The organism is Xanthomonas melonis (assembly GCF_020783655.1).
GTDB lineage: Bacteria > Pseudomonadota > Gammaproteobacteria > Xanthomonadales > Xanthomonadaceae > Xanthomonas > Xanthomonas melonis.
The window spans coordinates 1-115343 of the sequence record NZ_JAJGQH010000005.1 but is presented as its reverse complement, the minus strand read 5'-3'; the positions used below and the strand labels follow the sequence as shown (position 1 = coordinate 115343).

At 65.5% G+C, this 115343-nt stretch carries 90 protein-coding genes (1 of these 90 running past the window's edge); 6 read left to right on the top strand and 84 right to left on the bottom strand.

All coding sequences use genetic code 11. The features are described 5' to 3' along the window. A protein-coding gene (locus LL964_RS06665) for an alpha/beta fold hydrolase (RefSeq protein WP_104588584.1) crosses the window boundary here: on the top strand, window positions 1–363 show its 3' portion. The gene continues 483 nt to the left of window position 1, outside the view; only the last 363 of its 846 coding nucleotides appear in the window; the start codon falls outside the window, past its left edge; it ends in the stop codon at window positions 361–363. A 272-nt stretch (window positions 364–635) separates the two neighbouring features. On the opposite strand, the gene LL964_RS06660 is transcribed toward LL964_RS06665, so the two are convergent. From LL964_RS06660 to LL964_RS06550, 23 genes are all read right to left on the bottom strand, one after another. Further along, on the bottom strand, window positions 636–2960 hold the full coding sequence (locus tag LL964_RS06660) for a sensor domain-containing protein (protein WP_146092430.1): 2325 nt from the start codon (window positions 2958–2960) through the stop codon (window positions 636–638). A 6-nt stretch (window positions 2961–2966) separates the two neighbouring features. Further along, entirely contained in the window at window positions 2967–4043 is a 1077-nt protein-coding gene (locus LL964_RS06655) for a protein-glutamate methylesterase/protein-glutamine glutaminase (RefSeq protein ID WP_104588585.1), read from the bottom strand. Then, a complete protein-coding gene (gene cheD, locus LL964_RS06650; RefSeq protein WP_104588586.1) occupies window positions 4040–4636 on the bottom strand; it encodes a chemoreceptor glutamine deamidase CheD in 597 nt (198 codons plus the stop codon). The genes LL964_RS06655 and cheD overlap by 4 nt, the downstream gene beginning before the upstream one ends. Further along, window positions 4633–5499 (bottom strand): CheR family methyltransferase, encoded by an 867-nt coding sequence (locus LL964_RS06645; protein ID WP_104588587.1) that lies wholly within the window; start codon window positions 5497–5499, stop codon window positions 4633–4635. The genes cheD and LL964_RS06645 overlap by 4 nt, the downstream gene beginning before the upstream one ends. A gap of 212 nt (window positions 5500–5711) precedes the next feature. After that, window positions 5712–8090: a methyl-accepting chemotaxis protein gene (locus tag LL964_RS06640; RefSeq protein ID WP_167395428.1), complete on the bottom strand. Its 2379-nt coding sequence runs from the start codon at window positions 8088–8090 to the stop codon at window positions 5712–5714. An 82-nt stretch (window positions 8091–8172) separates the two neighbouring features. Then, the gene (locus LL964_RS06635) at window positions 8173–8556 is read right to left on the bottom strand and encodes a hypothetical protein (RefSeq protein ID WP_104588588.1); all 384 of its coding nucleotides are present in this window, start codon (window positions 8554–8556) and stop codon (window positions 8173–8175) included. Window positions 8557–8855: 299 nt separating this feature from the next. Next, window positions 8856–9338 (bottom strand): chemotaxis protein CheW, encoded by a 483-nt coding sequence (locus tag LL964_RS06630; protein ID WP_104588589.1) that lies wholly within the window; start codon window positions 9336–9338, stop codon window positions 8856–8858. A 122-nt stretch (window positions 9339–9460) separates the two neighbouring features. Next, window positions 9461–10252 carry a flagellar brake protein gene (locus LL964_RS06625; RefSeq protein ID WP_167395429.1) on the bottom strand — a complete coding sequence of 264 codons (792 nt, stop codon included), beginning with the start codon at window positions 10250–10252 and terminating at the stop codon, window positions 9461–9463. Between the two features lie 291 nt (window positions 10253–10543). Then, window positions 10544–13216, bottom strand: a complete 2673-nt coding sequence (locus LL964_RS06620) for a methyl-accepting chemotaxis protein (protein ID WP_104588591.1) — start codon at window positions 13214–13216, stop codon at window positions 10544–10546. Between the two features lie 558 nt (window positions 13217–13774). Next, the gene (locus LL964_RS06615) at window positions 13775–16000 is read right to left on the bottom strand and encodes a methyl-accepting chemotaxis protein (RefSeq protein WP_104588592.1); all 2226 of its coding nucleotides are present in this window, start codon (window positions 15998–16000) and stop codon (window positions 13775–13777) included. 629 nt (window positions 16001–16629) lie between these two features. Further along, window positions 16630–19098: a methyl-accepting chemotaxis protein gene (locus LL964_RS06610; RefSeq protein ID WP_104588593.1), complete on the bottom strand. Its 2469-nt coding sequence runs from the start codon at window positions 19096–19098 to the stop codon at window positions 16630–16632. Window positions 19099–19205: 107 nt separating this feature from the next. Further along, window positions 19206–21455 carry a methyl-accepting chemotaxis protein gene (locus LL964_RS06605; RefSeq protein ID WP_104588594.1) on the bottom strand — a complete coding sequence of 750 codons (2250 nt, stop codon included), beginning with the start codon at window positions 21453–21455 and terminating at the stop codon, window positions 19206–19208. A 354-nt stretch (window positions 21456–21809) separates the two neighbouring features. Continuing rightward, on the bottom strand, window positions 21810–24059 hold the full coding sequence (locus LL964_RS06600; protein WP_104588595.1) for a methyl-accepting chemotaxis protein: 2250 nt from the start codon (window positions 24057–24059) through the stop codon (window positions 21810–21812). A 367-nt stretch (window positions 24060–24426) separates the two neighbouring features. Next, window positions 24427–26610: a methyl-accepting chemotaxis protein gene (locus LL964_RS06595; RefSeq protein ID WP_146092431.1), complete on the bottom strand. Its 2184-nt coding sequence runs from the start codon at window positions 26608–26610 to the stop codon at window positions 24427–24429. A 168-nt stretch (window positions 26611–26778) separates the two neighbouring features. Continuing rightward, window positions 26779–27312: a hypothetical protein gene (locus LL964_RS06590; protein WP_104588596.1), complete on the bottom strand. Its 534-nt coding sequence runs from the start codon at window positions 27310–27312 to the stop codon at window positions 26779–26781. Between the two features lie 378 nt (window positions 27313–27690). Continuing rightward, window positions 27691–29955 carry a methyl-accepting chemotaxis protein gene (locus LL964_RS06585; RefSeq protein WP_104588597.1) on the bottom strand — a complete coding sequence of 755 codons (2265 nt, stop codon included), beginning with the start codon at window positions 29953–29955 and terminating at the stop codon, window positions 27691–27693. Between the two features lie 241 nt (window positions 29956–30196). Continuing rightward, window positions 30197–32209 (bottom strand): chemotaxis protein CheA, encoded by a 2013-nt coding sequence (locus LL964_RS06580; protein ID WP_104588598.1) that lies wholly within the window; start codon window positions 32207–32209, stop codon window positions 30197–30199. Window positions 32210–32242: 33 nt separating this feature from the next. Beyond that, entirely contained in the window at window positions 32243–32608 is a 366-nt protein-coding gene (locus LL964_RS06575; protein WP_002806565.1) for a response regulator, read from the bottom strand. Further along, on the bottom strand, window positions 32605–32913 hold the full coding sequence (locus tag LL964_RS06570) for an STAS domain-containing protein (protein WP_104588599.1): 309 nt from the start codon (window positions 32911–32913) through the stop codon (window positions 32605–32607). The genes LL964_RS06575 and LL964_RS06570 overlap by 4 nt, the downstream gene beginning before the upstream one ends. Window positions 32914–33153: 240 nt before the next feature. Beyond that, entirely contained in the window at window positions 33154–34392 is a 1239-nt protein-coding gene (locus LL964_RS06565) for a chemotaxis protein CheW (protein ID WP_104588600.1), read from the bottom strand. After that, window positions 34389–35171: a ParA family protein gene (locus tag LL964_RS06560; protein WP_104588601.1), complete on the bottom strand. Its 783-nt coding sequence runs from the start codon at window positions 35169–35171 to the stop codon at window positions 34389–34391. The genes LL964_RS06565 and LL964_RS06560 overlap by 4 nt, the downstream gene beginning before the upstream one ends. 1 nt (window position 35172) lies before the next feature. After that, complete coding sequence (gene motD, locus LL964_RS06555) at window positions 35173–36147, bottom strand: flagellar motor protein MotD (RefSeq protein ID WP_104588602.1); 975 nt, start codon at window positions 36145–36147, stop codon at window positions 35173–35175. Between the two features lie 8 nt (window positions 36148–36155). Continuing rightward, entirely contained in the window at window positions 36156–36896 is a 741-nt protein-coding gene (locus tag LL964_RS06550) for a flagellar motor protein (RefSeq protein ID WP_104588603.1), read from the bottom strand. Between the two features lie 865 nt (window positions 36897–37761). On the opposite strand from LL964_RS06550, the gene LL964_RS06545 reads away from it, so the two are divergent. Then, on the top strand, window positions 37762–40914 hold the full coding sequence (locus LL964_RS06545; protein WP_208621486.1) for a TonB-dependent receptor: 3153 nt from the start codon (window positions 37762–37764) through the stop codon (window positions 40912–40914). A 169-nt stretch (window positions 40915–41083) separates the two neighbouring features. On the opposite strand, the gene LL964_RS06540 is transcribed toward LL964_RS06545, so the two are convergent. Both LL964_RS06540 and LL964_RS06535 read right to left on the bottom strand, forming a co-directional pair. Beyond that, window positions 41084–43207 carry a UvrD-helicase domain-containing protein gene (locus tag LL964_RS06540; protein WP_146092432.1) on the bottom strand — a complete coding sequence of 708 codons (2124 nt, stop codon included), beginning with the start codon at window positions 43205–43207 and terminating at the stop codon, window positions 41084–41086. Beyond that, complete coding sequence (locus LL964_RS06535) at window positions 43200–43967, bottom strand: hypothetical protein (protein WP_146092433.1); 768 nt, start codon at window positions 43965–43967, stop codon at window positions 43200–43202. Before LL964_RS06535 ends, LL964_RS06540 begins: the two co-directional genes overlap by 8 nt. A gap of 1097 nt (window positions 43968–45064) precedes the next feature. Here LL964_RS06535 and LL964_RS06530 point away from each other — a divergent pair. From LL964_RS06530 to LL964_RS06520, 3 genes are all read left to right on the top strand, one after another. Then, window positions 45065–45481 carry a SymE family type I addiction module toxin gene (locus LL964_RS06530; RefSeq protein WP_104588607.1) on the top strand — a complete coding sequence of 139 codons (417 nt, stop codon included), beginning with the start codon at window positions 45065–45067 and terminating at the stop codon, window positions 45479–45481. A gap of 86 nt (window positions 45482–45567) precedes the next feature. Continuing rightward, window positions 45568–46185 (top strand): hypothetical protein, encoded by a 618-nt coding sequence (locus tag LL964_RS06525; RefSeq protein WP_104588660.1) that lies wholly within the window; start codon window positions 45568–45570, stop codon window positions 46183–46185. Window positions 46186–46200: 15 nt separating this feature from the next. Next, window positions 46201–47679 carry an XVIPCD domain-containing protein gene (locus tag LL964_RS06520; protein ID WP_104588608.1) on the top strand — a complete coding sequence of 493 codons (1479 nt, stop codon included), beginning with the start codon at window positions 46201–46203 and terminating at the stop codon, window positions 47677–47679. 248 nt (window positions 47680–47927) lie between these two features. Here the strand turns inward: LL964_RS06520 and LL964_RS06515 are convergent, their stop codons facing one another. The 26 genes from LL964_RS06515 to LL964_RS06390 form a co-directional block, all read right to left on the bottom strand. Beyond that, entirely contained in the window at window positions 47928–49577 is a 1650-nt protein-coding gene (locus tag LL964_RS06515; RefSeq protein ID WP_104588609.1) for a chemotaxis protein CheA, read from the bottom strand. A 2-nt stretch (window positions 49578–49579) separates the two neighbouring features. Next, window positions 49580–50206 carry a protein phosphatase CheZ gene (locus tag LL964_RS06510; protein WP_104588610.1) on the bottom strand — a complete coding sequence of 209 codons (627 nt, stop codon included), beginning with the start codon at window positions 50204–50206 and terminating at the stop codon, window positions 49580–49582. Further along, a complete protein-coding gene (gene cheY, locus LL964_RS06505) occupies window positions 50206–50598 on the bottom strand; it encodes a chemotaxis response regulator CheY (protein WP_014507662.1) in 393 nt (130 codons plus the stop codon). Before cheY ends, LL964_RS06510 begins: the two co-directional genes overlap by 1 nt. Window positions 50599–50622: 24 nt before the next feature. Continuing rightward, window positions 50623–51390, bottom strand: coding sequence for an RNA polymerase sigma factor FliA (locus LL964_RS06500; RefSeq protein ID WP_104588611.1), 768 nt, complete (start codon window positions 51388–51390; stop codon window positions 50623–50625). After that, on the bottom strand, window positions 51387–52271 hold the full coding sequence (locus LL964_RS06495; RefSeq protein WP_005918202.1) for a MinD/ParA family protein: 885 nt from the start codon (window positions 52269–52271) through the stop codon (window positions 51387–51389). The genes LL964_RS06500 and LL964_RS06495 overlap by 4 nt, the downstream gene beginning before the upstream one ends. Continuing rightward, window positions 52258–53916, bottom strand: coding sequence for a flagellar biosynthesis GTPase FlhF (flhF, locus tag LL964_RS06490; protein WP_104588612.1), 1659 nt, complete (start codon window positions 53914–53916; stop codon window positions 52258–52260). The genes LL964_RS06495 and flhF overlap by 14 nt, the downstream gene beginning before the upstream one ends. 820 nt (window positions 53917–54736) lie before the next feature. Next, window positions 54737–56809 carry a flagellar biosynthesis protein FlhA gene (gene flhA, locus LL964_RS06485; protein ID WP_208621489.1) on the bottom strand — a complete coding sequence of 691 codons (2073 nt, stop codon included), beginning with the start codon at window positions 56807–56809 and terminating at the stop codon, window positions 54737–54739. A gap of 17 nt (window positions 56810–56826) precedes the next feature. Then, complete coding sequence (flhB, locus tag LL964_RS06480; protein ID WP_104588614.1) at window positions 56827–57957, bottom strand: flagellar biosynthesis protein FlhB; 1131 nt, start codon at window positions 57955–57957, stop codon at window positions 56827–56829. A 170-nt stretch (window positions 57958–58127) separates the two neighbouring features. After that, on the bottom strand, window positions 58128–60215 hold the full coding sequence (locus LL964_RS06475) for a putative bifunctional diguanylate cyclase/phosphodiesterase (protein WP_104588661.1): 2088 nt from the start codon (window positions 60213–60215) through the stop codon (window positions 58128–58130). A gap of 96 nt (window positions 60216–60311) precedes the next feature. Then, a complete protein-coding gene (locus LL964_RS06470) occupies window positions 60312–63233 on the bottom strand; it encodes a ligand-binding sensor domain-containing diguanylate cyclase (RefSeq protein WP_104588615.1) in 2922 nt (973 codons plus the stop codon). A 334-nt stretch (window positions 63234–63567) separates the two neighbouring features. After that, on the bottom strand, window positions 63568–66534 hold the full coding sequence (locus tag LL964_RS06465; protein WP_104588616.1) for a ligand-binding sensor domain-containing diguanylate cyclase: 2967 nt from the start codon (window positions 66532–66534) through the stop codon (window positions 63568–63570). A gap of 92 nt (window positions 66535–66626) precedes the next feature. Continuing rightward, window positions 66627–67418, bottom strand: a complete 792-nt coding sequence (fliR, locus tag LL964_RS06460; protein ID WP_104588617.1) for a flagellar biosynthetic protein FliR — start codon at window positions 67416–67418, stop codon at window positions 66627–66629. A 13-nt stretch (window positions 67419–67431) separates the two neighbouring features. Next, window positions 67432–67701, bottom strand: a complete 270-nt coding sequence (locus LL964_RS06455; protein ID WP_005917968.1) for a flagellar biosynthetic protein FliQ — start codon at window positions 67699–67701, stop codon at window positions 67432–67434. An 833-nt stretch (window positions 67702–68534) separates the two neighbouring features. Further along, the gene (gene fliP, locus LL964_RS06450; RefSeq protein WP_104588619.1) at window positions 68535–69392 is read right to left on the bottom strand and encodes a flagellar type III secretion system pore protein FliP; all 858 of its coding nucleotides are present in this window, start codon (window positions 69390–69392) and stop codon (window positions 68535–68537) included. A gap of 1 nt (window position 69393) precedes the next feature. After that, entirely contained in the window at window positions 69394–69801 is a 408-nt protein-coding gene (gene fliO / locus LL964_RS06445; RefSeq protein WP_104588620.1) for a flagellar biosynthetic protein FliO, read from the bottom strand. After that, a complete protein-coding gene (fliN, locus tag LL964_RS06440; protein ID WP_104588621.1) occupies window positions 69798–70136 on the bottom strand; it encodes a flagellar motor switch protein FliN in 339 nt (112 codons plus the stop codon). The genes fliO and fliN overlap by 4 nt, the downstream gene beginning before the upstream one ends. Further along, complete coding sequence (gene fliM, locus LL964_RS06435) at window positions 70133–71146, bottom strand: flagellar motor switch protein FliM (RefSeq protein WP_104588622.1); 1014 nt, start codon at window positions 71144–71146, stop codon at window positions 70133–70135. Before fliM ends, fliN begins: the two co-directional genes overlap by 4 nt. A 10-nt stretch (window positions 71147–71156) precedes the next feature. Further along, window positions 71157–71699, bottom strand: a complete 543-nt coding sequence (locus LL964_RS06430) for a flagellar basal body-associated FliL family protein (RefSeq protein WP_208621487.1) — start codon at window positions 71697–71699, stop codon at window positions 71157–71159. Between the two features lie 166 nt (window positions 71700–71865). Then, window positions 71866–73143 (bottom strand): flagellar hook-length control protein FliK, encoded by a 1278-nt coding sequence (locus LL964_RS06425; RefSeq protein ID WP_104588623.1) that lies wholly within the window; start codon window positions 73141–73143, stop codon window positions 71866–71868. After that, window positions 73140–73595, bottom strand: a complete 456-nt coding sequence (gene fliJ / locus LL964_RS06420) for a flagellar export protein FliJ (protein ID WP_104588624.1) — start codon at window positions 73593–73595, stop codon at window positions 73140–73142. Before fliJ ends, LL964_RS06425 begins: the two co-directional genes overlap by 4 nt. Window positions 73596–73598: 3 nt before the next feature. Further along, the gene (locus LL964_RS06415; protein ID WP_104588625.1) at window positions 73599–74975 is read right to left on the bottom strand and encodes a FliI/YscN family ATPase; all 1377 of its coding nucleotides are present in this window, start codon (window positions 74973–74975) and stop codon (window positions 73599–73601) included. Beyond that, window positions 74972–75592 carry a FliH/SctL family protein gene (locus LL964_RS06410; RefSeq protein WP_104588626.1) on the bottom strand — a complete coding sequence of 207 codons (621 nt, stop codon included), beginning with the start codon at window positions 75590–75592 and terminating at the stop codon, window positions 74972–74974. Before LL964_RS06410 ends, LL964_RS06415 begins: the two co-directional genes overlap by 4 nt. Then, complete coding sequence (gene fliG, locus LL964_RS06405) at window positions 75589–76578, bottom strand: flagellar motor switch protein FliG (RefSeq protein ID WP_104588627.1); 990 nt, start codon at window positions 76576–76578, stop codon at window positions 75589–75591. Before fliG ends, LL964_RS06410 begins: the two co-directional genes overlap by 4 nt. Window positions 76579–76588: 10 nt before the next feature. Then, complete coding sequence (gene fliF / locus LL964_RS06400) at window positions 76589–78304, bottom strand: flagellar basal-body MS-ring/collar protein FliF (protein WP_104588628.1); 1716 nt, start codon at window positions 78302–78304, stop codon at window positions 76589–76591. 13 nt (window positions 78305–78317) lie between these two features. Continuing rightward, window positions 78318–78689 carry a flagellar hook-basal body complex protein FliE gene (gene fliE / locus LL964_RS06395; RefSeq protein WP_167395431.1) on the bottom strand — a complete coding sequence of 124 codons (372 nt, stop codon included), beginning with the start codon at window positions 78687–78689 and terminating at the stop codon, window positions 78318–78320. Window positions 78690–79396: 707 nt separating this feature from the next. Continuing rightward, window positions 79397–82921, bottom strand: coding sequence for a glycosyltransferase (locus tag LL964_RS06390; protein ID WP_279626978.1), 3525 nt, complete (start codon window positions 82919–82921; stop codon window positions 79397–79399). Between the two features lie 224 nt (window positions 82922–83145). Between LL964_RS06390 and LL964_RS06385 the strand changes: the two genes are divergently transcribed. After that, window positions 83146–83343, top strand: a complete 198-nt coding sequence (locus tag LL964_RS06385; protein WP_146092435.1) for a hypothetical protein — start codon at window positions 83146–83148, stop codon at window positions 83341–83343. A 108-nt stretch (window positions 83344–83451) separates the two neighbouring features. Here LL964_RS06385 and LL964_RS06380 read toward each other — a convergent pair whose 3' ends face one another. From LL964_RS06380 to LL964_RS06220, 33 genes are all read right to left on the bottom strand, one after another. After that, window positions 83452–83820, bottom strand: coding sequence for a hypothetical protein (locus LL964_RS06380; RefSeq protein ID WP_146092436.1), 369 nt, complete (start codon window positions 83818–83820; stop codon window positions 83452–83454). A gap of 370 nt (window positions 83821–84190) precedes the next feature. Then, window positions 84191–85705: an FkbM family methyltransferase gene (locus LL964_RS06375; protein WP_104588630.1), complete on the bottom strand. Its 1515-nt coding sequence runs from the start codon at window positions 85703–85705 to the stop codon at window positions 84191–84193. 201 nt (window positions 85706–85906) lie between these two features. Then, the gene (locus LL964_RS06370; protein WP_228329390.1) at window positions 85907–86848 is read right to left on the bottom strand and encodes a hypothetical protein; all 942 of its coding nucleotides are present in this window, start codon (window positions 86846–86848) and stop codon (window positions 85907–85909) included. A gap of 31 nt (window positions 86849–86879) precedes the next feature. Beyond that, the gene (locus LL964_RS06365) at window positions 86880–87503 is read right to left on the bottom strand and encodes a UDP-3-O-(3-hydroxymyristoyl)glucosamine N-acyltransferase (protein WP_104588631.1); all 624 of its coding nucleotides are present in this window, start codon (window positions 87501–87503) and stop codon (window positions 86880–86882) included. After that, the gene (locus tag LL964_RS06360; RefSeq protein ID WP_104588632.1) at window positions 87493–88638 is read right to left on the bottom strand and encodes an aromatic ring-hydroxylating oxygenase subunit alpha; all 1146 of its coding nucleotides are present in this window, start codon (window positions 88636–88638) and stop codon (window positions 87493–87495) included. Before LL964_RS06360 ends, LL964_RS06365 begins: the two co-directional genes overlap by 11 nt. Before the next feature lie 14 nt (window positions 88639–88652). Next, a complete protein-coding gene (locus LL964_RS06355; protein WP_425478207.1) occupies window positions 88653–88778 on the bottom strand; it encodes a hypothetical protein in 126 nt (41 codons plus the stop codon). A gap of 128 nt (window positions 88779–88906) precedes the next feature. Beyond that, the gene (locus LL964_RS06350) at window positions 88907–89560 is read right to left on the bottom strand and encodes a NeuD/PglB/VioB family sugar acetyltransferase (RefSeq protein ID WP_104588633.1); all 654 of its coding nucleotides are present in this window, start codon (window positions 89558–89560) and stop codon (window positions 88907–88909) included. Beyond that, window positions 89557–90336: an SDR family NAD(P)-dependent oxidoreductase gene (locus LL964_RS06345; RefSeq protein ID WP_208621488.1), complete on the bottom strand. Its 780-nt coding sequence runs from the start codon at window positions 90334–90336 to the stop codon at window positions 89557–89559. The genes LL964_RS06350 and LL964_RS06345 overlap by 4 nt, the downstream gene beginning before the upstream one ends. Next, entirely contained in the window at window positions 90333–91091 is a 759-nt protein-coding gene (locus LL964_RS06340) for an SDR family NAD(P)-dependent oxidoreductase (RefSeq protein ID WP_104588635.1), read from the bottom strand. The genes LL964_RS06345 and LL964_RS06340 overlap by 4 nt, the downstream gene beginning before the upstream one ends. Window positions 91092–91093: 2 nt before the next feature. After that, on the bottom strand, window positions 91094–92134 hold the full coding sequence (locus LL964_RS06335; protein ID WP_104588636.1) for a ketoacyl-ACP synthase III: 1041 nt from the start codon (window positions 92132–92134) through the stop codon (window positions 91094–91096). Between the two features lie 5 nt (window positions 92135–92139). Then, complete coding sequence (locus LL964_RS06330) at window positions 92140–92364, bottom strand: acyl carrier protein (RefSeq protein WP_024939600.1); 225 nt, start codon at window positions 92362–92364, stop codon at window positions 92140–92142. Between the two features lie 64 nt (window positions 92365–92428). Continuing rightward, on the bottom strand, window positions 92429–93538 hold the full coding sequence (locus LL964_RS06325) for a DegT/DnrJ/EryC1/StrS family aminotransferase (protein WP_104588637.1): 1110 nt from the start codon (window positions 93536–93538) through the stop codon (window positions 92429–92431). A 120-nt stretch (window positions 93539–93658) separates the two neighbouring features. Then, window positions 93659–95137 carry a sigma-54 dependent transcriptional regulator gene (locus LL964_RS06320; protein ID WP_104588638.1) on the bottom strand — a complete coding sequence of 493 codons (1479 nt, stop codon included), beginning with the start codon at window positions 95135–95137 and terminating at the stop codon, window positions 93659–93661. After that, window positions 95130–95513 (bottom strand): response regulator, encoded by a 384-nt coding sequence (locus LL964_RS06315; protein WP_005997154.1) that lies wholly within the window; start codon window positions 95511–95513, stop codon window positions 95130–95132. The genes LL964_RS06320 and LL964_RS06315 overlap by 8 nt, the downstream gene beginning before the upstream one ends. An 8-nt stretch (window positions 95514–95521) precedes the next feature. Continuing rightward, window positions 95522–96925 (bottom strand): RNA polymerase factor sigma-54, encoded by a 1404-nt coding sequence (gene rpoN / locus LL964_RS06310; RefSeq protein WP_104588639.1) that lies wholly within the window; start codon window positions 96923–96925, stop codon window positions 95522–95524. A 250-nt stretch (window positions 96926–97175) separates the two neighbouring features. Then, window positions 97176–97808, bottom strand: coding sequence for a response regulator transcription factor (locus LL964_RS06305; protein ID WP_003482986.1), 633 nt, complete (start codon window positions 97806–97808; stop codon window positions 97176–97178). A gap of 69 nt (window positions 97809–97877) precedes the next feature. Further along, complete coding sequence (locus LL964_RS06300; RefSeq protein WP_104588640.1) at window positions 97878–98444, bottom strand: PilZ domain-containing protein; 567 nt, start codon at window positions 98442–98444, stop codon at window positions 97878–97880. Further along, window positions 98444–98737: a hypothetical protein gene (locus LL964_RS06295; RefSeq protein ID WP_104588665.1), complete on the bottom strand. Its 294-nt coding sequence runs from the start codon at window positions 98735–98737 to the stop codon at window positions 98444–98446. The genes LL964_RS06300 and LL964_RS06295 overlap by 1 nt, the downstream gene beginning before the upstream one ends. Window positions 98738–98745: 8 nt before the next feature. Further along, window positions 98746–99159 (bottom strand): flagellar export chaperone FliS, encoded by a 414-nt coding sequence (gene fliS / locus LL964_RS06290; protein ID WP_104588641.1) that lies wholly within the window; start codon window positions 99157–99159, stop codon window positions 98746–98748. A 150-nt stretch (window positions 99160–99309) separates the two neighbouring features. Continuing rightward, a complete protein-coding gene (gene fliD / locus LL964_RS06285; RefSeq protein ID WP_104588642.1) occupies window positions 99310–100632 on the bottom strand; it encodes a flagellar filament capping protein FliD in 1323 nt (440 codons plus the stop codon). A 230-nt stretch (window positions 100633–100862) separates the two neighbouring features. Then, window positions 100863–102062, bottom strand: a complete 1200-nt coding sequence (locus LL964_RS06280; protein ID WP_104588643.1) for a flagellin — start codon at window positions 102060–102062, stop codon at window positions 100863–100865. Window positions 102063–102378: 316 nt separating this feature from the next. Then, window positions 102379–103584: a flagellar hook-associated protein FlgL gene (flgL, locus tag LL964_RS06275; RefSeq protein ID WP_104588644.1), complete on the bottom strand. Its 1206-nt coding sequence runs from the start codon at window positions 103582–103584 to the stop codon at window positions 102379–102381. Then, window positions 103584–105458, bottom strand: a complete 1875-nt coding sequence (flgK, locus tag LL964_RS06270; protein WP_104588645.1) for a flagellar hook-associated protein FlgK — start codon at window positions 105456–105458, stop codon at window positions 103584–103586. Before flgK ends, flgL begins: the two co-directional genes overlap by 1 nt. An 11-nt stretch (window positions 105459–105469) precedes the next feature. Then, complete coding sequence (gene flgJ, locus LL964_RS06265) at window positions 105470–106666, bottom strand: flagellar assembly peptidoglycan hydrolase FlgJ (RefSeq protein WP_104588646.1); 1197 nt, start codon at window positions 106664–106666, stop codon at window positions 105470–105472. 1 nt (window position 106667) lies between these two features. After that, window positions 106668–107786, bottom strand: coding sequence for a flagellar basal body P-ring protein FlgI (locus LL964_RS06260; RefSeq protein ID WP_104588647.1), 1119 nt, complete (start codon window positions 107784–107786; stop codon window positions 106668–106670). 10 nt (window positions 107787–107796) lie between these two features. Further along, window positions 107797–108489, bottom strand: coding sequence for a flagellar basal body L-ring protein FlgH (flgH, locus tag LL964_RS06255; RefSeq protein WP_104588648.1), 693 nt, complete (start codon window positions 108487–108489; stop codon window positions 107797–107799). Between the two features lie 38 nt (window positions 108490–108527). Beyond that, window positions 108528–109313, bottom strand: coding sequence for a flagellar basal-body rod protein FlgG (flgG, locus tag LL964_RS06250; protein WP_029219820.1), 786 nt, complete (start codon window positions 109311–109313; stop codon window positions 108528–108530). Window positions 109314–110177: 864 nt separating this feature from the next. Next, entirely contained in the window at window positions 110178–110933 is a 756-nt protein-coding gene (gene flgF, locus LL964_RS06245; RefSeq protein ID WP_104588649.1) for a flagellar basal-body rod protein FlgF, read from the bottom strand. A 142-nt stretch (window positions 110934–111075) separates the two neighbouring features. After that, window positions 111076–112299: a flagellar hook protein FlgE gene (gene flgE / locus LL964_RS06240; RefSeq protein ID WP_104588650.1), complete on the bottom strand. Its 1224-nt coding sequence runs from the start codon at window positions 112297–112299 to the stop codon at window positions 111076–111078. Window positions 112300–112330: 31 nt separating this feature from the next. Next, window positions 112331–112996 carry a flagellar hook assembly protein FlgD gene (locus LL964_RS06235; RefSeq protein ID WP_104588651.1) on the bottom strand — a complete coding sequence of 222 codons (666 nt, stop codon included), beginning with the start codon at window positions 112994–112996 and terminating at the stop codon, window positions 112331–112333. Window positions 112997–113034: 38 nt separating this feature from the next. Continuing rightward, window positions 113035–113442, bottom strand: a complete 408-nt coding sequence (gene flgC / locus LL964_RS06230) for a flagellar basal body rod protein FlgC (RefSeq protein WP_005914451.1) — start codon at window positions 113440–113442, stop codon at window positions 113035–113037. Window positions 113443–113445: 3 nt separating this feature from the next. Then, entirely contained in the window at window positions 113446–113847 is a 402-nt protein-coding gene (gene flgB / locus LL964_RS06225) for a flagellar basal body rod protein FlgB (RefSeq protein ID WP_104588652.1), read from the bottom strand. A 321-nt stretch (window positions 113848–114168) separates the two neighbouring features. Then, on the bottom strand, window positions 114169–115113 hold the full coding sequence (locus LL964_RS06220) for a chemotaxis protein (protein ID WP_104541109.1): 945 nt from the start codon (window positions 115111–115113) through the stop codon (window positions 114169–114171). Between the last annotated feature and the right edge of the window lie 230 nt (window positions 115114–115343).

Below are 115343 nucleotides of genomic sequence, written 5' to 3'. Positions count from 1 at the left end.
ACCGATCCGGCCTCGGCACTGCCGAGGGCGTTCGCGCAGCGTCTGGCGGCGATGTCGGCCGAGCAGTTGCGCGCGTCCATCGTGCCGCTGGGCCGGATGATGTTCGGGCGGGCCGATCGGCTGGACGCTCTGTCCGCATTGGATCCTGCCCACACCTTCCTGCTCGGTGGCGCCGAAGACGTTCAGCGCCCGCCGGAGGAGCTGTGGATGATGGCCGAAGCGATCTGTTGCGATTACGAGCTGATTCCCAACGCCGGACATAGCGCGTCGCTGGAGAACCCGGCGTTCGTCAACGCGCAACTGCTGGGCTGGTTGAAGCGGACGCTGGGCGAAAGCGCGGTCAAGTTGATGCGTGCGGGCTGAGGGTAGGTGGGTATGCACAATGCATGCTTGGCCGTACCTCACCCCAACCCCTCTCCCGCAGGGAGAGGGGCTCGAAGCGCTGCAGTTGAGGACGATGCTTCCTGCTTCCGTCGAGCGCAGTTGCCCCGGCATTCTTCTCCCGTCGGGATAAGGTGCTCCCCGCTTCCTTCTCCCGTGGGAGACGGTGCCCTCGCTTCCTTCTCCCGTGGGGAGAAGGTGCCCGCAGGGCGGATGAGGGCACGGCACCGGCGCGATGCGGACGTTCTACGTCGTTACCGCTGCGCGCCCAGCCAGGCTTCCAGTGCCGGGGCCGGCAACGGACGCGAGAACAGATAGCCCTGCAGCACTTCGCAGCCCAGGTCGGCCAGAAACAGGCGTTGGGCTTCGTTTTCCACGCCTTCGGCGATCACATGCTTGCGCAGGTGCTCGCCGATGCGCAGCACCGAAGTGGTGAGCGCGCGCGCATCCTCGCTGTGTTCGATGTCGCGCACGAAGCTCATGTCCAGTTTGAGCTCGTCGATCGGCAGGCGATGCAGATGGCTGAGGCTGGAATAGCCGGTGCCGAAGTCGTCCAGCGACAACGAAATGCCGGCCTCGCGGATGGCGTGCAGGTTTTCCAGGACGCCCGGCTGACCGGAGAGCATCACGCTTTCAGTCAACTCCAGGGTCAGGTCGGCCGGCTGCACGCCCAGCTCGGCGATCAGCTGGAGCAGGTCGGGCAGCATGCGCGGGCTTTCGAAGCCGCTGGCCGACAGGTTCACCGACACGCGCGCCACCGGCACGCCGCGCCGGCGCCAGTCGGCGACCTGTTCGCAGGCGCGACGCAGCACCCATGCGTTGAGCTGCGGCATCATGCCTTGCTCTTCGGCCACCGGCAGAAAACGCGCTGGCGACACCGCGCCCAGCTGCGGGTGATTCCAGCGTAGCAGCGCTTCCACGCCGTACAGCGTCTGCGGCGCGGCGCTGTGCACCTGCGGTTGGTAGTGCAGTTGCAGTTGATCGCGGTCGATCGCCTGGCGCAGTTCCGCCTCCAGCGCCACGCGTTCCTGCGCCATGCGATTCATGTCCGAGCTGAAGAAACGGAAGCGTCCGCCACCCTCCTTCTTGGCGCGGTTCATCGCCAGATCCGCGTGGCGCAACAGAATGGTGATGTCGCGCCCGTCTTCGGGAAACATGGCTACGCCGATGCTGGCCGACGGATGCACCGTCATATGGCCCACCGTCAGCGGCCCTGCAATGGTGCCCAGGACGCGCTCGGCCGCCGCGCTGGCCTGTTCGGCGCTGCATTGGGGCAGCGCCAATGCGAATTCGTCGCCGGCAACGCGCGCGAGCATGGCGGTGGCGGCAAGCTGTTCGGCGATCCGCAGCGCGACGTCGCGCAACAGGCCGTCGCCGGCGGCATGCCCCTGGCTATCGTTGATCAGCTTGAAACGGTCGATGTTGATGAACATCAACGCGGCCGGTTCGCCGGCATAGTCGGCCTGGGCCAGCGCCTGCTCGGCGCGGGCGCTGAACATGATGCGGTTGGGCAGGCCGGTGAGCGCATCGTAGAACGCCAGTTGATGCACGCGCTGGCGGATCTGTTCGCGTTCCAGCGCCAGCGTGCACAGCTGCTGGCATAGTTCGGTCAGCCGGACGTGCCAGGCGTCGGCGCGCTGTGGCTTGCGGTAGTACAGCGCGAAGGTGCCCAGCACGCGCGCGCTGTTGGATCGGATCGGTACGCTCCAGCAGGCGCGCAGGCCCATCGGCAGCACGCGCTCGCGGTACTGTGCGAACAGTGGGTCGGTGGCGATGTCTTCCACCATCACCGCACGTCCGCGCCAGGCGGCAGTGCCGCAGGCACCTGCGCCGGGCGCGATCTTCAGGCCGTTGACCGCGTCGGCATACTCGGGCGGCAGGCTGGGAGCGGCCAGCGAATGCAGGCAGCCCTGGTTGTCCGCGCTCATCACCGTGGCCATCACGTCCGGGGCGATGCGTTCGACCTCGGTGCAGATCAGGGTCATCACCTCGATCAGCGGGCGCTCCTGCACCAGCGCCTCGAGCACCCGGTGCTGCAGCACCTCATGCATCTTGGTGTCGGTGATGTCGGTCAGCACCGCCACGTAATGCGAGGGGTTGTGCCTGGCGTCGTAGATCGGATTGAAGTTGAGCGAGATCCACAGCGGCGAGCCGTCCTTGCGATAGACCAGCAGATCGGCACGGGTCTGTTGCAAGGCGTCGGCGCGATCGCGGATCCGCGCGACCTCGTTCTGGTCGCTGTGCGCGCGGGTCAGCACGTCCGAGGGCCGCTGGCCCACCAGTTCGGCCTCGGTGTAGCCGAACATGCGCTGGAAGCCGTCGTTGGCATACAGCAGGCGCGACTGCAGGTCGCAGATCAGGATGGCGCTGCTGCTGCCATCCAGCGCTTCGGCCAACAGGCGCGCGCGCCTGTCCTGCGGGCTCTCGCCACGCATGATCATGCCGGCGGTGACCGGGCCGGGGGTGGGGGCAGCGTCGACAGCGCGGGCGTGCACGCCCGCCACGACGCCGCCCGACGCGGCATCGGCAGCGCCGGACGCCTCCGCCATGTCGTCCGGATGCGGGGGGAGTGCGGGCATGGACGATCAGCGCGCCTGTGCCGACAACGCGATCAGACGCTCGGCCACGCGATCCAGCGGCACCACTTCCTGTGCGGCGCCGAGTTTGTAGGCTGCGCCTGGCATGCCCCAGACCACGCTGCTGGCCTCGTCCTGCACCAGCGTGGGAGCGCCGGCCTGCAGCATTTCCAGCAGGCCGCGGGCGCCGTCGTCGCCCATGCCGGTGAGGATGGCGCCCACTGCGTTCGGCCCCGCGTTCGCGGCCACCGAGCGGAACAGCACGTCCACCGCCGGCTTGTGACGGTTGACCGGCGGACCGTCGTCGATGCGGCAGCGCCAGCGTGCGCCATCGCGGATGATGCGCAGGTGCTGGCCGCCCGGTGGCAGGTAGGCATGGCCGGGCAGGATGGCTTCGCCATCGCTGGCTTCGCGCACGGACATCGCCGAATGCCGGTTGAGGCGCTCGGCGAATGCGGTGCTGAAGCTGGCGGGAAGATGTTGGGTCATCACCACCGCCGGCGCATCGGCAGGCATGTGTTCGAGCACCACGCGCAGCGCCTCGGTGCCGCCGGCGGAGGCGCCGATGGCGATCAGGCGGTCGGTGGTGCGAAAGCGCAGCGCGCTGCCGGGTACCGGTGCCGAGTGCGCGTCCAGGGTGACCTTGGGCGCGGCGGGTCGATTGAGCGCGCTGACCTTGGCCTTGGCGGCCATCTTGACCTTGCTCACGATCTCTTCGGCATAGCCTTCCAGGCCGCGTGCGACGTCGATCTTGGGCTTGGAGACGAAGTCCACCGCGCCCAGCGACAGGGCCTGCAAGGTGGTATCGGCGCCGCGCTCGGTGAGCGAGGAGATCATCACCACGGGGGTGGGGCGCAGGCGCATCAGGTTTTCCAGGAACACCAGGCCATCCATGCGCGGCATTTCCACATCCAGCGTGATCACGTCTGGATTGAGGCGCTTGATCTTCTCGCGCGCCAGCAGCGGGTCGGCGGCAGAGCCGACCACTTCGATGCCGGCATCGCGCGAGAGGATCTCGGTGAGCATCTGACGCACGACCGCCGAATCGTCGACGATCAACACACGTACGGGAGTTTCCAGCGTCATTCGAACAACTCCACTCCACCGGTGACCGGTGCTTTGGATAGACGGGCGCGCACGGCCGATTCGGCAGCGGCGACTTCGGCTTCGTGTGCGTGCGGCAAACGCTGCACGACCACGCGGCCGGTCGTCGGGAAGAACCACACCTTGCGCGGATGGATGCCGCACAGATCTTCGGCAATGATGGGAATGTGCTCGGCCTGCAGGTACTGCCGCACGAACTCGGCGTTGCGGGTGCCCACCGGATTGCTGGTAAAGCCCTTGAGGACGTTGGCGCCGCCGAACACCTTGGCTTCGATGCGCTTGCGATGCGCGCCGCGCTTGAGCATGTCGTTGATCAGCACCTCCATCGCATAGCTGCCGTAGCGCGCGGGCGCACCATCGCCGACCTGGCCTTCTGGCAACAGGAAATGATTCATGCCGCCGATCTTGAGCACCGGATCGCGCAAGCAGGCTGCAACGCACGATCCCAAGGTGGTCGTCAACGCGGTGTCGTCGTCCACCACCAGATACTGGGTGGGCAACAGCTTGGCGGTGATGGTCTGGAAGCGCGAATCGCGGTAGCGCATCACGTCGTCGACTTGCACAGCGGTACTCATGCGGCCGCTCCTGCGCGCGGGGCGCGCCGATACAGCGTGCGGCCGCACGGCTGGATCAGATCGGCCGCGTGCAGGTAGTTCTCCGAGTGCCCGGTGTAGAGCAGGCCGTCGTCGCCCATGTGGGTGACCAGGCGCGACAGGATGCCGCGTTGGGTGGGCTTGTCGAAATAGATCATCACATTGCGGCAGAACAGCGCCGCATAGGGCCCGCCGACATCGTAGCGCGGCGCCAGCAGGTTCAGCGGGCGGTATTCGATGAGCTGGCGCAGTGCCGGGATCACCCGGCATTTGCCTTCGTTGGGGCCGGAGCCGCGCTGGAAATACTTGCGCTTGATCGCCGCATCCAGCGAGGCGACGCGGTCGATGGCGTAGACCCCGCGCGAGGCGGTTTCCAGCACCTGGGTATCGACATCGGTGGCGACGATGCTCACCGGCGGGGTCAGCGTGCCGAAGGCCTCGCAGGCGGTGATGGCGATGGAGTAGGGCTCCTCGCCGGTGGAGGCGGCGCATGACCAGATCTTCAATGGCGCCTGCGCCGCGCGCTTTTGCAGTTCTTCGCGCAGCTTGTCGAAGTGGTGCGGTTCGCGGAAGAACGAGGTCAGGTTGGTGGTCAGTGCGTTGGTGAACGCCTGCCATTCCTCGGCATCGTTACCGGCTTCCAACTGGTCCAGGTAATCGCGGAACGAGCGCAGGCCGAGGACGCGCAGGCGGCGCGACAAGCGGCCATACACCATGTCGCGCTTGGCCGGCGCCAGGGCGATACCGACGCGCTGGTAGATGAGATCGCAAACGCGCTTGAAATCGCGGTCGCCGAACTCGAATTCGCGTGTGTCTGAAGCGGGAGTGGTAGTCGTCATATCCATACGCGTCGTTAGCTATCACTGGATATCGGCCATGTGGCCATGCAACTGAAGTGCCAATGCGTGGCGACGGTGCCCGCTCGCGTCACGCGGCCGGACGGGCGTCGCTGTGGCGCAAGAAGGCCTCGGCGGCTGCCATGGAGACTGCGTGGCAGGCGATGCCCAAATGCACAACGCCCCGGCAGTGCCGGGGCGTTGTGGACGACAGCGGTGACTCAGAACTCCTGCCAGTTTCCGTCGGCCAGGACGGCCTGCGGCTTGGCCGGCCGCGAGGGCGCCGTCGCCGTGCGTGCCGCCGGCTTGGCAGCGGTCTTGACCGCCACCGGACGCGACCCCACCGGGCGCAACTGTGCGGACGCGGGGGCCGCAGCGGCTTCTTCCAGTTTGAACACCGAGACCGCCTCGGCCAGATGGCCGGCCTGTTCTTCCATCGAGCGGGCAGCGGCGGTTGCTTCCTCCACCAGCGCGGCGTTCTGCTGGGTGGTTTCGTCCATCTGGGCAATGGTCTGGTTGACCTGCTCGATACCGGCCGACTGCTCCTGCGAGGCGGCGGAGATCTCACCCATGATGTCGGTCACGCGCTGCACGCTGGCGACGATGTCGGCCATGGTGGCGCCGGCCTTGCGTACCAGCGCCGAGCCTTCGGCCACCTTGTGCACGGAATCGTCGATCAGGCCCTTGATCTCCTTGGCCGCGCCGGCCGAGCGTTGCGCCAGCGTACGGACTTCCGAGGCCACCACGGCGAAACCGCGGCCCTGTTCGCCGGCACGCGCTGCTTCCACCGCCGCGTTCAAGGCCAGGATGTTGGTCTGGAAGGCGATGCCGTCGATCACCGAAATGATGTCGGCGATCTTCTTGGACGAGGCTTCGATGCCGGACATGGTGGTGACCACCTGCGACACCACTTCACCGCCCTGCGAGGCCACACCGGTCGCGCCGATGGCCAGCTGATTGGCCTGGCGGGCACTCTCGGCGTTCTGCTTGACGGTGGAGGTGAGTTCCTCCATCGAGGCAGCGGTTTCTTCCAGGTTGGCGGCCTGCTGTTCGGTGCGATGCGACAGATCGGTGTTGCCGGAGGCGATCTCGCCTGCCGCCGCATTGATCGCGGTGGACGAGGACTTGATGCGCCCGACGATGTCGGCCAGCTGCGCGGCGGTGGCGTTGGCGTCGTCGCGCATCTGCGCGAACACGCCGCTGAACTGGCCATGCATGCGCACGGTCAGATCGCCACGCGACAGCGCCGACAACAGGCTGGAGATCTGCTCGATGCTGGCGGCATTGGCATCCAGCAAACCGTTGAGCTGCTGCGCCAGCTGCAGGAAGAAGCCCTGCTTGCCGTCGGTTTCCACGCGGCCGCTCATGTCGCCGCTGGCGGCGGCGCGCACGATGCGGGCCACTTCTTCTTCGACCTGCACTTCGATGGTGCGGTCGCGCCATTCGCAGACTTCGCCGGTGGTCTCGCCATGCTCGTTCTTGATGCCGGTGACCGTCTGTGCCAGCACGACCTCGCCGAAGCGTTCTTCGAAGCTGGTCACGCCGTCGCGTTCGAGTGCGGCAATGGCCTTGCGCACCGTGGTCTCGGACAGGCCCAGGTAGCCGATGTGCTGGCCGATGACCTTGCTCGCATCGAACTCGGGCGATGCCAGGCGGATGCTGCTTTCGTACTGCGCGACGATCTTCATGAACGCGTCGTTGGCGTAGATGATCACGCGCTCGGGATCGGTGATGAAGGTGCCGGTGGAGGACTTGTCCAGCGCGGTGCGGATGCGCAGGTTTTCATCGGCGATGGTGCGATCGCGTTCGATGCGTTCCTTCAGGTCGCGCTGCATGCGTTGCATGGAACGCATCAGTTCGCCCACTTCGTCCTGGCCCTGCACATTGATCTGGCCGTCCAGCTTGCCGCCGGCGATCTCGGTGGCGGTGCTCACCGCGCCGCGCATGTTGCGCACGATGGAGCGTGCGAACAGGAAGGCCAGGCCCAGGCCGCCGGCGATGCCGATCAGCAGCACCATCACCGTCAGCGAAACGGAGGTGGCATGGACCTTCTCGGCCTTGGTTTTGGCGGCCTGCGCGAGCAGATTGTCCTCGGCGATCAGCGCTGCCAGCGAATCCTTGGCCTTGTTGTGCAGCGTGCGGGTTTCGCCGACGAAGGTGTCGACGGCGTCGTCGGGGAGATTGAGCTCGATCATCTCGTCGACGCTGGCATAGGAGGCCGAGGCCTTCTTCCAGTCCGCCACGAACACGTCGAACAGTTTCTTCTGCTGCGGGGTCTCGATCAGGCGGGGGTAGCCCTTGATCGTGGCGTCGATTTCGCCATTGAGTTTGGTGGCGCGTGCCTTGGCTTCCTGCTTGACCGCATCGCTGGCGCGTACCAGGTTCTGGTAGGCCGCATTGCGGTACTCGCCGAGCATGCCGCGCAGGTCGCCTGCTTCGCGCACGCTGGACATGGTGTTGCCGGCCAGGTCGCTGGTGACGTTGTTGAGCGATGCCAGGCCCGAATACGCGATGATTCCCTGCACGAGCATCATCAGCAGCACGATGCCGAACGCCAGCATCAGCCGCGGCATCAGTTTCAGATTGTTGATCCATTGCATTGACACGATTCCCCCGTAGAAGTCAGTCCGCATAATCCAGACAGCACATCGCCACGCAGGGGCGTGGCGATGTGTGATGGGATTACTTGATGGTGGCGAGCTTCAGGCTGGCCGGGGAGCTGACTTCGATTTCGGCACGCGAGCTGTCGCGCTGGATCTTGCCGAGAACGCAGACGTCCTTGCCTTCCAGGGTTTCCGGGGCAAAGCTGAACTTGCCGCGGTTGGCGCCGTCGATGCGGGCCGAGAAGGTGTGACGCGGGAACATGCCGCCCATGTACAGGAAGGTTGGTTCGCCCTCCGAGCTCTGCGCGTACTTGGCCTTTTCGACCTTGCCGCAGACCATGCCGTCCTTGCCGACGAAACGGGTTGCCATCTCCGGCGGAATCATTTCCTGCGACTGAGCCGACAGGGTGGGGGCAACGACGACCAGGGCAGCGACGGGGAGGAGCGAGAGCAGGAACTTCATTGGGATTCTCCAGAATCGAAAGTCGAACGGTGACCCGTTTATGCACACGGGCTTCCATTCAGCTATCGGCTACCTGGCGTTCAACTTGAATCCAGAAAAAGTGATTCTCATCTCACTTCGAATCAGTGGTTCATCAAGTGTCGGGAGCTTCCCGACAGCGGATGGTCGCTGGTGACGATCGCCATAAACGCAGCGGCCGCCAGATGGCGGCCTGCATTGGGCGCGGCGAAATGCCGATGCATCTCGCCTTACGTCCTGCCACTAACCGGCGGCGGCCGTGACTCCGCCGCCGAGCTGGATCAGGCAGCTTCCTCGGTCAGCTGCTGGCCCAGTTCGGTGCTGTCGAGCAGGGTCTCGATATCCAGCAGGATCAGCATGCGATCGTCCTGGGTGCCGATGCCGGAGATGAAGCGGGTGTCCACCGACGCGCCGAACTCGGGCGTCGGGCGGATCTGGTCGTCGTTGAGCGGAATCACGTCGGACACGCTGTCCACCACGATGCCGACGACGCGGTCTTCGACGTTGAGCACGATCATCACGGTGAAGGCGTCGTAGCGCGCTTCCTTCAGGCGCAGCTTCAGGCGCAGGTCGATCACCGGCACGATGGTGCCACGCAGGTTGATCACACCCTTGATGTAATCGGGTGCGTCGGGCAGGCGGGTCACCGAATCGTAGCCACGGATTTCCTGCACTTTCAGGATGTCCACGCCGTAATGCTCTTCGCCCAGGGCGAAGCTGAGGAATTCACCACCGGTGCCGGTGGTCGTGCTTTTGTCGTTCATGGAAACTCCGGGCGTTGCGGCTGAGTGACAGGTAGCGGCAGAAGAGTGAATGAGGTTGCCCTAGCAACATCGGCGCGCCGCCCGGCAACTTTAGGCAGGCGCCGCCCGTGGTGCGGGCGGATTCAGAACACGCCGCTCTTGCGCGCATTGCGCTGGCGGTCGACGCGGAAGATGTAGCGCTGGATGCTTTCGTCGGCACCGCGCGGCAGATCGCTGAACTGCATGCCCACGCGGAATCCCTCGCTGCCGTTGGGCAGGGTCTGCTTGTGCTGGCTGCAGACGGTGAGCGGCAGCGCGATGGGGGCGGCGTCTGGCAGTTGCAGCGTGCAATCGCGGTAGGTGCGTTGCGGTTCCAGCAATGGCATGCCGGCGGTCAACGAGACCGCCAGGCCACCGCTGCTGATGTCGATCACGCGCAGCTGCAGATTGAGGTTGCCGCCCTGCGCTTCGTCCTGGCGGATGGTGCAGACCGGCGAATCGGTGATCGGCGTTTCCAGCCGATACGACTCGCGCCGTTGCATGTGGTACATCGCCTCGGGCAGGTCGGCGTGGAAGGCGACATGGACGTCGCGTTCGATACGCACGGCCTTCTCCAGGCGAAAGCGGACATTGACCCGTTCCAGCTGGGCATAGCACAGCAGGTACTTGGCGTCCTCGATGGCGCGATTGGAGGTCTCGTTGTGGCTGCCGTCCAGGATCAGGCAGTCGTCGTCTTCGTCCACGTCCAGGACGGCGGTGGGCACGGCCATGTCGCGGCCGGCGACATGCATGGTCACCACGGCGCGCTGGTCCCGCAGTTGGCGCAGCAGGCCGCGGATCTGCCGCTTGTTGCGCAGCAGATAACGCTCGTCACCTTCGGGCAGGTGATCGGCATCGTGGTCCAGCTGTGACTCTGAGGTATCGCCTTGGGACATGAGCACGAGCACTGATGGAAAACGGGATGACGCCGCCGGGCATGCGCTGGCGTCGCCTTGATATCGGCTGCCGCAGCGAATCTTTAAGGTCTGCGACTGCCCTGGGGTGGTCGCGGCGGGCGTTGCACGCGCGCGATGGGCTCCGTCGGCCGATGTTCGTCGCCAATGCGGGCGTTCGCCATGGCACCAGACGGCCGTGCGGGTGTCGCCCGATCCGGGCCGGGCGACGCCGCAACACGTCGGCGCGGCTTCGCTGCCGACGCGCAGCAGGCGCGCCGGCAGCCGAGCGCTTTACCGATAGGCGTGGCGCGCGTCGGCCAGCAGCGCGCTCAGGCGGTCCTCCTGTTCGAGGCGGAACACCGCCACCGCATCCACCAGCTGGGTGGCCTGGTCTTCCATCGCGCGGGCGGCGGCGGTGGCTTCTTCCACCAGGGCGGCGTTCTGCTGGGTGGTCTCGTCCATCTGGGTGACGGTCTGGTTGACCTGGGTGATGCCGGCAGCCTGCTCGCGCGAGGCGCTGGTGATCTCGCCCATGATGTCGGTGACGCGCTGCACAGAGCCGACCACCTGCTGCATGGTGGTGCCGGCTTCGGCCGCCAGCGCCGCGCCGTTGCCGATGCGGGCCACCGAGTCCTCGATCAGGTGCTTGATCTCCTTGGCTGCGCCGGCCGAACGCTGGGCCAGCGTGCGCACCTCGGAGGCAACCACGGCGAAGCCGCGGCCCTGTTCGCCCGCACGTGCCGCTTCCACCGCCGCATTCAAGGCCAGGATGTTGGTCTGGAAGGCGATGCCGTCGATGACGGAGATGATCTCGGCAATCTTCTTGGATGCGTGATCGATGTCGGCCATGGTGGTGACCACGCGGCCGACCACATCGCCGCCCTTGGCCGCGACGTCGGCCGCATCCAGCACCAGGCGGTTGGCCTGGTCGGCGTTGTCGGCGTTCTGCTTGACGGTGGCGGTCAGCTCTTCCATCGAGGCGGCGGTTTCTTCCAGCGCTGCGGCCTGCTGTTCGGTGCGACGCGACAGATCGCCATTGCCGGTGGCGATCTCGGTGGCGGCCGAATTGATCGTCAGCGAAGAGTCCTTGATCCGGCGCACGATGCCGGCCAGCTGGTCGGCGGTGGCATTGGCGTCGTCACGGATGGTGGCGAACACGCCCTGCAGGTCGCCGTCCATGCGCGCGGTCAGATCGCCTTGCGCCAGCGACGACAGCAGTGCCGACACGCGCGACAGACCATCGGCGTTGTTGTCCAGCAACACGTTGAGCTGCTGGGACAGTTGCAGCAGGAAGCCCTGCTTGCCGTCGGTACCGACGCGTCCGCTCAGGTCGCCGGCAGCGGCCGCCTGTACGATGCGTGCCACTTCCTGCTCCACCTGGACTTCCTGGGTACGGTCGGCCCATTCGACCACGAAGCCCAGGCGCTCGCCATCGGCGCCCAGCACCGGGCTGACCACCAGCCGCATGGTGCGGCCACCGACATGGATCTGCGCGATATGGGTGCCGGTGAGCTGGTCCAGCATGCGCGCCTGATGCTCGGGGTTGCGATGGAACTGGTCGATGCTGGCATTGATCAGGGCGTCGGCATCGAAGTGCGGCAGGTCGCGGCGCAGCTCGTCCTGCACGCTCTTGAGCATGCGCTGCAGCGGGCGGTTGACGTAGATGATGCGGCGCTCGGCATCGGCGATCATCACGTTGGTGCTGACATCGTCCAGTGCGGTGCGCACGCGCAGGGCTTCGCTGGCGATCAGGTGATCGCGCTCCAGGCGCGCGCGCAGGTCGTCGCGCATGGTGCGGGCATTGAGCAGCAGGCGGCCGAGTTCGTCGTGGCGGTCGATCTCGATGGGGTTGTCCAGGCGCCCGGCAGCGACATCGCCCAACACGCGCTCCACTGCCAGCAGCGGACGGGTGACCATCTTGCGTGCGGCGATGAACACCACCGCGACGCACAGCGCCAGCACCACCAGCGAGAACACCAGCATGCTGCCCATCAACGCGTCCAGCGGGTCGTCGATGGCGCTGCGCGGCTGCGTGCCGATCACCGCCCACTGCCACGGCGCATAGCGCTGGGCGGTGACCTCGAAGGCCTGGCCATTGCCCTTGGCGTCGCGCAGCTGCAGGTTGGCGCTGGGTTGCTTGCCGTCCAGCACCGATTGCAGCGCGGGCTGCTGATCGGCGGCGACCAGCGCCGACAGGGTGGCCGGGGTGCCGGGCGGTGCGGCGATGACCTGGCCATGGTGGTCGCCCGGCGCCATGTCGACGATGATGAAGTAACCGTCCTGGCCCAGCTTGGTCTCGCTGACCTGCGCCTTGAGCGCGGCCAGGCCCTGGGTGTAGTTGCGACCGACGAACAACGCGCCGATCACCTCGCCGCCCGCATTGCGCAGCGGCGCATAGTGGGTCATGTACTGCTCGCCGAACAACTGCGCTTGGCCGGTGAAGGCTTCGCCGCGCGAGAGCGCAGCGTACGCCTTGCCCTTGCGATCGAGCAGGGTGCCGATCACACGCTCGTTCTGCGGGTTGCGCAGCGAGGTGGTGATGCGGACGAAGTCGTCGCCGGTGCGCGCGAAAATGGTCGCAACGCCGCCGGTGGCTTGCGCGAAGCGATCCACCGCGTCGAAGTTGAGATTCAGCGCCTGGGTGCCGGCACGCAACGAGGGGGTGTCCTGCGCGCCGATGGTGACGGTGCTGGCAGGATCCAGTTCGCGCGCGCCGCGCGGCAGCATGTCGTCGAAGACGCTGCCAAGGCGCTGGGTACCTTCGGTCAGGGTCACGTCGTACATCGCCACCGATTGCTGCATCAGCCGGGTGCTGGAGCGCAGTTCGGCCTTGACCTGCGATTCGATGTCTCCGGCCGATTGCCGGTAGATCGTCAGGGCCAGCAGGCCCAGCGAGATCGCAATGATCAGGGTCAGCAGGACGGAGAGCCGGGTACCAACGGAAAGTCGGTTGAAGAAATGCATGGGGTCGACCTTGCCCTGGGGTGGGCGTTACGAATGCGTGAGAGCGATAACGGCCGGTTATGCGCGAAATTGATCTTTTCTATCGAAACCTGCACAAATCTGAGAGCTTCGTTCATTGGAAGCGCTTCCAGTTCCGGCTATCGCTCTACTGTTGAGAGCGCATCCAGCGTGCATGGACCATTGCTGCAGTCCGCTGAGGGATTGATCGCCGTGCATGCGGCAGCCAAAGCGCTGGCATTCGTCGTGTCATCGCATGCACTGCGCACTGCCGGCGATCGGACATTCCGCGCCGTGGCACGCATGCGACGGAGAAGCGGACTCGACATGGCTTGCGAGACCGGCTCGCGCCTGCGCGGCCAGCGAGGGTTGGCGCTCAGCGCATGGAGGATAGGGGGATGTCGCCGGTGCCAGGCCGCGGCAACCTCCTGCGCTGCGTCCGTTCCGGGCGATCGACGATCCACGTCGTCGCCCTGCAATCAGGTATTGCTGCCAGGTGGGGCAGATGTAGCGACTGCGCCGGCATGTCGCCGGCGCAGCGTCGCAGCCTGCAACTGCCGCTCAGAACTCCTGCCAGTCCCCGGCTGCGACGGCGGTCGATGCCGGCAGCGGGATCGCGGCGCCGCCGTGGCGTGGCGCGGCGAGGGTGCGCGTGACCGGGCGGGCGGCAGTGGCCAGGCGCGGCCCACCCCGCGCAGCCACCTTGAACACGGCCACCGCCTGGGTGAGTTGTTGTGCCTGCTCTTCCATCGCGCGGGCGGCGGCCGTGGCTTCTTCCACCAAGGCGGCGTTCTGCTGGGTGGTTTCATCCATCTGGGTGACCGTCTGGTTGACCTGCTCGATGCCGGCGTACTGTTCCTGCGAGGCGGAAGAGATTTCGCCCATGATCGAGGTGACGCGCTGCACGCTGGCCACGATCTCGGCCATGGTGGTGCCGGCCTGATCCACCAGCGTTGCGCCCTGGGCGACCTTGTCCACCGAATCGTCGATCAGTTGCTTGATTTCCTTTGCCGCTCCGGCCGAACGCTGCGCCAGCGTGCGGACTTCCGAGGCCACCACCGCGAAGCCGCGCCCCTGCTCGCCGGCGCGCGCCGCTTCCACTGCCGCATTCAAGGCCAGGATATTGGTCTGGAAGGCGATGCCGTCGATGACGCCGATGATTTCGGCGATCTTCTTCGAAGAGGTCTGGATGTCGGACATGGTGGCGACCACATCGGCCACGACCGTGCCGCCCTGCGCTGCCACCGCGGCGGCGCCGACGGCGAGCTGGTTGGCCTGGCTGGCGTGTTCGGCGTTCTGCCTGACCGTGGAGGTGAGTTCTTCCATCGAGGCGGCGGTCTCTTCCAGGCTGGCGGCCTGTTGCTCGGTGCGCTGCGACAGATCCTGGTTGCCGGTGGCGATTTCGCTCGACGCCATGCCGATCGCCTCCGCGGCCTGCTGGATGCGGCCGACGATACCGGCCAGTTGTTCGGCAGTGGCATTGGCATCGTCGCGCATCTGCGCGAACACACCCTGATACTGACCGCTCATGCGCGCGGTGAGATCACCTGCGGCGATCGACTGCAGCAGGCTGGAGAGCGAAGCGAGATTGCCGTCTGCCGTCGCCATCAGGTGGTTGAGGCTTTCGACCATGATGCGGAAATCGAACTGGAACTGTTCGGCATTGCCGCGAGCGCTGAAATCGCCGCTGGCCGCGGCCTGCGCCAGGTGCTTGATCTCGGCGTTCATGCTCGACAGGTTGCGCTTGACCTGATCCATCGCCGCAGTGATGGCGGCTTTTTCGCCGGGCAGCTGCTGCATGTCCTCGCTCAGGTCGCCGATGGCATAACGCTCCACCAGGTGGATGGTCTGCATCTTGAGCTTGATGTGAGCGGCCACCAGTTCGTTGGTGTCGCGCGCCATGCGGCCGAAATCGCCGGGAAATGCGCTGGCGTCCATGCGGAAGCTGATCTGGCCCTCGTCATGGCGCCTGGCCATGTCCAGCTGCGCAGCGATCAGGTTGCGCACCTGTTCCTGCATGCGGTCCATGGCCTGCAACAGGCGGCCGGTTTCGTCGTTGCAGTGGGTGCTGACGTCGTTGTCCAGCTTGCCCTGGGCAATCGCTTCGGCAGCGCGGGTGGCGCGCGTCAACGGCAGCACCAGGCTGCGGGTGATCAGCCATGCCAGCAGGCTGCTGATCAGCACCACCGCCAGACCTCCGCCGATCAACATCGCGCGGCCGCGCGCCATGGCCGCGGTCGCGCCCTCATAGGCTTCGGTGGCGCGTCGGCGCTGCAGCGCCGAATACTCGGCCAGGGCGGCCTGCCAGCGTTCGGTCGCCGGTGCGGCCTGCTGCAACAGCAGCGTCAGCGCTTCGTCGGGCCTGGAGTTCAGGCCGAGATCGGCCACCTGCGCGTTGAGCCTGGCGGCGGCTTGGCTGGCCTGGTCGATCTTCTGCCGCAGCGCGGCCGCTTCCGGCGATGCGGAGAACACGTACAGCGTGCGCCGAGTGTCTTCGTAAGCTGCGAGCTTGTCCTTGATGATGCCGGCAAAGCGCAGGTTGTCTTGCTGCGAGGTGGGCAGCACGATGTTGCGCAACTGCACGGCAATGGCGGCGCTGGCGTTGGTCATGTCCTCCAGGTGCTGCATGATCGCGATATTGCGATTGACCACGGTGTCGATGCGTTCGCGCGCCTGGGCCACGGTGTACAGGCCGGCGACCACCAGCCCGCAGGACAGCAGGATCAGCGTGCCGAAGGCGAAGGTCAGGCGCTTGCCGACGTTGTACCGTTGTAGAAAAGCGATCATGTGGAGATCTCGAAAGCGAAGGACGGGAAGGGATTGCGTTGGCGTGTGCAGGTGCGTAGCCATGGCAGGCAGATCCCCGTCGCTCGATCGACGCAGCAGCATTGGCCGCTGGGCCGGACTGCAGGACGGGGGCTGCCTGCGTGATTGGGTAGCGGCGTTGTCGGCACGCGGCTGAACCCGCTTGGCCGGCTGCGTACGGGCGGCCGTCACCGAGGTGACGTTGGTGTGCATAAGCGCCACGCAAACACCCTCGCAGCGGCGATCGCCCTGGTGGCAGGTGCCGGCGATTTCATGCGCCATTCACGGGCGGCGGGGCGAGCGATCGCGCGGATGCCCGGTCGAGACGGTGGACTAGGGAGAGCGCCGGTCAGAAGCGCTGGCGATCGTGCAGGCGCCTGGGCACAGCGTGATGTGGGGTGTCTGGCCGAAGGACTGGGATCACCGCGCCACGTTGTGGTCGAACGGCAAGTGCTGCGTGGCGCGTTGCCTGGACCGGCGTGCCGGCAAGGCGGAACGAGGTGCGCAGTGCCGGTCACGCGGCTACGCCGCAGGCGGCGGAGCCCATTGCCTACATCGATGATGCGGCGGCGCAGGCGGGGCGCGACAGGCGGCCCCGCGTCGAGTCCGGCTCAGGCAGCCAGGCGAGCGCGGGACGCGGTCCCGGCGCCGTGCAGTTGGAAGACCGCAACCGCATCGCGCAGTTGCTGCGCCTGTTCTTCCATCGCGCGGGCAGCGGCGGTGGCTTCTTCCACCAGCGCTGCATTCTGCTGGGTGGTCTGGTCCATCTGGGTGATGGTCTGGCCGACCTGCTCGATGCCTTGCGACTGCTGCTGCGATGCGTCGCTGATCTCGTGCATGATCGTGGTGACGCTCTGCACCGAGTCGACGATCTGCTGCATGGTGCGCCCGGTCTGGCCTACCAACTGGTTGCCGTGTTCGACCCGGTTCACCGAATCGTCGATCAGTTGCTTGATCTCCTTTGCCGCGCCGGCAGAGCGCTGCGCCAGCGTACGCACTTCCGATGCCACCACCGCGAAGCCGCGGCCCTGTTCGCCGGCGCGCGCCGCTTCCACCGCCGCATTCAAGGCCAGGATATTGGTCTGGAAAGCGATGCCATCGATGACGCCGATGATGTCGGCGATCTTGCGCGAGGCGGCCTGGATGCCGGCCATCGTGCCGACCACCTGGCCCACCATTTCGCCGCCCTGCGCGGCCACCGTAGCCGCATCGACCACCAGCTGGTTGGCGCGCCGCGCATGCTCGGCATTGTTGCGCACGGTGGAAGTGAGTTCCTCCATCGAGGCGGCGGTTTCCTCCAGGTTGGCGGCCTGCTGTTCGGTGCGCTGCGACAGATCCTGGTTGCCGGCGGCGATTTCGCTGGCGGCATCGTTGATGGCGTCGGTGGAGCGCTGGATACGTCCGACGATGTCGGCCAGTTGCGTGACTGTGGCATTGGCATCGTCGCGCATCCGCGCGAACACGCCATGGAAGTCTCCGTGCATGCGCACGTTCAGATCGCCGGCGGCGATCGCCTGCAACACCGTGGACAGCGCGCCCAGGTTGGCATCGGCGGTGGCCATCAGCTGGTTGAGGCCTTCGACCATCGCACGGAAATCGTATTCGAACCGCTGCGTATCGCCGCGTACACCGAAGTCGCCGTTGGCTGCGGCCTGCACGAGCAGCTTGATCTGGCTGTTCATCGCCGACAGGTTGGCCTTGACCGTGTCCATGGTGTCGGTGAGGACGGCCTTTTCGCCGGGCAGGCGCGGCATGTCCTGGCTCAGGTCGCCGACCGCGTAGCGCGACATGATCTGCGCCAGCTGCATCTTCACCGCGATATGCGAAGCGACCAGGGCGTTGGTGTCGTTCACCATGGTGGCGTAGGCGCCGGGGAAGCTGTCGGCCTGCATGCGATAGCTGATCTGGCCGGCGTCGTGCCGCTGCGCCATCTCGCTCTGCGCTGCCAGCACGCGCTGCAGCTGCAGCTGCATCTGGCGCATGTTGTCCAGCAGTTGCCCGGTTTCATCGCGGCAAGGTGCGACCACCTGGTCGGCGAGCTCGCCGTGGGCGATGTTCGCCGCCACCGCCGCAGCGCGACGCACATTGCGGGTCAGCCGCGCCAAGGTGTACCAGCCCAAGGCCACGATCAACGCGGCCAGCAGCGACAGCCCGGCGATCGCCTGCCACATCGCATCGCGTGCCTGCTCCAGATGCCGCTCGGATTGCCGCTGCAAGGCCTGCAGCGAGATGCGGCTGAGGTCCTGCATGGCCTGGCCGAGCGTGTCGAGTGCATCGTTCCACTGTGCGTCGGCTTGCGCGTCGCTGCCTTCCAGCGCAGCGCCGAGTGCGGCCAGGGCAGTGGTCGCGCGCGTGGTTTCGGCGCCGGCAGCCGCGGCCAGTGCGGGATCCGGCTGTTCCAGCAGGCTCATCGCCTTGTCGAGTTCGTGCCGGAAGCGTGCGTGACCACGCCGCAGTTGATTGAGCTGCTCGCGCAGCATGGCGCGGCTGTCGCCGGCCTGCGAGGGATCGCTGGCGGCATCCAGGCGGGTCAGCGACTCGGTGGCATCGGGGCTGTAGATCAGCGTGGCCACCACCAGGTGATAGCTTTCGATGTACGGCGTATAGACCAGCTGGCTGTCGTCGCGTAACGCATCCAGCGCGGCGAACGCTTGTTCGCTCACTCCGGCATAGTCCCTGGCGGCCGCATCCGCGACGTGGCGCTGCTGCAAGGCGAGCAATTGTTCCCGGCTGCGTTCGAAGCCGGGCAGGGCGGCGGTGGCGGCGAGCAGGCGCTGCAGATCGCGTTCGGCCCGCTGCGCCGCTGCGCTGGCAGCGCTGCCCGTGTCCACATGGGCCACGTGCAGATCGGTGATCAGGCCCAGCATCTGCTCGAGCGGCGCGTAGCTGCGCAGCTCGTTGCTGCTGATGGCGACGCTTTCGTTGAGCTTGCCGCTGTAGAGCACGACCGGAACGACCAGGCCGAGCAGGGCCAGCACCCCGATCGCGCCAAGTTTTGCGGCAATGGCCAGATCGTCCCAACGGCGGATCCAGCGGTGTGTGGGAACCGGCTGCGGCGATGACGTGGGTACGTTGGTCATGAAGGCGTCTCTTGGGCGTACGCAGGCTATCGGCCGATAGCTGTTATGCCTTGAGCCGGCCGGCAGTGCTGCCGACCGGTACCGTTCAGCAAGTCGCGTCCGCTTGCCTAGAACTCCTGCCAGCTGGCGTCGCTGCCGGATGCGGCGACCGCCGGACGCGGCCTGGAGGCGGTGGTGCGACCTGCCGCCGCCAGCTGCGCCCTGAGTGCCGGGGTCACTGCCGGTTGCACCGAGGCGGCACGCACGACCGGCTGTGCGTGACCTGCGTCGGTCTTGAACACCGCCACCGCGTCGGTCAGCCCGGTGGCCTGTTCTTCCAGCGCCCGTGCGGCGGCGGTGGCTTCTTCCACCAAGGCGGCGTTCTGCTGGGTGGTCTCGTCCATCTGGGTCACGGTCTGGTTGACCTGTTCGATGCCGGCCGACTGCTCCTGCGAGGCGGCGGAGATCTCGCCCATGATGTCGGTGACGCGTTGCACGCTGGCCACGATCTCGCCCATGGTCTTGCCGGCGTCGTGCACCAGCACCGAGCCGTCGGCCACGCGTTGCACCGAGTCGTCGATCAGGCCCTTGATCTCCTTGGCGGCACCGGAAGACCGCTGCGCCAGGGTCCGCACCTCGCTGGCGACGACCGCGAAGCCACGGCCCTGTTCGCCGGCGCGCGCCGCTTCCACGGCGGCATTCAAGGCCAGGATGTTGGTCTGGAAGGCGATGCCGTCGATGACCGAGATGATGTCGGCGATCTTCCTGGACGATGCTTCGATGCCACTCATGGTCTGCACGACCTTGCTGACGATCTCGCCGCCCTGCGAGGCGACACTGGCCGCGCCGATCGCCAGCTGGTTGGCCTGACGCGCGCTCTCGGCGTTCTGCTTGACGGTGGAGGTGAGTTCTTCCATCGAGGCGGCGGTTTCTTCCAGATTCGCTGCCTGTTGTTCGGTGCGCTGCGACAGGTCCTGGTTGCCGGCGGCGATCTCGCTGGCGGCGCCCTTGATCGACACGGCCGACTGTTTGATGCCATCGACGATCTGCGCCAGCTGGGCGGCGGTGGCGTTGGCGTCGTCGCGCATCTGTGCGAACACACCGCGGAACTCGCCGCTCATGCGGGCGGTGAGGTCGCCTGCGGCGATCGCCTGCAACAGGCCCGACAACGACTGCAGGTTGCCGTCGGCGGTGGCCATCAAGGTGTTCAGGCTATCGACCATCACCTTGAAGTCGTACTGGAAACGGTCGGCATCGCCGCGGGCGCTGAAGTCGCCGTTGGCGGCGGACTGCGCCAGGTGCTTGATTTCGGTGTTCATCGCCGACAGGTTGGATTTGACCTGTGCCATGGTCTCGGTCAGCACGGCCTTTTCGCCCGGCAGCTTGTCCATGTCTTCGCTGAGATCGCCGATCGCATAGCGTCCCATGATCTGCGCCAGCTTCATCTTCACTGCGATATGCGAGGCCACCAGGTTGTTGGTGTCGCTGGCCATGCGGCCATACTCGCCAGGGAACGCCTCGGCGTCGATACGGAAGCTGATCTGGCCTTCGTCGTGGCGGCGGGCCATGTCGGTCTGCGCGGCCAGCAGATTGCGCAGCTGCGACTGCATCTTGTGCATGGCCTTGAGCAGGCGGCCGGTTTCGTCGTTGAACTGGGTGTCGACGTCGTTGTCCAGCGAGCCGCCGGCGATCGCTTCGGCCGCGCGGGTGGCCCGGCTCAAGGGCAGGGTGAGGCTGCGGGTGATCAGCAGGCCCAGGACGCTGCTCAACAGCACCACCAGCAGCGTTCCACCGATCAGCAGCTGGCGCGAGTCGGCCATCGACTTCAACGCCACGGCCGATGCGGCCGCCGCCATCTCGTCCTGCAGATCGATGTTCTCGGCAATCTTGTCCTGCCAGATCTGGGTGGCCGGTGCGGCCTTGTTCAACATGAGCGGCAATGCTTCATCGCTGTGGCCGGTCATCACCAGATCGATGACCTTGTCGTTCAGCACCTTCACTTCGGCTCGGCGCGCATCGATCTCCGCGCGCAGCGCCTTGCCTCTCTCAGATGCAGGCATTGCATACAGCGCTTCGCGCGCCTTGTTGTAGTCGGCACGCGCGGCCTGGATCTTCGCGATGAACTCGCGATTCTGCTCGTCGGTGGTGGGCAACACCACATTGCGCAGCTGCGTGCCGATGATGAAGTTGGCATTCATCATGTCGTTGGACAGCCGGATCTTCACCATGTTCTGGTTGACGATGTCGTCCACCAGGGCGCGTGCCGAGGTCAGGCCGCGATAACCGATGAAGGCGATCAGGCCGGACAGAAGGATCAGTAAGGCGAATGCTGCCGCCAGGCGCGGGCCGACGTTGTAGCGTTGCAGGAATGCGGTCATGACGGGCCTCGATGAGACAGTGAAGGTGATGTCGCGGTCATGCCGATGTATGGCTGCCGCAACGCGTTGCTGATGCGGATAGCGGCGGCCCGATGGAATTACTTGATACCTCTATATGAAAATTGCATAGCTGGATGCGATGCAATAGGAAAATACAAGGAAATACTGCGGATGAAATTCGATTCGCGCGCGTTGATGGTTTATTGACGAACTCTGCCGTTTATATATTTTGAAGGCGGCGCCATGATCGATTTGGCATGAGGGTTTATTGCAGAGTCCGTTCCTTCCGATTGCTGAAATGAAAAGGCCGCGCTCCGGAGAGACGCGGCCTGGAAGGCAATTAACGGCGCCGGATCAGAATTCCGCCCAGTCCGACTCATTGGAGGTTGCCGTGGCCACCGCCGCGCGCGGCGCCGGCCGCGCGGCAGGCTGTGCGGCTGCGCTGGCGGGCGTCGCGGTTGCGGTGGCTGTCCGACGTACCACCGGGGTGGCGCGGGTGACCGCTTCCAGCTCGGCCGACAGCCGGAACAGCGCCACCGCTTCGGTGAGTTGCTGGGCCTGTTCTTCCATCGAGCGCGCCGCGGCCGTGGCTTCTTCCACCAGCGCCGCATTCTGCTGGGTGGCTTCGTCCATGTGGGTGACGGTCTGGTTGACCTGCTCGATACCTGCAGACTGTTCCTGCGATGCGGCGGAGATCTCGCTCATGATGTCGGTCACGCGCTGCACCGAGGAGACGATCTCGCTCATGGTGCTGCCGGCCTGGTTCACCAGCGCCGAGCCTTCGGCCACTTTGCTCACCGAGTCGTCGATCAGGCCCTTGATCTCCTTGGCAGCACCCGCCGAGCGCTGTGCGAGCGTGCGCACTTCCGAGGCCACCACCGCGAAGCCGCGGCCCTGTTCGCCGGCACGCGCCGCTTCCACGGCCGCATTCAAGGCCAGGATATTGGTCTGGAAGGCGATGCCGTCGATGACGGAGATGATCTCGGCGATCTTCTTCGACGAGGTCTCGATACCGGACATGGTGGTGACCACCTGGCCGACCACTTCGCCGCCGTGCGAGGCCACGCCGGCGGCGCCGATCGCCAACTGGTTGGCCTGCCGCGCATGCTCGGCGTTCTGCTTGACGGTGGAGGTGAGTTCTTCCATCGAGGCAGCGGTTTCTTCCAGGTTGGCCGCCTGCTGTTCGGTGCGCTGCGACAGATCCTGATTGCCGGCGGCGATTTCGCCAGCGGCGGTGTTGATGGCCAGCGTGGAGTGCTTGATGCGACCGACGATGTCGGTCAGGCGTTGCACGGTGGCATTGGCATCGTCGCGCAGGCGCGCGAACACGCCGTGGAACTGCCCGTCCATGCGCGCGGTGAGGTCGCCATCGGCCACCGCCGCGAGCAACTGCGACAGCTTGCCCAGGTTGCGGTCGCTGACGTCCATCATCGAATTCAGATCGGCCACCATCACCGCGAAGTCGTACTTGAAGCGCGCCGCATCGCCGCGGGCGCTGAAGTCGCCTGCCGCTGCGGCCTGCGCCAGTTGCTTGATCTCGGTATTGATCGCCAGCAGGCTGGCCTTGGCCGCGTCCATGGCTTCGTGGAGCACGGCGCGGCTACCGGGCAGGCGGCGCGCATCCTGGCTCAGGTCGCCCTGGGCGTACTGGTTGAGGACGTTGACCGAATCGACGATGGCATCCAGATGTTCGAAGATCATCGTATTGATGCCGCTGGCCAGCGTGCCGTACACGCCAGGGAAGTCCTCGGGCATGCGGTGCGTGATGTCCTCGGCCGCATGCAGATGCGACATGCGCGCGGTCTCGTCGGAGAAGCGCCGCAGCATGCGGGTCATGCCGCCGGTGGCGTCGAGCATCTGGCCGATCTCGTCCTTGCTGGTGTTGCCGATCTGCACGCCGAGGTCGCCGCGCGACACGGCCTGGATGGCGGCCAGCGCTTTGGACAACGGCGTGGTGATGCTGCGTGCGATCAGCCAGCCGAAGGTCACCGCCAGGGCGGCCATCAGCAAGGTGCCGATCAGCAGCACGACGCTGGTTGCCTTGAACGAGGCGCTGCTGGCGGCCACCATGCTGGCCAACGCGGCGGACTGTTCGGCGTACATCTTGTCGATGGTTTCGAACAGCACCTTGCGGATGTCGCCGGACTGCTTGTTCGCACGCACGGCGGCCGCGTAGTCGGGGTCCTTGTAGAGCGCGCGCAGGGTCTTGTTGGCCTCGAAGTAGCTGGCGCTTTGCTGCTCGAGCTTGTCGTAGCCGGCCTTCAGGGGAGAGCCGGCGCCGATCTTGGCTTCCAGGGCCTTCTGCGTCTGCGCGTACTTGCCCTGGATCTCGTCCATGCGGGTCAGGAAGTAATCGTAGCGCTCGGGATTTTCGAGATTGACGAATTGTCCGGACTCATAGATGCGGAATTCGCCACCGAACGCGCGCAGTTCCGACAGACGGCTCAACACCGGCACGATGTCTTCATTGATCAGCACTGTCTGCTGCTGCATCTGCTTCATGCGCGAGAAGCCCAACCCGCCGAGCAGGGCAGTGAGGACCGCACTCAGGCAGAACGCAAACATCAGTTTGCGGCGGATGGGCCAGTCGTTGAATTTGTTCATCTTTTTTACTCCGGGGTGTCGCATGGCAACGTCCTGCACGCTAACGGCCAGCAGCGGTGTTTCTTTACTTTTCAAGCGTCTGAACGCCGTTGCCGCAGGCGCCCCTGAGTTGGCGGTGTTTCGCAAGAGCATTGGCTGGCATGGCGTTCGACGAACCGGATCCCTGCGTTTTCCGAGCTGCTCCGTTCATCGGGCAGTGGGGCACCGTTGATGCCGGTTCGCCGAGCCCGCCCTGGCGGGCCGCGATGGCGATGCATGCGTCGATGGATGACACGATCCCGCGTGGCGCGACGACCGATGCTCCTATGCAACGCGGCGCGTCATGGCGCAGAACGCAAAACCCCCGCCGGAGCGGGGGTCGATGCGATCAGTGAGCGACCAGCGCCACGCGTGGGCGTGCTGGCGGATGTGCTGCCGCGTGCCCATGCTGAGCGGATCCGCCAGCGGACAGGCGGAAGATCGCCACCGCATCGTCGAGCTGCTGCGCCTGTTGCTGCATGGCGTTGGCCGCAGCGGTGGCTTCTTCCACCAGCGCGGCGTTCTGCTGGGTGCTCTCGTCCATCTGGGTGACGGTGAGATTGACCTGCTCGATGCCGGCCGACTGTTCCTGCGAGGCGGCGGAGATCTCGCTCATGATGTCGGTCACCCGCTGCACCGAAGAGACGATCTCGGCCATGGTCTTGCCGGCCTGATCCACCAGCGCCGAACCCTGCGTCACCTTGCCGACCGAGTCGTCGATCAGGTGCTTGATCTCCTTGGCCGCGCCGGCAGAGCGCTGTGCGAGGGTGCGGACCTCGGAAGCCACCACCGCGAAACCGCGCCCCTGTTCGCCGGCACGCGCGGCTTCCACCGCTGCATTCAAGGCCAGGATATTGGTCTGGAACGCGATGCCGTCGATGACGGAGATGATCTCGGCGATCTTCTTGGAAGAGGCCTCGATGCCACTCATCGTATCGACCACCTGGCTGACCACCTGGCCGCCCTGCGACGCGACGCTGGCCGCACCGATCGCCAGCTGGTTGGCCTGACGGGCGCTTTCTGCGTTCTGCTTGACGGTGGAGGTGAGTTCTTCCATCGAGGCGGCGGTTTCTTCCAGATTGGCCGCCTGTTGCTCGGTGCGCTGCGACAGATCGTTGTTGCCCGCGGCGATTTCGCTGGCCGAGCCGGTGATGGACGCGGCCGCCTGCTGGATGCGCCCGACGATGCCGGCCAACTGGGTGGCCGTGGTGTTGGCATCGTCGCGCATGCGGGCGAACACGCCGTGGAACTGGCCATCCATGCGCGCGGTAAGGTCGCCTTCTGCCAGCGCCGCCAACAGCTCGGAAAGCTTGCCCAGATTGCGGTCGCTGACGTCCATCATCGCGTTGAGGTCGTTGATCATGCGCGCCGAATCGTGCTTGAAGCGCGCCGCGTCGCCGCGCTGGCTGAAGTCGCCGTTGGCGGCGGCCTGCGCCAGGCGCTTGATCTCGTTGTTGATCGCCAGCAGGCTGGCCTTGGCCGCGTCCATGGCCTCGTGCAGCACGGCACGGGTGCCGGGCAGGCGGGCCGCATCGCGCGACAGGTCGCCCTGGGCGTATTCGTTGAGGATGCCGATGGCATCGACGATGGCGTCCAGGTGCTCGAAGATCATCGTGTTGATGCCGCCGGCCAGCTCGCCGTAGACACCGGGGAAATCGGTCGGCATGCGGTGGGTGACGTCCTCGCCGGCGTGCATGTGCACCATCACCTTGGTCTGCGCGGAGAAGCGCTCCAGGGTCTGCACCATCTCGTCGGTGGCCTTGAGCATCTGGCCGATCTCATCGGTGCCATGGTCTGCCGTGCGCACGCTCAGGTCGCCGCGTGACACGCCCTTGATCGCGGCCAGGGCGCGCGCCACTGGTTCCAGGACCGAGTTGCCGATCATCCAGCCCACCAGCAGATTGAGCAGCACCAGCAGACCGCCGGCCACCGCCACGATGGCGGTGAAGGCGATGGCCTGCGACTGGGTATCGTCCAGGTACACGCCGGTGCCGATCACCCAGCCCCACGGCTTGTACAACGCCGCGTAGGAGGTCTTCTGCACCGGATCCTTCTTGCCCGGCTTGGCCCAGGTGTAGTCGACATAGCCGCCACCGGCCTGCGCGGCGGTCACGAAGGCCGGGAAGATGCGCTTGCCGTCGGGGCTGAGCACGTCGTTGAGCGGCTTGCCGTTCAGATCCGGACGGGTGGGATGCATCAGCATCACCGGCGCCTGGTCGGTCACGTAGATGTAGTCCACGCCACCGCGTGCGCGCATGCTGGACAGCGTCGTCAGCGCTGCCTTCTTGGCGGCGTCTACATCCATCTCGCCTTTCTCGGCGCGCTCGGCGTAGCCATTGACCACCGCGATCGCCATCTCGATCTGGCTCTTGAGGCCATCGCGGCGGGTGTCGGTGAGATCCACGTACTGCATGCGCGCGGCCACTACCGCCAACGCGATGATGCCCAGCGCCACCAGGGTGGTCTGGATCAGGAATTTGCGTTTCAGCGGAACATTGGCGAGCGTCTTCGCGAGCGAACTCTTGAACGTCATGGCGGGTATCCAGCGAAAGGAATATGACCGGGATATGGCAAATAGCGACTGCGAAAGGTTGAGTGCCTGGCGGTCGTGTAACGGGACAGCACCTGCTGCACCTGCGCGTCGCGCACGCGACGCGGTGCCAAGCGTGCCGGCCGCGATGCGCAGGCCGACGCGGTAGATTCAGCGGCGTTGCGGCCGACCGTCTCCGGACACCGATGCCTGCAGGTTGTGCAGTTCGGTCCACAGCAGCTGGCGGGTATCGCCCGCGTGCCCCAGCGACAGGGCCTGCGCCGCATGCAGGTCGCCCGCGTGCAGGTCGCGGTTGGCCTGGCGGTGCTGCGCCAGATAGCGGCCCAACTGCTGCTGCACCCGTGCGAATTGCTGCGCCTGCTCGCCTTGTGGGGCGGTGGCCTGAAAATAGCCGGCGTGCCTGGCGATGCGATGGTGCAGGCTGCCCAGACGCTCGTCGTAGGCTTGCACGCGCTCGACGTCGTGCGAGACGGCGAGCTGCGCACGCTGTTGCTCGCGCAGCTGCACCAGATCCACAGCCAGCGACTGCAGCGCCGTCACCGGAACGCTGTCCAGCAGCACGGACACCGGCGCGGCCGGTGCGGCGAACGACGGTGGCAGGGAGGTGCCGGCGGCCAGCAAGGCGACGGCAAACACGGCAGCCAGCAACGGGCGGGCAGAGCGGACGGAATTGGCGATATGCATGCGGACTTCCTTCGACTTGACGCGGGCGTGCAGCCCTCAGTGCCTTGTCTATCGGCTGGGCAAGCGTGTGCTTGATCACCATTCGACCAACGGTCGTCACGTCGGTGAACCGATGGCCGGCGGGGGCGGTGGCCACGGCCACCACGCGCTGGCGCCGGGCGCCTGCGCCTGCGCCTGCGGCAGCGACACTGCGGCACCACGCGGCAGGATCGGTCGCGTGCATCGGCACGCGGATGGACAGCCGTTGCGGCGCCGCTATCGGCTGCCAGCGCATTCGAAGTCGGCGTTGCAGCAATCGCGTGAGGACAGCACGAACGCACAGGCCCCGGCATTGCTGCCGGGGCCTGTCGGTTCGCTGCGGAAGCGGTGGCGGTGGCGTCAGAACTCGTGCCAGCTCGTCTCGCCGCCGGACACTGCTGCCAGCGCCGGACGCGCTGCCGTCGGCGCCCTGGCGGCGGGCGCTGCCCGCTTGGGCGGTGTCTTGGCCGATGCGCGCGGAGCCGGAGCCGGGGCAGGGCGCGCCGGCGCCGGGCTCGATGCTGCAGCAGCGCCGTGCAGCTTGAAGATCGCCACCGCATCGGACAGCTGGCCGGCCTGATCCTCCATCGCACGGGCCGCAGCGGTGGCTTCCTCCACCAGCGCGGCGTTCTGCTGGGTGGCCTCGTCCATCTGCGTGACGGTGAGGTTGACCTGTTCGATACCGGCCGATTGTTCCTGCGAGGCGGCGGAGATCTCGCCCATGATGTCGGTGACCCGCTGCACGCTTGCGACGATATCGGCCATGGTCTTGCCGGCCTGGTCCACCAGCAAGGAGCCCTCGGCCACCTTGCCCACCGAATCGTCGATCAGGTGCTTGATCTCCTTGGCGGCGCCGGCCGAGCGTTGGGCGAGCGTACGCACTTCCGAGGCCACCACCGCGAAGCCGCGGCCCTGTTCGCCGGCGCGTGCCGCTTCCACCGCGGCGTTCAAGGCCAGGATGTTGGTCTGGAACGCGATGCCGTCGATGACGGAGATGATCTCGGCGATCTTCTTGGAGGAGGTCTCGATGCCGGACATGGTGGTGACCACCTGCGCCACCACACTGCCGCCCTGGGAGGCGACCGACGCGGCACCGATCGCCAGCTGATTGGCCTGGCGTGCGCTCTCGGCATTCTGCTTGACGGTGGAGGTGAGTTCTTCCATCGATGCGGCGGTTTCTTCCAGGTTGGCCGCCTGCTGCTCGGTGCGCTGCGACAGGTCCTGGTTGCCGGCGGCGATCTCGCTGGCGGCGGTATTGATCGAGGCGGTCGCGTGCTGGATGCGCCCGACGATGCCCGACAGCTGTTCGGTGGTGGCATTGGCGTCATCGCGCATCCGCGCGAACACGCCGTGGAACTGGCCGTGCATGCGCTCGGTGAGGTCGCCGGCGGCGATGGCCTGCAGCACCTTGGACAGCGCGGCCAAATTGGCATCGGCGGTGGCCATCAGCTGGTTGAGGCTGTCCACCATGGCGTGGAAATCGTACTGGAAGCGCTGCGCATCGCCGCGCACGCTGAAGTCGCCGTTGGCCGCGGCCTGCGCCAGCGTCCTGATCTCGCTGTTCATCGCCGACAGGTTGCGCTTGACGGTGTCCATGGTGTCGCTGAGCACGGCCTTCTCGCCGGGCAGGCGTTCCATGTCCTGGCTCAGGTCGCCGATCGCATAGCGCGACATGATCTGGGCCAGCTTGCTCTGCAGGGTGACATGCGCACCCACCAGGGTATTGGTGTCGTGGACCATCGTGCCGAAATCGCCCGGGAATGCCTGCGCGTCCATGCGGTAGCTGATCTGTCCGGCATCATGGCGCTGCGCCATCTGCGACTGCGCGGCCAGCACTGCCTGCAACTGATCCTGCATGCCCTGCATGCTGTGCAGCAACTGACCGGCTTCGTCGCGGCTGTCGACCTGGATGGCGTTGTCCAGCTTGCCCTGCGCAATCGCGCCGGCCACGCGGGTGGCGCGGCCGAGCGGGCCGGCGATGCTGCGTGCGATGAACCAGCCGGCGAAGGCGGCCAGCAGCACTGCCAGCGCCATTGCCGCGAGCATCACCTGGACCGAGCGTCGATAGGTCGCTTCGGCCTGGGCGATCTCGCTGTTCATGTGCGCGGTGTTGAACTTGGTCAGTTCCACCAGCTTGGCGAACAGGTCGCGCCGCGCCGGCCGCGATTGCTCGTCGGACACGGCGTTGGCGGTGACCAGGTCGCCGGCACGCACGGCTGCGCTGAGCGCGGCGTTGGCCTTGTAGTAGTCGGCCAGTTTCAGCTTGACCTCGTTGTACAACTCGGTCTCCTTGCCTGCCGTGGTGGTCTTGGCGTAGGCGCTCTGCGCGGCATCCACTTCGGCGCGCGCCTTGTCCATGCGTTCGAAGTAGTTCTGTACCGCCTTCGGATCGTCGGCGTGCGCCAGCTGGGCGAGTTCGTAGGTGCGGAATTCGCCCAGCAGGGCGCGCATTTCGCTCAACTGCTGCACCGCGGGCGCCCACACATTGCCGATTTCGCGCAACAGGTGCGCGCTGGACTGCATGCGCGTGAGTGCGAACACGCCCAGGCTCAGGGTGATCAGCGCGGTAAAGGAAAACGCCACGGCCAACTTGCGTGCGACGGCAAGGTTACGGAACCAGTTCATAGTGGTCTTCTCGTGATGCAGAAACGACTGGCCTCGCGGGCACCCGCCGGAGGCAGGCGATGGACGACGGCTGAGTCGCAAGATCCGGACAAAGGGCCAGAATCTCCCGCCGGGCGTGTCGGGCCGGACGGGTATTGCTGATGCCGGCAGTCCCCCTTACTGCCGGCGATCGCTCCGACGCCGATCGCTTGCCGATGGCGTGGAGCCCTGCACCGCGGCATCGCTGCCGCAGTCTGCTGCCTTACGCTGCCTGCGGCACCTTCAACGAGCGGACCAGCCCGCCGATGTCCACGATCAGCGACACCCGCCCATCGCCGAGGATGGTGGCGCCGGAGACGCCGGGGATGCGGCGGTAGTTGTTCTCGATGTTCTTGACCACGACCTGCTGCTGGCCAAGCAGTTCGTCCACTTCCAGTGCGATCTTCTGTCCGTCGCCCTCGACCACCACCACCAGCTGTTCCTGCGAGGACTGCTGCCCGCCAAAGCCGTAGTAATTGGTGAGCGAGAGGATCGGCAGATACTCGCCGCGGACCCGCAGCACCCGGCCGTCGCCGGCCATCGAGCGGATGTCCTCGGCTGCCGGCTGCAGTGCCTCGAGCACGTAGGCCAGCGGCAGGATCAGGGTTTCGCCGGCCACCGAGACGGTCATGCCGTCGAGAATGGCCAGGGTCAGCGGCAGGCGGATCAGCACGCGGGTACCGCTGCCGGCATTGCTTTCCAGCTGCACTTCGCCGCCCAGGCCCTGGATGTTGCGGCGGACCACGTCCATGCCCACGCCACGGCCGGACAGGTCGGTGACGGCATCGGCGGTGGAGAAGCCCGGCGCGAAGATCAGATCCCACACCTGGGCATCGGTCGGGTTGTCCGGCACGGCGATGCCGCGTTCGGCTGCCTTTTCCAGAATCTTGGCGCGATTGAGGCCGCGGCCGTCGTCGCTGACTTCGATCACGATATGGCCGCCCTGGTGCGAGGCCGCCAGGGTGATGGTGCCGGTCTCGTCCTTGCCCGCGGCGCGACGCGCATCGGGCATTTCCAGGCCGTGATCGATCGAGTTGCGCACCAGGTGGACCAGCGGATCGGCGATCTTTTCGATCAGGCCCTTGTCCAGCTCGGTGCCTTCGCCGATCGTGCGCAGGCGCACCTGCTTGCCGAGCCGGCTGGACAGGTCGCGCACCAGTCGCGGGAAGCGTCGGAACACCGCATCCACCGGCAGCATGCGCACGCCGATGACCGCTTCCTGCAGATCGCGGGTATTGCGTTCGAGCAGATCCAGGCCGGCGAACAGACGTTCGGCATGCGCCGGATCCAGGCCGGTGGAGACCTGCTTGAGCATGGCCTGGGTGATCACCAGCTCGCCGACCAGGTTGATCAGCGCATCGACCTTGTCGACGCTGACGCGGATGGAGCTTTCGGCTTCGGCCGCGGCGGCCTTGGCCGGGGAGGCGGTGGCAGCGGCGGGTTCGGCGGCGGCTGCAGGCGCGGACGGCGCCGTTGCGGCCACCGGTGCCGGAGCGGCCGCTTCCACGGCCAGGCTCGGCGGCGGCGCGGGCACCGGCATCGGACGGATGTCCAGTTCGCAATCGTCCACCACCCAGGCGAAGGTGTCTTCGATCTTGCTGCGCGGGATCTTGCCGATCAGGCCCAGATCCCATGCCAGGTAGGCTTCCAGCGGGTCGATGTTCTCGAAGCCCGGCATGCGCTCAAGGCGCGCGGCGATCTGCAGCGGGCCCAGGTGTTCGAGCTCGCGGATGATGCGCAGCGGGTCGTTGCCGCTCATGAACAGCGAAGGCGCCGGAGTGAAGCCGATGTGCCAGGCTTCGGGTTCTTCTTCCTTCGGTTTGGCTGCCGCCGCGGCGGTGGGCGCTTCGCCGGCCAGCACGGCATTCAAACGGGTGTGTACGGCCTTGACCGCGGCCGGGTCGGCCGGGGTGCCGTGTTCGGCTTCGCGCAGCAGGGCGCGCAGCACGTCGACCGAGCCGAGCATGGCGTCGACCGCATTGGGCTCGAGCTGGCGCTTGTTGGAACGCAGTTCGTCCAGCAGCGTCTCCAGCACATGGGTCAGGCCGGCGACGGCCTCGAATCCGAACGTCGCGGCACCGCCCTTGATGGAGTGCGCGGCACGGAAGACCGAGTTGATGATTTCCGGGTCGCGGTTGCCTTCTTCGAGGGACAACAGCCCGGCCTCCATCGCGTCGAGCCCTTCGCGGCTTTCCTCGAAAAAGGTGGCGTGGAAACGTTGCAGGTCCATGCTCATGGGCGTGACATCCGATGCTGGAGCGAGTAAGGGTTAACCCAGAACTTTCTGGACGGTGGCGATCAGCTGTTCGGGATTGAACGGCTTGACCAGCCAGCCGGTGGCGCCGGCCGCCTTGCCTTCGGATTTCTTGTCGGCCGCCGACTCGGTGGTGAGCATCAGCATCGGGGTGAACTTGTAGTCCGGCAGCTGGCGCAGCTCGCGGATCAGCGAGATGCCGTCCATGTTGGGCATGTTCACGTCGGTGACCACCGCATTGAAGCGCTGGCCCTTCGCGCGGCCCAGCGCGACGGCGCCATCTTCGGCTTCTTCGACGGCAAAGCCGGCAGAGGTGAGGGCGAAAGAGACCATCTGGCGCATCGACGCCGAATCGTCCACCACCAAGATACGTGCGCTCATGCGGCGTTCTCCACAGATTTCAGGTTGTCATTGGATACGGGAAGTCCGAGTGCGTCGGTGACGCCCAGCAGACGAGCCGCATCTCTAAAAGTGTCGTTACAGCCATCGAATTCGGTGTGCAGGCCCGCCTGGCGGCGGCTCTGCACGAAGGCGCAGAGCAACTGCACGCTGGCGGTGTGGATACGCCGGACTTCGCCTGCATCAAGCACCAGGTCGCCGTCCTGGGTGAGGAATCCGGCAAGCTTCTGCTTGAGGTCGGCGCTGGTCTCGATGCCGAGATCCTCACCCAATGTCACTGTGCTCATTGTTGCTCCGAACGGATGGTTCTATGCGTACTAACGGCGGCAGGTGGAAAAGCTTTAACGGTGAATCGGTGATACGCCAAAGTGTGCAAGCCCTGCGTCAGCGGCGGTGCGTGCCAGGGAGCACGCAAGCCTGCGGCGCGCCCTGCGGCAGCGCGCTCGGCTTGGCAACGGCATGACAGTGCGCACGCCTCGCGCCCTGCGGTCACGCGGCGACCGTGTGCGTGATGCGTTGGGTCGCGCTCAGTGCAGCAGCTGCGTGGCGTCGAGCAGGATCATCGGCTGGTGGCTCAGGCGTGCGACGCCGCGGAACAGGTTGTTGGAGATGCGGCACAGCCGCGCGTTGTCCGGCGGCTCGATCTGCTGGTCGGTCAGGCTGGTGACGTCTTCCACCGCCGAGACGCGCAGGCCCATGGTTTCGCCGTTTTCTTCCAGCACCACCACCCGCGTCTGCAGGTCCATGTCCACCGGCGAGGATCCCAGATGGATACCCAGGTCGATCACCGGTACCACCTGGCCACGCAGGTTCATGATGCCGAGCATCGCGCTGGGTGTGCCGCGCAACGGCAGCAGCGGCACCGGAAGTACCACCTCCTGCACCTTGAGCAGTTCCAGCGCATAGGTCTGTTCGCCGCAGCGCAGCCGCAGCCAGCGGCTGCTGCGCTCGCTGGCACGACGTTCGGTCTGCACGGTGTCGGCCTGCGCGGGATGCAGCAAGGCCTGCAGCGCCGGCGGATACACCGGGCCGGGTGCGGCACGTGCCGGTGTCGGCGCTGCACGCGGTGCCGCCGCCGGCACGGGTGCGGGCGCGGGCGGTGTGGGGGCAGCGGCCGGTTGCGCGAAGGCGGGGTCGGCATCCATCTCGGCCAGCAGGTCCGCGGCGATCATCTCGGCGCCCGCTTCTCCGGCGCCGAAGGCCGGATCGGCATCCATTTCGGCCAACAGGCTGGCAGCGATCTGTTCGGGCGTGGGCGTCGCGGCTACCGCGACGGGAGCGCCGAAGGCGGGATCGGCATCCATTTCGGCCAGCAGGTCGGCAGCGATCTGTTCGGGCGTGGGCGTCGCGGCCACGGCGACGAGAGCGCCGAAGGCGGGATCGGCATCCATTTCGGCCAACAGGTCGGCAGCGATCTGTTCGGGCGTGGGCATCGCGGCCACGGCGACGGGAGCGCCGAAGGCCGGATCGGCGTCCATCTCGGCCAGCAGGCTGGCAGCGATCTGTTCGGGCGTGGGCGCTGCGGCAACCGGAGCGCCGAAGGCCGGATCCGCATGCATCTCTGCCAGCAGGTCGGCGGCGATGACGTCGGGCGAGGCGATGGCGACGTGCGGTTCGGCCACTGCAAGCTCGGCCTGGTCGATCGTGGCGAGCGCAGCAGGCGGTTCCGCAACCACGGGCGCTGCGACTGGCGTTTGCGCGCCGGCATCGTGTAGCAGGCCTTCCAGGTAATCGTCCAGCTCACCATTGGCGGTGTGGTGACTCATGCGGCTTGCTCCATGCGCATCGCGTCGTCGGCCAGCACCCATTCCAGCGCACGGCGATAGGCGGACAGGCCGCGGCCCGGATAGTCGCCGCCAACGGCGGGCACGGTCAGGGCGGCGGCATTGCAGATTCGGGTATCCATCGGAACGGCGTCTTCCCACACCAACGGGCCGTAGGTGGTCTGCATCTCTTTGAGCGTTTCGTTGCCAGCGCGGGTGCGGCGGTCGAACAGGGTCGGCAGGATCGACACCGGCAGCTCGCGACGGCGCGAACGCTGCACCATGTCGGCGGTGCGCACCATGCTGGCCAGGCCATGCAGGGCGAGCGGTTCGGCCTGGGTCGGCACCACCACGCGGTCGCAGGCGGCCAGCGCGTTGATCATCAGCAAGCCCAGGGTGGGCGGGCAGTCGAGCAGGATGTAGTCGTGCTGTCCGGCATGGCGGGTCATCGCGTTCTGCAGCGCCAGGCCCAGGCCGGGCTGGTTGGCGCTGCGGCGTTCCAGCGTGGCCAGTGCCGCTTGCGCACACACATACGACAGGCCGGGAATGCTGCTTTCGTGGGCCAGGCTGGCCAGGTCGCTCGGCGGGGTGCCGAACAGGTCCAGCACCCCGCGCGGCGGCGGGTCGACCGCCACGCCGAACGCGCGGGTGAGCGAGGAGTGCGGATCGAGGTCGATCAACAACACCCGGTGGCCGAGCGCGGCCAGACCGCGACCCAGCGCCAGCGTCGTGGTGGTCTTGCCGACGCCGCCCTTTTGGTTGGCGATTGCCCAGATACGCATCTCAGTGCACTCCTTCAATTACGGCGGGAACGGAACTTGTGCCGCTTTCGGTGGTGACGGCCGTTTGGCCGCCGTCAGACTTGGGAAGCTTCGGCGCCCCGGCGGCGGTCGCATGCAACTGCGATGGCGGATCGGGTGCGAGTGAGCCAGCCGAGTCAGCGAGGATGATCAACACCACACGCCGGTTCGCATTCCGTCCCGCCTCAGTGCTGTTATCGGCACGTGCGCGGAATTCTCCATAGCCCACCATCGCCAATCGTTGCGGCGCGATGCCGTCGTCGGCGAACAGGTGCACCACGCTGGCCGCACGCGCCGCCGACAGCTCCCAATTGGAGGGGAACTGCGCGGTGGCGATCGGCTGGTTGTCGGTGTAGCCCTCCACGCGCACCCCGTTGGGCGCATCGCGCAGCACCGACGCCAGCGTGGACAGGGTGTCGCGCGCAGCGCCGGCCAGGGTGGCCGAGCCGGTGCCGAACAGGATGTCGCTGTTGATTTCCACCTCGATCCACAGATCGTTGCGGCGGATGGTGATCAGTTGTTTCTCGATCAGCGGCGACAGCGTCTTGCTCAGCTGCGCGGCCACCGCATCCATCTGGCGCTGCGCGCGGGCCAGCTGCGCCTGGTTGCGCAACGACACCGGCATGCGCATCTGCGCGGCCATCGACGGCAGCAGGGTGGCGTCGGTCGGCCCGGTGGTGGCGGCCATCGGTGCGCCGGCCTTGATCACCGACGGGCGGTCGTAGTCCGCGCCCAGGGTCTGGGTCTTGCCGATCTGCACTGGGCTGGCGGTGTTCGACGAGCCGCCGAAGGCGCTGGTCAGCGCCTGCGCCATCACCTTGTACTTGCCCTCGTTGAGCGAGGAGATGGCGTACATCACCACGAAGAACGCCAGCAGCAGCGTCATCAGATCGGCGTACGGAATCGCCCACGCTTCGTGGTTGCCATGTTCTTCGTGATGTTTGCGACGACGGGCCATGGCACGCTCTAATGCAAGTAGCCTGCCAATTTCGACTCGATATTGCGCGGGTTCTCGCCCTGGGCGATCGCGATCAGCCCTTCGATCGCCATTTCGCGCTCGTTGGTGCTGCAATGGATCACGCTCTTGAGCTTGGCCGCCACCGGCAGAAACAGCAGATTGGCCGAGGCAATGCCGTAGATGGTGGCGGTGAACGCCGCCGCGATCCCGTGGCCCAGCATGGCCGGGTCGGCCAGGTTCTTCATCACCGCCATCAGGCCCAGCACCGCGCCGATGATGCCCAGGGTGGGCGCGTAGATGCCCATCCCCTCGAAGACCTTGGCCGCGGCCAGATCCTGGCGCTCCTGGTTGTCCACCTCGATTTCCAGCATATGGCGCATGGCCTCCGGCTCCACGCCGTCGACCAGCATCTGCAGGCCCTTGCGCAGGAACGCATCGTCCAGGCGCGGCAACTGGTCCTCCAGGCCCAGCAGGCCCTGGCGACGTGCGGTATTGCTCCATTCCACGATGCGGGCGACCAGCTGCGGCCGGTCGCTGGCCGGCGGCCGGATCACCCAGCGCAGGATCTTGAAGGCGCGCCGGAAAACCGCCGGCGAGGTATGCAGCAGGATCGCTGCCACCGTACCGACGATGACGATCACGAAGGCAGCCGGCGACCACAGCGACGAAATGCCGGCGCCCTTCAATACGCTGCCGCCGACGATCGCCACGAGCGCCAGCACCAGTCCGATGATGCTCAATCTGTCCATGCAGGCGGTATCGGCCCAAGTGCGGCGGACTTGATAGGGGCAGATGGTTGAGAGCGCCAGAAAGTTGGCGTTCTGGGGTGCAGGTCTTCGAATTGCCGACTGCGCCGAGAGCGGTAGCGCAGCCGGGGACCGGTTCCTTGGCTCGAAAGACATCCTGTCTGACTCGCCGTTGCAGCACATCCCCGTGCCGCTGTCCGCCGATCTCCGGCCACGCTGCTGCCCCGGCACGTTACTGATGTGATTTCGAGGAGTCCTGAGTGCGGCGCGCACTAAAGCCCCTCTCCCGCTGGGAGAGGGGTTGGGGTGAGGGTACGTCCAGACGCGGACTGCCGGTTGTTGGCGTCGGTGAGGGCGCCAGCGCGACCGGGCATCGGCTCTTCGGCGCGGCGGACATCCTGCCCGAGTCGCCGTCGCGGCACATCCCTGCCATGGCGATAGCCGCTTAGCGGTGGGCGGTTGGCCATGTCCTGGAGAGTGCCAACACGCATGACGACTCTGTCTCTGGCTGAGCCCGGTTGCAAATGATCGGGAGGGTGCGGGCGCTTCGGCAGACCGCTTGCGCGCGGATGCGAGCGAGGGTGTTGTGCTGGCCGCGAGCGAGCCGCGTTAGCCGGCGTCGCGGCAGGCTGTGCCGTGCCGCGTGCAGGCGTAGCGAGCCCGGCCGGTCATCGTGATGTCTCACCACGCCGCGGGCCTGTTGCGCAGCAGAATGCGCTGCCGCAGGGGCTGTGATAATTAGTTTTCAACTGCATTAGAACGATCTAATTGCATCTGCGCAGAAGGGGGGAGGGAAGCGGAGGAACCGGGTTGCCGCAGCGGCGCCGGATATTTTTGCGTCACTTCGCGCGGCGTTGTTGTCCGATCGTTGGATCGACGCAAATCCGCCGAAGCCGATCACCATTGGGAGAGCATGATCGAAATGAACTGCATGCCATTCGCACGCCACCGCAGCACGCTGTCCGCCGGTATCGCCATCGCCTTGTTCGCGAGCGCCGCCTCCACCGCCGCCGCCCAGCAGGCCGACGGCACGCCGGCGCCCACCGGCCAGGCCGCGTTGCAGGCCACGGACCTGGACGCGGTGACGGTGACCGGCTACCGCTACGCGATCGAAAAAAGCCTGGAGCAGAAGCGCAACGCCAACGCCGTGGTCGATGTGATCACCGCCGAGGACGTGGGCAAGTTCCCCGACAAGAACGTGGCCGATGCGCTGCAACGCGTGCCCGGCGTGGTCATCAGCCGCGACGGCGGCGAGGGCAAGAACGTCAGTGTGCGCGGCCTGTCCTCGGAGCTGGTACTGACCCAATTGAACGGCAACTACATCGCCACCGCCGAGTCCAACGGCGACCCGACGCGCTCGTTCAACTACACGCTGCTGCCCTCGAACCTGCTGGGCAGCGCGGAGCTGTACAAGACCCCGGAAGCGCGCATCGACGAAGGCGGCATCGGCGGCACGGTGATCCTGCAGACGCGGCGCCCGCTGGAACTGGAACCCCATTCCGGCTTCGTCTCCGCCGAGGGCACCTGGTCCGATACCAGCAGGAAGACCGACGGCCAGTTCTCGGGCTCCTACTCCTGGCACGACAAGGACAACCGCTTCGGTGTCTTCGTTGGCTACACGCAGCAAAAGCGCACCGCTCGCACGCTCGATGCCAGTACCGAGAGCTGGCAGTGGTACGGCCGCGACGAAGGCGGCCCGGCGGTCGACGTGAACGGAAATCGGTCGGATTTCAACGCCAACTGGTGGGGCGGCACCGGCTTCTGGGACCAGGACAGCAACTATTACACCGGTTTCATGATGCCGACCGCGGTCAGCCTGAACGCCAAGCAGGAGGATCGCGAGCGCAAGGGCGGCCAGCTGACCCTCCAGTTCAAGCCGACCGACGACCTGACCCTGACCGCGAACTACTTCCGCTTCGACCTGTCGCAGGACTCGCAGACCAATACCATCAAGATTCCCGAGTGGAACATCGCGCGCTATTTCGGCGACGGTAACTGGCGCGGCGGCCGCCTGCTGGACCGGCTGCAGTTCGATCCCAGCGGCACCATCGTCACTGGCGCCGCCTACAGCCTGCGCCCGGGCAAGACCTACTATTGCAGCGAGGCGCAGGCCGCCGCGGCCGGCCTGCCGCCGGGCGGCTGGGGCTCGGATGACTGCACGGTGCCGACGCCGCAGATCACCGGCAGCTACAACATCGAGAAATCGCAGTCGCAGACGGTGGACCTGGGCGGCGAATGGCGTGGCGAGCAGGTGGACGTGGCGTTCAAGGCCGGTCGCACCTGGGCCAAGGGCGGGCCGGAGCTGCAGTTCTCCCTGCCGATCAAGCCGCGGCTGCAGAATGCCGACGGCAGCTGGACCAATGGCAACTTCGCCAGCGCCTGGGACCTGACTGGCACACCGTCCATGACCTTCTCGCCGGAGCTGATGCAGAACCTGCGCGACGGCATCCTGCAGGTCGATCTGGGCTCGACCGGCTCGTCCTGGACCCGCAACACCAATCAGCAGCAGTATGCGCAGATCGATACCACCTGGCATTTCGATGGCGAGGTCTTCGACTCGCTGCAGTTCGGCCTCAAGCGTCGCGACGGCGGCATCCACCGCAGTACCGGCAACAACTACTGGGTGTGCCCGGGCACCGACCCGGGCGACTACGACAACCGCTACTGGAACGGGCGCTGCAATGCCATCGCCACCCAGTTCTCGCCAGGCCTGCTGTTCGCGCAGGACAACCTGGCCGGTGGCGTCAACGCCAGCGCGTTCCCGGCGATCAACTTCCCGGGCTACATCGGCTACTTGAACCAGACCTACGGCGCGATGCAGACCCGCAACGAAGACAACTTCGTCTACAACGTCGACGAGGAGATCTACTCCAGCTACCTGCAACTCAACTTCCACACCGAGCGGCTGCGCGGCAACGTCGGCGTGCGGGTGGCACGCACCGGCCAGCGTGCCGCTTCCACCGACAAGGTGACTGCCTACAACGACTATTTCTTCGACGGCGCCGACGGCAATCCGCTGGCCTGCCAGCAGGGCGCCGCCACGCCCGGCGGCGCGCCGGCCGACACCTATTGCGGGACCGAAGGCTACTGGCGCTTGGCCGACAGCGTGCAACGCACCGAGTCGTTCGTGGTCAGCGGGCTGGACCGCAACTACACCGACGTGCTGCCGAGTTTCAACCTGGCCTACGACCTGACCGAGAACCTGCTGCTGCGCGCGGCGGCGTCGAAGGTGATCGCGCGGCCCAGCTACAACGACATCGCAGCGCCCGGCAGCCTAGAGTTCTACAGCCCCGAGTATGTGGCCGACCGGCGCCTGACCGGCGGTGCCAGCGAGCAGGGCTGGTACGGCTCGGGCAGCAACAAGAACCTGGAGCCGTACAAGGCCAACCAGTTCGACCTGGGGCTGGAATGGTATTTCCAGCCGGGCTCGGTGGCGGGTGTGGGACTGTTCCGCAAGAACGTGGAGAACTTCGCGGTCGACGTGATCAGCGACGTCAACATGATGGTCGACGGGCAAGCGGTCACCGTGCAGAACTACAGCACCCAGGCCGGCGGCCAGGACGCGGTCTCGCAGGGTGTGGAGCTCTACGCGCAGCACACGCTGCCGTTCGGCCTCGGCGTGCAGTTCAACTACACCTATAACGATGCCAGCAAGGCGGCGGTGCGGCTGGAAGACGGCACCGAGGCCGGCAAGACCTCCATGCCGGGCAGCGCCAGGAACCAGACCAACCTCACCGTGTTCTACGAGATCGACAGCCTGCTGCTGCGCGCCTCGTACAACCGTCGCGGCGAGCTGGTACAAGGCCTGGTCAATGGCCTGAACGTCTTTGAAGAGCCGTACTACCAGATCGATGTAAACGCGGCATACAACATCACCCCAGCGCTCAGCCTCACCGCCTCGGTGCTGAACCTGACCAAGCAGGAATCCCGCTCGCACCTGGGCGAGGACACCCGCGCCCGCTTCTATAGCGGCGGATACGCAGGCCGGCTGGCGTACCTGGGGCTGACCTACAAGTTCTAGCGCCAACGTGTCGCGCCCATGCCTGCCGCGTGGCGGACGGTATGGGCGCGATGGTTCGGTGACGGCCGGGCTGCGGTGGAAGTGAACCTGGAACCGTTATTTGAACCGTTATTTGGAACCGTTATTTCGACCACACTAAATTAAACGGTTAAGCAGATCCTGATGATGCTTAGGAGTGACTAGGTATATGCGTAATTAATCCGTGATCTTTAGCCTCCCAAATGACTGCTGGAACGTAACCACTGGTCACGATATTGAGTGAGTGAGCTGCTCGACTACATGAAAGATAGACTGATATAAGCTCTCTAAGTTTTCCAAACTGGGACTGCGGCGCTGCTATTGCCGCCGCCACTACAATTACATGGCTAAACTGAGTGCCACCGATAAACTGCCAGGGGGCGACGATGATAGATCGTTTACTGTAGGCAAGTTGTTCAACATCATCAAAGCTTGCGAGACGAGTAACTAACAGCCTTCGTGCATTCAAAGCGTCGGCCAACTCGATATCTACGTCGCCCAGTGTGGCGATACAAATACGGTCGGATGGCGTCGCAGAATTATTTATATTTTCAGCCAAGTCTGCAGCAAGTTTAACGGCATTTGCATCATTATCCGCAGTGTATAGGCAAGGAAGCTGCTTCTGCGCGCTCTTTGAAGCGTCAATTTTAAGAGGAAGAGTGTTGAGCGGGAATTTTTGGTATATATAGCTAATAAGTTCAAAAATTTCCCTGTTAAAGCGATGAACAGTATCCAAATAAACTAGTTCATTTTGATAAATCCCAGGGCGCGCATTCAGGGCAGCAAAAATACCTTGCGAGGGGTCTTCAGCCGTAATGAAAGGAACCCCCTTTTTCGATCTTCCAAGGAGCTCTAGAGCCGAACGTTCTTGCGGATCAAATAGCTGCAATTCATCAACTATGATGTAGTCATAGCCGTCGGTTTCCTTCCTCATTCGCCAAGTAAAAGTCTCCAGAACTCGAATTGAGTCCAAAACAAACTGGTCGGTCGTGATTGAAGAACGATCAATGAGATTTTGTATGAATTCCCTGTAAATGGCGACAACAAAACCTCTATCTACTACCGTAGAAAATGGAGGCATCCAATCCTCTCGCTCGCCATTTATGTACTGCCTAATTGAATCAGGGTCGTCTGGAGATACTCCCGATGCAGTTAAGATGCCTGCAATTTCATCATACAAATTTATAACCAATTCCAAGCGGGATCGACTCTCATCCGCCGCTTGCAATCCGCTGGCGATCCACTCTGATATTCCAGCGCGGCTTTTCTTGTCAGACGACGCAAGGATGCCCTTGATAATCTCAAGCGACTTTGACCGTCCATCACTCGAATCATCCCCAATAACATCGGTACGCTGCTGGCCGATATGCCCCGCATGTAACTCCAGCAAAGATAGGAGAGGGAAAGTCGTGATGCCAGCAGCCGGAGCCCCTCCATTTAACACGCTAAGCACACCATCAATTCTTTCTGCCATTGCCCAACTATGAGTCGCAATAAGTATCCTCTTGCCTTTTGCTTCAACGTCAGGATCTTTGGATATCTGGATGGCCCTCATGCAAAGCGCAAGAGTCTTTCCTGAGCCTGCAGGACCGATGATGCGAATGGATGAGTCAATTGGGTGCTTCAATACATCCCTTTGCGACTCGGTGAGGTGAGGCTCCCAATCCTCATAAGTTCGATTATTCGCAACGGAAGCACTCCCAATTGCTTTTAAATCAACTTCCGCCGTGAGTGTTGACGCTGCATCGGCTTGGGAAAATTGAAACCTATGTGTCGCAAGTGATGCGATGGCATTCTGGATCGAATCTGGCCATGGCCTCGGGCTATGTTTGATGAGGTCAACTTCGGCACTTGCGGCAGCCAAGACATCAAAGCGAACTCCCTTTAAAGAACCGTTCAGGTCAGCGACCCATCGTCTAGTTGAAGCCCCTTTAGGCAAAGCAAAGAATGCGAGGAGATTCCGATGGTGATATTCGGACCACTGACGAGGCAAATGAACAGGCGGGGACTTTAGTCCTTTTATAACCCTCGCTATTCTCCTGTAAGCGTCCTCCGGTTGGTCGGAAATCTTCTTTATTTCACTAAGACATTCGGTCCTTATAAGCGAAAAATAAGGGCTATCCGGTTCGTTGGCAGCAAAATATCCCACTATATCCGAGGAAAGAGATTCTGTGCGAATGTCATTCCCCGTATGCGGAAGAAAATCTTGATTAAACGAACTGTTGGTCAGGCAGAAATCAAGAGCTGCCTCGGTGATAAATATATATTCAGACATGATCGTAGGCCGCCTGGATGCTTTGCTCAATTGGATGCTGAATATCAGGTAGTCCGATATCAGAAAAAACTTGCGCCATTAATTGTGTTAGTCGATATCTATAGGGCGAATCTAAGCGAGCTATTCTTTCACCTTGCCTCGAGGAAACCTCAGAGGTTCGCAGTGCAATTGCTGTTAATGGTACCTGCCAGATATGCCTCACCCACGCAATGTTGCCCGTCACTCCAAGCTCAGAAGGGTCAGGCAGCAGCAAAAGATCACCCCTACTACTTACTTGTTGCTCTAATGCGCTCGCTTTCTTGACGCCGGCTTGAATGACATTCATTAATGCTCTGTATTGCTGAACAGCAATTGAATCGATTTGATCAAGAGTTATTCGAGCCGCAACGATAGATGCGCTGTCACAATCAGCAGGCGGGCTTTCTAGCGCTCTCATAAGGAGCGTCTTCTTTAGTTCTGAATCTTGGCCGAGATCGATATCAAAAGATTTATATGCATAGTTCTCGATCTGCTGCTTCTTTTTCTCGCAATCCTCAAGTAAAAGATAGTGCTCCATAATGATCTGAACAGGAATTACGGAAACCAGCGTTACCAGTTTGGCGTGTTTCTTTTTCTCCAGATCGCAGTCCGCGGTAACCACGATGCCAGCTCTTTTAAGTGGACTTTTTTCCTTGTCAAATTTTATTAAGTCGCCTTGCTTTAAATGAGCATCAGGGGCGACAAATTCATCAAGAATCCATCCATTGATCTTGGTGTTCATTCTCTAATTCAATCCTGATCATTGCTGGAGGGAGAGCGAGCATTGGCACATCATGATGACCTCTGGTTGCCCAATCTCGGCATTACGCGGCATAGGCGTCTCCAGGAAGGGGGTAGTAGATCTGTTGTGCAGACGTAGCGTAATACAATTCGCCGGCGTCAGCCTATCCTGCGCTAGCCCACACTCCTCCTCGTTTTTCGTCATGACGAAGAAATTCAAGGTCATGGCCTAGAACATCCAAAAAGGTGGGGACCTAGGTTCGCTGTGCATCGGGCAGCCACTCCTTGCTGGACGAATAACGGTTCCAGGTTCAGTTCCACGGCAGCCGGGCCGTCGCCAAAGCATCGCGCCCAGCCTGCGCGCGTAGCGGCGTAGATCGGCAGCGATGCTGGTAGTGAAACGACAACGGCCGCAGTACGCGGCCGTTGTCGTTAGATCAGGCAACCAGGATCGTCTTGCCTGCCGTGATGGGGTCAGGTGCACTTATCAGGCGACGGCGCTCGGCTTGCGTGGCCCGTATGGAACTGCGCCAGCGGCGCACACAGCCGCGCGAGGCCCGCCAGCGTGTATTGACACGCCAGACCGCGTACTTGCAATCTAAGCCCAAGGAGCGTCGAAACTCCTCTAGTAGCGGTACCCACCTCCGTCAAACCGGTGGGTTTTTTGTGCCTGCATCCTGCAGGCACAAGCCGATGCAATGCCTGCGTCGGGAGGGCGGCTAATAGAACACCCGCAAGGGAAATATGCCCGCCGGCTACTAGCGGTTTCGAACCTCCCGACATCCCGTCGCCGTTGGTGGCGGTTCTTGGGTTGTTCCAGGAGGGCGTTGCCATGTCTACCGCACCACCCATGCCGGCACCTGTACCGGTTGATCTGTTGCCAGCTTCCGCCCGCCGCCTGCGATGGGATATGGGCGAGGTGCTGCGCCGGCTCGTCGCACGCGCAGCTGTTGAGCAGGCGAGAGAGCATACCGCGCATCCGCTGAGTCGCCAGCTCGCTGTATTGCCGCACACCTCGCGCCGCCTGTCGGCACGCAGGACTGTGCCATTGCAGCAGTGCGTCGCTGCAACCATCACCCGCCACCACCCGGAGGCGCCATGACACGCCGCCGCCCACCCACGGCATCTGCCAGCCTACGGCCCACCCGCACACGTACGCGCCCCGCGCCGCCCAAGCGGGTGCAGTGGGTCGTTGTGGAACCCGACCGCACCAAGCTGCCACCGATGCTGCCGCCCGACCCGGACGCCTCCCCGCAAGGCCCCGGCACGCTGGGCGCACCCCGCCGCGCCCGCCGCCCGCGCCAATGCACCGTCAGCTACACCCATTACCCCGGCGCCCACGACCACGCCGGCGACCAGCACGTACCCCACGTCCGCCTCAGCGGCCTATGGCTGGAACAACTGGGCTTCGCCATCGGCACCAAGCTGCGCATCACCGCCAGCGAAGGGCAGCTGCTGATGGAGGTGTTGCCGCCGGTGGAGGTGCCGGCGAAGGCGCACGGCGTGCGGCGATGATGCTACGGCTGCCAGACCCTTTGCGATTGACCTCGGTGCCGGATGCCACTAGCGTCGCAGCCACACCAGCGCACAACGGACGCTTCATGATCGCGCGCCCCCTCTACGCCTTGCTCGCCACCCTCGCTCTGGGCGCATGCGCCCACACGTCGGCCACCCCAGCCCCGGCAACCGTCACGGAGACATCTGCCATGAATTCATCCAGTCCTACCACTGTGCCGCCTAACAAGCCCACTGCGGAAGGCTTGCTTGGTCAGCTGCTTGTGTTAATCAAGGGCAGCCAGAACATCTCCGATTTCACTCCCGAGCGTCTGAATTCCACGATGGGGCAGGCGGTTCAGTTCGTGAAAGGCGACGAACGCCGATATCGGGCCTTCGGCCCGCTCACTAAGGATTGGAGTTATGGATTTGGAGTCGATGAAACCAAGCTTGATGGCAGATGGTTCGAATTCCGCTTCGATCGCAATGTGGCCGGTGCATCGCCTGCGATGACCGAAATTTGTCGCCTGGACTTTGATCGTTTTACCCAGCAGCTTGAGCAGATGGGATTTGCGCGTGAGCGCAACATCGTCGAAGACGGGCGCTGGATGAGTGATTTCTTTACGCGCCCAGGAATGCGAGTAGAGGTCTTTCCGCGAGGTGAGGCTGCGGAACCGCAAGAGTTTGTGGCGCGCAAATGCGTCGAATGGGTCTACATCCGTTAAGTCCAAGGAGCGGACATGTCACTCAGTCCTGATGCTTTGAAAGTTTTGAATGATTTCGGCAATGAGCCTGGAGTTACCAAACCTCACGTCGATCAACTGAGGCAGCTTCTAACCGATTCGCCGGAACTTACGCGCCAGCTGAATGTGGCAATTGATCAAAAGCTGGTGACCAGCTTCAAGCCTCTCACCGATCCGCATGCTGGAGGCTCGTTTGATCCTGTTGGCCACTCAATCCAGTTGCCACTGACAAAGCTGGTGGGCCCCAATGGAGTTGCTCCCCCATCTGCCGGGGATCTGACTTTTGTCCTTGGGCACGAGTTGCAACACAGCACCTTCAGCCCGGACGCGGAGGCCGCAAGGCAGCAATTCATGACTGAAGCTCGTACGATTGCGCGCACCACACACGACTACACGTCAGCCGCTGAAAAGGTCATTGCTAGCAACCGTGAGGATGAATCACGTGCAGAGATCGCGGGTTGGAACGCCACCCTCAGCAGGGTGAAGGGCAGTACACCTCAGCCGACCTTGGAGGATATCTATCGTGCGGCCCCAGGACGGATGCGTGACTTCATCGATACCGCTGCGGGAAGCCAAGGTCTCGTCTACACCTTAAAGCCAAATCTTTCCTTGAATCAAGATTTGACCATGTCAGCCACGCCGGCAAATATCGAGGCAATGGGTGTCAACTATTTCGATAAACCAGCACAGGATACGCAGATCGGTTATGGCGGCCTATCTGACTATCACAACCACTACGGACCTTGGGTCATCGGCACCGCAGCGATCTTTGAGCGTCACTACAATAAGGCGCAGCAGGGCACGCCTGAGCAACCGATGATCTTTAACCTGCAGCGGCTTGGTCTCAAAGAGGATGCACTAGAACGCAATGGTATTGACCTGGGCAGCAATACGCGCCCGATGCCTTACCTGGACAGCAGCACCCAGCCCCCGACGCCGGGCTTGTTCCAGCACACCAAAAACACTCATCTGCATGTCTCGCCGATCTCTGCACAAGAGCTGGAGCAGGAGCTCCGTGCACGTGAATCCCCATCGCAAGGGACGTCACTTCACCTTCTTCCGTCAGATCCAGGCCATGCTGATCACCCGCTGTACCAGCAGATCAAAGACGGGGTGCAAAAGCTCGATAGCGCACATGGCAGGCAGTGGGATGCATCGAGCGAGCGCATGACAGCTAGCCTGCTTGCGCTGGCAAAAGAGGAAGGGTTGTCGCGGGTGGATCATGTGGTGCTCAACAACCCAACGGCTCAGCTTGCGGGCGGCGAGAAGGTCTTCGTCGTTCAGGGCGCCCTCAACGACCCGGCTCACCAGCGTGCCCATATGTCGACCATGGACGCCGTGCAGACACCAGAGACCCAGTCGTTCGATCGCCTGCAGGCAATCAACCAGACTCAGGCTCAGGCGCGCGAACAGCAGCAGGCGCTGGAGCAGTCCCAGCAAGCCGTCAGCCAGGCTGGTCCGTCGATGGCGCGCTGAGTGTTTCGCAACAAGATAACGAGGTCCAAATAACGGTTCCAGGTTCACTTCCACGGCAGCCTGACCGTCGCTAAACCATCGCGCCCATGCTTGCGCGTAGCGACATAGATCAGCAGCGATGCTGGTAGTGAAACGACAACGGCCGCAGTACGCGGCCGTTGTCGTTAGATCAGGCAAACAGGATCGTCTTCCCGATTCCCGATTCCCGATTCCCGATTCTCCCAATCCCGAATCCCGAATCCCCAACCTCAATGATCGCTGGAACGCAGCCCATCCACATCCAGGATCAGCGCCATGCGGCCATCGCCGATCAGGGTGGCGCCGGCGTAGCCGGGCAGGCCGCGCAGGGCACGGGGCAGGGGCTTGATCACCACTTCCTCGCGGCCGCGGACCTGGTCCACCACCAGGCCGAAGCGGGTTTCGCCGGCCTGCAGCAACACCACGGTCAGCAGCGGCGGTTGTTCGGCCGGTACGCCCAGCCAGCGGCGCAGGTCGATCAGGGGCAGGGTGTGCGAGCGGCGGTCGAGGACGGCGCGGCCGTCGAACCAGCCCAGCGAGGTTTGCGGTGCATGCAGCACTTCCACCACGCGCGCCAGCGGCAATGCGTAGACCGCTTCGCCGGCCTGCACCAATAGCGTGGGCAGGATGGCCAGGGTCAGCGGGACGCGGATCATGAAGCGGCTGCCGCGGCCCAGTTCGGACTGGATCTGGATCTGCCCGCTGAGCTCGCGGATACGCGATTGCACCACGTCCATGCCCACGCCGCGGCCGGAGATGTCGGTGACCTCGGCCTTGGTCGAAAAGCCCGGCATGAAGATCAAATGCAGACACTCGTCGGTGCTCAGGCGCGCGGCGGCTTCGGCGTCGATCAGGCCCTTGCCGCGGGCGATCTCGCGCAGCCGCTCGGGGTCGATGCCGGCGCCGTCGTCCTGGATTTCGATACTGACGTAATCGCCTTCCTGCTGCGCGGACAGGCGCACATGGCCGCTGCGCGGCTTGCCGGTGGCTTCGCGCAGGGCAGGCGATTCGATGCCGTGGTCGATCGCGTTGCGCACCAGGTGCACCAGCGGGTCGGCCAGGGCTTCGACCAGATTGCGATCGAGCTCGGTTTCGGCGCCGATCAGTTCCAGCTCCACTTCCTTGGACAGGGTGCGCGCGACATCGCGGGCCACCTTGGGGAAGCGGGCGAACACCTTGCTGACCGGCTGCATGCGGGTACGCATGACCGCGGTCTGCAGACGTGCGGTGGCGATATCCAGCGTGCTGACCGCGCGGTCGAGTTCTTCGTCGCGCAAGCGGGTGCGCAAGGTCTTCAGGCGGTTGCGCGAGAGCACCAGTTCGCCGATCAGGTTGACGATGGCGTCCAGGCGCTTGGTGTCCACGCGCACGGTCTGTTCGGCTTCGGCACCGGCCTTGGCGGCGGCCTTGGGGCCTTTGGCGCCTGCGACGGGAGCATGCGCGTCGTCGTGTTGCGCCGGCGCGGCGGCAGCCTTGGGGGCGGCCTTGACCGCTGGTGGCGCGCTCTTGGCATCGAACTGCGCGATCAGCGTGGCCGGCGCGTGCGGTACCGCTTCGCCCGAGCCCATCGCGTCCAGCATGGCCTGCAGATAGTCCAGCGACTGCTGCGCGGCATCGAAGTGATGCGCCTGCAGCACTGCCTGGCCCGAGCGCGCCATGCCGAGGGTTTCTTCGGCGGCGTGGCACAGCTCCACCATCGGCTTGATGGCCAGGAAGCCGGCGCCGCCCTTGAGCGTGTGGAAGCCGCGGAACACCGCGTTGAGCTGGTCCGCTTCGTCTGGTGCCTGTTCCAGCGACACCAGCTGTTCGCCGAGGCGATCCAGGATCTCCTGGGCCTCGACGATGAAATCGGCAGCAATATCGTCTGGAACAGCACTCATGATTACAGCCCCAATCCGGACAGCAGGTCGTCGGCGTCGTCCTGCGACACCGCGTGACGGTCCAGGCCCTTGATCGCAGGACCGGCAAGACCGCCGTCGTCTTTCTTCGGTTCGCTGTTCTTGGGCGGAAGGCCCAAGGCGCCGAAGCCTTCGTGCACACGGCGCACGATGCCGGCCACGCGGCGGATGATCTGCCCGCTGAGGTCCTGATAGCTCTGCGCCAGCGACAACTCGGTGAGGTTGTGGCGCATCTTTTCCAGCAGTGCGCCCTGGTCCTCATTGAGCCCGCCATCGCGCAGCTGGTTGGCCAGCACGCGGCATTCCTCGACCAGGTCCAGGGTGCGGTGGCTGGCCTTTTCGGTCATCTCCACCACATGGTCCAGGCGCGAGCAGGCATCGTCCAGTTCGCCGGCCTCTTCGGGCACCGTGGGCAACTCGCCCAGGGCCTGTCCGAGTTCGCGGGCGAGCCGGCTCAGGCTCTGCATCATCGGGCGCGTGCGTAGCGCGGCGAGGTGGTCGACCTCGCGACGCCAGGTGACCTGGTCACCGCTTTCCAATGCATCGAGCGCGCTCTGCAGGCGCTCGATCAACGCGGCACGTTCGGCATCGGCTTCCACGGTGGCGTTCATCAGGCGGTCGCCGCCAGACGTTCGAACACCTTGCCCAGCTTCTCTTCCAGCGTCTGCGCGGTGAACGGCTTGATGATGTAGCCGTTCACGCCGCACTGCGCGGCTTCGATGATCTGCTCGCGCTTGGCTTCGGCGGTCACCATCATCACCGGCAGGTGCTTGAGCTTGGCGTCGGCGCGGATATTGCGCAGCAGGTCGATGCCGGTCATGCCCGGCATGTTCCAGTCCGTCACCACGAAATCGAACGGGCCCGCACGCAGCGCGGCCAGCGCGCTGTTGCCGTCTTCGGCCTCTGCGGTATTGGTGAAGCCAAGATCCGCCAACAGATTCTTGACGATACGTCGCATCGTCGAGAAGTCGTCCACGATCAGGATCCGCATGTTCTTGTTCACATCAAGCTCCTAACACGAAAAAAATCAATCGTCATTTTCGACACCGGCATCGGCCAGTTCGAATACCTTGAGGCGGCCGCGCAGGCGCACCACGGCCTGGCCGTGGATCTGGCAGACGCGCGATTCGCTGACGCCGAGCACGGCGCCGATTTCCTTCAGGTTCAATTCCTGTTCGTAGTACAGCGACAGCACCAACTGCTCGCGCTCGGGCAACTGGCCGATGGCCTTGCCCAGCTCGCGGCCGAATTCGCCACGCTCCATCATCTGCTGCGGATTGGGCCCACCCTTGGCGGTGGTGTCCAGTTCGCCGTGATCTTCGATGCGCGATTCCAGGCTCAGCACCTGGCCGCGTGCGGCGTCTTCCATCAGGCGCAGGTAGTCGGGCAGCGGCATTTCCATCGCGGCGGCCACTTCGGTGGCGGCGGCGGCGCGGCCGGTGCTCTGCTCGATCTTGCGCACGGCGGCGGCAGCGTCGCGGGCGCGGCGGTGCACCGAACGCGGCACCCAGTCGCCACGGCGGATCTCGTCGATCATCGAGCCGCGGATGCGGATCGAGGCATAGGTTTCGAACGAGGCGCCCTGGTCGGAGTCGTAGCTGCGCGAGGCTTCGATCAGACCGATCATGCCGGCCTGGATCAGGTCGTCCACTTCCACGCTCGCCGGAAGGCGGGCGGCCAGGTGGTGGGCGATGCGGCGCACCAGGTCGGCGTGCTGGGTCACCACGTCGTTGGCGTTGTTGCGTTGGACGGCACGGTACTGCGCAGTGGCGGTCGTTGCGGTGGCGGTGCTCATGCGGCCACTCCCCGTTGAATGATGCGTTCGACAAAGAACTCGACGTTGCCGCGCGGCACGGTGGGAGCCTGCCAGCGCGAGGTACGGCGCGCGATTTCTGCGATGGCCTGTGCCGACGGACTGGCGGGGTAGGCCTTGATGACGGGTTGCTGACGCTGCACCGACAGGCGCAGCCAGTCGTCCTGCGGCACGTGGCCGAGGTAGTTCAACGACACGTCGCCGAGGAACTTCTCGCAGACGCGGGAGAGCTTGTCGTACAGCAGGCGGCCCTCGTTGGGGTCGCGCACCATGTTGGCGATGATCTGCAGGCGGTCCACGCCGCGTTCGCGCGAGAGCACCTTGATCAGTGCGTAGGCGTCGGTGATCGAGGCCGGCTCGTCGCAGACCACCACCACGGTGTCCTGGGCGGCCTGGCAGAAGGTCAGCACGCTGTCGGTGATGCCGGCGGCGGTGTCGATGACCATCACGTCCAGGTCGCGTTCCAGTTCGGAGAACACGTTGACCAGGCCGATGTGCTGGGCCGGGGCCAGTTCGGCCATGTGGCGGCGGCCGGACGCGGCCGGCACCACCAGCACGCCGCCGGGGCCTTCGATGATCACTTCATCGAGCGTGCAGCGGCCGGCGATCAGGTCGGCCAGGGTGTACTTGGGCGCCAGGCCCAGGACCACGTCCAGGTTGGCCAGGCCCAGGTCGGCGTCCAGCAGCAGCGTGCGTTTGCCCATGTCGGCAAGCGCCACGGCCAGGTTGGCGGAGATGTTGGTCTTGCCCACGCCGCCCTTGCCGCCGGTCACGGCAATGGTGCGCACCGGGCCCAGAGGCTCGGGACGGGTCGCCGACAGGGGGAAGGCGTTGGTCAGCTTGGCGTATTCACGCGACTGCATGGTTGTGCTCCGGAGTACAGGGCTTATCGGCAGCGCGCCGCAAATCTTCAAGGCGAAGAACGAGACTGGCGGCATTGGCGCGGTGCAGGTCGTCGGGGACCCGCTGTCCGTCAGTCACCCAGGTGATGGGCATCTGGTGATCGACCACCACCGACAAGGCGCTGCCGAAGCGGCCGGTCTCGTCGAGTTTGGTCAGCACCACGCCTTGGGGTTTGGCGTGGGCGAAGCGGCGCACGACCTCGTCGAGGTCGGCGAAATGGGAGTTGGCGGGCAGCACCAGCAGCGAGGTGACCTGCTGGGCGGCGCGCAGCCAGTTCAGCTGGGCGGCCAGGGCGCGATCGCGCTGGCCCATGCCGGCGGTGTCGATCAGCACCAGCTTGTAGTCGCGCAGGCGGTCCAGCAGTTCGAGCAGGCTTTCGGCGCTGTCGGCCTCGTGCACCGCGATACCGAGCTGGCGGCCGTAGCTGTGCAGCTGCTCGCGGCCGCCGACGCGCAGGGTGTCGGTGGTGACCAGGGCCACGTCGCGCGGGGCGTGCTGGGCGGCGAAGCGCTGCGCCAGCTTGGCGATGGTGGTGGTCTTGCCGGCACCGGTCGGGCCGACCAGGGCGATCACGCCGCCGCGTTCCAGCGGGTCGACCGGGGCCACCGGCAGGCGCTTGGACAGCAGGCCCAGCATCAGGCCGCGGCCGCGGTGCAATTCGGTATCGGCCGGGATCTGCAGGGCGATGTCGCGGGTCAGGCCGGCGTCGAAGCCGTAGTCGTCCATCAGCTCCAGCGCCTGCGCACGCACCGGCGAGCCACGCAGGCGCTCGTCGGTGAGGCGGTTCATTTCGCGCTCGATCATCTGCCGCATCAGTGCCAGTTCGCCGCGCAGCTGCTTGAGCTCTTCATCGTTCTGCGGCGCCGGCACGGCGGCGGCAGGCACCGCGGCCAGCGCGACAGGGGCGGGCGGAGCGACTTCGATCGGCGGCAGCGCGGCCGGCGGCAGGATCTGCGGCAGGGCGTCGTCCAGGTCGAAGTCGGCATCGTCGGCGAAGGCGTCTTCGTCCTGCGCAGCTGCGGTCAAGGCGGGGGCGGTGACCGGAGCGGGCGCCTGCATCGGGGTGGCCTGCAACGCCGGGCGCGGCACCGGGGCGGTGGTCAAAAAGTCGGCGAACAGCTGTTCCGGCACCGCCGACAGCGCGTGTTCCTGACGCTGCACGATCGGCGCAGCGGCCTCCTGCACGGTCTGCACCGGGGCAGCGCTGCGAATCGGCGCGGCCACCGGCGCCTGGCGCGGCACGCTGGCCGGCTGACGCAGGGCCATGGCGGCGATCATGTCTTCGGCGGCGCTGGCCACCCGCTGGCGGTGGCTCATGCCGGCGGTATCGGCAGCCGGCTTGAGCGGGGCGTGCACCGGCGCAGCGGGGCGGGCGGCGACCGGCGCCGCAGCGTGCTGCGTGGGGGCGCTGCTGGCCGCCGGCGTTTCGCGGGCGGTTTCCAGGGCACGCTGCACCAGCTCTTCGTCGTAATTGCTGGCGGCAACGATCTCGATGCCTTCGGCGGTGCGACGGTTGGACAGGATCACGGCATCCGGGCCGTGTTCCTCGCGCACCATACGGAATGCGGTGCGCATATCCGGGGCGACAAAGCGTTTGATCTTCATGCCACCTGCCTCCAGGAACGGGACCCGCCGGACGCCGGACGGGTGCGCGATGAATGTGGGTGTGTCGCCAGCGTCATGAGTTGCCTGTCCCGTTCGTAGTTCCAAGTCCTGCCATCCGCCCCGCAGCGGTGGTGCTGGCTGCGGTCTCGGCAGAGCTAATGCATGCGGTGTGCCAAAACCGCAGTGCTGGATTTCTGGCGCTCGATCAGGAGGGTTGCGCGTGCGGCGGCTGCCCCTGCTGCTGCCCCCCATCCGCCCTTCGGGCACCTTCCCCCGCGGGCGGGGGAAGGGAGGCGTTGGCCTGGCGCTGCTAGTGCATTGGCGCAACGCCGCTGCAGCGCTGGCAATCCGTTGCCTTCTCCCGCGGGCGGGAGAAGGTGGCGCGCAGCGCCGGATGAGGGGCGTTGGTGCGGTGCGAGTCTCGCCTGCAGAAAAATCGCTAGAGTGCTGCCCCCATCCGCCCTTCGGGCACCTTCCCCCGCGGGCGGGGGAAGGGAGGCGTTGGCTCGGCGCTGCTGCTGCATTGGCGCAACGCCGCTGCAGCGCTGGCAATCCGTTGCCTTCTCCCGCAGTCGGGAGAAGGTGGCGCGCAGCGCCGGATGAGGGGGGCGGTGCGGTGTGAGTCCTACCCGCGGGAACATCGCCCGACTGCTGCCCCCATCCGCCCTTCGGGCACCTTCCCCCGCGGGCGGGGGAAAGGGAGGCATTGGCTCGGCGCTGCTGCTGCATTGGCGCAACGCCGCTGCAGCGCTGGCAATCCGTTGCCTTCTCCCGCGGGCGGGAGAAGGTGGCGCATAGCGCCAGATGAGGGGCGTTGGCCTTAGCTGATCGTGCCGACCAGCTTCAAACGCTTGTCTTCGGGCACTTCGCTGTACGCCAGCACCGACAGGGACGGGACGCTGTGGCGGACCAGGCGGGCGAGGGCGGCGCGGACCTGGCCGGGCACCAGGACCACCGCCGGTTCGTTGCGGGCTTCCTGTTTGCCCACGCAATCGGCCAGGCTCTGGTGCAGGCGCTCGGCCAGGCCGGGTTCCAGCGCCACGCCGTTGCCATGGGTGGATTCCTGCAGCACGCGCTCCAGCTGCGGGGCAAGGGTGAACACCGGCAGCTCGGCCGACATGCCGGCGATTTCCTGCACGATGAAGCGGCCCAGCGAGGTACGCACCGCGGCGGTGAGGGTGGCTGGGTCCTGGCTGTGCGGGGCGTGCTCGACCAGCGCTTCGACGATCTTGCGCAGCTGGCGTACCGGAATGCGCTCGATCAGCAGGTTCTGCAGCACCCGCACCACCACCGACAGCGGCAATGCCTTGGGGGTGAGGTCTTCGACCATCTTCGGCGCGGTCTTGCCCAGGGTGGCCAGCAGCTGCTGGACTTCCTCGTGGCCGAGCAGTTCCGGGGCGTGCTCGCGGATCAGGTGCGACAGGTGGGTGGCGACCACGGTCGCCGGATCCACCACCGTATAGCCCATGGATTCGGCATAGGCACGCTGATGCGGCTGGATCCAGGTGGCGTCCAGGCCGAACGCCGGGTCCTTGCCGGGAATGCCGTCCAGCTGGCCGAGCGCGCCGCCCGGGTCCAGCGCCAGCTCGCGGTCGGGATGGATTTCGGCGGTGGCGACCGGGACGCCGTGCACCAGCAGCCGGTAGGCATTGGCCGACAGCTCCAGGTTGTCGCGGATATGCACGGGCGGGACCAGGAAACCGATGTCCTGGGTGAGCTTGCGGCGCACGCCCTTGATGCGTGCCATCAATTCGCCGCCCTGGTGCTTGTCCACCAGCGGGATCAGCCGGTAGCCCACTTCCAGGCCCAGCGGGTCGATCGGGCGCAGTTCGTCCCAGCTCAGCTCGGCGCTGGCCTGGGCGGTGGCGGCAGTGGCTGACGCCTGCGGGTCGCTGGCCGCATCGCCGGCGGCGGGCGCGACCAGGCTGCGCTTGTACAGTTTCCAGGCGATCACACCCAGGATCAGGCCCAGTGTCAAAAACGCGACGTTGGGCATGCCCGGCACCAGGCCGACCAGGCCCAGGATGGCCGCAGCCACGGCCAGGGCGCGATGCTGGCCGAACACCTGGCCGATCATCGCCCCGCGCATGTCCTGCGCACGCGAGGCGCGGGTCACCAGCAAGGCGACCGAGGACGACACCAGCAGTGCCGGCAGCTGCGCCACCAGGCCGTCGCCGATCGACAGCAGGGTGTAGGTCGAAGCCGCATCCACGAACGACATGCCGTGCTGGAGCATGCCCACGGCCATGCCGCCGACCAGGTTGATGAACAGGATCAGGATGGCGGCGATGGCGTCGCCGCGGATGAACTTGTTGGCACCGTCCATCGCGCCGTAGAAGTCGGCTTCCTCGCGCACTTCCTCGCGGCGGGCCTTGGCTTCCTCGCGCGTCAGCAAACCGGCGTTGAGGTCGGCGTCGATGGCCATCTGCTTGCCGGGCATGGCGTCCAGGATGAAGCGGGCGGTCACTTCCGACACGCGCCCGGCACCCTTGGTGATGACCACGAAGTTGATGATGGTCAGGATCGCGAACACCACGATACCCACGGCGTAGTTGCCGCCGATCACGAACTGGCCGAACGCCTCGATCACCTTGCCGGCGGCGGCGTGGCCGTCCTGGCCGTTGATCAGGATCACGCGGCTGGAGGCGACATTCAGCGCCAGCCGCAGCATCGTGGTCATCAGCAGCACGATGGGGAAAATGGTGAATTCCAGCGGACGCTGCACGTACACCACCGCCAGCAGCACCATCAGCGAGATGGCGATGTTGAAGGTGAACAGCGCATCCAGCACCGGGGCCGCCAGCGGCACCATCAGCATGGCCAGCATGGCCATCAGGGCCAGCGGCGCACCCAGGCCGTTGCGCAGCAACTCCATGATGCGGCGGGCGTTCATCGGGACGGGCTGGGCGCTCATGGGGTCGCTCCCTTGCCGAACTCATCCACCTCCAGCGACGGCAATTCCGGCATCGGGCCGCCGTTCCACCCGCGCAGCTGGTAGACGTAGGAGAGCACCTGGGCCACGACCGAATAGAGTCTCACGGGAATTTCCTTGCCGATTTGGGCTTCCCTATACAAGGCGCGTGCCAAAGGCGGGGCGGTGACGATGGCCACCCGGTGCTGTTCGCCGGTTTCGCGGATGCGGAAGGCCATTTCGTCCACGCCCTTGGCCACCACGATCGGCGCACGCATCTTGCCGCCCTCGTACTTGAGCGCCACCGCGTAGTGGGTCGGGTTCATCAGCACCACGTCCGCCTTGGGCACCGCTTCCATCATCTGGCGCTGCGACATCTGCATCTGCATCTGGCGAATGCGGCCCTTCACTTCCGGGCTACCCTCGCTTTCCTTCATCTCGCGCTTGATCTCCTCGCGCGTCATCTTCAGCTTCCGCATCCAGTTCCACTTCTGGTACGGCGCATCGATCGCGGCCAGCAGCACCAGCGCGCCGGCGGTGTAGAACAGCAGGCTCTTGGTGAAGTCCAGGCCGTTGCCCACCGCCTGCTCCAGCGGCTGGTTCACCAGTGCGCGCAGGCCGTGCAGGCTCCTGGAGATGCACAGCCACGCCGCCAGGCCGACGAACAGCAGGCGCAGCACCGACTTGACCAGCTCGGCCAGGCTGTGGCTGCCCCACATGCGCTTGACCCCGTTCATCGGGTTGAGCTTGTTGAGGTCGGGCATCAGCGCCTTACCGGAAAAATGCAGGCCGCTCATCAGCAGCGGGCCGGCCAGCCCGGCCAGCAGGCAGATGCCGATCAGCGGCACCATCACCCACAGCAACTGCAGCAGCAGGTCGCCGAAATGGCCGAACAGCGCCATCGGGTTTTCGCGCATCTTCGGATCCGGGCTGAGCGCGGACTTCATCCACACCGCCGCGCCATCGCCGATGCCGCCGGCCAGCGCCATCAGGCCGAACACGCCGGCGCCGAACACCGCGGCAGTGGACAACTCCCGCGATTGCGGGATGTTGCCCTGCTCGCGGGCCTCGCGAAGGCGTTTTTCGGTGGGAAGCTCTGTACGCTCGCCGCCGTCTTCGGACTCGGACATGGAGATGCCGGTGGGGGATCAGCCTGGGCTGATGCAAGCGGTGTTCCAGAGGCGGGATTCGGGAGTCGGGATTTGTAAGAGCGGTGGGCTGCGGGCTGATCGGGATGCGGCTGACGGGCCGAATGGACGATGCCGCGTCGTGCTCGGCGCGTGGCGCCTTGGGGCCTGGCTCAGCTGGCCAGGCGTGTTGGGCCGTCGCGTTGGGCGAGGACCAGGGCGATGAACTGTTCGGCGGGCATCGGCCGGCCCAGCAGATAGCCCTGCAGCTGGTCGCAGCCCAGGCGTTCGAGCGTGTTGCGCTGGGCCGGGGTTTCCACGCCCTCGGCCACCACCTGCAGGCGCATGGTGTGAGCCAGCGCCACCACTGCGGCAACGATGGCGATGTCCTCGGCGCCGTTGTCCATGGCCTGCACGAAGCTGCGGTCGATCTTCAGCTCGTGCGCGGGCAGCCGGCGCAGGTACAGCAGGTTGGAATAGCCGGTGCCGAAGTCGTCGATGGCGATGCGCACGCCCAGCGCGTTGAGCTGGCCCAGGGTGTGCAGGCAAGCCTCGGCATCGCGCATGGCCATGGTCTCGGTGATTTCCAGGGTGAGCTGGCCAGGGGCGATGGCATGGCTGCCCAGCGTGGTCGCCACTTCGTCCAGCAGGCTGGGCGAGGCGAGCTGGGTGGCCGACAGGTTCACCGCAACGCGCCAGTCGCCATGGCCGGCGTCGCGCCACTCCCGCATCTGCCGGCAGGCCTGTTGCAGGACCCAACTGCCCAGCGCACCGATCATGCCGCTGCGTTCGGCCAGCGGAATGAAGCTGTCCGGTGGCACCAGGCCGCGTTCGGGGTGCTGCCAGCGAACCAGCGCCTCGGCACCGAGCGGGCGGCCGTCCTCGGCGCAGTACTTTGGTTGGTAATGCAGGACGAACTGGCCCGACTCCAGCGCGCGTGGCAGCTCCTGCAGCAATTGCAGGCGCTCGCCGGTGGTGCCGGTCATGGAGCGTTCGAAGAAGCTGTAGCGGTTGCGGCCAGCCTGTTTGGCGTGACCCATCGCGGCATCGGCGTGGCTCATCAGCTGGTGTTCGCTGCCCGCATCCTCCGGGTACAGCGCGATCCCGATACTGCTACTCAGACGCAGCTCGCGCTCGCCGACCAGGAAGGGCGCTGCCAGCGCCTGCAGCAACTGTGCGGCAATGGCAGCAGCGTCTTCCGGGTCGGCGATGTCGGCCACCAGCACGAATTCATCCGCGCCCAGCCGCGCCAGGCTGGCATGCGCGTCGCGGAACGTGGCCAGACGCCCGGCCACCGCCACCAGCAAGCGGTCGCCGAACTGATGGCCGTAGCCGTCGTTGACCACCTTGAAGCCGTCCAGGTTGATCAGCATCACCGCAAACCGCTGCCCATCGCGCTGCGCGCGTTCGATGTTCTGCAGCACATGCTCGTGCAGCAAGACGCGGTTGGGCAGACGGGTGAGTGGATCGTGCAGGGCGGCCAGGGCCAGATCGGCATTGGCGCGCGCCAGCGATTGCGCCAGCACGTCGGTGCGTTGCTGGAAGCGCCGCGACAGCACCGAAATCACCAGTGCGAGCATCAGCAAGGCCAGCGTGACCAGCACCACCACTGCGGCCAGCCACGAGAGCGGCAGGTGCATCTCCGATGCCGCACCGCAAATGCTGCCGGGCGCGAAGCGCGCCGCAGCCATGCCGGTGTAATGCATGCCGACGATCGCCACTCCCATCACCACTGCCGCGATCAGGCGCAGGCTGTGTCGGCGGCCATCGTGGCGCAGCCGGAACGCGATCCACAGCGCGGCGGCACAGGCGCCGATGGCGATCGCGATGGAAAGGCCGAACAGCAGCGGGTCGTAGCTGATGGCGGGCACCATGCGCATCGTGCTCATGCCCATGTAATGCATCACCGCGATGCCCAGCCCCATCAGCACCGCCCCCATGCACAGGCGCAGCCAGGGCAGATTCGGTCGCGAGATGAGCCACAGCGCGAATGCCGAGGCCAGAATCGCGGCCAGCATCGAGTAGACGGTCAAGGCCAGGTCGTAGCCCACCGGAATCGGCAGGCGGTAGGCGAGCATGCCGACGAAGTGCATCGACCAGATGCCGATGCCCATCGCGATCGCGCCGCCGATCAGCCACGCGGCAGCGATGCCGCCGCGACTGGCAGTCGTGCGCGCGGCCATCTGCAGCGCGGTGTAGGAGGCCAGGATGGCCACCACCAGCGATAGCAGCACCATGCCCAGGTTGTAGGTAGCGACCACCCGATCCAGTTCCGGCGTCGACAGAACGCACTTGCCCAAGGAGCTAGCGACCCGCCGCGCGCGTTCTTGAGCGCGGACAGTGGTCACGCCGGCGCCTCAGGCCACCGAAATGTCGGGTTCCTCCGGTTCGATCCGGTTGCGGCCGTGGTGCTTGGCCCGGTACAGCGCCTCGTCCGCGCGTGCCAGCAATGCGGCGGTGGTATCGCCGGGACGGAACCACGCCACCCCGATCGAGCAGGTCACCTGCAGCGGATGCGCGGCACCTACCTCGTACGGCGCCACGCCGATCGCTTCGTGGATGGTGCGCAGGCGGTGCTGGCCCTGGCGGTTCATGCCGGGCAGCAGCAGCAACAGCTCTTCGCCGCCATAGCGGCCCACCTTGTCCGAATCGCGCAGGCAGGCGGTCAGGCGTGCCCCCACCCTGGCCAGCACCGCATCGCCGACCAGGTGTCCGTGCTCGTCGTTGATCTGCTTGAAGTGATCCAGGTCGATCAACACCACCGCCAGCGGCTGACCGGCCTCCGCGCAGGCCTGCAATGCGTCGGCCATCGCCTCGAGGATGCCGGAACGGTTGAGCAGGCCGGTCAGCGCGTCGTGGCTGGCCTTCAGCGCCAGCGCGGCGCGGGCATTCTCCAGATCGCGCTTTTCGCGTTCCAGCTGGTAGGTGCGCTCGGCCACCAACTCGGCCAGCATGCGCTCGCGCGCCACCAGATGACGGTGCCGCCAGCGCCACAGGCCGATCAACAGGCCGCCACCGATGAGCACGTACAGCACAACCGCTGGTGGGCTGCGCCACCACAGCGGCGCCACCGCGAACGGCAGGTCGACCACTTGCGAGGCGGTGCGCCGGTAACGGTCGAACAGCTGCACCTGCAGGCGGAAATGCCCGGACGGCAGTGGCGGTTGATCGATCGACAGATCGGTGCCCTGGATCCATTCCTCGTGCAGGCCGAGCAGGCGGTAGCGCACCGACAACCGGCTGGGGTCGTCGTAGACCTCCATCGTCGACAGTTCGATATGCAGCGGCTTGTCGCTCCAGCCCAGCAACTGGCCGCGCTGCACCGGCACGCCGCCGCGGCTGACGCTGTCGATGCGCAGGCTGGGCGGGCGCTGGTCGAACAGGCGCCCGGGATCCTGCACATGACTGACGCCGCGGGCGGTGCCGATCCAGATCGAGCCGTCGGGGTCTTCGGCGAACGCGGCTTCGGAAACGTCGTCCCAGAGCAGGCCCTGCGATTGCGACAGATGCGCCCAGCGCTGCCCGTTGTAGACCTCCACGCCGCGCGCGTGGCCGACCCAGACCCGGCCCACGCTGTCGCCGCGCAGCAGGTAGACGCCGACATCGCCCAGGGCCTCATCGCTGATCGCCTGCAGATCCAGTCGCCCGTCGCTCAGCACGCCATGCCACACGCCGGCCCGATAGAACGCCAGCCACACCTCGCCGCTGTCGCTGATATGGAATTTGCCGATCCATGGGTCCGCCGCGCCGCCGTTGACCTGCACCGGCACCCTGGACCAGCGCTCGCCCTGCAGCCGGAACAGGCCGTTGGCGCTGGAGACCCACAGCGTGCCGTCGGCGGTGTGCTGGATGTCGGTATAGGCGATGCTGGGCAGCTCGGACACCGGCTGCAGCGCGCCGCCACGCTCGGGGTGTTCGATCACGAACAGGCCGCCGACGCTCAGCACCCACAGCCGGCCCTGGCGATCGAGATGCAGGCGTCGCCCGGTGCGCGGGAGCTTGCCGATCTCGGCACTGCGGCCGTCCGGCCAGTGCCGGCGCAGGTGACCTGCCGAATTGAGCGTCCACACACTGCCATCGGTGCTGCGCGCCAAGCCGACGACCTGGATACCTGCATCCGGCAGGGCCGGGGCGAATCGGCCATCCGGATGCGCCTGGCGGCCGCTGCCATGTTCGTTTCCCACCACCAGCGCACCGTGCGCATCGCGCACGATCGCCCAGGTCGGGGCGGCCGGCATCCCCTGCGAGGTGTCCCAGTTCTCGATCCATTCGTAGCCGGCCCAGCGCACCAGGCCTTCGCCGTCCACGGTCATCCAGACATCGCCGTCGCGATCCACCACGATCGCGTCGCTGCTGCCGGGCGGCAGGCCGTTGGCGATGCCGAAACTGCGCCAGTGACCGCCCTCCCAGCGCACCAGTCCATCGTTGCGGCGCATCAGCACGCGCCCCTGGCGATCCATCACCAGCGGCGCCTGTTGCCCGACGGTGCTGCCATCCAGCAGCGGCGCCGGGCGCACGCTGAAGCGTTGCGCGCCGGGAGCGCGGTAGAGCAGCGTCCCGGCGCCGCGCACCCACAGCCCACCCTCGCGATCGCGCAGCACGCTGGACCAGAGGTCTTCCGGAACGCCTTGTTCGGGCCCGTAGACCTGCACCCTGCGCTGCGCATCGATGGCGCACAGCTTGCGCGCGCAACCGGCCCACAGGGTGTCGCCGTCCACCGACAGGCTCATCACCCTGGACAGTTCCGGCACGCGCACCCGCGTGGCGGTGTCCAGCAGCGGCTCGCTGTGCCAGCGGCCGTTGGCGCGCGGGCTCAGGTGTTCCAGCGTTCCGCCGTTGGCCAGCACCGTGCCCCATGCCGGGCTGGCGAGCAGCATGCCTTCCTGCAGGTGTTCGGCCTCGTCGGGGGCCAGCCTGCGAAAGCCGTTCTCGGTGCCGACGAACAGGGCCTGGAAGCCGGCGACCCACAACTGGCCGTCGGCCGACTCGCTCATTGCGCTGATCGGTTCGTTGCGCAGGCCGTCCAGTTCCACCTGTTTGAAGACGCGCCCGTTGTAGCGATACAGCCCGCTCTCGGTGCAGACCCACAGCAGCGTGGCACGGGTCTGCAGCAGGCAGGTGCCGGCCAGGCCGAGCAGGCCTTGATCGTGCGCGTAGCGGCGGATGCTGAGGCTTTGCGCGCCGGCCAGATCGGCCCATGCAAACAGGGCCAGCAACCACACCGCCACAGACGGTGCATGCCGGCCCGACAACCTGCTTTGGTGGTGCAAGGACCCCACAGGCGTTGCAGTCTCCCACGCATCGTGCGTGCGCTCCGCGCCCCTTGCGCGGGGTGTCTCACGCGTCCACTGGCAGCCTGTCGCGGGCTGCGATAAAGCGACTAGCGGCTGTCGTTGCGGAATACTTTAATCGCGCCGTGTGCAGCGCGAGTGCAGGGCAGGAGTGGGAGTGGCCAGGGCACGGCGGGCTGGAGCGACGGGATGCGCGATCGGCCGGGAAGGGCGCGCGCAGCCAGCCCGCCGCGGTGCTCGATGCAGGCCTGCACCAGCAGGTGCCCGCGATGGCAGCGGTCGGAAACCCGGGCGCGGTGCCTGCTTCGCCGCGCTCGCACGCTCAGCGGTCGTCGCTGGCGGGTGCACCGGTCAGGGGCGTCTGGTCGGCATAGGCGATGCGGTTGCGGCCGTCGCGCTTGGCGCGGTACAGCGCCGCATCTGCCCTCGCGAGCAGGTGTTCCAGGGTCTCGGCGGGCTGCAGCCAGGCCACCCCGGCCGAGCAGGTGATGTGCAGGCTCGCGCCATCGATGCGGTAATCGCCGCAGATGCCGCGGTGCAGATCCTCCAGACGGTGGGTGGCGCCGCGTTGCAGGCCCGGCAACAGCGCCAGCAGTTCTTCGCCGCCGTAGCGACCCACGCGGTCGTCGCCGCGCACCAGCGCGTCCAGCCGGCGCCCGACACCGGCCAGTACCGCATCGCCGGCCAGGTGCCCGTGCTGATCGTTGACCTGCTTGAAATGGTCCAGGTCGATCAATACCACCGCGAGCGGGCGTGTCGGCGGATCGGCGCGCTGCAGCAGGCAGCGCAGCGCGGCCAGGATGCCGGCACGATTGAGCAACCCGGTGAGTTCGTCGTGGCTGGCCTTGAGCGTCAGCTCGGCGCGTGCCGCTTCCAGCTCGCGTTTGTCCTGTTCCAGCTCGGCCGTGCGTTCGGCGACCAGGTGTTCCAGTTCGCGCTTGCGCCGCAGCAACTTGGCGGTTCGCCAGCGCAGCAATGCAATCACTGCGGCGATGGCCAGCAGCAGGTATCCGGCGATCGCAGGAGTACCGCGCCACCACGGCGGGCGCAGCACGAAGTGCAGGCGTGCAATCGGGCTGGCATGGCGTTGATACGCGTCCAGTGCCTGCACTTCCAGCGTGTAGCGGCCGGGCGGCAACAGCGGGTAGGTGAGATGGCTGAGCGTGGTGGTGGTCCAGCGCGCCTGATGGCCCTCGACGCGGTAACGAAAGCTGATGCGGTCGGGGCTGCCTTCGGTGCCGGGCGTGCGCAACTCGATATCCAGCGGTGTTTCGGACCAGTCGAGCGTGCTGCCGGCGCGCACCTCCTGGTTACCCCGACGTACCTGACTGATCTCCACCTGCAGCGGCTGCATGGCGAACAACCGTTGCGGATCGCGCAAATGGCTGAGCCCGCGGCTGCTGCCGATCCAGATGCTGCCATCGTCGTCTTCGAAAAATGCATTGGCCGACAGGTCGTCCCACAGCAGACCCTCGGCGCGGGTGATCCGCGACCAGCGGCCATGCGCGTACAGGTCCAGCCCCTGGCTGCTACCGACCCAGAGCCGCCCCTCGCGGTCGTGGCGCAGGATGAAGGGCATGACCTTGGACAGCAGCGGGTCGTCTACCGCCCTTACCGCCAGGCTGCCATCGGGTTGCAGGCGGCCGTGCCATAGCCCGTTGTCGCGCAGCGACAGCCAGATCTGGCCATCGGGCGCGAAGTCGATCTGGAACGTGTCCTGGCTGGGCAGCGCACCGTGCACCGGAACATGTACCCAGCCATCGCCGTCGCGGCGGAACAAGCCATCGCTGGTGGCGGCCCAGAGCCGGCCAGCGCCGTCGAAATCGATGTCGCCGACGAACTTACCGGCCAGCGCCGGCTCCGTCGTCATGGCATAGGGCGGGTGGGCCTGGCCGCGTACCAGCCCGCGCGGACTCGCGATCCACACCGAACCGTGCTTGTCGAACAGCAACTTGTACGCCGGCCGGGGCAGGTCCATCACGCCACGCGTCGCCCCGGTGAGCGGATCGCGTCGGGCGATGGCACCGGAGTAATACGACACCCAGGCCGCGCCGTCCGGGGCCACGGCAATGCTCAGCGCCTGCGACAGCGGTTTGCCATCCTCGGTCTGCCAGGGAAGCGCACGCGTGGCGTGGCGTGCAAGCAGGCTGGCGCCGCCATCGGCACCGACGGCCAGCATGCCGTCGGGCAGGCGCTGGATGGCCCAGGTCGGCGCCGAGGGCATGCCTTGCGCTTCGGTCAGGTGCTCGATGCTGCCGTAGCCGATCAGGCGCTGCAGTCCGAGTCCGCGGGTGCCGATCCACAACGTGCCGTTGCTCTGCAGCAACAGCGGCCCGACCATGGCATCCAGCGACAGGCCCTGTTCCGATCCGATATCCGTCCAATGCGTGCCTTCCCAGCGCACCAGACCGTGATCGGAACGGGTCAGCATGCGTCCGCGCGCGTCTTCCACCATCGTGGTCGCACCGGACATGGTCGTGAAGCCGTTGTACGGATTGGCCGGGTGCTCCTGGAAACGGGTCGCCCCCGGCGCGCGCGACAGCATGATGCCGCCACCGCGCAGCCACAGCCGTCCGCCGCGCTCGCGGAAGATCACCCGCCACCGCCGCTGCGGCACGCCGTCGGCTTCGCTCAGCCGCTCGACCACCGCGCCACTGACATCCAGACGACAGATCGCGGCGTCGCAGGGCAGCCAGAGAAACTGACCGTCGGCGAGCAGGGCGGGGCCAGGCTTCATGGCGGTACCGTCAGGCGTCCGCAGTGCGAGGGTCTGTACCGTCCAACGGCCGCCCGCGCCCGGGGCCAGCGCCAGCAATTCGCCGTTGCCGATTACCGCCACACCGTCGCGGTAGGCTGCGATCACGTTGCCGGCGGCGGCGCGGATGCGCCTGCCGTCGTGCAGCACCGGCACGAAGCGTGCGCGATCGCGAACGAACACGCCATTGTTGGTGGCCACCCAGAGACGTCCGGCCTGATCCAGCGCCAAGGCCCGCGTAAACCGTGCGTCCAGACCCTGGTCCTGTCCGACCGCGATGAAGCGGTCGCGCTCGAAACGGTGCAGCGCCGATTCGGTGGCCACCCAGACCACGCCGCTGCGGTCTTCGATCAGCCCGGTGATGGTCATGCCTTGCAGACCTTCGGCCTGCGCATAGTCGCGGAAGCTGAAGCTCTGTGCAGCGGCGGTGCCGGCGCACCCGAGCCCCCATCCGATCGCCAGCAGCCAGAGCCACGCCCATGCCACCGCACAGCGCAGGACGGAACTGGCGAACAGCGCAGGCAGGTTGAGCATCGGAGTCCGGGCAGGGAAGGAATGCCGATTGAGTCGCTCAATCGCCACCAGCGTTGACGGCGATCGTCCTCGAAACTTGAGTTGCGCCGCGATCAGCCGGTCAGGTCCCTGGCGGCATCGAATGCGGTGTCGAACAGGCGCTGCACCGGCGAGGCGAACTCGCTGGCGAAGCTGGACAGCAGGAACAGGCCCAGCAGGACCGTCAAGGGCAGACCCAATTGCATCGGATTCAACGCCGGCGCGGCCTTGGCCAACGCACCGAAGGCCAGGTTCACCGCCAGCATCGCCACCATCATCGGCAGCGCCAGGGTCAGCCCGCCGCGCAGGATCTGCAGGAACAGCGTGGGCGCCACTTCGGCGAACGCACTGGCATCGGGGATGGCGGTGCCGATCGGCAAGGCCTTGTAGCTGTCCACCAGCAGCGCGATCACCGCCAGATGCCCGTTGGCGGCGAAGAACAACAGGCCGAAGCCGATGTAGAACCACTGCGCGATCACGCCCGAGGTCACCCCGCGCATCGGGTCGGACATCTGCGCGAACGACAGGCCGGTGGATTGGGACACCAGCTCGCCGGCAAGGGCACCGGCCTCGAAGATCAACTTGAGCATGAAGCCCATGCTGGCCCCGACTGCCAGTTCGCGCGCGATGCTGAGCACCGCGGTGGCGGTGAAGCCGTCCCACTCCGGCACCGGCGGCAGGATTGGGGCCAGCGCCAGCGACAGGGTCCCGGCCAGCATCACCCGTACCCGTGCCGGCACCGCGCGGCTGCCGATCATCGGCATGGCGGTCAGCAAGGCGCCGGTGCGCAGCATGGTCCACATGATCGCGCCGACCATCGCGAACGCGCGCTGGCCGTCGATCACCATCTGGGTGGCGGCATCCATCCGGTCCGGCCCGCTAGCCGATCAGATGCGGGATGCGCTGGAACAGCGCGATGGTGAACTCCACCAGATGCCCGAGCAGCATACTGCCGGTGGCGAACAGGGTGGCGGTCAGCGCCACCGCCTTGGCGACGAAGGCGATGGTGGGCTCATTCAACTGGGTGGCGGCCTGGACCACGCCGATCACCACGCCCACCACCAGCACGGCCAGCAGCATCGGTCCGGCGATCCACAGGACGGTGACCAGGCCACCACGCAATTCAGTCAGGGCGATTTCAGGGCTCATACAAGTGGTGATGCAAGTCGGGTGCCAGAGGGGCGGGGATTGGGGATTCGGGATTCGGGATTCGTAAGTTGCTGGTGGCGTCTGGGTGAATGGGGGCGGTTTCATCTTGTCAGTGACATCGGCGCTAGCGTAACGCTGTCGCTGTCGCTGTCGCTGTCGCTGTGCTTTTTGCTTTGCTTGCTCTTGGCTTTTCCGGGCCCCCATACCGCAGCGGCAAGGCCGGCAGATACAACCCGTAGGGCGGCGCGCATGGATGCGCGACGTTTTTGTAGGGGACAGGGATGTCCCCTACAAAAATTTCTGCCGGACTTGCGCACCCGGAGCGCCGCAGGCGCGCAGGGCGCGAGGACGGGGTGTGCTTTCTTTTGGTTACTTTTCTTTGCACAAGCAAAGAAAAGTGACTCGCGCCCGAAGGGCGTGAAAGCCGTTCTTTGCACAAGCAAAGAAAAGTGACTCGCGCCCGAAGGGCGTGAAAGCCGTTGATCTGCATTGGTATCTTTATCAAATGGATGAGAGCAATGCATAAGCAAGTGCAAGGCTTTCGCTCCCCTTCGGGGAACGAGTCACTTTCTTTGCTTGTGCAAAGAAAGTAACCAAAGAAACACACCCCGTCCTCGCGCCTTCCGCGCTGCGCGCTCCAGGTTCGCAATCCGGGTAGAAATTTTTGTAAGGGACATCCATGTCCCTTACAAAAACGTCGCGCATCCATGCGCGCCGCCCTCCGGGTTGTATCTACCCGGCTTGCCGCTGCGGTATGGGGGCCCGGACGAGCCAAGAGCTCAGAGCAAAAGCAAAAGCAAACCCAAGAGCAGACGCAAACGCGCCAGCCACCCCTATGACGCGTTGAAGCTCGCCGCCAGCGTGCCCACCACCAATACCCACCCATCCACCAGGATGAACAACAGGATCTTGAACGGTGCCGAGATCAGCATCGGCGACAGCATCATCATGCCCATCGACATCAGCACGCTGGCCACCACCAGATCGATGATCACGAACGGGATGAAGATCAGAAAGCCGATCTCGAAGGCGGTCTTCAGCTCGCTGGTCACGAACGAGGCCACCAGCACCGGGAACGGGACCGCGTCCGGGCCTGCGTACTTGCCGTCGCCGGCCATGCCCGCGAAGGTCATCAGGTCGGTCTCGCGTATCTGCGCCAGCATGAAGGCGCGCAACGGCTGGGTGGTCAGGGTCCAGGCGGTGGAGAAGTCGATCTGATTGTTGAAATACGGCTGCAGGCCGGCGCCCCACATCTTCTGCCACACCGGCATCATCACCAGTGCGGTCAGGAACATCGCCAGGCCCAGCAACACCTGGTTGGACGGGGTCTGACCGGTGCCCAGTGCCTGGCGCAGCAGGGCCAGCACGATGGTGATGCGGGTGAAGGCAGTCAGCACCAGCAGCATCGACGGCAGCAGGGTGATCGCCGTCATCAGCAGCAGGGTCTGCAGCGGCAGGCTCACCGGCTGGTCGCCGATGCGGCCCACGCTGACGTTGGGCAGGTTCGGTAGCTGGTTGGAGCCGGGCGGCACCGCCGCCGGCGCGGCGGCAGGAGCGGCGGCCGGTGCAGCCGCCTGCGCCATCGACGGCAGGGCGGCCGGGGTGGCGGCCGCCAGCAGCGGGCAGCTCAGCGCCAGCAGGATCAACACCAGGCGGAGGCTACGCCCCCAGCGATTCCAGCTACTGAACATGTCACGGGTCCTTGCGCAGCTTCTGGGCGAGCAGCTGGGCGAAATTGGGCAGTTGCTTGAGGTTGGGCAGGGTGGGCGGCGGCGTGGGCGGCAGCGGTTCGGGCAAGGTATGCAAGGTGGTGATGCCGCCGGGGGTGACGCCCAGCAGGAGTTGCTGGCCGTTGACCTCCACCACCACCACGCGCTCCTTGGCACCGACCGCCAGGCTGGTGACCAGGCGCAGGCCCTCGCTGCTGCGGAATCCGCTGCCGGGCATGCGCTTGAGCAACCAGCCCAGGCCGACGATCAGCGCAAGCACCAACAACAATGCAAAGACCGCGCCAAACATGCTGGGCGTGGCCGGCGCCTGCGCGCCCACCTGGGTGGCCTTGGCCGCGGCGGGCGCGGCAGCCGCCAGCAGGCCGATCAACGCAGCCTCCGGATCCGCTCGCTGGGGCTGACCACGTCGGTCAGGCGGATGCCGAAACGGTCGTTGATGACCACCACCTCGCCGTGCGCGATCAGGGTGCCGTTGACGTACACGTCCAGCGGTTCGCCGGCACCGCGCTCCAGTTCCACCACCGAGCCCTGGTTGAGCTGCAGCAGGTTGCGGATCGGAATGCGCGCGCGGCCCACTTCCAGCGACAGCGTCACCGGCACGTCCAGGATCACGTCCAGGTTGAGGTCGGCGGCGTTCTGGTCGTGCTCGGCCTGCAAGCTGTCGAAGGTGGCAGGCGCAGGGTCGAGGATGTCGGAGTTGATCATGGATTGGGGTCCTGGGAGGGAACGGCACGCGGGGCTTGCACGCCAGGCGGGCGCACGGCGGTGATCTTCACGGCGTTGTTGCCGTTGGAGACGCCGAATTCGCCGGTGAACAACGGAATGTCTTCCACGCACAGCGGTACCTGGGCGGGCAGCTCGATCGGCAGGATGTCGCCGATCTTCAGGCCGGTGAGCTGGCGCAGACTCATGCGCTTGCTGGCCAGCACACTGGACAGGGTGACCTCGGCGGTATCCAGCTGCTCGCGCAGCATCACGTTCCACGAGTCGTCGCGGTCGTTGCGGTCGCTCTGGATGCCGGCATCGAGTAGTTCGCGGATCGGCTCCAGCATGGAATACGGCAGGGTGACGTGGATCTCGCCACCACCGCCTTCCAGCTCCACGTGGAAGCGGCACACCACCACGTACTCGCGCGGGGTCACGATGTTGGCGAAGTGCGGGTTGATCTCCGAGTTGATGTATTCGAAGTCCACATCCATCACCGGCGCCCAGGCTTCCTTCAGGTCGGCGAAGGTCTGCTTGAGCATCAGCTGGATCACGCGCATCTCGGTGGCGGTGAATTCGCGGCCTTCGATGCGGGTGTGGAAACGGCCGTCGCCGCCGAAGAAATTGTCCACCACGGTGAATACCAGGGTGGGTTCGAACACGATCAGCCCGGTGCCGCGCAGCGGTTTGAAGCGGATCAGGTTGAGGTTGGTCGGCACGTACAGCGAATGCATATACTCGTTGAACTTGACCAGGTCGATGCCGCGCACCGACAGGTCGGCCGAGCGCCGGATCAGGTTGAACAGGCCGATGCGCCACAGCCGCGCGAAGCGCTCGTTGACCATTTCCAGGGTCGGCATGCGCCCGCGGATGATGCGGTCCTGGCTGGACAGGTCGTACTGGCGCGCCTCGCCGGGCAAGGGCTCGGGCTCGGTATTGACCGCGCCCGAATCCACGCCATGCAGCAGGGCATCGATTTCGTCCTGGGATAGCAGATCGCTCACGCTCATCGGGCAGGCCTTACTGGGTCACGAAACTGGTGAACAGCAATTCTTCGATGCATTTTTTGCCGGTCTCGCTGGTCATGACCTTCTGCGCTTCGGCCAGTGCGGATTTCTGCAGCTTCTGCTTGCCGGCCAGGTCGGCCACGTCGGTGGCCTTGACCTGCGACAGCAGCATCAGCAGGTGCGCGCGGATGGCGGGGGCGTTCTCGGTGATGAGTTTGAGTTCTTCCGGGTCGCGGGTGACCAGCTGCACTTCGACCTGAAGATACTGCGGGCCGTCGCCGGGATCGGCCAAGTTGACCACAATTGCCGGGTCCATCGGGAAGTACTGTGCCGGCTTTGGCACTTCGGCAACCTTGGGGGCGTCGTGCTTGCCGCCTTTTTCGTCGCCCTTGTGGCCAAGGAAGAACCAGGCGCCACCGCCGGCGGCCGCCAGTACGACCACACCGATGGCGATCAGCAGGATGGGCTTCTTGCCACCCTTCTTCTTCTCGTCCTTCTCTTCGGTCTTCTCGGGTTTCTTTGCGGCTGCCACGGTCTGCTCCAGGGGAATGCTCACCCATTGGATGCAATGCCCGTGCCAAAACTGCGTCGGATTCCTGGCACGGGCGTGCCATGACGTGAAACACCCCCGCAAGCCTTGCGCTGCAGGGGAAAGGGATCAGCCGCGATGGTCCGGCAGGCGGGCGCAACAGCGGCGCCGCGGGCGACTGCGGGGCGTTGGATCAGGCGTAGGCGTCCAGCAATCCACGCTGGCGTAACACCACCGACGGAATTCCGACGGCCGGGCTGTCGTCCAGGGTGAGCCCGTTGCCCTCGCTGCCGCCGCCATTGCGGTTGCCGGACTGGCCCTGCTGTTGCTGGCTCACATCGGCCTGGCCGAGCTGGAAGCCGTTCTGCCCGAGCATGTCGCGCAGCCGTGGCAGGCTCTGTTCCAGCGCCTGGCGGGTGTCGGCATTGGTAGCGGTGAAGCTGGCGTTGACCTTGTCGCCTTCCAGGTGCAGGCGTACCTCGACCGGGCCCATCTCGCTCGGGCTCAGCTTGATGTGGGCGTGGCCGATCTTCTGGTCGGCCAGCCAGCTCAGGCGGGCGCCGATGGCGTCGTCGAAGGTGTCGCTGCCCATCTCCGGGGTCGGGGTGGGCGAGGCGCTGAAGATCGGTGCCGGGTCCTGCACGCGGGTCGGCGTGGGTGCGGCGGCGGTGGGCAGCACGAAGGCCGGGGCATCCGGGCCTGCCGGGGCGGCGCCGTCGTCGTCGGCCGGCGCCAGGGCCTTGGCGGCCATGCTCATCAGCGCGACGGTCTGCGCATCGCCGCTGACGGCGGTGCTGGAGGTGGGCTTGGCCGTCGTGGCCGCCGCCGGCGCCAGTGCACCCAGTGAGGGCAGGGCGGTGGTGGTGACGGCTGCGGTAGCGGGCGCAGCCGCCGCGTCGGTCGGCTGGGCGGTGGCGGTCGGCGTGGTACCGGCGGCATTGGCCACGCTGGCCGCCAGCGCGGCGGCAGCGGCGGCCAGTGCGTCGCCACCCGGCACGGCCTGGGCCAGCAGGCTCATGCCGAACCCGCCCAGGCCCGCCGGCGGCCAGGCGGCCTCGGTGGCTGTGGCGGTATCGGCAGCCGCGTCCTTGCCGTCCTTGCCGTCGCCGCTGGCAGTGGCGGTCTTGCCGGTCGTGCTGGCGGTGCCGCTGTCCTTGGCGGCCGGCTCCTTGGCCGACGCCGCGGGCTTGGCATCGCCGTCCTGCGCGCGCGGGCGGGCGGTGGCGTCGCCGGTGGCATCGTCGCCGTGGTCGTCGTCGCTGCGCGGCTTGTCGGACTGGCCGGGCTTGGGTGCGGCCTGCTTGGCCGGTACCCGCTCGGGCGCCTGCTGCGGGGTGTTGGCCGGATGCAGCATGCGCGCGAACTGATCCTTGGCCGGGTCCTGCTCGGATGCCGGATCGTGATAGCTGGATTTCTTGCCGGTACCGGCGAGCGCGCCAAGACCGGCAGCGAAGGCGGACAGGGGGTTCATGCGGAGTCTCCTTGGCTGTCTTCGGCACGCGCCAGGCGCACGCGGCGGGCGCCCAGATCGTCCATCTCTCGCTGATCGCGGCGTTCGATCACCTTGTTCTCCTGGGCGCGGTAGCTGGCCGCCAGTTGTTCCAGCACCTGCTTCTCGCGGCTGGCCAGCAGCAGGCGGGTGCGCTCGGATTCGACCCGGGCGCGGTTGTTCTCCACCGTCTGGGCCTGCTGCAGCACGGCGCTGTCGAGCCGGTCCAGGAACGCGCGGCGGTTGCTCAGCGCCACGGCGCTGGTGCCGGCCATCTGGCTGTTGGCGTATTCCTCGGCATAGCGGCGCAGTTCTTCCAGGCGCGACTGGTGCGTATCCAGGGTGCGCTGGCGCTCGGCCAGGTCGCGGGCCACCTTGTCTTCCTGTTCCTGCGCGCGACGCAGCAGGGGGTCGATCCGTTTGGATTGCATCATGGACTAGGTCTCGGGTTCCACCAGCCGCTGCAGCGCGGACAGGCTGTCGATCAGATCGGAGGCTTTGTGCACGTCCTGCCCCAGGAACTCGACGATCTCCGGCCAGCGTGCCAGCGCTTCGTCGGTGGCCGGGTCGCTGCCGCGTTGATAGGCGCCGATGGCGATCAGGTCGCGGTTGGCGGTGTAGGCCGAGAGCAGCCGCTTGAGCTTGCGGATGCGCAGGCGCCAGGTGTCGTCGGCGATGTCCTGCACCACGCGGCTGACCGAGGACTCCAGGTCGATGGCCGGATACAGGCCGCTGTCGGCAACCCGACGCGAGAGCAGGATATGGCCGTCCAGGATGGCGCGGGCAGCGTCGGCGATCGGGTCCTGCGGGTCGTCGCCTTCGGTCAGCACGGTGTAGAAAGCGGTGATCGAGCCGCGGCCCTTGGCGCCGTTGCCGGCACGTTCCACCAGCGCCGGCAATTTGGCGAACACCGACGGCGGGTAGCCGCGGGTGGTGGGCGGCTCGCCGACCGACAGGCCGATCTCGCGCTGCGCCTGGGCGAAGCGGGTCAGCGAATCCATCAGCAGCAGCACGTTCAGGCCCTGGTCGCGGAACCACTCGGCGATGGCGGTGGCGCGGTAGGCGCCATGCAGGCGCGCCAGCGGCGGGCGGTCGGCCGGGGCGGCCACGACCACGGCGCGGCGCAGGCCTTCCTCGCCCAGGGTGGTTTCGACGAAATCGCGCACTTCGCGGCCGCGTTCGCCGATCAGCCCGACCACGATCACGTCGGCCGAGGTGAAGCGGGTCATCATGCCCAGCAGCGTCGACTTGCCGACGCCGGAGCCGGCGAACAGGCCCACGCGCTGGCCGCGGCCGATCGGCAGCATGGCGTTGATGGCGCGCACGCCGACGTCCAGCGAGGTGGTGATGGGTTCGCGCGCCAGCGGGTTGATCGATACGCCAGCCATGCCGATGCTGCCTTCGGCGCGGATCGGGCCCTTGCCGTCCAGCGGCGTGCCGTCGCTGTCGATGACGCGGCCGAGCAGGCCTTCGCCCACTTCCACGCCGCCACGGCGGCGCGAGGGCACCACGCGGGCGTTCGGCAGCAGGCCGTGCAATTCGGCGCTGGGCATCAGATAGGTGCGTTCGCCGGCGAAGCCCACCACTTCGGCATCCACCCAGCCACCGTCGACCTCAACCTTGCAGGTGGCGCCCATCGGCGCTTCGCAGCCGGTGGCTTCCAGGGTCAGGCCGACCGCGCGGCGCAGGATGCCTTCGCGGATCAGGGTGCGGCCGGTGGCCGGGTCCAGGCCCAGGCCGCCCAGGCGGGTGGCCAGGCGCAGATTGCGCGCATCCAGCCAGTCGGCCGGGGTGGCTCCCAACAAGGCACTCACAGGCCTGCTCCGGATTTACGCATGACTGTCTCCAGCGCAGCCCGCAGGCGCGCGTCCAGGGTGCCGTCCACGCGCACGCTCTCGGCGTGCACGCGTAAGTCGCCGCGGCTCAGGCTCATGTCCGGGGCCACGCGGGTGGTGCTGCTCGGCGCCAGATGCGGCAGCAGCGCGGTGATGTCGTCCGGATGCAGGCGCACCTCGACCTCGCGGCCGGCGCCGCCGACCGCATCCACGGCCTCGCCGACCAGGTCGGCCAGCAACTGCGGATCGGCCTGGTAGGCGCGGCCGACCAGCTGGCCGGCGATGCGCACGGCCAGTTCGCCGAGCGCGCCGAGCACTTCGTTCTCCAGCCGCGCCAGCGGGCGGGTGAAGTTGTCCAGGATGCCGTCGATCTGCGCGGTGAGGCGGCGCACTTCGGCCTGGCCCTGGGCGAAGCCTTCGGCATGGCCACGGGCGTAGCCTTCCTGCTGGGCGGCGTCCTCGATGGCCTGGATTTCCTCCAGGGTCGGCGGGCGCAGCACCGGCTCCAGCACGGCCGGTTCGTCGTACTCCGGCTCCGGCAGCGCGGGGGCCATGTGCAGGTCCGGCGCCAGCCAGCGGGTGACCACGTCGCTCATACCATCGCCTCCGCACCGGCGCCGCCGAGGCTGATGGCGCCTTCGTCAGCCAGGCGGCGGACGATGGTGAGGATTTCCTTCTGCGCCGCTTCCACGTCGGCCAGGCGGACCGGGCCGCGCGCTTCCATGTCTTCGATCAGGATCTCGGCCGCGCGCTGGGACATGTTGCGGGTGATCTTCTCGCGCACCTTGATGTCGGCGCCGCGCAGGGCCAGGCCCAGGCGCTCGCCGGAGACTTCGCGCAGCAGGGTCTGCAGGCCGCGGTCGTCCAGGTCCACCAGGTTGTCGAACACGAACATCAGATCCTGGATCTTGGTGGCCAGGTCGGCGTCGATCTTGCTGATCTCGCCCAGCACGCCCTGGTCCGAGCCGGTGTCCAGGAAGTTGAGGATGTTGGCCGCCACCTTGATGCCGCCCACGTTGGAGGACTTCAGGTTCTGGTTGCCGGCGAACTGGCGCTCCATGATGTCGTTGAGCTCGCTCAGTGCGTTGGGCGGGATACCGTCCAGCGTGGCGATGCGCAGCAGCACGTCGGCGCGGGTGCGCTCGGGCAGGTTCTTCAGCGATTCGGCGGCCTGGTCGCTGTCCAGGTGGGCCATCACGATCGCGATGATCTGCGGGTGTTCGTTGCGCACCAGGTCGGCCACCGCGCGCGGGTCCATCCACTTCAGGGTGTCCAGCCCGGTGGTGTTGCGGCCCAGCAGGATGCGGTCGATCAGGCCGCCGGCCTTGTCCGCGCCCAACGCCTGGATCAGCACGTTGCGGATGTAGTCGTCCGCGCCCACGCCCAGCGAGGTCTTGCCGGCCAGTTCGCCGTTGAACTCGTCCATCACCTTCTCGACCTGATCGCGCGACACGCCGGTCATGGTGGCCATGGCGATGCCGATCTTCTGCACTTCCTTGGGGTCCATGTGCTTGAGCACTTCGGCGGCGTCGCTCTCACCCAGCGACAGCAGCAACACCGCGGCGCGCTGCACTCCGGTCATCGGTTGTGTTTCAGGCTTCACTGGCGACCCATCCCTTCACGACTTGTGCGACACGTTTTGAATCGGCTTTGACGGCCTCGCGGGCCACGCGCATGCGTTCTTCGTAAGCGTCCGGCAGGGCGATCGGGGTCTTGCTGTCCTGACCGATCTGCGCGGTGTCCTCTTCCAGGCGGGGCATCAGGTCGTCGTCGTCGTTGACCATCCGCACGTCGGCGCTCTGCGGAGTGCCATCGTTGCCAGCCTTGCGTTGCTTGTCCTTGACCGCGGTCACGCCGGTGAGCTGACGCAGGGTGGGGCGCACCACACCGAACAGCAGCGCCAGCACCACCACCGCACCGACCAGCAGGCGCAGACCGTTCTGCACGCGCGGGTCTTCCCACCACTTCGGGCCTTCCTCGCCCACCACCGCTTCCCGTACGAACGGGGCGTTCATCACCGACACCGTGTCGCCACGTGCCGCGTCGAATCCCACTGCCTGCTTGACCAGGCCTTCGATGCGGGTGAGCTCGGCAGCGGTCAGCGGCTGCTCCACCATCTTGCCCTTGGCGCCGGGGCGCGGGACGTTGTCCAGCAGCACCGCCACCGACACCCGCTTGATGCGGCCGGCCGGCTGACGGGTGTGTTGCAAGGTTCGGTCCAATTCGTAGTTGCGGGTGGCGCTCTTGGAACTTTCGGTCGGCGCGGCCGGGGCGGCGGCCTGGCCGTTGGCGGCCGCCGGGGCGCCGGCGATGGCCGGTGCCGGCGGCTGACCGGGGCTGTTGCTGGTCGCGCCGGGAGGGCCCTGCGGGCCGGTGGCGCTGGTGCTGGTGTCGCTGACCTGCTCGCTGCGCAGCTTGGCCGGCTCGCCGTTGTAGAGCTCGCGGGCTTCCTCGACCACCGAGAAATCCATGTCCACGCTGGTTTCCGGGTTGACCCGGCCCGGGCCGGTCATCGGCTCCAGCAGCTCGCGGATGCGCTGGTTGTAGGAGCTTTCCTGGCGGCGCACCTGTTCGAACTGGGCGGCGTGCTGGGCCGCGTCGCTGTTGGGGTCGGCGATGGAGAGCATGCGCCCGCTCTGGTCGACCACGGTCACGCGCTCGGGCGCCATGTCCGGGATGCTGGACGCCACCAGATTGACGATGGCATCGACCTGATTGCGTTCCAGGCCCTGGCCGCCGCGCAGCTCCAGCACCACCGAGGCGCTGGCCGCCTCGCGCTGGCGAGTGAACGCGCTGGGCTTGGGAATGGCCAGGTGCACGCGTGCCTCGCGGACCGGACGCAAGGTGCCGATGGTGCGCGACAGCTCGGTTTCCAGGGCGTGCTGGTAGCGCGCGCTTTCCACGAACTGGCTGACGCCGAAGCCGGGGTCCTTTTCCATCAGCTCGAAGCCGCCGCCGGTTTCCTTGCCGGTCAGGCCGGAGCCGGCCAGCTTCAGGCGGGCGTCGTACAGGCGGTCCTGCGGCACCGAAATTGCACCGGTGGCCTGATCGATCTTGAACGGGATCTGCGCGGTGCGCAGCAGGTCGGCCGCCTCGGCGTTGCCCTTTTCGTCCAGGCCGGTGTACAGCGCCTGGTAGCCGGGCTGCTGCGACCAGAAGAACACTGCCAGGCCCGCTGCCACCGCCACGGCGATCATCGCCATCATGGTCAGCTTGCGGGTGATCTGCAGGCTACGCACACGGTCGAACCACTGGCCCGCCTTCTCGGCGTTCTGGTTCATGTTTTCTTTGCTGATCGCGAGTGCCATGTGTCGTCAACCCTTACAGCGGCATGTTCATGACGTCCTGGTAAGCCTGGACGAGACGGTTGCGGACTTCCACAGTGGCGCGGAACGCCACCTGGGACTGTTGGGAGGCGACCATGACCCGTGCCAGATCGGCATTGGGGTCGCCCATTTCGAAGGCCTTGGCGAGCGCGCCGGACTTCTGTTGTGCCTCGTTGACGCTGCCGAGCGCACCGCGCAGGGTCTCGCTGAAGCTCGGCGCCTGTGTGGCCGGCGTCCCAGCCGCCCCGGCCAGACCCTGGATCTGATTGCCGCGCGCCGCATCGCCGACCGCACCCATCGGGCCCTGGCCCATCTGGGTCTGGTAGCTGCGGATCTGCGAGAGGATGGAGGTGACGGAATCGCTCATGGGTGCGGTCTGCCAGGGAGGCATCCACACCAATGCAAGCGGCGTGCCGAAACTGCGCCGGGATTCCGGCGCTGGTCAGTTCCTGTCGCGGCCGCGGCCGCGTCGCAACGATTGGCTTCCGTTCTCCCGCAGCCAGAATCCCCTTCTCCCGCCTGCCAGGTGTCCCTTCTCCCGCAACCAGGTGTCCCTTCTCCCGCTGGCGGGAGAAGGTGGCGCGTAGCGCCGGATGAGGGCAACACCGCCGGTGCCACGCGCTGCAGGCATGGCAACCCACGCCGCCGGAGTGTCGCGCGCCCCCATCCGCCCTTCGGTTCCCTTCCCCCGCAAGTGGGGGAAGGGAACCGGCAGGCAGCGAATGGCAGTGCAACCGACAGATCATCCGCAGTCAGAAGTCCCTTCTCCCGCAGCCAGATGTCCTTCTCCCGCCTGCGGGAGAAGGTGGCGCGCAGCGCCGGATGAGGGCAACACCGCCGGTGCCACGCGCTGCAGGCATGGCAACCCACGGCGCAGGAGTGTCGCGCGCCCCCATCCGCCCTTCGGGCACCTTCCCCCGCAAGCGGGGGAAGGGAACCGGCAGGCGGCGAATTACAGATCATCCGCAGCCAGGAGTTCCTTCTCCCGCGGCCAGATGTCCCTTCTCCCGCCTGCGGGAGAGGGTGGCGCGAAGCGCCGGATGAGGGCACCCCGGTTGAAGCAGCGTCTCCGCGTCAGTCCGGCAACCAGGCGGCTCGCCAGTTGTCCAGATTGCTGCCGCTCAGCATCCAGTCGCGCCGCACCACCTCGCGCAACGCCGCTCCCTTCGCGGCGGCCGCATCCGGGTCGGCCAGATGCGCGCGGATGGCTCCGATCCAGTCGCGGTAGCGGTTCTTCACCAGCGTCACCGGCAGGTTGCCCTGGTAACAACGCACATCGCTGGCGATCACCGGATAGCCGCAGGCGCCGTACTCGAGCAGGCGCAGATTGCTTTTGCACTCGTTGAAAAGGTTCTGCTCCACCGGCGCCAGCGCCAGGTCCAGATCCAGTGCCGCCAGTGCGGCGGGGTAGTGGTCGATCGGCACGCCCGGCTGGAACTGGTGGATGGACTGGCGCAGCGCGAACGGGTACATGCCCATGAACACCCACTCGACCTCATCGGCCAGCTCGCGCACCACATCGGCGATCAGCTCCAGATCGCCGGTATGGCTGGCGCCGCCGGCCCAGCCGATACGTGGCTTGCCGCTCCGGCGCTCGCTCCGCGCGGGCAGATGCTCCCACCAATGCGGCGGCAGGCGGTTTTCGGCCACGCGGATATCGCGATGCAGCCCGGCGAATGCCTCGGCCAGGGCAGGGGTGGAGACTACGAAGCGGTCCACCAGCCCCAGCCCGCGCCGTACCGTCTTCAGGATGTCCTTGGGCATCTGCGCGCGATGGGCGCTCTTCAGCGGCAGGTTGGGCAGGTAATCGTCCAGCTCGTAGACCTTGAACGCGCGCGACAGCGCCTTCATCCGCCGCATCGCCTCCAGCCGCGCATCGCCGACCTGACGTTGCAGGATCACCACGTCGGGATCCTGACGCGCCAGTTCGGCGATCTCCAGATAGCCGTTGAATAGCACCCCTTCGGCCAGACCGGCCTCGCGCAGGGCGCGCAGCGGCTGGATCACCCGATAATGCCCGCAGCCCTCGATGTCGGCGGGCAGCGCCAATACGCGCGGCAGCGGCCGCCACGACTGCAGCGGCCGCCAGCTGGCACGCGGGTCGGCCAGCGCAAAGCCGGCGCCCGGATCCAGCGAGAACCCGGGGTTGTAGGCCGGGTCGTTGGCCATCAGCGGCAGCCAACGGGCGTACATCGCTTCCTCGTCCAGTGCAGTGGCCGCAGGCGGCTCCAGCGGATCGATGAGCAGTTGCGCGCGCGCTGCAAACACATTGAGATAGCCGGCCTGGTGCAGGCGCAGACACAGGTCCGCATCGCTCCACCGCGCCAGTTCCGGCTCCAGCGCAAAACCGCCGGCCTCCAGGAACAGCTGGCGCGGCAGCATCAGGCATTCGCCGCTGAGCGCCGCATAGTTCTGGTCCAGCTGCAGGCGCTGCAGATAGCCCGGTTCGTCGAAGGCGCTGCCCTCGAACACGCGCGCCACCGGCGCGCCCAGGCCCAGCAGCAGGCCGGCGTGATGCACGGTGCCATCACCGCGCAGCAGCTTGCCGCCTACCGCGCCGACCTCTGGCCGCAATGCATGGTTGAGCAGTTGCTCCAGCCAGTCCGCCTTCATCACCGCGGCGCCCGCAGCCAGCCACAGCAGCATGTCTCCACGCGCATGTTCGGCGGCGGCATTGCAGACCGCTTCCCGGCGGGGCGTGGCATCGAAGCGCAGCACGCGGATCTGCTGCATGCCCAAGGATTCGATGCCGGCCAGCCAGTCGCGCAGTTCCGGCTCGCTGCCGCTGCGGTCCAGCAACAGCACTTCGTAATGCGGGTAGGCCGTGTTGGCCAGGACGCTTTCCAGGCAGCGCTGCATCTGTGGCAGGCGTCCATCGATCAGGACCAGAATGCTGACCAGGGGCTGCTGCGCGTGCCGGTAATCCAGCGCATGCCGGCCCGGGCCGGCGCCGTGCACCTGCGCATCCACATAGCCGCGGGCGGCCAGATGGCGTGCAATGGCCAGCCGTTCGTCGGCATCGGCATGCCGTGTCTGCGCAGCGGCCATCAGCAGCGGCTCGGCGACATGCCGCACGCAGGCCAGCCCGTAGCGTTCGACCAGCCCCAACTGGTAATCCAGTTCGAAAGCCGCGCCGGGGCCCGACGGAAAACCGCCGTCGGCCAGCAGCGTGCGCTGGCGGAACAGCCAATGCCGCGACAGCGTGGACGGCGCGCTCAGCAGTGCATCCAGATAAAGCGCCGGCCGCAACGCCAACCCCAGCTGCGTGGTGTCCAGCGCCGCCAGCTCGTCGGCATAGACCGCCTGGCAGTCGTCGCCGACCGCGAGCAGGTCCAGCGCCACCACCGTCAAGCCGCTGGCGGTGAACACCGCGCCGGCGTCCACCAGCAACACCCAGTCGATACCCTGCTGCGTGGAGATCGTGCGGTTGAGCGTCGCCACCAGATCGCCGTTCTCGATCAGGACCCCGCGCTCGGCATCGCTGACCTGCGCCGGCGAGGCGCTGAGTACCCAGGTCTGCTGATTCACATAGCTGCCTGGCGCCTGCAGGCTGGCCAGGGTGGCGGCCACAGCGGCGGCATCGCCGTCGCGGTCGATCAGCATCACCGCAATCCGTGGTCCGCCGGCATGCGCCTGCAGGCGGGCGTCGATCAATGCCCGTTGCACGTCGCTGGGGTGGCGCACGCCCAGCCAGGTGGCCGGCGACACCTGTTCGGCCATGCCGGCGCTGCGCATCAGCGCATTGACCAGGTCCACCGACTTGAACACCCGTGCCTTGTGCGGACTGAGCGGGGCCACGCGCACCTGCCGGTTATCGCCGGTCTCGCGCCGCCAACCAAGCTGGCGGATGCCCTGGCGCAGATCCTCATGGCCCTGATCGCCGACCCCGACCTGATCGCGGCCGGCCTGGCTGAACTGCGCACTGGAGACGCGGAACTGCGTCAGCGGGCTGGCCAGGAACGCCAGGTTGCCGTGGCGCAGCAGCTTGACGTAGATCGCCAGATCGCCCACCCAGTCGATGGCCTTGCCGTTCAACGCCATCAGCCCGTCGCCCAACGTCACCAGATCCGCACGCCGCGTCAGTACGCAGCTGGGTTCACCGATGAAATTGATGGTGTGGTCGGCCAGGAACGACACCAGCTCCGGCCCATCGATCAGCACATCGTCGGCGAACGGGAAGCAGGTGGCCGGGATGTCCGGCAGCGGCTCGCCATTGTCATCGATGCGTTGCCGGCGCGAGGAGGCCATCGCCGTGCCCGGGTTGCGCTCGATCGCCGCCACCAGCTGCGCAATGCATTCCGGCGCCAGCACATCGTCGTCGTGCAGGAACTTGACGTACTCACCTTGCGCCAGGCCGATCCCCTTGATCGTACTGACGAGCTCGCCAAGCCGCGGCGTATTGCGGTGATAGCGAATGGGGAAGGGCGCATCCGCCAGCCTGGACGCCAGCACCGCCTCGATGGCGCCGTCGCCATTGTCGTCGCAGATCACCAACTCCAGCGCCGGATAGGTCTGCCCCAACACACTCTCCAGCGCCTGCGCGAAGTACGCAGCCTTGTAGGTGGGCATGACGATGCTGACGAGGGCAGGAGAGCTCACGGGCGGTCGTCCGAGTTGATCATTCAAGAGTTATCCGATGCTAGACGCGATGCCGGAGCGAATCGGTCCGATCACCGCGGAAGGCAGCGATCATCGAACTGGTCGAGAGCCAATGCAATATGCATGCCGCTCGCGTCATGACGCGTCGCCATCGGGAGCAATGGCTGCGATGGCACTGTGTTGTCCGTCGGCGAGCAATGCCGTCCTGGCTACGGAAGTAACCAGTGCGCTTCGTCACGGGTAGTGTGGAGCAAGAGAGCCAAAGGTGGCTGGTCGGCGGGGCACTGGAGTTCGGCAGCATTCGCCAGATCCATCGCATGCGCTACAAATGGGGCGCTCAGCAAAAAACGCCACCTCGACGACCCATGCGTGCCTCGCTCGCCTGCACGGGTGTCGTCGATGAAAACATCCTCGACCGGTGAGCGGTGATGCCAGACAAGGTTACCGAGTGCTGCGATGCAGCTCTCTTACATGTCAACGATGGACGCGTCGAGGGGCACAGTGCATTCGAGATCTGGGCCGATGGGCAGTCAGAGGCCGGTGGGCAGTCTATCCAAAACATCGTAGGTCATGTTGATGCTGCCGTTTCCGTTCGTTACCAGCCAAACACCATGGCCAGGGGGAAGGTAGACCTGATAGGGGAAATGGTCCGAGGGAGGAGCAACGCCGAGGAATATCACCCTTTTTGTTCCGTCCCCATATCCAGATGGCGCCGATGTATCGGCGTAGACGGCAAGGCCTATTGCAGATGAAGCGCCACTCAGGCTGCATGTGCGAATCACGAGGCCGTACTGGTTGGTGGCAGGAGAAACAATTTGCGTGACCACGTTGGCTGCAACGCCAATATTCGCGAATTGAGTTCCTATCGGAACGATCGTTGTCTTGCCCGAGATTTCCATGGTGGTTGCCTCGCTTCAGAGTATTGATGAGATGCGTCAATGGAATGATATTCGTCGAGTTCTTACCTTGCGTTTCGAAAAGTGACGCGTGCGCCGAGCCATGACACTACCTAGGGCAGAATAAGCTGGCAAGTCAAATTTTTCGCCGCGTCAAAAAGTCCGGCTCATGTCGTTAACTGACGGGTCTTTATCATACTCACGCAAGTTGATGTTGACGTTGACAGTCTGACGGGTCTCCGACAGCGTGAGCAGGCTCTATGCTTTTCAATGAGTCCGATGTCTCCGTGGATTCAGGAAGGGTCGAGTTGAGAAGAAAATTTTGCGGTGGTCACTCATCGCTCTATTTTTCAGGGTTTGAATTTTCCTTGGCCTACTCCGCCCAGGGTGGCGGTGCGGCACCGGCGACGGGCGATGCGTACAGAACCAGGTCGTAATAGTGGCCGGGAGAGTGCTGGCGTAAACGGAAGTGATAGCCATCCACTAATTTGTCTAATTGTTCAACGATATCCAACAGGTCCTGCGCGTAGTGGTACACACAAATGGCCATGCGGGGGCGTTGGGTGCGGATGAGGTTAGAAGCGCCTTCTAGTGCCCTGGCTTCGAACCCTTCGATGTCCAACTTCAGTAGCGTCAGCTTCTCCAATTCATCGTCCAGGCGTGTAGTGATCACGGAGATTCCGCCACCCGACGATACATGGCTGGAAACAGTGCCGGTCTCCTCGAAGCGCAGCGTCGTCTGTTCGTTGGAGATCGCCTTTCTGATGGCCTTGAAATTATGCGGGGGAAGGGGAGAGGCACTCGCGATGCCCTCCAGTTTTTGAAAGTTGATGCCATCGGGTTCGAAGGCGGTGATGCTTTCGTAGCGATAGCGGGATGCTTCTAGAAACTTGCGGACAATAGGGCCCTGGAAGGCGCCACCATCGCAGAAATGTTCACGCTGGCCTAGCTGGAATGTGCTGCTGTCGGCGTATTCCGAAAAGTACTCGTTGATCGGCGTCGCCCAGCAGTCCAACAGAAGGCTGGAATCGTAGGTTAGGCGGAACAACAGGTTGCTGTAGAGCGTAAAGACACTGAAATCGTCGTCCAGTCGATCCGCAAAACGCAGAAATTCGTCCAGGCGCAGAAGCGTCCGCTGGCGGTAGACTTGCGCAGGCTCGTATACGGCGAACAGCCCGCAATGCGCAACTGCGAGGCAGGCATCGACCCTTTCAATGCCTGCTTGCTCGCAGAGCTTGCGGGTCAAGCCCGACTCTCCTGGGCTGTAAGAAAAATCGATGGCCAATGCCTGGGGATGCTGAGCCGCCTGTTCGATGAACCGGCGCGAACTCCACCGCGGCACTCCATGAATGGAGTCGCCGTCGCTCGGTTGGTCATCAACGGCTGCAATGACATGGCTTGGGCGTTGGACGATCTGTGGGCCATAGATGTTGCCAATACCCGAGCGCGGTTGGAGCAGAAACAGGGGGCGCTGCTCGAAACGTGGAATCAGCGGATCAACGGAAGGCGCAACGCTCAGTTGCTCAATGCCCGCGCTGGTGCAGAGGTCATGTGCAAATGCGCGTCCGCGTGGGCTGCAAGAGAAGTCGATAGCGATCGCTTCTGCATACTGCCCCGCCTTGGCAAGAAACTCCTGACTGCTCCAGCGCGGCGCGCCGTGGATGCGGTCCAGGTGGATGCTTTGGTCATCAATTGCGGCAACGACATGGTGCAGGCCGGCAACGACACTGGGGCCATGCACCATGCCGGCATAGGACTCGGGGGCGACGAGGAATACAGGGCGGTTTGCAATCGCGGATAGGCTTGAAACGACACCGTCAAGTACAGGGCGCTCCTGCTCCGCAATACTGAGAATCCGTTGGCGAAGCTGCTCATTTCTGGAGTTCATGAACGTCTGTCCCGTAGGTATGAATGGGGGTGTCGTAGTGGGCGTCGAAATAGATCTTGGCAGGGACGTTCTCGCGGTGGACATGCGGTCAGCCAAGTTCAGAGCTCCGTCCTGCCGTGACGCCCCCGCGTACGACGGCGCCGGTCCGCCGGAAGGAGAATGTCATCTTCGCGGATCGGTACCGGCAATGGCAGCGCGTGCTTAGCGCAAGTGCCGGCGTAGATCGTCCCAGTCCAGCAGGTCCGTGGCCACACCGCGCGCGGCCAGTAGGTCTGAGTACTGCTGTAAATCGTAGGACAACGCTGACCGCAGCGAGTCGAACTTCGGTGCGTCGAAGTCGGGCTTCTGCTCATCGAAGGACAGGTCGCGGCTGGTGAAGCCAAACTTTACTTCATCCGTCTCAGGTACCTCTCCGACCAGCCTCGATAGGAACTTTACACGGTTCGCCTCTTCTTTCAGCTTATCGAGTGAGATCAGAATCAGGTCTTCCGGACGGTACCGATCGAGGAAGCACCTAATACTGGCGTAGTAGAAGCTCGCCATCAGGACAGACATGAAGGGGAAGCTCCGGCGAGTCATCAGGAATGCTGCTTCGTAATCCAGCCGGCCTGCGAAGTCTCCTTGTCGGAGTCTATCGATCTCTGCATCGAAATGACGCTCGACGTAACCAGAGGAAGCCCGGGGGAACATGCGTAGGTGGAAGATCTTCTGTTCCTGGTAGGCAGTGGACGCGGTGATCTGTAGCAGCCGTGTCCCATCCGGGGCCGTGGTAGTTCCAGAGGCTTTCAGGTAGCTGTTGGAAAGCGCCAGCGATTCACTGTCCTGGAGGGCGTTGATTTTCTTCATGCGGTAGGAACTCCAGGTCCGCTCGAAGGGGTTGCGCAGGCATAGCACGATCCGGGTGCCATGTTCGGGTAACCGCGAGATCGCATAGGGATTAAGAGAATAGCCGGTGCTGGCATCCAGCCACGGCAGTTTCGCCTGTGCAGGCATTGACGGCTGTATGCCGGAAATCAGATAACCATGCGGTTCCTTGATGTCCTCGACTAGATACTCTGCGATCCCGTTTTTGGTCAGCCAGCCGGCCAGGGAAGTGGTCCCACATTTCTCCATGCCGGAGAGGAATATGTATTCGGGTTTCATTGTGCGAAAGGCGTGCGGCCCGGCTCCTCTATTACTTTCCGTAGACTAGAATGGGTTCGTCATAGCGGGTGTCGTACACCGTGCGGCTGGGCACGTCCCGGTCATACAGCCATGGCCAGCCCAGTTCGCAGTGGCGGCCGATCTTGACGCCAGGGCCGACCACCGCTCCCATGCGCAGGATGGCGTGCGCGCCGATCTCGGTGCCGTGGCCGATGCTTACGCCGATATCGCACCAGCAGGAGGCGCGCAAATGCACGCCAGAACCGATCTTGACCCCGCTATGCAGCACAGTGTTGTAGTCGATACGGCTGCCCGCGCCAACCACCACGCCGTCGCCGATGAAACAGTTGCGGCCGATCACCGCATCGGCAGCGATCACGGCCGACGTGCTGACGAAAGGCTCCAGGCTAAAGCCACGTGCCATCGTCAGCTGCATCAGCTCCATGCGTTTGAAATTGCCGAAGCGTTCGTCGAAAGCCACGAACATGGCCCCGTCGGCCGGACTCAGTCCATCTAGCACGCCAAGATCGAACTCGTGTTCGGAATCTTGTGTTACCTCGATCCTGATGACGTTCTCTTCCTGGCACGCCTGCTTCCAGGCGTAAAAGGCCAGGTCGAGGTAGTCGCTGCTGCCGATGATCCACCTAGATCTCATGTTCGGTCTCCATCAGCATCGTGTACCAACGCTCGACCAGGCGATTCATGGATTCATAGGCTCCCTGGGTGGGTAGCGGGGCGTCTGTATGCAGTGCCGCCTGCACCCGCTCCATGATGTCCACATCTTCGCCCACTACCACCTTGCTGCCGTGCATCTGCGCAAGCAGCACTTGGCTGGAAGAACCGTAAGGCTGTTTCTTGCGGGCACTGAACCAATAGATTTCCAGGTCGGTCCGGTCCGGTGCGACGGGGATGTGGTGTTCCAGGGTGAAAGAATAGCCGCCGTTGGAACTTGCGATATGCATGTTCGGGAAGGCCAACCAGTTGAAGTAGGCATCCTGCTCGCCCCAGCGTTCCACTTTCTCGTGCCAGCCAAAGTGTTGAAGGTTGGGTATGGGGGCATCCGGGCCGCCGAAACTGAAGCGGCGCATTTCGCGCCTCAAGGCGGCGGGCGAGCTGTCTTGCAAAGCGTCCATCGACTCTTTGGCTTGTTCTTCGTTTACTCCGGCAACGAAGCTGACACTCTTGGCTAAGGTCCTCGGGTGGACGAAGCGCGGATGATTGGCATCCCGAAGATTTTCGTAAGCGAGTTTCCAGTTGTACCGGCCACGCCATGTGGTCACCATGACCTCAGTGTCATAGGCGTTGGAACTGCTTTCCAGCAAGGCGATGAAGTCTGCCGGAAACTGCTCCTCGATTGGCATTGGATTGGGATCGAGGTTGACGAACAGCAGGTTGCCGATGGCGCGCAGTGAGAACTCGCGCAGCTTCAGCTTGTCCTTGTCACTCCTGTCCAGGCGGTAGATCGCATCGCAGTCCGGGATGTTCTTTACCCGGCCTTGGTCGTCGTAACTCCAAGCGTGGTAGGGGCACACCAACGGCCGGCAACCGATAGCACCGGTTTGAATCAGTGCACTGCGGTGGAGGCAGACGTTCTCGAACGCACGGATTTTGCCGTGGAAGTTCTGTATCACCAGGGGAATGCCCGCTATCTTGCGAGTTATGAAGTTGTTGTTCTCAGTCAGTAGGGTCTTCAGGCCAGTGAAAAGCCAGACCTTGCGAAAAATCTTTGCCTGCTCACGGGCAAAAATCTCTGGTGACAGGTAGTACCTGGGGTGCATTCGCGAGCGCATGAGTCACTGCCTTGTCAAATGTCTTTCTGGAACACGATGCGGGCAGGGTTGCCGAACACGCTGGTGCCGGAGGGCACGTCCTTCACCAGGGCCGAACCGGCGCCGGCCACTTCGCCGTCGTCGATGTGGATGTAATGCACGAATACTCGCAGCGACGCGCTGTACCAGTACCGGGACGAATGCGACTGAAACGCCGCGTGCACTCCAGCTCGAAATTTTGCGTGCTCGTGTAATACGTAGAGTCGAGTGCGTTACGTGTCATAACTAGTCAGGCCTGTCGGGTGAAGATGACACGCGCCGGATTACCCGCTACGGTGCTGTTGGGGGGCACGTCCCTCACCACTACACTGCCTGCGCCGATGATCGCTCCATCGCCGACTTTGACGCCGGGAACTAGCGTGGAGTGAGGATGGATGATCACGTCGTCACCGATGCTCACACCACCGCCGATGAAGACAAAGTTGCCAATCTGCACGAAATTCCCGATTACCACATCATGACCGATGATAGTTGTCGACAGCACGGTGACGAACTCACCGATGCGGCTGTCGGCGCCGATGGACACGCCGACCTCGAACAGGCTGCCGCGTCCGATCGGTGTGGGTGATGCTTCACGCAGTCGCGGCCGCAATACCATGAAGTGAGCGCCACGTTCGATCAACGGGTGGGTGTAGCGACGGCGTGCAGCAGGATCGCCCAGCGCGCAGATGAAGTGATCGTTCTCGACGACCTGGTAGCTGTCTGGATCTCCAAGAATCGGCCATCGCGTCGTAGTGCCGAGCTCGCTACGGCTATCCAGAAATCCTTTGATCTCCCAATCGGTTCCGTACTCGGGATCGTCGTTGTAGGCCATGGCTGCCACACCCCTGCCAAAGCCGCCCGCGCCGATGATCAACACCTGATAGCGTGGTCGACTGCTCATGCGAACTCCACGCCGCCATCCATACTGAAAGCCTGGCCGGTCACTTTGCTACTGGCGTCGGAAAGAAAATACAGACAGGCCAGTGCCACGTCGTTCGGGTCGCCGATGCCCAGCGGATAACGCTTGCGGCTTTCCTCGAACCAAGCCTTGTCCTCATTTATCAAGGATGTTTCCACCAGGCCGGGGCACAGCGCATTGGCGCGAATCTTCCGCCGTGCCAGTTCCAGTGCCAACGGGCGCAAGGTACCGATCAGAGCGGCTTTCGAGCCTGCGTAAGGGCCGACGCCGACTGTGCCGGTGAGCGCTGCGATGGATGAAATGAAGAGCACCGAGCCGCCTGGGCGTAGTGACTGCCGCGCCAGCAGATGCCGTGTCAGCATCACCGGTGCCATGTAGTTGATGTCCATCACCTCGCGCAGAAATTTGTCGCTGACCAGCTTCATCGGCGAAAGCCCGCGAATGCCGGCGCTGTGCACCACGCCGTCGACGGGCCCGCAGTCAGCAGCGAGCTGTTGCACGGCAGTCGCATCGCTCAGGTCGCCAGCGAACAGGCGGTGCCCATCGCCCGGCAACGCGGCCAGGATGGTCTGCAGGCGCTCTTCGTCACGCCCGGCAATCAGCAGCTGCGCGCCCGCGTTGGCGCAGGCCAGCGCCACTGCTTCACCGATGCCTTTGGACGCACCGGTGACCAGCACGGTCTTGCCTTGCAATCCATAAAGATCGCGCAGCAGGGCGTAGACGGTGTCCGAAGCGGGCATGGATGTGTCAAGGCTCATAAGCGGATCGGCAGGGAGATGCCGCCATCGATGGTCAAGTTGCTGCGCGTGATCCAGCGGCTGGCAGCCGAGAGCAGATAGGTCACGCCTTTTGCGACGTCATCCGGGTCGATTCGGCCCAGCGGAGTGAGCGCGATCTTGTCGTCCATGTCGGCGGCGGTGCCAAGCTTTTTCAGCATCGGCGTATCCACATAGCCTGGCGCTACGCAATTGGCACGGATGCCATGCTTGGCCTGTTCCAGCGCTAGCGTTCGCACCGCCGACTCCAGTGCGGCCTTGGATGCGGCGTAGCCGGCCGCCGCCTGCGGGGCGGCACGTGCCGACAATGCGCTTACGTACACAAGCGAAGCGGAGCTCAGCAGCCGTTTCTTGGCCAGCAGTTGCTGGGTCAAAGTGACAGGGGCTAAATAGTTCACCGCCAGCATCTGCTGCAAGTGTTTTTCTGCAGCCATCCGGAACGGTATCAGCGCGGCGATCCCTGCACACGAGGCCAAGCCGTGATAGCCGGGCGCCGCAGCCAACAGCCGCTGCCGTGTGTCTTCTTCGGTAATGTCGCCGGCGATATCACGGTGGCCTGTGCCATGCAATGCCGAAGCCACTGCACGCAGTCGTACTTCGTCGCGGCCGGTCAACACCACGGTAGCACCCAGCCGGGCGCACAAGGTAGCGACGGCTGCGCCGATGCCCGACGAGGCGCCAGTCACCAGAATGGTCTTTTCTTTCAGCCCGAATGCCTCGGTGGTCGCAGCCGCCATGCTCAGGACTCGATCAGGTCTGGAAACACCGCACCCTCGATATCCACCAGGCAACTGCCCCAAGACAAGCCAATGCCGAAGCCGCACAGCAACACGCGCTTGCGTCCGGCTTCCAGTTCCTTGTTGATGCGCGCGGTCATCGTGACCGGCAGCGAGGCGCCGCTGGTGTTGCCGAAGTCGCGCAGCGTCGAAGGCACCTTTTCCACCGGCAGGCCGAGCTTCTTGCGAATGGTTTCGTTGATCATGCGGTTGGCCTGGTGGAATACGAAGTAGTCCACCTCATCCTTGGACACACCGGTGTAGTCGAGCAGCTTCTGTACCGCCGGCGGCACCCGCTGGGTGGAGAAGCTCAGCACCGCCACGCCGTCCAGGATCAGATCCACGCCGCGCCGCCACGCGCCGTCGGGTTCTTCGCGGAAGGGCATCAGGTGCTGCATGCCGACCGGTTCGCGGTGACCACCCACCGGCAGGATGATCGCCCTGTAGCCGCTGCCGTCGCTGTTGAGGTCGAAATGCATCGGCGGCGCATCGGCGCTGAATTCAAGCGCGGTGGCGGTGCCGGAGTCGGAGAAGATCGGGTCTTCCAGGTTGGCGCTGCGGTCGCCCACCAGCAGCAGGCCCTTCTTGACGCCGCCGGCGGCGATCATCGAGCCGAGCAGGTGGATGCCGAACGGGTAGGCCGAGCAGCCCAGGTTGACGTCGAAGGCGATCGTGGCATGCGACAGCCCCAGCCGGTCCTGCAGGATGATGGCGGTGGCGGGAATCGGATAGTCTGGTGACTGTGTCACCACGATCAGCGCGTCGATCTCCTCGCGCTTCCACTGCAGCTTCTCGAGCAGCACTTCGGTCGCATCGAAGGCCAGGTCCGAAAAGCATTGCCACTCCGAGGCCATGCGGCGGGTCTCGATGCCGATGTTGCGCACCAGGCGTTCGCGTTCGGAGCGGATCTGCGGCCGGCAATCGGTAAGGTTGGAGACGACCCGCTTCGGCACGCAGGTCGCCATGCCGGCAAAGCGGACGTTGTGCAGCGTGGAGGTCGCCATGGTGCTTACGCCTCGGTCAGTTTATAGAGATCGCCCACGGTGGTGGCAGCAGTGAGATCTTCGCCGGTGATGGTCTTGCCGTACTCCATGTCGAACATGACGATCACCCCCAGCGCCGCCAGCGAATCCCATTCCGGCAATTCCAGCAGCACGGTGTCCAGCGTGACCTCCACCGGCTCCTGGAAGTCGGTGGCGGAGAGGAAGTTCTCGATAAACGTTGCCTGGGTCATGCGATCTCGCCTGGTTGCCTGTTGAAGTTGCGGGAGTCTGGAAACGCGGTGTTGCGTCTTGCGGTCATGCAGCCTGTTCGCCGGCGATGATGTCGGCGATGGTATCGACCTGATCGGCGCTCAGGCCGGGAAAGATCGGCAGGCACAATACCTGTGCGGCGACCGAGCGCGCTACCGGCAGCCACGCCGGAGCGGAGGAGGGCAGCGCACGATACATCGGAAAGTCGCTGATCAACGGGTAGAAGTACCGTCTTACCAGAATGTCGTGTTCGCGCATCAATTGATACAGCGCGTCGCGCGAGAGCGGGTAGTCGTCCTGCACCAGGATCGGAAAGTATGCGTAGTTGGCGCTGCACTGCGCCGAGCGCGGCAGGCAGTGGATGCCGCGCACCTCGCCAAGCCGCTGCCGATACTGCGCATCGATGGCGCCACGTTGCGCGATGGCCTCGTCGATGTGCTGCAGCTGCAACAGGCCGAAGGCCGCGCTGATTTCGTTCATCTTGCCGTTGATGCCGGGCGCCACCACCGTGGTCTCATCGACGAAGCCGAAGTTCTTCAGATGCCCGACGCGTTGGTAGGTTCTCTCGTCGGGGCAGACGATCGCGCCGCCTTCGAAGGTATTGAACACCTTGGTGGCATGGAAGCTCAGCACGCTCAGGTCGCCGTGGCGCAGGATCGAGCCACCATCGTCGCGCACACCGAAGGCATGCGCTGCGTCGTAGATCACCTTGAGGTTGTAGATATCGGCGATGCGGGTGATGGCGGTGGTGTCGCAGGCGGTGCCGTAGCAGTGCACCGGCATGATGGCGGTGGTCTGCGGAGTGATGGCCGCCTCGATCTTGGACGGGTCCATGTTGAGCGTCACCGGGTCGATGTCCACGAACACCGGGGTGATGCTCTTCCACAGCAGCGAATGCGCGGTGGCCACGAAGGAATAGGGCGTGGTGATCACCTCGCCGGTGATGCGTAGCGCCTGCAGGGCGGTGATCAGGGCGGTGGTGCCGTTGGTCAGCAGCGCCAGATGCGGCACGCCCAGGTAGGCGCACAACGCCTGCTCCAAGGCCCGATGCATCTCCCCCCCATTACTGACGATGCGGCTGGTCCAGATCCGTTCCAGGTACGGCAGAAATTCTTCCAGCGGCGGCAGCAGCGGACTGGTGACGGGGATGGGCATCAATGCCTCGCTGGTACGGGTGGAAGTCGGGATTCCGCCGCAGCCGACGGCTGCTGGCGGTGTCCTCCTGGAGAAGCAAGCGCTATGCCGGCGAGCGGAACCTCAGGTGCGCCGGCACGCTCAGTTCGCCAGCTCGGTCTGCTCGCGGTCGATGCCGTACTTGCGCAGCTTCTCCACCAGGGTGGTACGGCGCAGTCCCAGAAGTTGCGCCGCGTGGGCGACCACGCCCTGGGTCCGTTCCAGCGCCTCGTTGATCAGCGCCAGTTCGATGTTGGCCATGTGCCCGCGCAGATCGATGCCGTCGTCGGGCAGGCTGCCGCCCGGTGCGGGCTCCGCATCGGCGGCCGGTTGCAGGGTCACCACATTGCCTGGCAGCGGATTGGGCTCTGCCGGGCTGGACAGCCCCGGTGCCGGTGCCAGCTCGACCGCAATGGGAGGGGCGAAGTCGCCACGATAGCGCGCCGGCAGGTCCTGCACCCGCACCAGCCCGCCGGGATGCAGCACCGCAAGGCGTTCGACCAGGTTGGTCAGCTCGCGCACGTTGCCGGGCCAGTCGTAGCTGCGCAGCGCCTGCAAGGCCTCGTCGGCGAAGCGCACTTCGCCACGCCCGGTGCGCGCCAGCTGGCCGGCGATGGTCTGCACCAGCATGGCCAGATCGTCCACGCGCTCGCGCAGCGCCGGCATCTCGATCGGAAACACGTTGAGCCGGTAGAACAGGTCTTCGCGGAACTGGCCGTCGCTGATGCGCGCTTCCAGATTGCGGTGGGTGGCGGCAATGACGCGGACGTTGCAGCGGATGGTCTGGCCGCCACCGACGCGTTCGAAGCTGCGTTCCTGCAGCACGCGCAGCAGTTTGACCTGCATCGGCAGGCTCATGTCGCCGATCTCGTCCAGCAGCAGGGTGCCGCCTTCGGCCATCTCGAAGCGGCCCTTGCGCGCGCTCAAGGCGCCGGTGAAGGCGCCTTTTTCGTGCCCGAACAGTTCGCTTTCCAGCAGGTCGGGCGGAATGGCGCCGCAGTTGATAGCCACGAACGGTCCGTCGCGGCGCGGCGAATGCTGGTGGATGGCGCGTGCGACCACTTCCTTGCCGGTCCCGGATTCGCCCAGCACCAGCACGGTCGTGTCGAACGCGGCCACCTGGTCGATCAGGCGGCGCAGGCGGGTGACTGCCTCGCTGTTGCCGGTGGGGCCGGAATCCTGCTGCACGCCGGCCTGGTGCTCGGCATCCAGCCGTTTGAGGCTGGCGCGGCGCAGCAAGGCCTCCAGCTGCGCATGCCGCAGTGGCGTGTCCAGCGCCCACACATTGGCCTCGTGCAGGCCGTGGGCCTGGGCGAAGGCGCTCGGGCTGCCCTCCATCAGCAGCACCGGCGGTGGCAGCTTGGCGGCCGCCAGCCAGTCGAAGAATTTGTCGGCCTGGGCGGCGTCCTGCGCCGACCCCACCATGACCGCCATCCACTCGTCGTGGCGATGCCGGCCGGGATTGATGTCGGCGCCGTCGGTGACCCAGCGCGGATTGAAGTCCATGAATTCGAGCAGCGAGACGGTGCGCTCGGCGCGCACGGCATCGCTGTCGATCAGCAGAATGCGGGACTCACTCATTCCTGGCTCCTTCCGTCAGGCCCTCCAGGATTGGCATGACTTCCTGGATATAGGACAGCTTGCTGACGAAATTGTCAGCACCCGCGCGAAGAGCGTGTTCACGATGCTCGGCATCGTCGAAATGGCTCGCGATGACAATATACGGCGGATCGTCCTGGGTCTTGATGAGACGGGTCGCCTGCAGGCCACCCATCTCGGGCATGGCCAGGTCCATCAGCACGACATTCGGACGCAGCGATTCCGAGCGTTCGATCGCTTCCAGCCCGTTGGCGGCGCTGCCCACGATATTGAGCCACTCCACCTTGCGAAAATGACGCATCGCAGCGTTGATGAAGCCCTCGTGGTCGTCGACCAGCAGCACGGTGAGTTTGCTCATAGTAGTCCTTATCCCGCTCGCGCTAGCAGCGGTTTGTTGGTGCGGCGGCGCTCGCGGGCCGGGGCGATATCCAGTTGTTCGCGGTACTTGGCCACGGTCCGGCGCGCAATATTAACTCCCTGGCGCGACAGCAGGCTGGCGATGGCTTCATCGGCCAGCGGCCGGCCGGCCGGCTCGTTCTCGATCAGGCGGCGCACCATGGCCTTGACCGCCTGGCCGGACACGCTGGCGCCTTCCAGCCGTACCGCGAAGAAATGCTTGAGTTCGAAGGTGCCGCGCGGGGTCTGCAGGTACTTGCCGGTGGTGATGCGCGAAATCGTCGATTCGTGCATGCCGATCTCGTCGGCGATTTCCTTCAGGGTCAGCGGCGCCATGGCCTCCTCGCCGCGGGCCAGGAACGCGGCCTGGCGCTCGACGATGGCGCGGGTGGCACGCAGCAGGGTTTCATAGCGCATCGACAGGCCCCGGGTCAGCCAGCGCGCTTCCTGCAGCATGTCGCGCAGCGGCTGGGCGGCCTCGCCGGCGTTGGCCAGCGCGCGTTCGTGCACCGGGTTGATGCTCACCCGATGGGTCGTGGCCGGATTGAGCGCCACACGCCAGCTGTCGTCGGCATGCCAGGCGAGCACGTCCGGGATCACGCTGGCGTTGCTTTCCTGCAGCAGGTCGTCGCCCGGGCGCGGCTGCAGCGACAGGATCAGCCGGACCGCCTCGCGCGCGTCCTCCACCTCGGCATCGTGCGCACGCGCCAGCAAGGCGTAGTCGTGGCTGGCCAGCAGGTCCAGGTCGCCGGCCAGGATGCGCGCGGCCAGGTGGCGGGCCGGGACGCGGCCGGGCAGGGCGCTCAGCTGTGCCTGCAGGCACTCGCGCAGGTCGCAGGCAGCCAGCCCGGCGGGGTCGCCGTGCAGCAGGCGCTGGCGGATCGCTTCCACCGCATGTGCGCTCGTCCCCAACCGCGCGGCGCCAAGCTGCTGCAGCGTCGACAGTGCGTCGGTCAGATAGCCGGCGTCGTCGGTATGCTCCAGCCAGAACGCGGCCGCCCCCAATGCGGCCTCGTCCAGGTCCAGCGCCAGTTCGCGCAGGATGCGCACATGCGGATCGGTGGATTCGCCCGCGGCCACGCGCTGCATGCGGTCGTCGTCGCCATCGTTCCAGCTGCTGCCCTGCACGTCCCACATCGTGCTTTCGGGCAACTCGTCGAACGCGGCCACGTCGGTGGCGCCATCGTCGTTGGTGGTGGCCTCGTCCCCGTTATCGGCCAGCTCTTCCAACTCCAGCAACGGATTGGTTTCCAGGGCGCGACGGATCTCCAGCTCCAACTGCATGCCGTCCAGTTGCAACAGACGGATCGACTGCAGCAGCTGCGGCGTCAGGTGCAGTTGCTGGCCAAGCTGGGCGGAAATGGTCGTCTTCATGGAAGCGCTTCCGAAGGGCACTGCATGCAGCAGCGATGGAACGCATCTTGCAGGACAACGCGACGGGTTTCTAATCAGGGAGTCGGGTGAGGTGACTCATGATTTTCCTGACATGCTGTGGGGAAGCGCCTGACAACTTTGACGGGCTCAAGCGTGCCCGTCGGAATTACGTCACTGTTTTGCGCGCACCGCCTGTCAAGAGCGCCTTCATCACGCTGACGGCCGCACAAACGACCGCGCGCGTGATCGCTCAGACCAGCTCGTTATGGTGCTTGGCCGCGAGCAGCACCAGATCGTTGGCGCGGCGGCAGCCCAGCGATTCCATCATGCGTGCGCGATGGGTCTCCACGGTCTTGACGCTGATGCCCAGGTCGGCGGCGATTTCCTTGTTGCTCTGGCCGCGGCCGATCTCGCGCAGGATCTCGCGCTGGCGCGGCGACAATGCGGCGATGCCGACCGGTTTTTCGCGGCCCAGCATCGGCGCGATCATCTTGGAGGAGATCTGCGGGCTCAGGAACACCTGGCCGGCCGCGGCGGCGCGCAATGCCAGTTCCAGCTCCAGCGGGGCGGCGTCCTTGACCACGAAGCCGACCGCGCCACGGTCGAGCGCGTCGCGTACGTGAACCGGGTCGTCGTGCATGGACATCATCACCACATGCGTGCGCGGCGCGGCGCGCAAGACATCGGTCATCGCATCCAGGCCGCTGCGACCCGGGAGCGACAGATCCATGAGCACCAGATCCGGCCGGTGCAGCGAGGTCATGTCCAGCGCTTGCTGCGCGTTGCTGGCCTCCCCGACGACATCGATGCCGGCGAAGGTTTGCAACAGCCTGGACAGGCCGGCGCGGACTAGGGTGTGATCGTCGACGATGATGACTCGCACGGCGCAGAAGGGACCTTTTTCGGTATGGGGCACCTTAGCCGACCCGACGCCCGGCGCCAACTGGCGTCGTCAGCGCTGGCGGCGGGCCTCGGCGATCTCGCGGCGATGCAGGCGGAACAGATGGCGTTCCAGTGCATCCTGCAGGCCCGGCGACAGCGGCGCGAAACCCAGCCATAGCCAATGATCGTGCCCGTCGCTCGCGCTTGCCACCACGTGTGCCGGAAACTGTACGAGTTCAGGAAGCCAGTCGGAAGGTTGCAGGCAGACCACGCCCGTGGTGCCCGCCGGATGGGTGGTTGCGCAGGCGAGCCGGATGCCGCGTACCGACCAATGCACCATGGTCGGGCCCAGGCCGCCATCGCCCTGGCGCACCATGCGGCCGATCAGCGCCAGCATCAGGTCGAGTTTGGCATCCATGCGCTGCACCAGCAGCGGCAGCTCGCCACGGTCTTCGCCGGCCTCTTCGCTGCGGAGATCCTCGACCTGCCCCAGGCTGCGCAATAGCGCTTCCGCAGCGCTGTGCGCGGCCGCATCGGCCCCGGCACGAAAGCCGGCAGGCAGGCGCAACTGGCAGCTGAGCGTATCGGCGAACAGCGCGGCCTCGGCCGATGGCGCGAGGGTGCCGGGCGCGGACATCAGATCCGCCCGACCCGTGCGTAGGCGCGGCTGGCGCTGGAGGACGTGCGCTGGGCGCGCATCAGTTCCACCAGCTTGTGCTGGCGCTCGCGCATCGCCCGCACCAGATCGTGGTGCATGCTCAACAAGGTCTGCAACGCGTCGCGATCCTGCTCGACATCGGCCTGCTGTGCGTACTGGCGCACGTGCAGTTCGTGGGCGTCCAGCATCTGCGGCATCGCGTCGAAGTCCTCGTGCGCCAGGGCGCTGCGCAGATCGGCGATTTCGGCTTGCAGGCTTTGCGCGCTATGCATGTCAGGGCTCACGAGACGGCAGAGAGGCCGCGCTGTTCGAGGGGGATGGAGTTCCACGCCGAATCGATTTCGCTGAGCAGGTCCAGCGCTTCGGTCAAGGCGGATTCGTCGTTGTGCAGGTTGGCGGCAGTCAGCCGCTGCATCACGTAGTCGTACAGCGCCGACAGATTACCGGCAATCTCGCCGCCGGCTTCGTGATCGAGCGAACCGTTCAAGTGGCCGACGATCGCGCAGGCCTCGCCGATGGCCTTGCCCTTGCGCGCCTGATCGCCCTGCACCAGGCAGGCCTGGGCCAGCCGGATGCGCTGGCAGGCGCCGGCGAACAGCAGCGAGACCAGCTTGTGCGGGTCGGCTTCGGTCACGCTGGTGGACACGCCGACCTTGCGGTATTGCTCGGCGTACTGACGATTTGAACCGTACATGGATGATTCCTCAATGAGCTGGCGTTTGCCGGTCCAGGGGCGTTGCGCGTCTAGGATGACGTTCCAGCCGATGGGCAAGGCAGAGATGACGATGTGCCCTTCCGGTATCGGCAATTCCCTGACAGGACTTGAGGATCGCGATCACGGAAATCACTTTGCCAGCAGATTGCTGAGCGAGGTGCTGGTGCCCTGCAGATTGCTGATCATTTTCTCCAGCGCGGTGAACTGCTTGGTGTACATGTCGGACAGTTTTTCCATGCGGCTGTCGAGTTCGTCCAGGTCCTTCTCGTAGCCCTTGATCTCCCGATTGAGACTGTCCGAGCGCATGGTCAGCGCGCCGTTGTTGACGTTGAGATTGGCATCCAGCAGCTTGGTCATGCCGCTGCCGAACTTGCTGTCCTTGCCGAGCGCAGCGGCGGCGGCATCGGGATCGGCATTGATCGCGCTGTCGAACTTGCTGCCGTCGAAGCTCATCACCCCGTCCTTGTCCAGAGTCAGGCCCAGCGCCTTGAGCTCGTTCAGGCTGCCTGCCACCTGACCGCGCAACTGTTGTTGCAGGCCACGCACCAGCGAATCGCCGGTCAGTGCGGCGGCGGTACGGGTATCGGTGTTGTAGGCGCTGCTGTTCTTCAGCAGGGTGTTGGCGGTGTTGTAGGCGGCCGCAAAGGCGGTGAGGTTGCCCTTGAGGGTGCCGCTGTCTGGTGCGATGTTCAGACTGAACTTGCTGCCTTCGACTGCCTTGGTCAGGGTGAGTACTGCACCCGGGACCAGGTCGGTGATGGTGTTGGAACTGGAGGTGCGCTCGAAGCCGTCCACGCGCACCAGTGCATCGGTCGCCGCCACTGCCTCGCGCATGCCGCCGGTGGCGCCGTTGCCGAAGGTCAGGGCGCTCAGGCTGGGATCGCTGGCGCTGACCGTCAGCGCTCCCTTGACGCCGGTATCGATCGCATTGAAGACCAGATGCTGCCCGTCGTCGGCGGTCACCACGCTGGCGGTCACGCCCTTGCCGCCGGCCGCCTTGTTGATGGCCGCGGCGATGTCGGTGAGCTTGTCGGTGCCGCTGACATCGACAGTGATGCTCTGGTCGCCGTAGCCCAGGGTCAGCGTGCCGCTGCCCACGGTCGCGTCGGCGGCATAGGCGGCGGAGGAGAGTTTCTGCGCGGTGGCCAGTCTGGCGACCTCCACCGAGTAGTTGCCTGGCGCGGCCCTGCTGGTGGCGGTGGCGGTGAAGCCGGCGTCGGTCTGTACTGTGGTCTTGAAGGCGGCCGTGTCGGCACTGCCGACCACTTTCTCCAACGCGGATTTGAGCGTGTTCATGCTGCTCTTGACCTGGCTGATCGCCGACAGCTTGGTAGTGGCGGCGGTGCCAGCCTTGTTGATCACCTCGGCTGCCGGCTCCTTGCGCCGCGACACCAGGGTGGAGACCAAGGTCGCGACATCGAGTCCACCAGTAGTGATGCCAGACGTTGCCATAATGCATTCCTCGCATGAGCGCCCAGGTGAGGGCGCATGGGGTTACGAGACGGGTATCGGCCGCAGTCGGGAGGACTTTAGCGGCGGCGATGCCGCTGCTCGCCTGCTTGGGAATGCAAGTTCCGTACCCTGAACGCGCCAAGCCCCGGCCTCGCAGGGGGCTGTCAGGATGCCGGCAACAAAAAAGCCCCTCCGAAGAGGGGCTCTGATGCACTGGGCGACGCTGCCGATTACTGCAGCAGGCTCAGCACGTTCTGCGGAACCGACTTGGCCTGGGCCAGCATCGCGGTACCGGCCTGCTGCAGGATCTGCGTGCGGGTCAGCTCGGCGGTTTCCTTGGCGTAGTCGGTGTCGCGGATACGGCTACGCGAGGCCGACAGGTTTTCCGAGGTTGCGCTCAGGTTGGCGATGGTGGAGGTGAAGCGGTTCTGCACCGCACCCATGTCGGCGCGCGAGGAGTTGACCGCGGTCAGCGCCTTGTCGACGATTTCCAGGGCCTGCTGCGAGCCGGCGAAGGTGGAGATGTCCAGGTCGGTCAGGGTGACGGCGGTGGAGCCGGACGCTGCCGACGCGGTGGCCAGGCCCGCGCCCACGGTGATGCCGGTGGCGGTGGACGAACCCATGGTCAGCGAGGTGAAGTCCTGGCCGGCCTTGAGCGATTCCAGCTTCAGGTTGCCGCTGGTGTCGATCGAGGCGTACATGCCGGTCTGATCCAGCTTGTCGTTGATCGCCGAGGCAACCTTCTTGTTGACCGCAGCCGCGTCGTCGCCGTTGGCGATCTTGATGTCGCCAATGGTCACGCTCTTGGCGGTGCCACTTGCATCGTTGAACGACAGCGACATGCCGCTGATGGTGCCCGAGGCGGTAGCGGTGCCGGTGACGCCCGCGCCGGACACGGCGGCAGCGAAGTTGGCCTTGCCCAGCGAATCGACATTGGCGTCGACGATGCTGTTGATGCCGATGGTCTGGCCAGCGTCGGCGCCGACCTGGAACAGCGCGCCGGAGAACGAGCCGTCCAGCAGCTTGGTGCCGTTGAAGTTGGTCTGGTTGGCGACGCGGTCGATTTCAGCGGTCAGCTGCTTGACTTCCGAGTTCAGCGCTTCGCGGTCGGTGGCCGAGTTGGTGGCGTTGGACGACTGCACCGACAGCTCGCGGATACGCTGCAGGTTGTTGCCGATTTCCACCATCGCGCCTTCGGCGGTCTGGGCCAGCGAGATGCCGTCGTTGGCGTTGCGGGCAGCGACGTCCAAACCGCGGATCTGGGTGGTGAAGCGTTCGGAGATCGCCAGACCGGCGGCGTCGTCCTTGGCGCTGTTGATGCGCAGGCCCGAGGACAGACGCTGGATGCTCGTCTGCATGCTCGCGCTGCTGGTGTTGAGGTTACGCTGAGCGTTCAGCGACATTACGTTGGTGTTGATTACCTGTGCCATTTTGATTTCTCCTAAGCGATTTTTCCGGCAAGGGGGCTTGCCTGGAGCCTCCGCAGGGGGGCCATCAAGTTGGCCGTTGCCGCTGCTGAGATGAATAACGGCGTTGCGTCGGGAACCTTTAGCGGATTTCAGTATTTTTTTACTGCGTTTCCGCGTCGGGACGAAATGCGTAAGCGTTGTGTATCAAGGGGTTTGGATTATTCGGCAGCACCCCGCAGATCTTTAGGCTGGGTATAAAGCCTGAAAAATAAACTCCGTCCCTGCGCGCGGGGACGGCCGCGCAGAAGCGAAGAAAACGCAGCGTTTCTGCTGCAAATCAGCGGATCAGGTTGAACAACGACGACGACTGCATCTGCTGGAAAATCGTTTGAGCGGCCTGCAACGAGGCCTTCTCGAGTTCGTACTGCCCGATCGCCGAGGCGTAATCCAGGTCGCGGATCGACGACAGAGTGGTCTTGAGCGTGACTTCGTTGGAGTCGAGCAGGGAATTGGCGTTGTCGATGGCCGACAGCTGCGCGCCACCGGAGGCGCGCGCATCGATCATCTTCGACGATGCCTGGGCGATGTCGCGCATCGACGACTGCAGGGTGTTGATCATCGCCGCCTTCTGCGGCGGAGTCAGGGTGTCCGAGTTCAGCGCACCGACCAGGTCGTCGATGGTGGAGAACACGTCCTTGGTACCGGAGGCGCCGATCTGGAAGCTGTCGCCCACTGCCGGTGCGCCGCTGATGCGCAGGCGCACGCCGGCGGCGGTGATGTCCTCGCCTTCCTTGTAGGTGCCCGTGCTCACCACCGCATTGGTGCTGTCGCGCACTTCATAGGTAGTGGCGGCGGTGAACTGCACGCTGTAGCTGCCGCCATTCCAGCTGCCGGTGCTCGCGTCGCGGCTGAAATCCAGCAACAGCCCGGTGCCGGCATTGGCGGCGTTGGCGTGCGCGTCCACGCTGCCGTCGCCGGTACGGATGCGCATGAAGATCTCGCTGCCGGGCAGGGTGTCGCTGACGAAGGTATCCGGCGCCACTTCGACCTGCTTCTGGGTCTGGTCGCCGTTGTAGACGACATTGCCGCCGCTCTTGACGAACGGAGCACTGGCGTCGGCGGTGCCGCCGAACAGGTAGCGTCCGGTGCCGTCGGTGCTGTTGGCCAGGCTCACCAGGCTGTCGCGCACTGCGGTCAACTCGGAGGCGATGGCCTTGCGATCGTCGGGGCTGAGCGAGGAGTTGTTGGCCTGCACCGCCAATTCGGTGACGCGCGCCATTTTGTCGCCGGCCTGCGACAGCGCATTTTCCTGCAGGTTGAGCCGGTTCTGCACGTTGTTGGCGTTCTCGCCGAAGCGGGTGATCGCCGCCAGGGCGCGATCCAGGCCCACGGCGGTGCCGGCCGCGACCGGGTCGTCCTTGGCGGTGACCAGGCGTTGCCCGCTGGACAGCTGCGATTCGAGCTGGTTCAGCCGCGATTGCTTGGCGGTCATCGAGGCGACCGACTGGCTGTACATCATGCTGGTGGAGATACGGTCGGTCATCAGCGTACGGCGCCCAGGATGGCTTGGAAGATGGTGTCGGCGGTGGAGATCATCTGTGCGGCGGCCTGGTAGGCCTGCTGCAGCTTCAGCATGTTGGCGGCTTCCTCGTCGAGGTTGACGCCGGAAATCGAATCACGGCTGGCCTGCGCCTGATCGTTGATCACCTTCTGCGCGTCGGCCGCGTAGTCGGCCGCGCGTGCGGCCGAACCCACCGAGGTGGTCAGGCCCGCCAGTGCGCCGTTGAGCGTGACCGTGCCGCTGTTGAGCGCCTTGGCATCGTCGATCTTGGCCAGCAGCTTGGCGTTGCCGTTGTCGCTGGAGCCGGCGCCCATCGGGCCGACCCCGAAGGTGTCCCCGGCCCTGGGCGCGCCATCGAGCACGAAGCTCCAGCCATTGGCGCTCACGGTCTGGCCGGCGGTGTAGGCGAAGGGGCCGGCGCCGTCGATGGTGTACTGGTTGGCATCGATGAACTCGATCGACGCCGGCGTCAGCAGCGCCGGATTCTGCGCGTTGGTGACCTTGACGTCGCTGATCTTGCCGGTGCCCAGATTGGCGACCGTGGCGGTGGCCTTGACCGGGGTGGCGGCGGCGATCCGCGAGGGGTCGGTGATGGCCACCGACAGCGTGCCGGCCAACCCGGAGGTGGGCTGCAGCAGGAACTTGTCGCCATTGGCCGGGGTGCCGCCGACCACGACGCGCACGCCGTTGAGCAGCAGCGGATCGGCCGCGCTGCCGGTGCCGGTCATCGTCATCGTCGCGCCGGTGCTGGCGTTGGTGGCCTTCCACGCGCCGCCATCGAAGCTGAGCGTGACGTTCTGCCCGTCCACCGCGGCCATGTTGCCGAAGCTGGCCGTCAGCGCGGCGGTGCCAGTGTTGTTCGGGTGGGCAGCGGTGGTCGGCGCACCGATATTGAAGAAGTTGCCGCCCATCGCGCCATACAGGTCCATACCCTGTGCGTGGCCGGCGTTGAAGGTGCTGGCCATGCCGACCGCCAGGCGGCCCAGTTCGGCCTGGGTCGGTTCGAGCACGTTGCTGCGGAACTCCAGCAGACCGCCGATCTGCCCGCCCAGCGAGTTGGCGCTGAGGCTGACGTTCTGGCCTTGGGTCTGCATCGCCACCTGCAGCTTGGTCGGCTGATACGGGTCGGCCGCCGTGGTGAGCCTGGCCGAGGTGGTGCCGACCACCAGCGCCTGGCCGCCGGCGGTAAAGACATTCATGAAGCCGCCGTCCTGGATCACCGCGGTGCCGCCGGTGTAGCCGACCAGCTTGCTCACCAGTGCGTCGCGTTGATCGAGCAGGTCCGGCGCGGCGCTGTCGACACTGTTGCCGATGGTGCCGTTGATCTTGGCGATCTGCTGGGTCAGGCGGTTGACTTCGTCCACCGAGGAGGTCAATCCGCTGTTGACCTCATTGCTCAGGCTGTCCATCTGCCCGTTGAGCTGCTTGAAGCGGGTCGCCAGCGAACCGCCGGCGTCGAGCATGCTCTGGCGCTCGGCAGTGGAGGAGGCATTGGACGACAGCGCGCTGGTGGCGTCGAAGAAGTTCGACCACAGCCCGGCCACGTTGGTGGCGGTGTTGGAGTACAGGGCGTCCACGCGGTTGGACAGCGAAGACAGCTGCTGCAGGCGCGAGAGTTCGCCGCCGCTGTCGAGCAGCCGCGAGATGGCCAGCTGGTCGGCCACCCGGCCCACTTCGGTGATCTTGGCGCCATTGCCCACGAACGCGTAGCCCATGTCGGTGGGCGTGCGCGTTGCGAATTCCACACGTTGGCGGCTATAGCCTTCGGTATTGATGTTGGCGACGTTATGGCTAACGGTCGACAACGCCCGTTGGAAGGCGATCAGCGCGCTGGTCCCGGTGGACATGATGGACATGGGCGTTTACCTCAGCGACGAAGGGTGCCGAACCCGGCCGGTTCGGCGGTGCTGGCATAGCGGTTGGACAGATCGGCCGCCGCGTTGCCGATCGCGGCCACCGCACGGTCGATGGTCGGACCGTTGGCGATCGCCGCGATCTTGGCCGCATAGCCCGGATCGGTGGCGTAGCCAGCCTGTTGCAAGCCGCGTGCAAAACCGCGGATGTCGGTGCCGGCGCGCAGTGCCGGCTGGTAGCGGCTGTTGTTCTTCAGCAGCCGCACGTAGTCGGCGAAGCTCTCCTCGGCCGAGCCGTAGGCGCGGAAATCGGCGGTCTCGGTGGTCTTGACGCCGTTGACGTACTCGTGGGTGCCGGTGGTGACCCTGGCGCCGTTCCAGCCGGTGGCCTTGATCCCGAACAGGTTGTTGGAATCGCCGCCGTTGCCGTTGCCGATGCCGCGGCGGCCCCAGCCGGTTTCCAGCGCGGCCTGCGCCACCAGGGCGCGCGGGTCCACGCCCAGTTCGCGCGCGGCCTTCTGGGCATGCGTCCAGATCTTGGCGACGAAGCCTTCCGGGGTGCGCTCGCCCAGGCTGGCGGCGGCGCTGCTGGCGGCGCTCGCGGTGACCGCGGCGTTGGCGTCGGCCGCGTCGCTGGCGGCCACGTCGGTCCAGCGGTCGTTGGCCGAGGGCCAGCTCAGCGCAGCCGCATCGTCGCCGCCGGACTCGCCACCGCCGGTGCGCCCGGCGATCAGGTCCAGCACCTGGCTCATGCCGATGCCGCTCAGGCCACCGGTGCCGAGTCCTGCAGCCGCACCGACGGCGCTACCGATCGCCGCACCGACACCGCCTGCCGCGCCATCGCGCGCGGGCAGCGGCAACGAGGCGTCGCGCTTGCCGGCAACCAGGGCGTACGCCTTGGCCGCCTCGGCGGTGTTCAACGCGGTGTTCAACGCCGGGCCGCCGGTCTGGCCGCCCAACTGCTTGGCGATCATCGCCGACAGCCCCAGCCCCTTGCCCTCGGTCAACGCCTTGGCCATCTGCTGGTCGTACATCTCGCGGAACATCTGGTTTTCGCCCGGAAACATCGGGTCGCCGGAGCTCGCATCGCGCATGCTCTTGACCAGCATCTGCGCGAACTGTCCTTCGAGCTGACGGGAGACCTTGTCGATCTTGGCGGGATCGGCCTTGGTGCTCGGGTTGAGATCAATGGGCGAGGCTGCGATACGCATGTCAGATCACCTCTAGCTCCGCCGTCAGCGCGCCAGCCTGCTTCAGGGCTTCCAGGATGGCGACCAGGTCGCCGGGAGCCGCGCCGACTTCGTTGACCGCGCGGACGATCTGGTCGAGCGTGGTGCCGCCTTCGAACTTGAACATGCGGCTGCCTTCGGCGGTGGCGGTGATCGTCGATTGCGGCGTCACTGCGGTGCGGCCGCCGCTGAAGGCGCCCGGCTGGCTGACGTTGAGGTTCTCGCTGATGGTCACGGTGAGCGAGCCATGCGCGATGGCGGCCGGCATCACCCGCACCAGCTGGCCGATGACCACGGTACCGGTGCGTGCGTTGACCACCACCTTGGCCGGCGCATCACCGGGCGAGAGTTCGACGTTTTCCAGTCGCGACAGCAGGCCGATGCGTGCGCCCGGATCGGTCGGCGAGCGCACCGCAACGGTCACGCCATCGACCGCACGCGCGGTGCCGGCACCGAAGCTGTTGTCGATCGCCGCGACCATGCGCGAGACGGTGGTGAAATCGTTCTGGTGCAGGTTGAGGGTGATCTCGCCGCTGCCGGCGAATACGTCCGGCAGGGCGCGCTCGACCGTGGCGCCGTTGGGGATGCGGCCGACGCTGGGAATGTTGACCGATACCCGCGAGCCGTCCTTGCCCTGCGCGCCGAAGCCGCCGACCACCAGGTTGCCCTGGGCCATCGCATAGACCTGGCCGTCGGCGCCTTTCAGCGGTGCCATCAGCAGCGAACCGCCACGCAGCGAGACCGCGTTGCCGATCGAGGAGACGGTGATGTCGATCGGCTGGCCCGGCTTGGCGAACGGCGGCAATTCGGCGTGAATGGCCACCGCGGCGACGTTTTTCAGCTGCGGATTGACGTTCGCCGGAACATTGACGCCCAGTTCGCCGAGCAGGTTCTTCAGGCTCTGCACGGTGAAGGGCGCCTGGCTGGTGCGGTCGCCGCTGCCGTCCAGGCCGACCACCAGGCCATAGCCGACCAGCGCATTGCCGCGCACGCCGCCGACCTGGGCGAGATCCTTGATGCGTTCGGCGCTGGCCGGCGCGGCGATCGCGCACAGGGCGACGGCAGCGGCGAGCAGACGCAAGGGCAGGGAAGACAGGTTCATGGTCGCAGGCTCAGTAGGGCGACAGACGGGAGTTGAAGAAGCGGCTCAACCAGCCCATGGCGTTGGACTGCGCGATGGCGCCGCGGCCGCCGTAGGCGATGCGGGCATCGGCCACCTTGCTCGAGGGCACGGTGTTGTCCGGAGCGATGTCGGCGGCGCGCACGATGCCCTGCACCTGCACCAGTTCGTCGCCCTGGGTCAGACGCAGTTGCTTCTGCCCCTGGATCACCAGGTTGCCGTTGGGCAGGCGCTGTACCACGGTGACGGTCACGCTGCCCTGCATGCGGTTGCTTTGTGCGGTGTTGCCCTTGCCGGCGAACGTGCGATCGCCGCTGGTGGAGTTGCGCAGCACGTCGGTGCCGTTGACGGTGAGCGGCACGCCCAGCAGCGTGGGGGTGCTCATGTCCACGGTGTCGGCCTTGCTGACGCTGGTATTGGCGGTGGAAGAGGCGGTGGTGCTTTCGACCAGGTTCACCGTCAGCAGATCGCCGACATCGCGGGCGCGGCGGTCGCCATACAGATTCAGGCTGGGGCCGGCGGCATAGATCGCGCCGGCGGTGGGCTGCGCCACCGGCGCAACCACCGGCACGATCGGCGCCATTTCGGCGAATGGGCGGACATCGCCGGCGGCCACGCAGCCGCCCAGCAGCGCGCTGCAGGCGATGGCGAAGCCCAGGGAGGGCAGGGAAGGCAGGCGGGACATGGCGTGGATTCCTGAGAGGTCGGTGAGCGGCGGGCCGATCAGACGTTGTTGTTCAAGTAGCCGAGCATCGAGTCGGTGGTGGAGATGGCCTTGGCGTTCATTTCGTAGGCGCGCTGGGTTTCGATCATGCTCACCAGCTCTTCCACGGTATTGACGTTGCTGCCTTCCAGCGCGCCCTGCACGGTGGTGCCCAGGCCGTTGAGACCGGGGCTGCCGTTCTGCGCGGGGCCCGACGCGGTGGTCTCGACGAACAGGTTTTCGCCCTTGGCCTGCAGGCCCGAGGGGTTGATGAAGTCGGTCAGGGTCAGCGCACCGATTTCCTGAGCCGCGGCCTGGCCGGCCAGGGTCACGCTGATGGTGCCGTCGTTGCCGATGGTCAGCGACTGCGCGCCCTCGGGAATCTGGATGCCCGGCTGCAGCGGGTAGCCGCTGTTGGTGACCAGCTCGCCCTGCGCATTGATCTGGAAGGTGCCGTCGCGGGTGTAGGCGGAGGTGCCGTCGGGCATCTGCACTTCGAAGAAGCCGCGGCCGTTGACCATCACGTCCAGCGCGCGGCCGGTCTGCTGCTGGCTGCCCTGGTCGAAGCCCTTGAAGGTGGAGACCACGCGCACGCCGGTGCCCAGCTGCAGGCCGGTCGGCAGCTGCGTCTGCGCCGAGGTCGAGCCGCCCGGTGCACGCACCTGTTGGTACAGCAAGTCCTCGAACGCGGCACGGTCGCGCTTGAAGCCGGTGGTATTGGTGTTGGCCAGGTTGTTGGAAATGACCGACATGCGCGTCTGCTGCGCATCCAGTCCGGTTTTGGCGACCCACAAAGCCTGATTCATGACCCGATTCCTCGTTAGACCCGCGGATGTGTTCCGGGTACGGGCGGGTAGATGCACGTGGCGTGCCAAATCCGCGTCGGATTTCTGCCGGGTGTGCGGTGGGTCACGCGGAGCGGGCGCGGCGGCCTGGGCGGGCAGGGCCGGCAGCGGCCAGACGGAAGCGGTGGAAACCTGAGCGGCGTGGCGGGCGCGGTAAATCGTCTGCCGGTCAGCGATGTGTTAGACGACGTGTGAACCCTTGGTGCTGCGTCCGGAAAGGTTCTTGGGATTTGCCCGCTGGCATTGCCACGCAGTCAACAGCCTGATCGGTCGAGCGTGCGGTGTCCTCACCGCTCGCGGGACACGCCGCAAGTACGTCCCTGTAGGCTCGGTGGCGGCATCCATGCCGCCACACGGTCCCGCAATCGGCGATGACACCGCACCAGAGAGTTTGTCGGTTGCTGTCTCAAAGCTTGTCCATCGCTCGGCTTGCATCGAGAAGATGATGGGGTGCGCCTTCATTGTTTGCGTCTTGCGCACCGACCACCTTCGATGGTCCTTGCCCGCTCACCGTCGCGGGACCTTACGCGGCATGGATGCCGCGTAAGAGCCTACAAGGACGTACTTGCGGCGTGTCCTGCGATGGTGGGCGGGCAAGGGCCCTGCAACCAAGCCACAGACCAGCCGCTCTGCAGCAAATCCGCAGGGAAAGTTCAGAGCAACAGCGTCGCCACCCGCACCCGGCCGTCACACCATCTCCAGTCAGCGTCAATCGCGTACGAACCACCCACGGGACCGCTGAAGCCAAACGAGATGGCAGCCATGTCTCCCTGGCGGCCGCCATCCAGGTGATTGGCAGAGCGGCAAGCCGACTGTTAGCCGCTCTTAGCCGCTCACCCGTAGCAGCGAATTGGACGATTGCGCGTTGTCGTCGCCGTTCTTGATGATCTTGACCTGCATTTCGAACTGCCGCTGCAGCTGGATCATTTCCACCAGCGCACCGGCCGCGTCCACGTTGCTGCCCTCCAGCATGCCGCTGTTGACGGTCTTGCCGGTGGCCAGCGCGAAGGCCTGTGCCGGGTCGGTGCTGGTGTTGCGCATCAGCCCGTCCGGGCGCCGCGTCAAACGGTCGGCGGGGGCGTCGACCACCTTCATCCTGCCGACGATGGCCATGGTCTGCGGACCTTCGCCCTGCGGGATGATCGAAATGCTGCCGTCGCTGCCGATCTCCATCGCCTGGTGCGGCGGGATGGTCATCGGGTTGCCGCCCTCATCCAGCACCGCATGCCCGTTGGCGGTGACCAGCTGGCCATTGGCGGTGAGCGCCAGTTCGCCATTGCGGGTGTAGGCCTCGCTGCCGTCGGGCGATTGCACCGCCAGCCAGCGGTCCTGCTGCAGCGACACGTCCAGCGGATTGCCGGTGACCTTCTGGTGGCCCTGGCTGCGGTCGAAGCCCTGGTCCACGTGCAAGGCATCGATCCGCGACGGATATCCCTTGCCCTGGATCTTGAACGCTTCGGTATTGGCCAGCGCAGCCTTGAATCCCACCGTATCGACATTGGCGAGATTGTGCGACACGGTGCTCTGCGCCTGCAGGGAGGCGCGGGCACCGGTCATCGCAACGTAGAGGGCTTTGTCCATGGGGCACCGGGATTGGGAATTCGAGAATCGGGATTCGTAAAAGCGGGCTGTTGCTGGCGGTAAGGATGAGGGCGGCTGCTGGCATCCACTGCTCGTGATGCCAGCTTTTGCCAATCCCTAATCCCCAATCACCCCTCCCGGCTTACCGAATATTGATGATGGTCTGGGTGACCTGATCCTGGGTCGAGATCATCTGCGAGTTGGCCTGGAAGTTGCGCTGGGCCACGATCATGTTCACCAGCTGCTCGGTCAGGTCCACGGTGGAGGATTCCAGCGAGCCCGACTCGATCTGGCCCAGGTCCGAGGTATCCGGTGCACCGGTGCGAGGGGCGCCGGAGGTGTAGCTTTCGGCCCACATGTTGTTGCCCTGCGACTGCAGGCCCTGGGGATTGACGAAGCTGCTCAGCGCGACTTGGCCCAGCGGCTTGTCGGCGCCGTTGGAGTAACGCGCGAACACCACGCCGCTGGTGTCGATGCTGATCTCGTTGAGCTTGCCGCTGGCGTAGCCGTCCTGGCGGGTGTCGCGCAGTGCGAACGCTTCGCCGTACTGGGTCGAGCCGCTGACGTTGAGCTGCATGTTCAGCACGCCGGCGCCGGTGCTCGGGGTGAACGGGTCCATCGCGATGATGCCGTTGGCCGGCGTGGTCAGCGCGCCGGTGTTGGAGAACTGCAGCGTGGTCGGCGCACCGACCGCCGCGCCGTCCACATAGTTGTGCACCTGCCACTCGTTCGGGTTGGCGGTCTTGACGAAATACGAGGTCTGCACGTGGCTGACGCCCAGCGAGTCGTAGACATTGATGCCGCCGGTGGAGTGGCTATAGGTCTTGTCGTCGGCCGGGTTGAACGGGGTCACCGTCGGGGACGTGGCATTGCCGGGCAGGGTGAAGGCCAGATTGACCGTGGAGGTCGACTTGGGCGGGCTGTCGGTGGTCAGCAACTGCAGGTCCGACAGGCGGCCCACGTCGAAGCCGTTGCCACTGGGGTTGGGGGCGAACACCTGCAGGCGCGCGCCCTGCGGGTTGATGACATAGCCGTTGGCGTCGGTCTGGAAGTTGCCGGCACGGGTGAACATCTTGGCGCCGTTGGACGAGACGGTGAAAAAGCCCTCGCCGGAGACCGCCAGGTCCAGGCTGCGCCCGGTGGGGTCGATATTGCCCTGCGAGAACTGCTGCGCCACGTTGCTGACCCGCACGCCCGAACCCACCGCGTTGCGCGACAGGCCGTAGCTGGTGCTCTGGAACATGTCGGCGAATTCGGCGCGCGATTCCTTGAACCCGGTGGTGTTGACGTTGGCGATGTTGTTGGAGGTGACGTTCAGGTCGGCATTGGCTGCGGTGATGCCGGACAACGAAGTATTGAAAGACATGGATGTATTCCTTTGAGTGTCGGTTGCCGGCTCAGCTGATGCGGAGCACGTTGGCGAGCGGGGCGGTACCGAGCCCCGTCAGGTTGAGGTACAGGCCCTTGGCGCCGATGGTGACGCTGTCCACCGGTGCGTCGACATAGGTGGGCAGTTTGCTCTTGGCACCGGTGGTATCGGTCTGGGTTGCGGTAATGCCGTACTTGCCTGCGGGCATGCGATTGCCGTTGGCGTCTGTGCCGTCCCAGGCGAAGGCCACCTCACCGGGCGCTGCCGAGGGCACGCTGATCTGCTTGACGAAGGTGCCGTTGGCATCGGTGATCTCGAAATTGACCGTGCCGGCGGCAGTGGAGGACACCACGCCCTTGCTCGAGCCGGTGGCGTCGATGGCCACCTGCGGCGAGGGCACCAGCACGTTGTGACCCACCAGTGCGGCGCCCTTGAGCACCTGGTCGTTGCTCATCGACGCGGAGAAATCGCCGACCTTGGTATTGAGGTCGCCGATGCCCTGCACCGTGGAGAACTGCGCCAGCTGGCCCAGGAACGCGCTGTTTTCCATGGGTTTGAGTGGGTCCTGATGCTGCAGCTGCTCGGTCATCAGTTTGAGGAAGTCGGCCTGGCCGAGTGCTTCCTCCTTCTTGGCGACGGTGCTGCTGCTGGTCAGGCCGAGGCTCTTGTAGAGATCGCTGCCGATCGTGCTCATCTGGAAGATTCCGTGGGTATGGGTCAGCTAGGGACGGATCAGCGGCCCATGGTCAGGGTCGCGAGTGCCAGTTCCTTGGCGGTGTTGAGCATTTCCACGCCGGCCTGGTAGTTGCGCGAGGCGGAAATCATGTTGACCATCTGCGAGACCGGATCCACGTCGGGCGAGAACACGTAGCCATCGGCATCGGCCAGCGGGTGGCCGGGTTCGTAGCGCCGGATCGGCGGTGCATTGGTGGTGGTGATTTCCTTGACGTTCACCGAGGTCAGGCTGGGGTCCTGGCGGCTTTGCTGGGCCTGGAAGATTGGCTCGATCGGCTTGTAGGTGGCTTCGGCCGAACCGGCCACCGAATCGGCGTTGGCCAGGTTGGAGGCGATGGTGCTCAGGCGCACCGACTGCGCATGCAGCGCCGAACCGGCCACATCGAAAATGGGAAGGTTGCTCATGACTTATTGGCCCGTGATCGCGGTGAGCATCGAGCGCACCTTGGATTCGAGGAAGCTCAGCGACGCGCGGTATTCCAGCGCGGCACGGCCGTAGGCGGCGCGTTCGGCGTCGGGATCGACGGTGTTGCCGTCCAGGCTGGGCTGGTCGGCTTCGCGGGTGATCTGGAACGGGTTGAGCCCGGCCGTGCCGCCCACTTCATAGTGCTTGGCATCGGTGGCCTGCATCAGGCCGCCGTCCTGCACGCCCTGGGCCGACTTCAGCGCCGCTTCGAAGTTGAGATCCTTGGCCTTGTAGCCAGGGGTGTCCACATTGCTCAGATTGCTGGCAATGAGCTTCATGCGCTGCTCGCGCAGCGCCAACGCGTCGCCATGGACGCCGAGGAATGAAGAGAAGGGACTGGACACGGTGCTCTCCCGCGAAGTGTTGCCAGGGAGAAAGCAATGTTTGTGCCAAATCGAGGTGGGGGAGGAGCCGCGCCGGGAGAGCGCCCGGAGCAGCGGAAAGCGGGCCTGCCCGGCAGAGATCGCGACATAGGTCGCCCGTTGGCAGCTGCAGGTATCAGCTATGCAATGTGCAGGCCGGCCGGCAAGCCTGTCTGGCAGGAATCAGGACCTAGCGAGGGGAAGCTCACGCCGCTGCAATTGCACCACCGGGCGCCTTTTTGCGGGAACAGTTGCGGGAGAGCTCCGCCCGCGGCTCAGCGACTGCACGGCCCAAACGTGTGCTCAGGCCGCCTCGGCAACCACTTTCAGCCGGGCCAGCACGTAATCGGCCAGTTCGTGCGCGCTGTATTTGGCCACGAAGGCATTGGCGCCGACCTGCTCGACCATGGCGTTGTTGAACACGCCCGACAGCGAGGTGTGCAGCAGCACGTACAGCCCTTGCAGGCCTGGCGTGCGCCGGATTTCCGTCGTCAGGGTGTAGCCGTCCATGGCCGGCATCTCGATGTCGGAAATGACCATGGCGTAGCGGTCGGCCGGGTTTTCGCCGGATGCGGCCACCTGCAGCAGGTGGTCCAGCGCCTGGCGGCCGTCGGAGAGCAGGGTGGCCGACACTCCGAGCTGGTCGAGCACGCTGCGGATCTGCTGGCGCGCTACGCGAGAATCGTCCACCACCAGCACCTGGAACTGCCGGTCGTAGGCGACCAGCTGCAGCGAGGGGTCCAGTTGTACGTCCTTGCTGACCTTGGCGATGTCGGCCAGCACGCTTTCCACGTCGATGACCTGGATCAGCTCGCCCTGAAAACGCGTCACCGCCGTCAAATAAGTGGCTTCGGCGCCAAGTTCCGGCGGCGGATGAATGTCTTCCACCGCGATATTGACGATGCGTTCCACCCCGCTTACCAGGAAGCCTTGGACCGAGCGGTTGAATTCGGCCACCACCAGATAGCCGGGGCCGTTTTCGGCGTGCGAATCGCGTTCCGGGTGGCCGATGGCCAGGCCCAGGTCCAGCACCGGCACCGAGCGCCCGCGCACGTCGGCCACGCCGGCGAATTCGCTCGGCAGACCGGGCACCTGGAACAGTTCCGGGCGGCGCAGCACTTCCTGGACCTTGAAGACGTTGACGCCAAAAAGCTGGCGTCCGCCCAGCCGGAACAGCAGCAGGGCCAGTCGATTGTGGCCAGCCAGGCGGGTGCGCTGGTCGATGCGGTTGAGCAGATCGTGGGTCATGGGGCAGATATCGACAGCGCCGCCAGGAAACTTGAGGGCTTTATGGTTGATCGGGGGCGCTATCGGGATTCGGGATTCGGGAGTGGGGATTCGCTCAAGCGTCGGGATTGGGGGATTGGGGGATTGGGGATTGGGGATTAGGGATTGGCTAGATGTGATCTCTCAGTAGGTTGTTCATCCGGGGCTGATCTGGAAGATGGGGGTTACCAAGCCAACCCAGCCCCCAGGAG

What these genes read in the sequence shown, in the direction of transcription:
- LL964_RS06660 (WP_146092430.1), bottom strand. Translation starts at nt 2,960, where the DNA reads ATGCCCGCACTCCCCCCGCATCCGGACGACATGGCGGAGGCGTCCGGC.
- LL964_RS06655 (WP_104588585.1), bottom strand. Translation starts at nt 4,043, where the DNA reads ATGACGCTGGAAACTCCCGTACGTGTGTTGATCGTCGACGATTCGGCG.
- cheD (WP_104588586.1), bottom strand. Translation starts at nt 4,636, where the DNA reads ATGAGTACCGCTGTGCAAGTCGACGACGTGATGCGCTACCGCGATTCG.
- LL964_RS06645 (WP_104588587.1), bottom strand. Translation starts at nt 5,499, where the DNA reads ATGGATATGACGACTACCACTCCCGCTTCAGACACACGCGAATTCGAG.
- LL964_RS06640 (WP_167395428.1), bottom strand. Translation starts at nt 8,090, where the DNA reads ATGCAATGGATCAACAATCTGAAACTGATGCCGCGGCTGATGCTGGCG.
- LL964_RS06635 (WP_104588588.1), bottom strand. Translation starts at nt 8,556, where the DNA reads ATGAAGTTCCTGCTCTCGCTCCTCCCCGTCGCTGCCCTGGTCGTCGTT.
- LL964_RS06630 (WP_104588589.1), bottom strand. Translation starts at nt 9,338, where the DNA reads ATGAACGACAAAAGCACGACCACCGGCACCGGTGGTGAATTCCTCAGC.
- LL964_RS06625 (WP_167395429.1), bottom strand. Translation starts at nt 10,252, where the DNA reads ATGTCCCAAGGCGATACCTCAGAGTCACAGCTGGACCACGATGCCGAT.
- LL964_RS06620 (WP_104588591.1), bottom strand. Translation starts at nt 13,216, where the DNA reads ATGCATTTCTTCAACCGACTTTCCGTTGGTACCCGGCTCTCCGTCCTG.
- LL964_RS06615 (WP_104588592.1), bottom strand. Translation starts at nt 16,000, where the DNA reads ATGATCGCTTTTCTACAACGGTACAACGTCGGCAAGCGCCTGACCTTC.
- LL964_RS06610 (WP_104588593.1), bottom strand. Translation starts at nt 19,098, where the DNA reads ATGACCAACGTACCCACGTCATCGCCGCAGCCGGTTCCCACACACCGC.
- LL964_RS06605 (WP_104588594.1), bottom strand. Translation starts at nt 21,455, where the DNA reads ATGACCGCATTCCTGCAACGCTACAACGTCGGCCCGCGCCTGGCGGCA.
- LL964_RS06600 (WP_104588595.1), bottom strand. Translation starts at nt 24,059, where the DNA reads ATGAACAAATTCAACGACTGGCCCATCCGCCGCAAACTGATGTTTGCG.
- LL964_RS06595 (WP_146092431.1), bottom strand. Translation starts at nt 26,610, where the DNA reads ATGACGTTCAAGAGTTCGCTCGCGAAGACGCTCGCCAATGTTCCGCTG.
- LL964_RS06590 (WP_104588596.1), bottom strand. Translation starts at nt 27,312, where the DNA reads ATGCATATCGCCAATTCCGTCCGCTCTGCCCGCCCGTTGCTGGCTGCC.
- LL964_RS06585 (WP_104588597.1), bottom strand. Translation starts at nt 29,955, where the DNA reads ATGAACTGGTTCCGTAACCTTGCCGTCGCACGCAAGTTGGCCGTGGCG.
- LL964_RS06580 (WP_104588598.1), bottom strand. Translation starts at nt 32,209, where the DNA reads ATGAGCATGGACCTGCAACGTTTCCACGCCACCTTTTTCGAGGAAAGC.
- LL964_RS06575 (WP_002806565.1), bottom strand. Translation starts at nt 32,608, where the DNA reads ATGAGCGCACGTATCTTGGTGGTGGACGATTCGGCGTCGATGCGCCAG.
- LL964_RS06570 (WP_104588599.1), bottom strand. Translation starts at nt 32,913, where the DNA reads ATGAGCACAGTGACATTGGGTGAGGATCTCGGCATCGAGACCAGCGCC.
- LL964_RS06565 (WP_104588600.1), bottom strand. Translation starts at nt 34,392, where the DNA reads ATGAGTCACCACACCGCCAATGGTGAGCTGGACGATTACCTGGAAGGC.
- LL964_RS06560 (WP_104588601.1), bottom strand. Translation starts at nt 35,171, where the DNA reads ATGCGTATCTGGGCAATCGCCAACCAAAAGGGCGGCGTCGGCAAGACC.
- motD (WP_104588602.1), bottom strand. Translation starts at nt 36,147, where the DNA reads ATGGCCCGTCGTCGCAAACATCACGAAGAACATGGCAACCACGAAGCG.
- LL964_RS06550 (WP_104588603.1), bottom strand. Translation starts at nt 36,896, where the DNA reads ATGGACAGATTGAGCATCATCGGACTGGTGCTGGCGCTCGTGGCGATC.
- LL964_RS06540 (WP_146092432.1), bottom strand. Translation starts at nt 43,207, where the DNA reads ATGTCTGAATATATATTTATCACCGAGGCAGCTCTTGATTTCTGCCTG.
- LL964_RS06535 (WP_146092433.1), bottom strand. Translation starts at nt 43,967, where the DNA reads ATGAACACCAAGATCAATGGATGGATTCTTGATGAATTTGTCGCCCCT.
- LL964_RS06530 (WP_104588607.1), top strand. Translation starts at nt 45,065, where the DNA reads ATGACACGCCGCCGCCCACCCACGGCATCTGCCAGCCTACGGCCCACC.
- LL964_RS06525 (WP_104588660.1), top strand. Translation starts at nt 45,568, where the DNA reads ATGATCGCGCGCCCCCTCTACGCCTTGCTCGCCACCCTCGCTCTGGGC.
- LL964_RS06520 (WP_104588608.1), top strand. Translation starts at nt 46,201, where the DNA reads ATGTCACTCAGTCCTGATGCTTTGAAAGTTTTGAATGATTTCGGCAAT.
- LL964_RS06515 (WP_104588609.1), bottom strand. Translation starts at nt 49,577, where the DNA reads ATGAGTGCTGTTCCAGACGATATTGCTGCCGATTTCATCGTCGAGGCC.
- LL964_RS06510 (WP_104588610.1), bottom strand. Translation starts at nt 50,206, where the DNA reads ATGAACGCCACCGTGGAAGCCGATGCCGAACGTGCCGCGTTGATCGAG.
- LL964_RS06500 (WP_104588611.1), bottom strand. Translation starts at nt 51,390, where the DNA reads ATGAGCACCGCCACCGCAACGACCGCCACTGCGCAGTACCGTGCCGTC.
- LL964_RS06495 (WP_005918202.1), bottom strand. Translation starts at nt 52,271, where the DNA reads ATGCAGTCGCGTGAATACGCCAAGCTGACCAACGCCTTCCCCCTGTCG.
- flhF (WP_104588612.1), bottom strand. Translation starts at nt 53,916, where the DNA reads ATGAAGATCAAACGCTTTGTCGCCCCGGATATGCGCACCGCATTCCGT.
- flhA (WP_208621489.1), bottom strand. Translation starts at nt 56,809, where the DNA reads ATGAACGCCCGCCGCATCATGGAGTTGCTGCGCAACGGCCTGGGTGCG.
- flhB (WP_104588614.1), bottom strand. Translation starts at nt 57,957, where the DNA reads ATGTCCGAGTCCGAAGACGGCGGCGAGCGTACAGAGCTTCCCACCGAA.
- LL964_RS06465 (WP_104588616.1), bottom strand. Translation starts at nt 66,534, where the DNA reads ATGCTCAACCTGCCTGCGCTGTTCGCCAGTTCCGTCCTGCGCTGTGCG.
- fliR (WP_104588617.1), bottom strand. Translation starts at nt 67,418, where the DNA reads ATGGATGCCGCCACCCAGATGGTGATCGACGGCCAGCGCGCGTTCGCG.
- LL964_RS06455 (WP_005917968.1), bottom strand. Translation starts at nt 67,701, where the DNA reads ATGAGCCCTGAAATCGCCCTGACTGAATTGCGTGGTGGCCTGGTCACC.
- fliP (WP_104588619.1), bottom strand. Translation starts at nt 69,392, where the DNA reads ATGTTCAGTAGCTGGAATCGCTGGGGGCGTAGCCTCCGCCTGGTGTTG.
- fliN (WP_104588621.1), bottom strand. Translation starts at nt 70,136, where the DNA reads ATGATCAACTCCGACATCCTCGACCCTGCGCCTGCCACCTTCGACAGC.
- fliM (WP_104588622.1), bottom strand. Translation starts at nt 71,146, where the DNA reads ATGAGCGTGAGCGATCTGCTATCCCAGGACGAAATCGATGCCCTGCTG.
- LL964_RS06425 (WP_104588623.1), bottom strand. Translation starts at nt 73,143, where the DNA reads ATGAACCCCCTGTCCGCCTTCGCTGCCGGTCTTGGCGCGCTCGCCGGT.
- fliJ (WP_104588624.1), bottom strand. Translation starts at nt 73,595, where the DNA reads ATGATGCAATCCAAACGGATCGACCCCCTGCTGCGTCGCGCGCAGGAA.
- LL964_RS06410 (WP_104588626.1), bottom strand. Translation starts at nt 75,592, where the DNA reads ATGAGCGACGTGGTCACCCGCTGGCTGGCGCCGGACCTGCACATGGCC.
- fliG (WP_104588627.1), bottom strand. Translation starts at nt 76,578, where the DNA reads ATGACCGGAGTGCAGCGCGCCGCGGTGTTGCTGCTGTCGCTGGGTGAG.
- fliF (WP_104588628.1), bottom strand. Translation starts at nt 78,304, where the DNA reads ATGGCACTCGCGATCAGCAAAGAAAACATGAACCAGAACGCCGAGAAG.
- fliE (WP_167395431.1), bottom strand. Translation starts at nt 78,689, where the DNA reads ATGAGCGATTCCGTCACCTCCATCCTCTCGCAGATCCGCAGCTACCAG.
- LL964_RS06380 (WP_146092436.1), bottom strand. Translation starts at nt 83,820, where the DNA reads ATGGAAATCTCGGGCAAGACAACGATCGTTCCGATAGGAACTCAATTC.
- LL964_RS06375 (WP_104588630.1), bottom strand. Translation starts at nt 85,705, where the DNA reads ATGAACTCCAGAAATGAGCAGCTTCGCCAACGGATTCTCAGTATTGCG.
- LL964_RS06370 (WP_228329390.1), bottom strand. Translation starts at nt 86,848, where the DNA reads ATGAAACCCGAATACATATTCCTCTCCGGCATGGAGAAATGTGGGACC.
- LL964_RS06365 (WP_104588631.1), bottom strand. Translation starts at nt 87,503, where the DNA reads ATGAGATCTAGGTGGATCATCGGCAGCAGCGACTACCTCGACCTGGCC.
- LL964_RS06360 (WP_104588632.1), bottom strand. Translation starts at nt 88,638, where the DNA reads ATGCGCTCGCGAATGCACCCCAGGTACTACCTGTCACCAGAGATTTTT.
- LL964_RS06350 (WP_104588633.1), bottom strand. Translation starts at nt 89,560, where the DNA reads ATGAGCAGTCGACCACGCTATCAGGTGTTGATCATCGGCGCGGGCGGC.
- LL964_RS06345 (WP_208621488.1), bottom strand. Translation starts at nt 90,336, where the DNA reads ATGAGCCTTGACACATCCATGCCCGCTTCGGACACCGTCTACGCCCTG.
- LL964_RS06340 (WP_104588635.1), bottom strand. Translation starts at nt 91,091, where the DNA reads ATGGCGGCTGCGACCACCGAGGCATTCGGGCTGAAAGAAAAGACCATT.
- LL964_RS06335 (WP_104588636.1), bottom strand. Translation starts at nt 92,134, where the DNA reads ATGGCGACCTCCACGCTGCACAACGTCCGCTTTGCCGGCATGGCGACC.
- LL964_RS06330 (WP_024939600.1), bottom strand. Translation starts at nt 92,364, where the DNA reads ATGACCCAGGCAACGTTTATCGAGAACTTCCTCTCCGCCACCGACTTC.
- LL964_RS06325 (WP_104588637.1), bottom strand. Translation starts at nt 93,538, where the DNA reads ATGCCCATCCCCGTCACCAGTCCGCTGCTGCCGCCGCTGGAAGAATTT.
- LL964_RS06320 (WP_104588638.1), bottom strand. Translation starts at nt 95,137, where the DNA reads ATGAGTGAGTCCCGCATTCTGCTGATCGACAGCGATGCCGTGCGCGCC.
- LL964_RS06315 (WP_005997154.1), bottom strand. Translation starts at nt 95,513, where the DNA reads ATGAGCAAACTCACCGTGCTGCTGGTCGACGACCACGAGGGCTTCATC.
- rpoN (WP_104588639.1), bottom strand. Translation starts at nt 96,925, where the DNA reads ATGAAGACGACCATTTCCGCCCAGCTTGGCCAGCAACTGCACCTGACG.
- LL964_RS06300 (WP_104588640.1), bottom strand. Translation starts at nt 98,444, where the DNA reads ATGTCCGCGCCCGGCACCCTCGCGCCATCGGCCGAGGCCGCGCTGTTC.
- LL964_RS06295 (WP_104588665.1), bottom strand. Translation starts at nt 98,737, where the DNA reads ATGCATAGCGCGCAAAGCCTGCAAGCCGAAATCGCCGATCTGCGCAGC.
- fliS (WP_104588641.1), bottom strand. Translation starts at nt 99,159, where the DNA reads ATGTACGGTTCAAATCGTCAGTACGCCGAGCAATACCGCAAGGTCGGC.
- fliD (WP_104588642.1), bottom strand. Translation starts at nt 100,632, where the DNA reads ATGGCAACGTCTGGCATCACTACTGGTGGACTCGATGTCGCGACCTTG.
- LL964_RS06280 (WP_104588643.1), bottom strand. Translation starts at nt 102,062, where the DNA reads ATGGCACAGGTAATCAACACCAACGTAATGTCGCTGAACGCTCAGCGT.
- flgL (WP_104588644.1), bottom strand. Translation starts at nt 103,584, where the DNA reads ATGACCGACCGTATCTCCACCAGCATGATGTACAGCCAGTCGGTCGCC.
- flgK (WP_104588645.1), bottom strand. Translation starts at nt 105,458, where the DNA reads ATGTCCATCATGTCCACCGGGACCAGCGCGCTGATCGCCTTCCAACGG.
- flgJ (WP_104588646.1), bottom strand. Translation starts at nt 106,666, where the DNA reads ATGCGTATCGCAGCCTCGCCCATTGATCTCAACCCGAGCACCAAGGCC.
- LL964_RS06260 (WP_104588647.1), bottom strand. Translation starts at nt 107,786, where the DNA reads ATGAACCTGTCTTCCCTGCCCTTGCGTCTGCTCGCCGCTGCCGTCGCC.
- flgH (WP_104588648.1), bottom strand. Translation starts at nt 108,489, where the DNA reads ATGTCCCGCCTGCCTTCCCTGCCCTCCCTGGGCTTCGCCATCGCCTGC.
- flgG (WP_029219820.1), bottom strand. Translation starts at nt 109,313, where the DNA reads ATGAATCAGGCTTTGTGGGTCGCCAAAACCGGACTGGATGCGCAGCAG.
- flgF (WP_104588649.1), bottom strand. Translation starts at nt 110,933, where the DNA reads ATGGACAAAGCCCTCTACGTTGCGATGACCGGTGCCCGCGCCTCCCTG.
- flgE (WP_104588650.1), bottom strand. Translation starts at nt 112,299, where the DNA reads ATGTCTTTCAATACTTCGTTGTCCGGCATCACCGCAGCCAATGCCGAC.
- LL964_RS06235 (WP_104588651.1), bottom strand. Translation starts at nt 112,996, where the DNA reads ATGAGCACGATCGGCAGCGATCTCTACAAGAGCCTCGGCCTGACCAGC.
- flgC (WP_005914451.1), bottom strand. Translation starts at nt 113,442, where the DNA reads ATGAGCAACCTTCCCATTTTCGATGTGGCCGGTTCGGCGCTGCATGCG.
- LL964_RS06220 (WP_104541109.1), bottom strand. Translation starts at nt 115,113, where the DNA reads ATGACCCACGATCTGCTCAACCGCATCGACCAGCGCACCCGCCTGGCT.